At 46.1% G+C, this 115,343-nt stretch carries 99 protein-coding genes and 1 pseudogene (1 of these 100 running past the window's edge); 76 read left to right on the forward strand and 24 right to left on the reverse strand.

Going from position 1 to position 115,343, the window contains the following annotated elements; genetic code table 11:
• Positions 1–168 precede the first annotated feature (168 nt).
• From A6049_RS14140 to A6049_RS14170, 6 genes are all read left to right on the forward strand, one after another.
• Positions 169–552, forward strand: coding sequence for a nuclear transport factor 2 family protein (locus tag A6049_RS14140; protein ID WP_063565500.1), 384 nt, complete (start codon positions 169–171; stop codon positions 550–552).
• A 454-nt stretch (positions 553–1,006) separates the two neighbouring features.
• On the forward strand, positions 1,007–1,489 hold the full coding sequence (locus tag A6049_RS14145) for a DinB family protein (RefSeq protein ID WP_063565282.1): 483 nt from the start codon (positions 1,007–1,009) through the stop codon (positions 1,487–1,489).
• Between the two features lie 18 nt (positions 1,490–1,507).
• Positions 1,508–1,936, forward strand: a complete 429-nt coding sequence (locus A6049_RS14150; RefSeq protein WP_063565283.1) for a GNAT family N-acetyltransferase — start codon at positions 1,508–1,510, stop codon at positions 1,934–1,936.
• A gap of 58 nt (positions 1,937–1,994) precedes the next feature.
• Positions 1,995–2,858, forward strand: coding sequence for an aminoglycoside phosphotransferase family protein (locus A6049_RS14155; protein ID WP_063565284.1), 864 nt, complete (start codon positions 1,995–1,997; stop codon positions 2,856–2,858).
• Positions 2,859–2,914: 56 nt separating this feature from the next.
• Positions 2,915–3,262, forward strand: a complete 348-nt coding sequence (locus A6049_RS14160) for a hypothetical protein (RefSeq protein ID WP_095206095.1) — start codon at positions 2,915–2,917, stop codon at positions 3,260–3,262.
• Between the two features lie 566 nt (positions 3,263–3,828).
• Complete coding sequence (locus A6049_RS14170; protein ID WP_063565286.1) at positions 3,829–4,380, forward strand: hypothetical protein; 552 nt, start codon at positions 3,829–3,831, stop codon at positions 4,378–4,380.
• 122 nt (positions 4,381–4,502) lie between these two features.
• Here A6049_RS14170 and A6049_RS14175 read toward each other — a convergent pair whose 3' ends face one another.
• Both A6049_RS14175 and A6049_RS14180 read right to left on the reverse strand, forming a co-directional pair.
• A complete protein-coding gene (locus A6049_RS14175; protein ID WP_063565287.1) occupies positions 4,503–5,570 on the reverse strand; it encodes an ABC transporter substrate-binding protein in 1,068 nt (355 codons plus the stop codon).
• An 87-nt stretch (positions 5,571–5,657) separates the two neighbouring features.
• Positions 5,658–7,226, reverse strand: a complete 1,569-nt coding sequence (locus tag A6049_RS14180; protein ID WP_063565288.1) for a helix-turn-helix domain-containing protein — start codon at positions 7,224–7,226, stop codon at positions 5,658–5,660.
• Positions 7,227–7,647: 421 nt separating this feature from the next.
• Between A6049_RS14180 and A6049_RS14185 the strand changes: the two genes are divergently transcribed.
• Positions 7,648–8,757 (forward strand): MFS transporter, encoded by a 1,110-nt coding sequence (locus tag A6049_RS14185; RefSeq protein WP_095206117.1) that lies wholly within the window; start codon positions 7,648–7,650, stop codon positions 8,755–8,757.
• Positions 8,758–8,774: 17 nt separating this feature from the next.
• On the opposite strand, the gene A6049_RS14190 is transcribed toward A6049_RS14185, so the two are convergent.
• Complete coding sequence (locus A6049_RS14190) at positions 8,775–9,215, reverse strand: Lrp/AsnC family transcriptional regulator (protein ID WP_063565290.1); 441 nt, start codon at positions 9,213–9,215, stop codon at positions 8,775–8,777.
• 184 nt (positions 9,216–9,399) lie between these two features.
• Between A6049_RS14190 and A6049_RS14195 the strand changes: the two genes are divergently transcribed.
• The 6 genes from A6049_RS14195 (at position 9,400) to A6049_RS14215 (ending at position 13,640) form a co-directional block, all read left to right on the forward strand.
• Positions 9,400–10,560: a serine hydrolase domain-containing protein gene (locus tag A6049_RS14195; protein WP_240321398.1), complete on the forward strand. Its 1,161-nt coding sequence runs from the start codon at positions 9,400–9,402 to the stop codon at positions 10,558–10,560.
• 91 nt (positions 10,561–10,651) lie between these two features.
• Positions 10,652–10,822, forward strand: a complete 171-nt coding sequence (locus tag A6049_RS33250) for a hypothetical protein (protein ID WP_161490584.1) — start codon at positions 10,652–10,654, stop codon at positions 10,820–10,822.
• Between the two features lie 212 nt (positions 10,823–11,034).
• A complete protein-coding gene (locus tag A6049_RS14200) occupies positions 11,035–11,304 on the forward strand; it encodes a hypothetical protein (protein WP_063565292.1) in 270 nt (89 codons plus the stop codon).
• A 127-nt stretch (positions 11,305–11,431) separates the two neighbouring features.
• Positions 11,432–12,250: a purine-nucleoside phosphorylase gene (locus A6049_RS14205; protein ID WP_063565293.1), complete on the forward strand. Its 819-nt coding sequence runs from the start codon at positions 11,432–11,434 to the stop codon at positions 12,248–12,250.
• Between the two features lie 184 nt (positions 12,251–12,434).
• Positions 12,435–12,764: a GRAM domain-containing protein gene (locus A6049_RS14210; protein ID WP_063565294.1), complete on the forward strand. Its 330-nt coding sequence runs from the start codon at positions 12,435–12,437 to the stop codon at positions 12,762–12,764.
• Between the two features lie 336 nt (positions 12,765–13,100).
• Entirely contained in the window at positions 13,101–13,640 is a 540-nt protein-coding gene (locus A6049_RS14215) for an SMI1/KNR4 family protein (RefSeq protein WP_063565295.1), read from the forward strand.
• 112 nt (positions 13,641–13,752) lie between these two features.
• Here the strand turns inward: A6049_RS14215 and A6049_RS14220 are convergent, their stop codons facing one another.
• The 6 genes from A6049_RS14220 to A6049_RS14245 all read right to left on the reverse strand — a co-directional run bounded on the left by A6049_RS14220 (position 13,753) and on the right by A6049_RS14245 (position 19,703).
• A complete protein-coding gene (locus A6049_RS14220; RefSeq protein ID WP_095206098.1) occupies positions 13,753–14,031 on the reverse strand; it encodes a DUF3899 domain-containing protein in 279 nt (92 codons plus the stop codon).
• A gap of 111 nt (positions 14,032–14,142) precedes the next feature.
• Entirely contained in the window at positions 14,143–15,801 is a 1,659-nt protein-coding gene (locus A6049_RS14225) for a peptide ABC transporter substrate-binding protein (protein WP_063565297.1), read from the reverse strand.
• Positions 15,802–15,833: 32 nt separating this feature from the next.
• Positions 15,834–16,790, reverse strand: coding sequence for an ABC transporter ATP-binding protein (locus tag A6049_RS14230; protein WP_063565298.1), 957 nt, complete (start codon positions 16,788–16,790; stop codon positions 15,834–15,836).
• Entirely contained in the window at positions 16,771–17,805 is a 1,035-nt protein-coding gene (locus tag A6049_RS14235) for an ABC transporter ATP-binding protein (protein WP_063565299.1), read from the reverse strand. The genes A6049_RS14230 and A6049_RS14235 overlap by 20 nt, the downstream gene beginning before the upstream one ends.
• A gap of 13 nt (positions 17,806–17,818) precedes the next feature.
• A complete protein-coding gene (locus A6049_RS14240; RefSeq protein ID WP_063565300.1) occupies positions 17,819–18,775 on the reverse strand; it encodes an ABC transporter permease in 957 nt (318 codons plus the stop codon).
• Between the two features lies 1 nt (position 18,776).
• A complete protein-coding gene (locus A6049_RS14245) occupies positions 18,777–19,703 on the reverse strand; it encodes an ABC transporter permease (RefSeq protein WP_063565301.1) in 927 nt (308 codons plus the stop codon).
• A gap of 352 nt (positions 19,704–20,055) precedes the next feature.
• On the opposite strand from A6049_RS14245, the gene A6049_RS14250 reads away from it, so the two are divergent.
• The 3 genes from A6049_RS14250 to A6049_RS14260 all read left to right on the forward strand — a co-directional run bounded on the left by A6049_RS14250 (position 20,056) and on the right by A6049_RS14260 (position 23,284).
• Complete coding sequence (locus tag A6049_RS14250) at positions 20,056–20,496, forward strand: GNAT family N-acetyltransferase (protein ID WP_063565302.1); 441 nt, start codon at positions 20,056–20,058, stop codon at positions 20,494–20,496.
• 141 nt (positions 20,497–20,637) lie between these two features.
• Positions 20,638–21,885, forward strand: coding sequence for an MFS transporter (locus A6049_RS14255; protein WP_063565303.1), 1,248 nt, complete (start codon positions 20,638–20,640; stop codon positions 21,883–21,885).
• Between the two features lie 76 nt (positions 21,886–21,961).
• Positions 21,962–23,284, forward strand: coding sequence for an LLM class flavin-dependent oxidoreductase (locus A6049_RS14260; protein ID WP_063565304.1), 1,323 nt, complete (start codon positions 21,962–21,964; stop codon positions 23,282–23,284).
• Between the two features lie 32 nt (positions 23,285–23,316).
• Here the strand turns inward: A6049_RS14260 and A6049_RS14265 are convergent, their stop codons facing one another.
• Both A6049_RS14265 and A6049_RS14270 read right to left on the reverse strand, forming a co-directional pair.
• Positions 23,317–24,021, reverse strand: a complete 705-nt coding sequence (locus A6049_RS14265; protein WP_063565305.1) for a DUF6199 family natural product biosynthesis protein — start codon at positions 24,019–24,021, stop codon at positions 23,317–23,319.
• Positions 24,022–24,193: 172 nt separating this feature from the next.
• Complete coding sequence (locus A6049_RS14270) at positions 24,194–27,343, reverse strand: alpha-mannosidase (RefSeq protein WP_063565306.1); 3,150 nt, start codon at positions 27,341–27,343, stop codon at positions 24,194–24,196.
• 232 nt (positions 27,344–27,575) lie between these two features.
• Here A6049_RS14270 and A6049_RS14275 point away from each other — a divergent pair, with 232 nt between their 5' ends.
• From A6049_RS14275 to pstB, 16 genes are all read left to right on the forward strand, one after another.
• Positions 27,576–29,408, forward strand: coding sequence for a cache domain-containing sensor histidine kinase (locus tag A6049_RS14275; RefSeq protein ID WP_063565307.1), 1,833 nt, complete (start codon positions 27,576–27,578; stop codon positions 29,406–29,408).
• Positions 29,405–30,964: a response regulator transcription factor gene (locus A6049_RS14280; RefSeq protein ID WP_063565308.1), complete on the forward strand. Its 1,560-nt coding sequence runs from the start codon at positions 29,405–29,407 to the stop codon at positions 30,962–30,964. The genes A6049_RS14275 and A6049_RS14280 overlap by 4 nt, the downstream gene beginning before the upstream one ends.
• A 285-nt stretch (positions 30,965–31,249) precedes the next feature.
• Positions 31,250–32,155, forward strand: a complete 906-nt coding sequence (locus tag A6049_RS14285; protein ID WP_205524889.1) for an ABC transporter permease — start codon at positions 31,250–31,252, stop codon at positions 32,153–32,155.
• A gap of 22 nt (positions 32,156–32,177) precedes the next feature.
• Positions 32,178–33,134: a carbohydrate ABC transporter permease gene (locus A6049_RS14290; protein ID WP_063565310.1), complete on the forward strand. Its 957-nt coding sequence runs from the start codon at positions 32,178–32,180 to the stop codon at positions 33,132–33,134.
• Between the two features lie 58 nt (positions 33,135–33,192).
• The gene (locus A6049_RS14295; RefSeq protein WP_063565311.1) at positions 33,193–34,692 is read left to right on the forward strand and encodes an ABC transporter substrate-binding protein; all 1,500 of its coding nucleotides are present in this window, start codon (positions 33,193–33,195) and stop codon (positions 34,690–34,692) included.
• Positions 34,693–34,792: 100 nt separating this feature from the next.
• On the forward strand, positions 34,793–37,456 hold the full coding sequence (locus tag A6049_RS14300) for an endo-beta-N-acetylglucosaminidase (protein WP_063565312.1): 2,664 nt from the start codon (positions 34,793–34,795) through the stop codon (positions 37,454–37,456).
• 324 nt (positions 37,457–37,780) lie between these two features.
• Positions 37,781–38,788, forward strand: coding sequence for a zinc-dependent alcohol dehydrogenase (locus A6049_RS14305; RefSeq protein WP_063565313.1), 1,008 nt, complete (start codon positions 37,781–37,783; stop codon positions 38,786–38,788).
• Between the two features lie 12 nt (positions 38,789–38,800).
• Positions 38,801–39,628 (forward strand): sugar phosphate isomerase/epimerase family protein, encoded by an 828-nt coding sequence (locus A6049_RS14310; protein ID WP_063565314.1) that lies wholly within the window; start codon positions 38,801–38,803, stop codon positions 39,626–39,628.
• 36 nt (positions 39,629–39,664) lie between these two features.
• On the forward strand, positions 39,665–40,549 hold the full coding sequence (locus tag A6049_RS14315; RefSeq protein WP_063565315.1) for an AraC family transcriptional regulator: 885 nt from the start codon (positions 39,665–39,667) through the stop codon (positions 40,547–40,549).
• A gap of 70 nt (positions 40,550–40,619) precedes the next feature.
• A complete protein-coding gene (locus A6049_RS14320) occupies positions 40,620–41,051 on the forward strand; it encodes an RrF2 family transcriptional regulator (protein WP_063565316.1) in 432 nt (143 codons plus the stop codon).
• A 69-nt stretch (positions 41,052–41,120) separates the two neighbouring features.
• The gene (locus A6049_RS14325; protein WP_063565317.1) at positions 41,121–41,987 is read left to right on the forward strand and encodes an aldo/keto reductase; all 867 of its coding nucleotides are present in this window, start codon (positions 41,121–41,123) and stop codon (positions 41,985–41,987) included.
• A gap of 280 nt (positions 41,988–42,267) precedes the next feature.
• Complete coding sequence (locus A6049_RS14330; RefSeq protein WP_240321399.1) at positions 42,268–43,662, forward strand: stalk domain-containing protein; 1,395 nt, start codon at positions 42,268–42,270, stop codon at positions 43,660–43,662.
• Positions 43,663–43,717: 55 nt separating this feature from the next.
• The gene (locus tag A6049_RS14335) at positions 43,718–44,581 is read left to right on the forward strand and encodes a phosphate ABC transporter substrate-binding protein (RefSeq protein WP_063565318.1); all 864 of its coding nucleotides are present in this window, start codon (positions 43,718–43,720) and stop codon (positions 44,579–44,581) included.
• Positions 44,582–44,688: 107 nt separating this feature from the next.
• Complete coding sequence (gene pstC, locus A6049_RS14340; RefSeq protein WP_063565319.1) at positions 44,689–45,657, forward strand: phosphate ABC transporter permease subunit PstC; 969 nt, start codon at positions 44,689–44,691, stop codon at positions 45,655–45,657.
• On the forward strand, positions 45,654–46,562 hold the full coding sequence (pstA, locus tag A6049_RS14345; RefSeq protein ID WP_063565320.1) for a phosphate ABC transporter permease PstA: 909 nt from the start codon (positions 45,654–45,656) through the stop codon (positions 46,560–46,562). Before pstC ends, pstA begins: the two co-directional genes overlap by 4 nt.
• A gap of 53 nt (positions 46,563–46,615) precedes the next feature.
• A complete protein-coding gene (gene pstB, locus A6049_RS14350) occupies positions 46,616–47,371 on the forward strand; it encodes a phosphate ABC transporter ATP-binding protein PstB (RefSeq protein ID WP_197521356.1) in 756 nt (251 codons plus the stop codon).
• 75 nt (positions 47,372–47,446) lie between these two features.
• Here the strand turns inward: pstB and A6049_RS14355 are convergent, their stop codons facing one another.
• Positions 47,447–48,403 (reverse strand): MORN repeat-containing protein, encoded by a 957-nt coding sequence (locus A6049_RS14355; protein ID WP_063565321.1) that lies wholly within the window; start codon positions 48,401–48,403, stop codon positions 47,447–47,449.
• A gap of 613 nt (positions 48,404–49,016) precedes the next feature.
• Between A6049_RS14355 and A6049_RS14360 the strand changes: the two genes are divergently transcribed.
• Positions 49,017–52,550 carry an S-layer homology domain-containing protein gene (locus A6049_RS14360; protein ID WP_095206101.1) on the forward strand — a complete coding sequence of 1,178 codons (3,534 nt, stop codon included), beginning with the start codon at positions 49,017–49,019 and terminating at the stop codon, positions 52,548–52,550.
• Positions 52,551–52,718: 168 nt separating this feature from the next.
• On the opposite strand, the gene A6049_RS14365 is transcribed toward A6049_RS14360, so the two are convergent.
• Complete coding sequence (locus tag A6049_RS14365; protein WP_063565323.1) at positions 52,719–53,762, reverse strand: alpha/beta fold hydrolase; 1,044 nt, start codon at positions 53,760–53,762, stop codon at positions 52,719–52,721.
• 275 nt (positions 53,763–54,037) lie between these two features.
• On the reverse strand, positions 54,038–54,904 hold the full coding sequence (locus tag A6049_RS14370; RefSeq protein ID WP_063565324.1) for a helix-turn-helix domain-containing protein: 867 nt from the start codon (positions 54,902–54,904) through the stop codon (positions 54,038–54,040).
• A 190-nt stretch (positions 54,905–55,094) separates the two neighbouring features.
• On the opposite strand from A6049_RS14370, the gene A6049_RS14375 reads away from it, so the two are divergent.
• Positions 55,095–56,111 carry a quercetin 2,3-dioxygenase gene (locus A6049_RS14375; RefSeq protein ID WP_063565504.1) on the forward strand — a complete coding sequence of 339 codons (1,017 nt, stop codon included), beginning with the start codon at positions 55,095–55,097 and terminating at the stop codon, positions 56,109–56,111.
• 7 nt (positions 56,112–56,118) lie between these two features.
• The gene (locus A6049_RS14380; RefSeq protein ID WP_063565505.1) at positions 56,119–57,468 is read left to right on the forward strand and encodes an MFS transporter; all 1,350 of its coding nucleotides are present in this window, start codon (positions 56,119–56,121) and stop codon (positions 57,466–57,468) included.
• A gap of 333 nt (positions 57,469–57,801) precedes the next feature.
• On the opposite strand, the gene A6049_RS14385 is transcribed toward A6049_RS14380, so the two are convergent.
• On the reverse strand, positions 57,802–59,124 hold the full coding sequence (locus A6049_RS14385) for an amidohydrolase family protein (protein ID WP_063565325.1): 1,323 nt from the start codon (positions 59,122–59,124) through the stop codon (positions 57,802–57,804).
• 198 nt (positions 59,125–59,322) lie between these two features.
• Positions 59,323–59,934 carry a TetR/AcrR family transcriptional regulator gene (locus A6049_RS14390; RefSeq protein WP_063565326.1) on the reverse strand — a complete coding sequence of 204 codons (612 nt, stop codon included), beginning with the start codon at positions 59,932–59,934 and terminating at the stop codon, positions 59,323–59,325.
• Positions 59,935–60,371: 437 nt separating this feature from the next.
• Between A6049_RS14390 and A6049_RS14395 the strand changes: the two genes are divergently transcribed.
• From A6049_RS14395 to A6049_RS14415, 5 genes are all read left to right on the forward strand, one after another.
• Complete coding sequence (locus A6049_RS14395) at positions 60,372–61,040, forward strand: Hachiman antiphage defense system protein HamA (RefSeq protein ID WP_240321401.1); 669 nt, start codon at positions 60,372–60,374, stop codon at positions 61,038–61,040.
• Positions 61,041–61,050: 10 nt separating this feature from the next.
• Entirely contained in the window at positions 61,051–63,477 is a 2,427-nt protein-coding gene (locus tag A6049_RS14400) for a DEAD/DEAH box helicase (RefSeq protein WP_095206103.1), read from the forward strand.
• Between the two features lie 81 nt (positions 63,478–63,558).
• Positions 63,559–63,828, forward strand: a complete 270-nt coding sequence (locus A6049_RS14405) for a hypothetical protein (RefSeq protein ID WP_063565328.1) — start codon at positions 63,559–63,561, stop codon at positions 63,826–63,828.
• 198 nt (positions 63,829–64,026) lie between these two features.
• Positions 64,027–65,064: an ROK family protein gene (locus tag A6049_RS14410; RefSeq protein WP_063565329.1), complete on the forward strand. Its 1,038-nt coding sequence runs from the start codon at positions 64,027–64,029 to the stop codon at positions 65,062–65,064.
• Between the two features lie 96 nt (positions 65,065–65,160).
• Positions 65,161–66,360, forward strand: coding sequence for an MFS transporter (locus A6049_RS14415; protein WP_095206118.1), 1,200 nt, complete (start codon positions 65,161–65,163; stop codon positions 66,358–66,360).
• Between the two features lie 250 nt (positions 66,361–66,610).
• Here A6049_RS14415 and A6049_RS14420 read toward each other — a convergent pair whose 3' ends face one another.
• The gene (locus tag A6049_RS14420; RefSeq protein ID WP_063565331.1) at positions 66,611–67,156 is read right to left on the reverse strand and encodes a hypothetical protein; all 546 of its coding nucleotides are present in this window, start codon (positions 67,154–67,156) and stop codon (positions 66,611–66,613) included.
• A 520-nt stretch (positions 67,157–67,676) separates the two neighbouring features.
• Here A6049_RS14420 and A6049_RS14430 point away from each other — a divergent pair.
• From A6049_RS14430 to A6049_RS14455, 5 genes are all read left to right on the forward strand, one after another.
• The gene (locus tag A6049_RS14430) at positions 67,677–68,237 is read left to right on the forward strand and encodes a DUF4367 domain-containing protein (RefSeq protein WP_063565333.1); all 561 of its coding nucleotides are present in this window, start codon (positions 67,677–67,679) and stop codon (positions 68,235–68,237) included.
• 169 nt (positions 68,238–68,406) lie between these two features.
• Complete coding sequence (locus A6049_RS14435; protein ID WP_063565334.1) at positions 68,407–68,700, forward strand: hypothetical protein; 294 nt, start codon at positions 68,407–68,409, stop codon at positions 68,698–68,700.
• Between the two features lie 77 nt (positions 68,701–68,777).
• Positions 68,778–69,296 (forward strand): hypothetical protein, encoded by a 519-nt coding sequence (locus A6049_RS14440; protein WP_063565335.1) that lies wholly within the window; start codon positions 68,778–68,780, stop codon positions 69,294–69,296.
• Between the two features lie 565 nt (positions 69,297–69,861).
• A complete protein-coding gene (locus tag A6049_RS14450; RefSeq protein ID WP_063565337.1) occupies positions 69,862–70,482 on the forward strand; it encodes a hypothetical protein in 621 nt (206 codons plus the stop codon).
• A gap of 133 nt (positions 70,483–70,615) precedes the next feature.
• Positions 70,616–71,071: a DinB family protein gene (locus A6049_RS14455; RefSeq protein ID WP_063565338.1), complete on the forward strand. Its 456-nt coding sequence runs from the start codon at positions 70,616–70,618 to the stop codon at positions 71,069–71,071.
• Positions 71,072–71,188: 117 nt separating this feature from the next.
• Here A6049_RS14455 and A6049_RS14460 read toward each other — a convergent pair whose 3' ends face one another.
• Complete coding sequence (locus tag A6049_RS14460; RefSeq protein WP_063565339.1) at positions 71,189–71,743, reverse strand: stalk domain-containing protein; 555 nt, start codon at positions 71,741–71,743, stop codon at positions 71,189–71,191.
• A 98-nt stretch (positions 71,744–71,841) separates the two neighbouring features.
• On the opposite strand from A6049_RS14460, the gene A6049_RS14465 reads away from it, so the two are divergent.
• The 5 genes from A6049_RS14465 to A6049_RS14485 all read left to right on the forward strand — a co-directional run bounded on the left by A6049_RS14465 (position 71,842) and on the right by A6049_RS14485 (position 78,071).
• Positions 71,842–72,285 (forward strand): GNAT family N-acetyltransferase, encoded by a 444-nt coding sequence (locus A6049_RS14465; protein WP_063565340.1) that lies wholly within the window; start codon positions 71,842–71,844, stop codon positions 72,283–72,285.
• Between the two features lie 105 nt (positions 72,286–72,390).
• The gene (rarD, locus tag A6049_RS14470) at positions 72,391–73,269 is read left to right on the forward strand and encodes an EamA family transporter RarD (RefSeq protein ID WP_063565507.1); all 879 of its coding nucleotides are present in this window, start codon (positions 72,391–72,393) and stop codon (positions 73,267–73,269) included.
• Positions 73,270–73,341: 72 nt separating this feature from the next.
• Entirely contained in the window at positions 73,342–73,608 is a 267-nt protein-coding gene (locus A6049_RS14475; protein ID WP_036617560.1) for an AbrB/MazE/SpoVT family DNA-binding domain-containing protein, read from the forward strand.
• A 430-nt stretch (positions 73,609–74,038) separates the two neighbouring features.
• Complete coding sequence (locus tag A6049_RS14480) at positions 74,039–77,191, forward strand: GNAT family N-acetyltransferase (protein ID WP_063565342.1); 3,153 nt, start codon at positions 74,039–74,041, stop codon at positions 77,189–77,191.
• 1 nt (position 77,192) lies between these two features.
• Entirely contained in the window at positions 77,193–78,071 is an 879-nt protein-coding gene (locus tag A6049_RS14485; protein WP_063565343.1) for an amidohydrolase family protein, read from the forward strand.
• A gap of 170 nt (positions 78,072–78,241) precedes the next feature.
• Here A6049_RS14485 and A6049_RS14490 read toward each other — a convergent pair whose 3' ends face one another.
• The gene (locus tag A6049_RS14490; RefSeq protein WP_063565344.1) at positions 78,242–79,198 is read right to left on the reverse strand and encodes a phosphotransferase; all 957 of its coding nucleotides are present in this window, start codon (positions 79,196–79,198) and stop codon (positions 78,242–78,244) included.
• A gap of 120 nt (positions 79,199–79,318) precedes the next feature.
• Complete coding sequence (locus A6049_RS34060; RefSeq protein ID WP_240321402.1) at positions 79,319–80,335, reverse strand: hypothetical protein; 1,017 nt, start codon at positions 80,333–80,335, stop codon at positions 79,319–79,321.
• A gap of 260 nt (positions 80,336–80,595) precedes the next feature.
• Here A6049_RS34060 and A6049_RS14500 point away from each other — a divergent pair, with 260 nt between their 5' ends.
• Entirely contained in the window at positions 80,596–82,653 is a 2,058-nt protein-coding gene (locus tag A6049_RS14500) for a methyl-accepting chemotaxis protein (protein WP_090809676.1), read from the forward strand.
• A gap of 173 nt (positions 82,654–82,826) precedes the next feature.
• Here the strand turns inward: A6049_RS14500 and A6049_RS14505 are convergent, their stop codons facing one another.
• Positions 82,827–83,201, reverse strand: a complete 375-nt coding sequence (locus A6049_RS14505; protein ID WP_231952416.1) for an iron-sulfur cluster biosynthesis family protein — start codon at positions 83,199–83,201, stop codon at positions 82,827–82,829.
• An 85-nt stretch (positions 83,202–83,286) separates the two neighbouring features.
• Between A6049_RS14505 and A6049_RS34400 the strand changes: the two genes are divergently transcribed.
• From A6049_RS34400 to A6049_RS14545, 10 genes are all read left to right on the forward strand, one after another.
• The gene (locus A6049_RS34400; protein ID WP_256336611.1) at positions 83,287–83,412 is read left to right on the forward strand and encodes a hypothetical protein; all 126 of its coding nucleotides are present in this window, start codon (positions 83,287–83,289) and stop codon (positions 83,410–83,412) included.
• A 37-nt stretch (positions 83,413–83,449) separates the two neighbouring features.
• Positions 83,450–84,478, forward strand: coding sequence for a LacI family DNA-binding transcriptional regulator (locus A6049_RS14510; protein WP_063565346.1), 1,029 nt, complete (start codon positions 83,450–83,452; stop codon positions 84,476–84,478).
• 182 nt (positions 84,479–84,660) lie between these two features.
• Positions 84,661–85,920 carry an ABC transporter substrate-binding protein gene (locus tag A6049_RS14515; protein WP_063565347.1) on the forward strand — a complete coding sequence of 420 codons (1,260 nt, stop codon included), beginning with the start codon at positions 84,661–84,663 and terminating at the stop codon, positions 85,918–85,920.
• Between the two features lie 78 nt (positions 85,921–85,998).
• Positions 85,999–86,886 (forward strand): carbohydrate ABC transporter permease, encoded by an 888-nt coding sequence (locus A6049_RS14520; protein ID WP_063565348.1) that lies wholly within the window; start codon positions 85,999–86,001, stop codon positions 86,884–86,886.
• A complete protein-coding gene (locus A6049_RS14525; RefSeq protein WP_063565349.1) occupies positions 86,879–87,724 on the forward strand; it encodes a carbohydrate ABC transporter permease in 846 nt (281 codons plus the stop codon). Before A6049_RS14520 ends, A6049_RS14525 begins: the two co-directional genes overlap by 8 nt.
• A gap of 82 nt (positions 87,725–87,806) precedes the next feature.
• Positions 87,807–89,339: a glycoside hydrolase family 30 protein gene (locus A6049_RS14530; protein WP_240321403.1), complete on the forward strand. Its 1,533-nt coding sequence runs from the start codon at positions 87,807–87,809 to the stop codon at positions 89,337–89,339.
• A gap of 69 nt (positions 89,340–89,408) precedes the next feature.
• Positions 89,409–92,399, forward strand: a complete 2,991-nt coding sequence (locus tag A6049_RS14535; RefSeq protein ID WP_063565350.1) for a beta-galactosidase — start codon at positions 89,409–89,411, stop codon at positions 92,397–92,399.
• A 286-nt stretch (positions 92,400–92,685) separates the two neighbouring features.
• Complete coding sequence (locus A6049_RS34065; protein WP_240321404.1) at positions 92,686–92,883, forward strand: hypothetical protein; 198 nt, start codon at positions 92,686–92,688, stop codon at positions 92,881–92,883.
• A gap of 7 nt (positions 92,884–92,890) precedes the next feature.
• Positions 92,891–94,018, forward strand: a complete 1,128-nt coding sequence (locus A6049_RS14540) for a glycoside hydrolase family 43 protein (RefSeq protein WP_240321405.1) — start codon at positions 92,891–92,893, stop codon at positions 94,016–94,018.
• Between the two features lie 81 nt (positions 94,019–94,099).
• Complete coding sequence (locus A6049_RS14545; protein ID WP_063565351.1) at positions 94,100–95,938, forward strand: RICIN domain-containing protein; 1,839 nt, start codon at positions 94,100–94,102, stop codon at positions 95,936–95,938.
• Between the two features lie 191 nt (positions 95,939–96,129).
• Here A6049_RS14545 and solA read toward each other — a convergent pair whose 3' ends face one another.
• Positions 96,130–97,269, reverse strand: a complete 1,140-nt coding sequence (solA, locus tag A6049_RS14550; protein ID WP_063565352.1) for an N-methyl-L-tryptophan oxidase — start codon at positions 97,267–97,269, stop codon at positions 96,130–96,132.
• Between the two features lie 231 nt (positions 97,270–97,500).
• On the opposite strand from solA, the pseudogene argH reads away from it, so the two are divergent.
• The 15 genes and pseudogenes from argH (at position 97,501) to A6049_RS14625 (ending at position 113,448) form a co-directional block, all read left to right on the forward strand.
• A pseudogene (argH, locus tag A6049_RS14555) lies at positions 97,501–99,009 on the forward strand (argininosuccinate lyase).
• An 18-nt stretch (positions 99,010–99,027) separates the two neighbouring features.
• Positions 99,028–99,972, forward strand: a complete 945-nt coding sequence (locus A6049_RS14560; protein WP_063565353.1) for an amidohydrolase family protein — start codon at positions 99,028–99,030, stop codon at positions 99,970–99,972.
• Between the two features lie 60 nt (positions 99,973–100,032).
• On the forward strand, positions 100,033–101,382 hold the full coding sequence (locus A6049_RS14565) for an extracellular solute-binding protein (RefSeq protein WP_063565354.1): 1,350 nt from the start codon (positions 100,033–100,035) through the stop codon (positions 101,380–101,382).
• Between the two features lie 27 nt (positions 101,383–101,409).
• On the forward strand, positions 101,410–102,354 hold the full coding sequence (locus A6049_RS14570) for a carbohydrate ABC transporter permease (protein ID WP_090953638.1): 945 nt from the start codon (positions 101,410–101,412) through the stop codon (positions 102,352–102,354).
• 25 nt (positions 102,355–102,379) lie between these two features.
• Positions 102,380–103,240, forward strand: a complete 861-nt coding sequence (locus tag A6049_RS14575) for a carbohydrate ABC transporter permease (protein ID WP_063565355.1) — start codon at positions 102,380–102,382, stop codon at positions 103,238–103,240.
• Between the two features lie 257 nt (positions 103,241–103,497).
• Positions 103,498–104,322 (forward strand): alpha/beta hydrolase-fold protein, encoded by an 825-nt coding sequence (locus A6049_RS14580; protein WP_063565512.1) that lies wholly within the window; start codon positions 103,498–103,500, stop codon positions 104,320–104,322.
• 109 nt (positions 104,323–104,431) lie between these two features.
• Positions 104,432–106,075 (forward strand): AraC family transcriptional regulator, encoded by a 1,644-nt coding sequence (locus tag A6049_RS14585; protein WP_063565356.1) that lies wholly within the window; start codon positions 104,432–104,434, stop codon positions 106,073–106,075.
• A 117-nt stretch (positions 106,076–106,192) separates the two neighbouring features.
• Complete coding sequence (locus A6049_RS14590) at positions 106,193–107,194, forward strand: ABC transporter substrate-binding protein (RefSeq protein ID WP_063565357.1); 1,002 nt, start codon at positions 106,193–106,195, stop codon at positions 107,192–107,194.
• Between the two features lie 24 nt (positions 107,195–107,218).
• Positions 107,219–108,226 (forward strand): FecCD family ABC transporter permease, encoded by a 1,008-nt coding sequence (locus A6049_RS14595; RefSeq protein WP_063565358.1) that lies wholly within the window; start codon positions 107,219–107,221, stop codon positions 108,224–108,226.
• Positions 108,219–109,241 (forward strand): FecCD family ABC transporter permease, encoded by a 1,023-nt coding sequence (locus tag A6049_RS14600; protein WP_063565359.1) that lies wholly within the window; start codon positions 108,219–108,221, stop codon positions 109,239–109,241. Before A6049_RS14595 ends, A6049_RS14600 begins: the two co-directional genes overlap by 8 nt.
• 37 nt (positions 109,242–109,278) lie before the next feature.
• On the forward strand, positions 109,279–110,013 hold the full coding sequence (locus tag A6049_RS14605; protein ID WP_063565360.1) for an alpha/beta hydrolase: 735 nt from the start codon (positions 109,279–109,281) through the stop codon (positions 110,011–110,013).
• A gap of 105 nt (positions 110,014–110,118) precedes the next feature.
• Positions 110,119–110,874 (forward strand): exodeoxyribonuclease III, encoded by a 756-nt coding sequence (locus tag A6049_RS14610; RefSeq protein WP_063565361.1) that lies wholly within the window; start codon positions 110,119–110,121, stop codon positions 110,872–110,874.
• 271 nt (positions 110,875–111,145) lie between these two features.
• On the forward strand, positions 111,146–112,129 hold the full coding sequence (locus A6049_RS14615; protein WP_063565362.1) for an alpha/beta fold hydrolase: 984 nt from the start codon (positions 111,146–111,148) through the stop codon (positions 112,127–112,129).
• A 50-nt stretch (positions 112,130–112,179) separates the two neighbouring features.
• The gene (locus tag A6049_RS33255; RefSeq protein WP_161490589.1) at positions 112,180–112,326 is read left to right on the forward strand and encodes a hypothetical protein; all 147 of its coding nucleotides are present in this window, start codon (positions 112,180–112,182) and stop codon (positions 112,324–112,326) included.
• 144 nt (positions 112,327–112,470) lie between these two features.
• A complete protein-coding gene (locus A6049_RS14625) occupies positions 112,471–113,448 on the forward strand; it encodes a diaminopimelate dehydrogenase (protein ID WP_481852825.1) in 978 nt (325 codons plus the stop codon).
• Between the two features lie 191 nt (positions 113,449–113,639).
• On the opposite strand, the gene A6049_RS14630 is transcribed toward A6049_RS14625, so the two are convergent.
• Positions 113,640–114,494 carry a pentapeptide repeat-containing protein gene (locus A6049_RS14630; RefSeq protein WP_063565365.1) on the reverse strand — a complete coding sequence of 285 codons (855 nt, stop codon included), beginning with the start codon at positions 114,492–114,494 and terminating at the stop codon, positions 113,640–113,642.
• 209 nt (positions 114,495–114,703) lie between these two features.
• Positions 114,704–115,343, reverse strand: the 3' portion of a protein-coding gene (gene gdhA / locus A6049_RS14635; RefSeq protein WP_063565366.1) for an NADP-specific glutamate dehydrogenase. It continues 737 nt past the right edge of the window; the window shows 640 of its 1,377 coding nt (coding positions 738–1,377); the start codon falls outside the window, past its right edge; the stop codon is at positions 114,704–114,706.

Here is a 115,343-nt window from a genome sequence, read left to right on the forward strand (position 1 = left end):
TGTATACCTTTAGGGACGATAGAGAAATGTAAAATTATATTAGAGTGATGATGCCTCTTTAAGTTATGGGGCAGGATAGTTGAAATATATGGTAATATTACATTGAGAATAAATTGCCTGGGTAAACAAGGGTATCATCTCTTTTATGTAAAGGAGAGGAGTATGGTTATGGTTAGTAAAGAAATAAGGGGCATAATTGAAAATTATCTTGAAGCATACAATTCATTTGAAATTGAAAGAATGGTCGAACTCTTACATAATGACATAATATTCAGTAATATTTCCAATGGAGAAACTACAACGGAGACCAGAGGAATACAAGCATTTAGGGAGTTGGCAGAACAGTCGTCAACGATGTTCTCTAGCCGTCGCCAGACAATTACCGATTACAGTGTTATAAATGACAAAGTAGAGGTAGGAATCGATTATGAAGGTATTCTTGCCGTAGATTTTCCTAATGGATTAAAGAGTGGGGATAAGCTGCAATTAAAAGGAAAGACAACATTCGAGATTAAGGAAGGAAAAATTTCTTTGATTGAAGATTACAGTTGAATACACTACACGTTTTTTAAGCTAACGGGTAACGTCAGTTCAAATGAGTATGGAGCAGCCGGCAGATAAGTAAGCGTAATGATTTACCCGTTTAGGAACCCCGATCAGCGCTGTGATTACGTAATGGATGCATAAGTTTCTAAAAGTTTTTGGAAGCATGACATTGGATTTTGGAAAACACCTTGAACATTCGGACAAAACTTTTGCCAATATGGAACTGATCAAAATACTTAAAAAGCATGATATATAAATTGAACTAAACATTTACACGAGAACGTAGAGGGCAGAAATAACCTGAAGAAGCGGAGCGTTCGCCTTTATCCCCGGATTTTCCCCTTTGAAAAAGGGATTCCAAAAAATCTGGGGATAACAGCGATCGGAAGGTTGTTCTGTCATCGGAGTGGCAAGTGTAAATATTTTTTAGTTCAATTATATAGAAAAGGAGAATAGCTAAATGGAATCTTTCTTTCGTTATAACTGGATCGTGCGTGAGCAATGGTTTCAGTGGTGTGAGGATGTACCGCTGGAAGAGCTGCTTCGACCTCGGACGGGGGGAGTAGGCAATATTTTGCAAACGTTTTTTCATATCATCGATGTAGAGTGGAGCTGGCTCCAAGTATTGCAGGGCAAACCGGATGGTATGGAGAATTTTGATAATTATAAAACACTGGAAGCCGTACGACAATTCGACCGCAAGCTGCGACCTGATGTGGAGGCATTTGTTCTATTCTGGGACCCCAGCATGGAAAAGAGACCTTGCATTGATCCCGAATTGGATAGCACCGTCGCCAAGGAATCGTGGGGAGAAGTGATGCGACACGTGATTGCTCATGAGATTCACCATATGGGGCAGTTATCGGTATGGTCCAGAGAACTGGACAAGAAGCCTGTGTCTGCCAATTTCATTGGTAAAGGACTTATTACACCTGATAACTAGAGTAGAAAAGGAGACACTATGATTCATTGCAGAGAAGCTAGAATTGGGGATGGCGAGGGGATTAGCCAATTATCCCATCAACTGGGTTACACCAGTACAACAGAAGAGATCATCGAAAGGTTGAATCGACTAAGCTCAATGACTGATCATTATGTTTGCGTAGCTGAGATCGATTCCCTTGTTGTGGGTTGGGGGCACGTACAGGGAAGATATTCTATCGAAAGTGTACCTTTTGCTGAGATTGGTGGCTTGGTTGTCGATGAGCATCATAGAGGTGCGGGAATTGGTAAAAAGATCATGAGCGAATGTGAGAAGTGGGCACGGATGAACGGGTTTAACAAGATTCGCGTGCGATCAAGCGGTAAAAGGGAAGCTGCGCATCGGTTCTATATTGCCATCGGATATAATGAGAAGAAGTGGCAGAAGGTTTTTGATAAATCATTATAAAGATCTATGGAGTATCAAATGCCGTTATTTCTAATTTCACAGAGAAGGGTCGGGCAAAATGAGGTTAACGCTGGAAAGTATCCACTGGGTCGAGTTGAGCGAAGAATTTCGCTGCCTGCTTGAAAAACCATACAAGATGCTTCCCCTGTCGCCGGGCTTGGAAGCAGACGTTGTGAAGATAGAATGTGCAGATCACTCTTATGTGTTAAAGACATGGAACAAGGACTCCAAACCCAATATTCGCAACCAGTATGAACTATTATCTGAACTATATGAGAGTGGAATACAAGTCTCCAAACCGTACGGGTGGGGCATGGATGTGGATTCTAATCAAGTCCTATTAACGAGTTATGACGGTGAGCCTATAGCCAAGTTAAGCAAAACCAAGTTGCAGCAATTGGCTCAAAAGTTAATTCAAGTCCATGGTTATGATGTAAAGGATACAGGTAACGCGGCTGCAAATTACATACCACAATATGATTTCGTTGGATATTTTTTTCCCTCCATTGAACTGCATGAGGATATGCATCAGATTCTGACGACCCTTCTTCAACGGACTGAGTTGAGGCAGGATCATTTGATCCACGGTGATTATAACCTGGGAAATATTCTGGAGGCAGGTGATCAATATGCGATCATCGATTGGACAAATGGGCAGCGTGGTGATCCCAGATACGATATGGCCTGGTCCATTTTTCTGATGACGATCTATACAGGGGAACGAAACGGTAAGATGTACAGTACTCTATTCAAAAGTCTGACGGAATACACACCAGACGATGTGGAGATTTTTGAAGCGATGGCTTGTTTGCGCTGGATCTTATTAAAGCGAGTGTCTAATGTTCCAATGGGGCCGGGTGTTATGCAGCGAGTTAAAAAGATTACTGGCAATAATTCATATTTAAATGATGAACTGCTGTAGTTCTGTCCTAAACTCTCCTTCGTTGCATACCTATGGTATAGAGGAGCGTGATAGGTATGGAACAGAAGGTGCAAACCTATTTTGAATTAAAACAGCAACAAAAAGAAATTGAACACCGTCTATCTGTGTTACGAGATGAGATTGTCGGGTATTGTGAGGAGCAGGGCGTCTATGAGACGCAAGTTGGCGGATACGCTGTGAAAACGGTGCTTCAGCACCGCAAGGAATATGATGATCAGAAGCTGTATGCTTCCCTTCCCGATCCGGACATCTGGCGACTTCTGTCCAAGGTGGACAGTCATAAGCTGAAAAGCCTGATCAAACTGAACATACTGACTGAGGAGCAGATTAGTCCAGCTTGTACGGTGAAGCCGGTAACATTATTACAGGTGGACAAGTTGTAACCCTTCACACGCCATTACAGATTAACCATTCTATGATCGTCATCACAAAGCACCTTCCAGGGCATATTGCTCTGCTGTCATCATCGACGGAATACGGAGGTGTTTTTGTTTTTTTGCGTGGAAGCAAAAACTGGCCTTTGTATATTCGATCAGCAGCTCAGCCAAAGAAGCCGTTCTGGAGTAACATTAAGGAGAGCAATCATGGGCTCCTTGTCATTCGCTCATATTTGCAAATGCTCCCCGAGGAGCTGATTAAACCGGTCACGAGGTGACCGTTTTTTTTGTTGTATGCAAAGTTGTGTGCCAATTTCAGCTATGCGTTTTAAGTCATTTGTAAGCATAGGCCTGATTCCGTGCCTTAATGAAAGTAAGCGAATTGCTTTGAACCGTTATGCGAGTAGTTTATATGTTATAATTTTTAATTAATTCATATGCCATCTTTGATTAGGAGGGGAGAATGAAGATTTGAAGATTTTCCCATCCCTGTCCATATTCAAGGGAATGAAGATCAGGAAGAGACAGTATATCTTCATAAGTTGTAGACCGATGAGTTGAGGAGATGGACTATGAGGAAAAAAATCATTTCGATCGTGCTTGCCATCTGGGTATTGATGATTGTGATCAGTGTGGTTCTTCTGTTTCTGCCCAGAACGATCCATCTTGATGGTGTGGGTGTAAAGTATCGGCTGGGGGGAGAAGACAACAGGGAACCAGAGCAAACGGTTCATATCAAGATGGATGGCAAGCGTTATCTAACGACCTCGGGTGATTACATATTCAAAGGAACCATTGATATTGGAGGTGAGCCTTTCCCTGTACCCGAAGATCAAAAGATGCTCAAAATTCGTTTTCATAAAGGATACGGATCGATGGAGTACATCATTTTTGAAAATGGGAAAACGGATATCTTCCTATACGGAACACTATTCGTAGATCGTGCATTCAGCAAACTCACCATCGCCATTTCCGAGGAGGATTCGAACGAAGAGCAGAACAGTAAAAGCTGGAGCGCCGAAGATGGGCTTATGCTCTCGATGCCTGCAACGAATCGTTCCGAAGCTATTCAGCTCTCTAATGAACTGATGGAAACCTATCTCGGGGGCTATACATTAAAATGAGAAACAAAATCATAAACATAAACATAAACAGGCATGCATTTACGTTGAGGGCCTTCCCCCTTCATGTAAACGACATGCCTGTTTTTTTTTATTTATGCTGCAAATCTCTAGTCATCTTGCGTTCAGTTTCCAAGCAAAGCTTGTTCTACTTCATCCAGAACCTGACCATAGGCAATCGGTCCAAATCCAGCTACCCAGACCGTGTTGTCCACCATGTAGACCTGGTTACTTTTCACAGCTTTCAGGCCTTTCCAGACTGCATTGTCACGCAGCTTAGTGAGCGCTTGTTCGTTATCTGCTTCACTACCGGAGATGATCATGAAAATACGATCCGGATTCAATTCAGGCAACAATTCGAGCGACACATTCTCAATAACTTCATTCATGACGATGCCTGCTTTGGCAAGATCAGGTGCATGGAGTCCGGCTATATCGTACAGCAGGTTCGGAGAATAGAAGGCGTCAGGTGATTTGTCACTTGGAGCAAATACCTGAATCTGCTTATCGGTCAAACGAAAAATCAGAATGGTGTCATCCGCGGCATCGCTGGCAGCAACCTTGGTGCCCAGATCCTTCGCCTTTTGATACAACTGATCCACGATTTCGTCTGCCTCTTTTTCTTTGCCTAATACTTTGGCTGTGTCCTTGAACCATTCAAGCGAATTGCTGAAGTAGCTACTCATATAGACTGGTCCAATTGCGCTGATTGCGTCGTATTCATCAACAAGTACTTCATTGGACAGAATGAGATCCGGCTCTGTGTCTAGAAGTGCTTCCTTGTTGAATTCATTAACTGAACCGAGTGGAATGACGCCTTCGAGCTTGTCCTTCAGATAGGCAGGCATCTCCTGACCGACTTGGGTCACCATGGCGTATGGTTTCATGCCCAATGCCACGAGGTGATCGGCATACGCATAGGTCAAGCCAGCGATACGCTTGGGTTCAGCAGGAATATCAACAGGACCCTTAATACCCTCAACGGTGCGTGTCTCTGTACTGATTGCCTCGTTATCCGACGATGAGGTGCCGTTGGTGCTCTCTGTTGACTCACTGGTTGTGGAAGTGGATTCACCCGTAGAAGCTTGTTCGGCCTTGGAGCACCCGGCAACCAGAATAAGCAGCAGCATTAGCATGATGCTTGCCTTCAAATTGGTTTTGAATCCACGTTTGTTTCTTCTATCTGTATTCATATGTGCATGTTCCCCTTTACTGATTATCATTCTCAATTACTAGTATAGGAGAGAAGATTCCGTGCGTCGAGGCACAAAAGGAACCATTCACATGCACGATAGTGACCGAAGGCGCTCGGGAATTTCACGTAATAACAGATCATGCGAGAAGGCATTATAGCTACCGAGTACATAATTCATCTGATCCAAATAAACCCGCCCCCGCTTCACCGCTTCCCGCGCTTTCCACCAGGGTGAGTTCAACCATCTCTGCTGCTCGGCATCACTGACCGAAGGGTGGAACACTAGCATGATGTAATCGGCGTCCAGATCGTCCATTTTCCAATCCTCAGCAATATAGTGGCTCTGCTGTTCATGGATCTGGGAAGGGGTGGACAATTGCAGATCCTGATACAGGACCGCACCCATATGGCGGTAGCCGGCAACAAAACAATCCTGACTTCGAACGAGTAACGACACGATTGAAGCAGAGCCAATCTGCTGACGAAGATGGGTTGCAGCCTGATGGGATTTCTCATCATATTCATCCAGCCAGCTGCAAGCTTGTTGATTTCGTCCGGTAGCCTCAGCAATTTCGAGGAACTGACTGCGCCAGTCCTGGGATTGAAAAGCAATCGTCTGTGTAGGTGCAATCTGGTGCAACTGCTGAACATGTGCCTCGTCTGCATATTCACTGGTCAGAATCAGATCCGGTTCAGCCCGGAGCAATGTAGTTGAATCGGGCGTATCCCCTTCATATGCATTCATGAAAAGCGTATGATCCAGCAAAGAGGTTTCGGCTTTGAAAGAAGGACCCGTTGCGGCGCAAGGCTCCAGTCCCAGTGCTAGCAGATGACCTGTATATTGATTATTCATGGCGGCCACCCTGATCTGGCGTGGATTTGAATGAATATAGACGGTGGGCGAGAGGCCCACGGTTTTTTTGAATATACGACTGAAGTATAAAGGGTTGTTATAACCCACTTGAGCGGCTACATCCTGTATGGAGCTTTGTTGCCTGGTGAGCAGCCGTTTGGCATGATGCATTCGAATGTCGGTCAGATATTCTTGCGGACTTTTACCCACGTTTTTCTTGAAAAAACGGGAGTAGTACCCCTCGGAGAAACCTGCCCGTTCGGCAAGCTGTTGGCGTGTAATCGGCGTCTGATAGTTCTGCTCCATGTAACGCAGCGCATCCAGTACAAGACTGGCCGAGTCATAATCGGAGGTGGATTCAAGCCGTTCTCCTACATCTGCGACCCATTGCAGAAATTGTCCTTGGATACGAATCTGCTGCCAATGATTATACTTCTGCCAGAGTATATGCAGTTCTTTGATTAACTCGCGTTCATGGGATTGCAGAATACCCACACGGTTATGCTCAAAAAGGGGAGGGAGAATAAGAGCCTCTTCGGAATCCTCTCTATTCGAGACTTGCCCCTCGATCTCCAACGCGATGATGCGTAATGGATCTGCGGAAGTCTGTCTAATCTGCAGCTGCTTGCCATCCTGGAGAAAAATAAAATGCCCTGCCTTGAGATCGCGATGCTGACGATTCACGGTCAGACAGATCTCTCCATCCTCCAGCAGCAATAACAGTTGTCCTTCTGTATGTGTGAACGGGTTGCCGTTAGAGGGCAGCCTGGTGTGGTGCTCAATGGATGTAAGATTGTACATTGGCATATCCCTCTCTATGAAGCCGATTTGAGTATGTGTTAAAAGGCATTAAAGTCAAAGCCTATGTATTATCTTATCATTCTAGCGAGTAACAGAAATGCTATCAATCATCTTCGTCATCTTCGATGTTCCCTTCGTTGTTCTCCCATCCTCTTTAATGATCCAGTACGCGATGATAATTGCTTTAATAGCGTTTACATTGAAATTCGAAGTGAAACACCGAAATTAAATGGATTATCCTTATAAAACGCTCGATCTGCCGTTGATTATGTATGCCAAATGTGGGTTCGATTTTATAAGCTTATTCTGTAGGCCACACCCTTCTGGACTATACAAAAATAAAGGATAAAGGAGAGTTTTTGTGAACGCGAACACAATCGCAAAAGAACGCCTTCCCTGGTCAGCTCTACTCGCTTTGGCCATGGCTGGATTTATATGCATTCTTACAGAAAGCCTGCCGGCGGGGCTGCTGCCGCAAATAGCGAAAGATCTGAATATCAAAGAAGGTTTGGCTGGACAGCTCGTCACTTTGTATGCGGTGGGATCTCTTTTGGCGGCAATTCCTCTGACGACAGCAACTCGTGGATGGAGACGCAGGCCGCTGCTGCTATTATGCATCTTCGGTTTTCTGATTTTCAATACGATTACGGCCGTATCTTCAGTATATGGTTTGACCCTTGCTGCACGCTTCATGGCGGGTGTATCTGCTGGAGTGTTGTGGGGGATGACTGCAGGTTACGCACGCCGGATGGTTTCAGACTCGCTAAAGGGAAAAGCGATGGCTGTCGCCATGGTGGGAACACCGCTCGCCCTTGCATTGGGCGTTCCCTTGGGAACCTTTTTGGGCAATTACGCAGGATGGCGTCTTATTTTTGGAACAGTCTCATTATTGACGGTAGTGCTTGTATTGTGGGTGCTCTGGAAAGTACCTGACTATGAGGGGGAGCCTGCACGTCATCAGCTTGCGCTTCATCGGATTTTTGTTATACCGGGGGTTCGTCCCATATTGTTTGTTGTTCTGACCTGGGTACTGGCCCATAACATTCTGTACACGTATATCTCACCTTATCTGGGCGAGACGATGCTGTCCGAAAGGGTGGACCTGGTTCTGATGATCTTTGGAGTGACTTCGGTAATCGGTATATGGATTGTTGGACTGTTGATTGACCGTTACATGAGATTATTGATTCTGGTTAACCTTGTTCTATTTGCGCTGGCCTCGCTGGTGATGGGGATCTTTATCCATCAACCGATAATGATCATTCTGGGAGTAGTCGCTTGGGGGCTTACATTTGGCGGAGCGGCTACGTTATTACAGACTGCAATTGCGCAGGCCGGAGGCAAAAGTGCCGATGTTGCCCAATCCATGCTGGTGACAGCATGGAACCTGGGGATCGGAGGGGGAGGGATCGTCGGAGCTATCCTGCTGGACCAGACAGGCGCTCGTTTCCTGCCCATTTCCCTGATCCTGTTGATCGTTATGGCCTTACTCGTCGCCTGGTCCGCCAGTAAAGATGGTTTCCCAAGATAGGTTATTGAACAGAACATTTACACCGGATTCGTTCCTTCGATGAGATTTTTGGTTGCAATAGGTGAGGACATCGCGATGAGGGTGGTGTAGGTACCGTATTGATCGCATCGGTCTCCAAATGCTTCAAGACCAGCAATCGAATCTGTCATGATCTTCAACAGGTAATTATGCTCTCCGCTCACGCGATGACATTCGATCACTTCGGGTGACGAACGGCAGAAATCAAGAAAGGCATGACAATCCCGTGTGCGAAAAAGAAGATAGGAAGTACTCGACCTCCCTATTTTCTGCGGGGAAATGATAGTACGGTACTCTTCGATTACACCGCTTTCTTCTAGACGCTTCACGCGTTCCGTTACGGCGGGTTGAGATAAACCGACCAGCTTGCCCAATTCCGTCATGGATAGCCTTGCCTGGTTTTGCAAATGAAAGAGGATATTAGTATCGATTTGGTCCATAAGATGGCCTCCTTTTAAATTATAGGAAATGTTTTATAAATGCCTTTATATTCATCGCAGATTAAAGCAGATAACTTGGTTGTTTTATGTAATATGGATGAGATCATTTATATAATAAGCACACTTACTTAAATAATCAAGCACGTGGCACATGGAGGGGAAGAGTAAGATGGGAGACAGAAATATGAAGTTTAATCCTGCATTTGTAGAAGAAGTGATTCACCGTACGTTGGCAGAAAAAAGAATTGTGGGTTCCGTTGTTCAGATTGCGTGGAAAGGGGAAGTGGTCTATAACAGCGCGGATGGCCTCGCCGATCGAGATCAGAACAGACGCATGCAAGAAAATGCACTGTTCAGGTATGCTTCTGTAACCAAACCGATTGTATCCACAGCCGCCATGGTATTGATATCTCAGGGTAAATTAAAGCTGGATGACCCGGTTATGAAATGGCTGCCTGAATTCCGTCCCGAACAGCCAAATGGGGAAGTGGCCTCCATAACGGTTCATCACCTGATGACACATACAGCGGGGTTAACGTATCGTTTTTTCCAGGAGAACGGGGGAACTTACGAACTTGCCGGAGTATCAGATGGGATGGATATCGCTGGCATTACGCTGGAAGAAAATTTGCAGAGGATTGCTTCTGCTCCACTGCTGTATGAGCCCGGGAAGATGTGGAGATATTCGATTGCAACAGATGTACTCGGTGCAGTTATTGAGAAAGTGACCGGGCTGACACTGCGAGAGGCCGTACAACTGCTCGTGACTCATCCGCTGGGCATGAAGGATACAGATTTTGTCGCTGTGCACTCGGAGAGAATGACAGCTGCCTATGCGGACAGTTCCAACAGTTCGGGGCAAACTCGTCGCTTGCGCGATGAGGACCATGTACCTTTTATTGAAGGAACGGCAGGCTTCCAACTCGCACCCGAAAGATACCTTGATCCATCGGCCTATCTTTCGGGTGGTGCGGGCATGATAGGAAGTGCAGGAGACTTTCTAGCATTGCTTGAAACGCTGCGTCAAGGTGGAGGTTCGCTTCTTCCTAAAGCGCTGGTCGCCGAAATGACGACTAATCAGATTGGCGATCTGGAGATGCCTTATTGGCCGGGAAGAGGATTTGGGCTGGGATTCACGGTGCTGAAAGATCCGGTTGAGGCGGGTACTTTGGAATCTATTGGGACGTGGCGCATGGGTGGAACCTATGGTCACTCGTGGTTTGTTGATCCAACAGAAGAACTGAGCGTTGTCGCATTTACGAATACGGCTCTGGAGGGCATGTCAGGCAGATTCACAACTGAACTTTGCGAGGCGGTCTATGAGGGGATTGAGCGAAAGAGATAAGTTGTATTATGGATTTATATGGAAAATTATGATAAGGTAGAGCAGCAGATCACAGTGAAATCTAAATTTGATTCCGAAATGAGATGAGAAGATGGATCGCATCCGCAATTACCTGTTTGTTTTCGCAGGCAATTTTCTAGCTGCCTATATGATCTTTCCTGAAAGAACCATTGGTAAATCCGTGATGTTTGCTGCACTGCTGCTGTTGCTGTTCATGGGGATGGATTTCATGAAAAGCAAAAATCAGCATTCGCTAGAGTAGCAGTAAGCCAGCTTATCATTACATGTCAGTATGGAATATCTTATCCGTATTTAATAATGGGGCCGATTCTCGACAGAGGATCGGTTTTTTGTGTACAGTTGAAGCATGAATGGCCTGAATGTTGGTCAAGCCAGAAGGCAGGGAGCGTTTTTCATATGATCCGAAACCAATTTAATCAATGGGCCAGGTGTCAGGTAGAACGGCTGCAATAGTTGGGTATCTCGACGGAGCAGGCCAAACAGGGGGACGTTGATGAACAACTTATCCCAGATCCTTCAACCGGATTCGTTCATGAGTCCGTGTATGCCATCGGCCAGGTGACGTTCTGGGCATCAAAACAAATGGAATATGAGGTTGTGAACATCGAGACGGAAGAACTTCTTTTATGGGAGTATGTGGAAAACGTAGAGGATGACGAACCTGATTTTGATGAGATTTTGAGACCATATTTCGACGTGTTACAGTCAGGGCTCAAACTTTAACCTGCTTTGGGGAGGAGAGGCAGAGTCCACTTTATCCGGCTCCCATTTACTTGATCACAAATGTTCATTACACTTGGTTTATAGTACTTACTTAATCCAAACTCAGATGTTCAGGGGGAATATATTTATGCATCAATCCGCACATATTCAGGAAGCCAGAGATTACATATTAAACCGTATTAATAACAAGCCTGTCGTGGGTATGATTCTGGGATCAGGGCTGGGAGCGCTCGCGGACGAGATCGAGAATGCTACCGTCATTCCATATACGGACATTCCTTATTTTGCTCAATCCGAGGCGATTGGTCATGCTAACGAATTGGTCATCGGAGAATTGATGGGCAAGACTGTCGTAGCTATGAAAGGACGCCTTCATTATTATGAAGGATTTTCGCTGGATGAAGTAACGTTCCCGGTTCGGATTATGAAAGCACTGGGTGTCGAGCAGTTGATTATCACCAATGCTTGTGGAGCGATCAATACCAGCTTCGAACCTGGACAGCTTATGTTGATTACCGATCATATCAATCTGGTAGGCAACAATCCGCTGATGGGGCCGAATAATGCAGAGCTGGGCGTGCGCTTCCCTGACGTGTCACAGGTATATAATCGTGAACTTCGCAGTATCGCCCTGAAGGTAGCGGAGGAGCAGAATGTTGGCTTGCAGCAAGGGGTATATGCATGGTGGAGCGGTCCGGCGTATGAGACTCCAGCAGAGATTCGCATGATTCGTACGATGGGCGCGGATGCTGTGGGTATGTCGACGGTACCTGAAGCGATTGTAGCCATTCATGGCGGGATGAAAGTACTGGGCATTTCCTGTCTGACCAATATGGCCTGCGGCATTCTGGATCAGCCGTTAAGTCATGATGAAGTGATTGAAGTCGCGGCAAAAGTGAAAACAACCTTCATCGGACTGGTTAAAGGTATTCTGAAAGAGATGTAATCTGTAATCGAGAGGAAGCTCTTCTTTCAAAGCACTAATATATTAAGCATTGTCCAAGACGGAGTGATTCCGTTGGGCAGTGCTTTTTTTACAAATGAACATGTGCAAAATATTCCTATATCGGTCAAAACGACCTATAATAATAGAGATTCAAGCTATAGGCTGAAAAAGGAGACTGATAGAAATGGAAGAATTGGGCCCCCATGAACACGTCATTTTTGAGAGGATTCATGCAAACTGGTTAAGAGGTTTTGAAGGAGTAGGAGGAAAGCTTTTTCTAACTAATGAACGATTAGTTTTTATTCCTCATGGTCTGAATTTTCAGACGGAATGGGTTCAAATCGAGATCTGGGCTATGACTAAGATTGAGAAAAGTGCGACATGGGGACTAATCCCTAACGGAATTACCATTACATTAGACAGTGGACATGTCTTCAAGTTTGTTGTCTGGAATCGTTCTAAGATCATCAAGGAGATTGTACAAGCCAAGAGAATGAATAACGAAATAATGTAAGTTTCAGATGAAGTACATAAACCAAAAAATGTGGGATAATAAAGTGAACGGATTCTGCTCTGGACAGATGAATTTATTAAATCCTCACAGATTAATCATGCATTGAAATCTATATAGACAATATTAATAACATGATATGCACTAAAAAGGCTATACAATGGGCACTGTCTATACGGAATTAATCCGTTGGGCGGTGCTTTTTGATTTGGCAAAATGATGGGATTAACAAGATCGTCATGCACTCCCTTGTATTTCCTATCTCTGATATCGTACAGTTAGATTTTCTATATCATTAGACTAGACAATCTATAAAGCGTACAAGAAGGAGGATGTAGAATGATCAAGCAAGCAGAACTGCTGTGGCAACGTATTATTGCAAAAGGGACGGTAGCAAATGCAGATTTTGAGGTAGCACTGAATCTTCAACCTGGTGCGAGCGATGAAGATTTTCGATCCGTAGAAAACGAACTTGGCGTGACCTTGCCTGAAGAGATGAAGGCTCTGTATCGTGTGCATAACGGACAAGCCTGGAATGTTGGCGTAGATTCCTTTGTTCGTACCCTGACATTGTCACCTCTGGATCAGGTGAAGGAGAACTGGGCCTTTTTGCAGGAAGAATTCGATTCGGACGAGATGGAGCCCGAGATTGAGGATGATGCCATTAAGCCAGTACTGTGGAACTGCAAATGGATTCCGATTGCAGAAAATGGCGGTGGGGATTATCTATGTCTGGACACAGACCCATCAAGTTCTGGAACCGTGGGACAGGTATTGTACTTTTGGCATGATTGGGGACATCGGTCGGTTGAGGCTAAGGGATTATTTGATTTTATTCGGAAATGTATAGCAGAGGACGAATCGAACGATTCCGCTTAATCATTAGGCAGAAGAAAGAAATTTCCGTGTAAAATAGTGGCGTAGAAAAATAAATCGCTCCCTGGAGTGCAGGCATCAAGCCGCACCAGAGAGCGATTCTTTTATGTTGGATTTAGTAGGATACGGGCCAGAGCAACAGCAGTGAACATAGAATCAGACCTGAACCGCCGCCCAAGGTATAGACCGTGAGCTGGCGGAGTAAGGACTTTTTCCAGAACGGCAGAGCTGTCTGGGTGCGAATCCGTTCATTTTCCCGTTGCAGGGCGTTCGATTCTCTGACAAACATGCGCTTGAGATCACCGAATCCTTGCAGAAAGGGGTTCATGAACCCAGTCTGCAGCACATGGATTGCTGTTCCGGCCAAGAGACATATCAGACCGGCGACAAACAGCTGGTCTGAACCTTCATGTAGGCCACCGGAAGCCGCCTAGTATTCCGCAGAAGTCCAGCAGATAGGCGGCCAGAGCCGTTATCAGACCGGCCAGAGCGTAACGGATAAACATTACTCGGCTACCCGCTTGGTGAAGCGGAGATCCGGGTTGGAACGAGTGTCAAAGATAACGCCCTCAATACTAGGACTAATCAATGCAGTGTCGGCAGAGAAGAGGATCGGTATAATTGGCAGTTCGTCCATTAGAATGGCCTCGGCTTGATGCAGCTCTTCAAACCGTTTAACTGGATCAAGCTCAAACGTGGATTCACTGATCAGCTTGTCGTATTCAGGATTGCTCCAGTTGGTGAAGTTGTTGGAGTTCTTCGATGTGTAGTGTTCCAGCACACCCAGCGGATCGAGGAAGTTTCCTTCCCAGCCCATACGTGCGACTTGGAAATTCTTTTGCTTGAAGGTATCGATGTAAGTTTTCCATTCTTGATTCTCCAAGTTGACTTCAATACCCAGATTAGTTTTGAGCATTTCCTGAATGGCTTCGGCTACTTTTTTATGTTTGTCGGACGTATTGTATTTGAAGGTAACTGTCGGGAGTGCAGACAAGCCTTCTTCCTTCAATCCTTCCGCCAGCAATTCTTTGGCTTTTGCCGGATCGTACGCATAATATTGGGTTGGCGCCTCTTCCCGGAAATCTTTGCCGGATGGTGCTGTTACGCCGTAAGGGACATATCCGAAAGCTGGTGTTTCACCGCCCTTGGTTACACTTGTCGTCAACGCTTCACGATCAAGTGCATAAGCTAGGGCCTGTCTGATCTTTTTGTTCGTGAAAGGTTTTTCCTCCACATTGAAGGAGTAGGTATATACGCTGAACGAAGGATGGGACAGGAACTCGGCATTGTTCCGCTCCTGATCAAGCGTATCCACTGGTAGGGAGAGGATCAGGTCAAGCTCACCCGTTTTGAACAGTTGATAGTACGTGTTGGAGTCCTGAACCATTTTGAAATGGATGGTATCCATTGTGATGTTGGATTTATCCCAGTATTGATCATTTTTGGCCAGTGTAATTTGTTCATTGTGTTTCCATTCCTTAGCAATGTAAGGACCGTTACCTACAATCGTATCGGCTTCTGCTGCCCACTTCTCATTGTTGTCCACAACGGAAGCTTGAACCGGCAGATAAGCATGGCCAACGACAATGGTTGGGAAGAAGGCCAGCGGAGATTTCAGCTCAACCACCAGTGTATGGTCATCTTTGGCTGTCACACCGACATCCTCAGCTTTTCCTTTTCCCGTGTTATAAGCTTCTGCACCCTTAATGTAATACAGAGAAGAGGGGTCGTAAGCGGCAGTGGCAGGGTTCAATACACGTTTCCAAGAGTATTCAAAATCCTTGGCAGTTACAGGTTCGTTATTCGACCATTTTGCATCGTCGCGGATAGTGAACGTGTAAGTTTTACCGTCCGGTGATACATCGACTTTGCTTGCTGCCCCTTCAACGATTTTGCCTGATTTGTCGTATGTATACAGTCCCTCATACAGATTATCAATCACCCAGTAGGATGTTGTGTCAGATGCCAGTGCAGGGTCCAGTGTGTATGGTTCTCCACCGGCCAGATTTGTGTTCAGTACTTGCTCAACGTTTGCCGCTGCTGCCTGATTGTCCGGTTTTGAAGCAGTGGCACCATTGTCAGTTGTCGAACTGGAGCATGCGCTCAAGGCAACGGATGCTGCGAGCAAGAGAGAGACGGTCCAGTTCGTTTTTGTTTTGTTCATTTGTTCATTCCTCCATTAATGATTAATTCGTGTTATTCGTAAAGATGACATGCTACCCAGTGTCCTTTTTCGACCTCCCTTCCGGCAGGCATGCGGTTTGCGCAAACATCCATCGCGGCAAAACATCGTTGATGAAACGGACAGCCCGCCGGGGGATGAATGGGACTGGGCGGATTCCCTTGAAGCCGAATACGCTCCCTTTGCCCTTTTAAACGGGGATGTGCGGCGGGAATGGCCGACAGCAGCGCCTGAGTGTAGGGGTGGAGCGGATTAGCAAACAGATCGTCCCGTCCGGACAGTTCCATCATTTTACCCAGGTACATGACTCCGATCCGGTCGCTGATATGCTTCACCATAGCCAGATCATGCGCGATAAATAGATACGTCAGTTCCTCTTCGCGCTGCAGGTCCTTCAGCAAATTGACGATCTGTGCCTGAATGGACACATCCAGCGCGGAAATGGGTTCATCGGCTACGATGAAACGTGGCTTGACGGCAAGTGCCCGGGCAATCCCGATGCGCTGGCGCTGTCCTCCACTGAATTCATGGGGGAAGCGGTGGGCATGATCCGGGTGAAGCCCGACGCGCAGCAACAAGTCTGCGATGATGTCTTTTCGCGCTTTTCCTCGAGCCAGCTTGTAAGCATCCAGCCCCTCAGCGATAATATCTCCGATGCGAAGCCGCGGGTTAAGCGAAGCGTGCGGGTCCTGAAAGATCATCTGCAGATGGCGGTTCAACTCCCGCTTCTCACGCGGTTTGGCCTGTCCGGTATCTTGTCCGTTAAACAAAATCTGTCCTTCCGTAGCTTTCAGCAGCCCCACGATGGTTCGACCTAGTGTAGATTTGCCGCTGCCGCTCTCGCCGACAAGCCCGAGTGTCTCTCCCCGACGGATGTTCAGGCTGATGCCGTCAACCGATTTGACGGTCAGATTGGACGGGCCGTGAAAATGCTTCTTCACATTGCGAATTTCAATTATAGATTCGGTCATGCTCATTCCTTTCTGCCGGGATACGGTCATCCACTCGAGGAGCTCGAGGATCGTTTAGCCAGCATCTGGCACTGTGTTTTGATGAAAATATGGTTGCATCAGGCATTTCCGTCAAACAGATATCCATCGTGTGCGGACATCGGTCTGCGAACGGACAGCCAGGCGGGAGCGCAGCAATATCCGGGGGCGAGCCCTCAATAGGAATTAGCCTGTCATGTTCTGTATCATCCAGTCGCGGGGTGGACTGGAGCAGTCCCCACGTATATGGATGGCGTGGCCGATCAAAGATATCCTCCACCGTGCCGGTCTCCACAATGGTGCCTGCATACATGACAGCAACGCGGTGAGCCACTTCGGCGACAACGCCCAGGTCATGGGTAATCAGCAAAATTGAACTGCCCGTTTGCTGCTGTAGGCTGCTTAGAATATCCAGAATCTGCGCCTGAATGGTAACGTCGAGAGCGGTCGTTGGCTCATCGGCGATCAGAAGCTTGGGATCACAGGCAAGTGCCATCGCAATGGCAACCCGCTGACGCATTCCGCCGCTAAATTCATGAGGATATTGATGATAGCGGCTTGGTGCATCAGGAATACCCACGAGGTTTAGCAGTTCTACAGATCTGGCCCGGGCATCTTTTGGCGATAGTTTGCGGTGCTTGCGAAGTCCCTCGCCGATCTGAATACCGACCTTCATCGTTGGATTCAGAGAAGACATGGGGTCCTGGAACACCATGCTGATCTCGGAGCCTCGGATTCGGCGCATGGCTTTAGCGGATAATCCGCTGATAACCCGCCCCTCAAAGCGGATTTCGCCGCTGCGAATACGGCCGTTTGGTGACGAGAACATCCCCATCAGGGAACGGGCGGTTACGCTTTTTCCACTCCCACTTTCACCGACGATGGCAAGTGTCTCTCCTTCATCGACGTGAAAAGAAACATCTCTTACAGCTTCAAGTTCTTTATCACGTGTGGCAAAGGAGACCTTCAAATGATTGACCTCCAGTAAATGACTCATGGTGTGAACCTCCTTAACGGTTGGAGCGCGGATCAAAAGCATCCTGCAGCCCATCACCGAAAGCGTTAAATGCAAACATGGTGAGCGAGATCATTAGACCGGGAAATAACAGTCTCCACCATTGTCCACTCAGAATGACCCCAAGCGAATCGTTGGCCATCGTCCCCAAGCTAGCGATGGGTGACTGGATACCGAGTCCTAAAAAGCTCAGAAAGGATTCGGAGAAAATAGCCGATGGAATCGTGAAGGTCAGGTTGACGATAATGATTCCAGCCGCGTTGGGCAGCAGGTGCCTGAAAATGATCTTGGCATGGGATGTGCCGAGCTTCTGCGCTGCAAGCACGTATTCCTGTTGTTTCAATTGCAGGATCTGACCTCGGACGACGCGGGCCATCCCAACCCAACCAGTAATGGACAGGGCAATAATCATCGTTAACAATCCCGGTTTCATAACGACAAGAAGTAGGATGATAACCAGCAAATACGGGATACTGTACAAAATTTCAATGATTCGCATCAAAAGGCTGTCGATTCGATCTCCTGTCCGTCCCTGTCCGGCGCAGTAACCGGCGATTCCGCCAATCAGGACGCCAAGCACGAGGTCTATGGCTGCGGCTGTAAAGCCAATCAGCAGGGATATACGAGCTCCTGACCAGGTACGGGCCCACATATCCCGTCCGAGATCATCCGTGCCAAACCAGTGATCAGCGGAGGGTGGCAAATTGGTCTTGAGCAGGGACTGTGAGCTTGGCGAGTAGGGAACCAGTAACGGACCTACCAGAGCCAGCGCAATAATGACAACGAGCAACAACAAACCAAGCAAGGATAATCGATGACGAAAAATACTGTATGTACGTTGCTTCCATAAGGGAAGACCCGGGCTGGATATGCGGTTCGCACTCAATCGGCTTCGATCTGCCGGTGTGAAGCGAGGGTCCGATGTAATGGGGTCTGTAGTTGTAGCTTTCATGCTAATCTCCTTTGCTGGAAAGCTTGATTCTCGGATCGACGATCCGGTACGACAGGTCGATCAGGAAGAGGGTTACGACCAGAATGACACTGTAAAAGATCGTCGTTCCCATGATGACCGGGTAATCACGGTTGAAGATGCTGTCCACAAAATATTTGCCGATTCCCGGAATGGCAAATATCTTCTCAATTACGAAGGTGCCGGTGATTACGGAGGCGAAGAGCGGCCCGATAAAAGATAATACCGGAATGAGCGCGTTTCGCATTCCGTGCCGGATGACGACTGACCAGGTAGATAATCCTTTGGCTTCTGCTGTTCTTATGTATTCCTGCTGCAGCACATCCAGCATGCTGGTCCGCATGAAGCGAGCGATGACAGCCAGTGGTGTTACCGACAAAGCCAGCGAGGGCAGTATCGTATGCTGCCAGGTTCCCCAGGATGCAACGGGGAAGAGCCTCCATTGGACAGCCGCATATTTAATGAGCAGCGGTGCAAGAATGAAGCTCGGGACGGATATCCCGATGATGGCAATGAACATGGATATGTAGTCCAGCGGCCTTTTGTGGAACAGGGCGGCAACCGTGCCCAGTGCAATGCCTGCAATCAGTGCAATGACAATGGACTGGATGCCAAGAAGGGCGGAGGGCGGAAACCCTCGTGCGATCAATGTGTTGACATCGGTCGTTTTGGACTGGATGGAGGGTCCCAGATCCAGTACCAGCAAATTTTTCAAATACAGTGCATACTGGACAGCAAGCGGTTCATCCAGATGGTATCTTGCACGCATATTTTGCAGGACAGCTTCAGGTATCGTTTTGGAATCGTTAGAAAAAGGGTCTCCAGGGATCATGTGCATGATTAGAAAGGTCAGCGTCACAATGATCCAGAGCGTCAAAAGCATGGTGAAAAAGCGTTTAACAATATACATGATGCAAATCTCCTGTTCTGTTTCTCTAAGCACTCTTCCCATTTAATCTACTACTGTTCAATTAATAATCGCACAGAAATGCACACATTCGATGTAGAATGCGAGAAACTATTAAAAGCTGATAAGAATACTAGGTATATTAAAGTGGTTTGCATATATTGTCAACATAGGTTGTCAGGTTTTTCGCCTTGGAAAACGCTCAGAACATAAAAATAGCTTGCTTTTTCCTGTATAATTGGGGTCGAATGAATTTATTAAATCCCCATAGACCAATGATCCACCGAATCCAATATAGACAATCTGAATAGCTAGAATACAGAATAAAATAATCGAAGAAAAAGGAGTCTTTCCAATGATCCAAATCACCATGCGTCAATCCAAGCAGGCAGATCAGGAGCACCTTGCTGAGTTGCGAGCTGTGGTTCTATATGATGATTTAAACAGGTTGAAAAGGTACGATGAGGTGAAGGTCCGTGAACGTTTCCGTAATACATTTGACCCTGTCCACACGTGGATTATTGAGGTCGAGGGTGCACTGGTGGGGTGTGTAGCGTTGAAGCCCAAGTCAGAGGAGATGCTACTTGAGCATTTCTATATTCATCCCGATTATCAGGGTCAACAAATAGGAACTCAAGTGCTGAATATGCTGCTGAAACGGGATGAGGTCCGGGGCAAACTTGTTACTTTAAATGTATTGCAGGGCAGTCCGGCTAGGCGTTTGTATGAGCGCTTTGGGTTTGTTTTGGACAGTGAAGATGAGGTGGATGTGTTCATGTCCGTTCAAGTGCACTAATTGTTACGGTCAAAATAGCAGCATCTAACAGACCCATTCATTTAATTCTTGAATGGGTCTATTGAACTTTTCTATTATACTTTCCAGTGACGGTATCCTAATATGGATAATAACCTACTTTTTATATAGGAATTATATAGTATGGAGAATACCAAGATGCCGCATTGGAAGCGAAATCTGTATATTCTGTGGTTTGGCCTATTTTTTAATCATATGGCTTACACCTTGTCTGTGCCGTTCTTTCCGCTGTTTCTGCAAAATGATCTCGGTATTCAGAGCGGATTGGAAGTCTGGTCCGGCATTTCGATCTCGATCAGCTTTCTGATCAGCGGACTATGTGCTCCTTTCTGGGGCTCGCTGGCTGACAGATATGGAAGCAAACTGATGCTGATTCGTTCGGGCGTTGGCCTCGCCATTGCTCATCTGGCTAACTATTTCGTTTATGATCCTTACACGTTTATCGCTGTGCGGATATTTCAAGGACTCATGGCCGGCTTCAATCCTGCATCTATTACGTTGGTCGGCACCAATACACCAGAGAAGCATGTAGGTTATGCGCTTGGTGTCATCTCTACATCCACGGCTGCCGGAGGCATTCTGGGACCGCTTGTGGGTGGAGTACTAAGCCATTGGATCGGGCTGCGCGGATGCTTTATCGCATCGGGAATCATTACGCTGCTCTCGGCTGTGATGGTGATATGGGTAAAAGAAGCCCGCGGCCCCCGCACTGTGGTTCGCACAAGTATTCTGGGTGATCTGAAAAAAGCTGCCTCCACTCCGGGATTAATGCGGATCTATGGTTTGATTTTACTCGTTTCAACTTCCGTGCTCATTATTGAACCTGTATTGACGCTTTATGTGGTCCAGATTGGTGGAGACGTTAGTAGTGCAACACTTAGTGCAGGAATCGTCTTCTCAGCCATCGGCGTGGCAACGGTAATAATGGGGCCGCGCTGGGGACGGATTGGTGGGAAAATCGGATACGAGAAAACGCTGTTTATCGGCCTGCTGGGCGGCGGCATTGGTAGTTTACTGCAACTGACGGCGTATAACCTCATTTATTTTGGAAGTCTGCGATTTGTCTACGGTCTGTTCTTTGCTGCCGTGTATCCGGCCTTGAATGCGTTAATCATCAAATATGCTGACCGTGATTTCCGGGGAAGGGCTGTCAGTCTGAGTCAGACTGCAAATCAATTCGGTATTGTACTCGGCCCGTTACTCGGCGGTTTTCTGGGCGGATGGACGGGGATTCCTTTTATTTTTCTCCTAACGGGCATTGTCCTTCTGGGAGCAGCCTGGACAGTCCGGGTAAGCGAAAGGAACGAGGCGAATAAACCGGGATTGGGCATGGCAGCAGCAGAAGCAGGCGGAAACAGCATAAAGAAATGATGAAATGATCCTCAGAGAAAAAAAGGTACTTGGACTGAATTAAATGGTCATCACTACAACATAGGGAGGAATCAATATGTCACAACGACGATTGAGATTGGGAGCAAACTTGAATGGAGTGGGAAATAGCATCTCTTTTTGGCGACACCCGGATATTCCGATCAATGCCAGCGTAAATCTGGATTTCTACAGGAAACAGGCGATTAAGGCGGAGGAAGGGAAATTCGATCTTCTCTTTATTGCCGACGGCCTCTTTATTAACGAGAAATCCAACCCGCATTTTCTGAATCGTTTTGAACCGTTAACCCTGCTCTCCGTTCTCGCAGGAGCAACCTCACACATCGGGCTGGTCGCGACGTTGTCCACCTCATATAGTGAACCGTTCACAGTGGCAAGACAATTTGCTTCCCTGGACCATATTAGTGGAGGACGAGCCGGATGGAATGTAGTCACTTCGCCACTGGAAGGCTCAGCGCTGAATTTTGGCAAAGGTGAACATCCGAACCACGCGCTGCGCTACGAAATTGCAGAAGAACATCTGAATGTGGTCAAAGGGCTGTGGGATTCATGGGAGGATGACGCGTTTATCGGGGATAAAGAGAACGGTGTTTTCTTCGATTCATCCAAACTGCATACGCTGAACCACAAGGGAGATCACTTCTCCGTTCAGGGTCCACTCAATGTGGCGCGTTCGGAGCAGGGACATCCGGTCGTTTTCCAGGCAGGTTCTTCCGAATCCGGCAAGGATCTGGCGGCCCGATCGGCCGATGCTGTATACACGGGGCATGAGACGTTGGAGGAAGCTCAGGAGTTCTATTCGGATGTGAAAGCAAGAGCGGTGGCTTATGGTCGTAAGGCAGAAGATATTCTGATCTTCCCTGGCATCGGTCCCATTGTGGGCAGAACGGAGGAAGAAGCGGAGCGCAAGTACCAGGAGATCGCGGAGTTGGTCAGTATTGACCAGGCACTGAACTATTTGGGCCGATACTTCGATCATTATGACTTCGCCCAATTCCCATTGGATGAGCCCTTCCCCGAGATTGGTGATTTGGGAAGTAATAGCTTCCGCAGTACAACAGACAAGATCAAGCAGCAGGCACGAGAACAGGGACTGACCCTCCGCCAAGTGGCATTGCTTGCATCGACGCCTCGCACTTCTTTTATCGGTACACCGGATCAGATCGCTGATCAGATTCAGGAGTGGTTCGAAGGCGAAGCTGCGGACGGTTTCAATATTCGCACAGTTGTGCCGAACGGACTCGCGGACTTCGTGGACCTGGTCGTACCTGTCTTACAAGAGCGAGGCCTGTTCCGTACCGAGTATGAGCATGAGACACTGCGCGGTAATCTGGGGCTTGAGATTCCACGCAATCGATATACATTGGAGACGGTAAAATAAATCAATTATCGCACATCGAACTTGTTTCCAGTTCAGAATGCTTTAAAAGCGATCCAGACAGCCCCTATCATAACGACAATCCCGCATACCTTGCTCAAAAAGTAATCAAAGTCGCTAGGCTCGACATCGTTCGCCCAGAACGAACGAAGTGAGAGGTAGAAAAGGAAGTTTTGAAATTTTTGATAACGGAAGCTGCACCATCCAAATATCACTGCGGCTAATGCGAGAAACAGATAACCTGGAGCACCACGAGTGTAATGATATTCTGGGTAAGCGGCTGTTACAAGCGTTGCAGGAGAGAATTGTTCTTCCCCATCCTGAAGTACTCTTTGACTGCCAACGTACAAGAAGACCTCGGAAACGCTATTGCCTTTTGCATCAAAACTTATTAATTGTCCGGAATGATCTTGGACTTCATACTTGTTCCCGTTAGGATATATCAACTTATACGTTGTACTGAATGCAGAATCAATTTTCGTGATGATATATTGCTGATGATTGATGTAAACAGTCCGTTCCTGATGATCAAGGCGTACTTGAATAGGATCTGCCGTTCCGCTGCGATAAGTCATTAGATTACCTTGTTCAATATCCAATGTGTACTTGTTGTTCTCAACATGGAAAATCGGCTCTGTGAAATAAGGTCTGGACAGGATCGCGATGATTACGGACAGGACCAGAACGCATGAAAAGAAAATGAAGGTGGGGGACTTCATTTTTTTGAGTGACTCTCCCATATAAAAGCCATCCTTTCCATTTAGTTCTATAATACGTCATTAAGAAGCACAGGTTGCGATCTCCGTTACTGCCTGAATAACGACCGGATAACTACAACACGAAGAAACCAGCAATTCGCCCATCATCTGGGGACTTGCTGGTTTCTTTGGTTAAGCTGCTGCAGTTATAGGATTATACTCTCAGATCAATCTCAAACGTCTTGATTTCATAAGGTTCAAGAGCAAAAGTTATCGGTGTATCATACAGGAGTTCGCCCTCTGGTACTTCCATAAGATTGCATTCTCTCCACGCGTGAATCCGTAGATCGCTTGTCAGTTCAAGCGTATTCATGCTGCCTGAATAATCATGAACGCGTACGATGACACGATTGGAATCCTCCGCCTTCTTAACTGCCGAGATCATGGCTGTGCTGCCGGACAAGGTGAGCATGGATCGACTTGGCTGCTCTGATACCCCTTGTGTATATCGAGCTGGAGCATTCAGAAGCCAGGCCTGCTGCACGGTTCCGCCAACGAGCCAATCTCCCTGATGCGGAAGAAGAGCATAGGTGAAGCTGTGCAGTCCCTGATCGGCATGTGGATCAGGGTGCGTAGCGCTCTTGATCAGGGTCAGCCGCATGACGTTGTCTTTAATGTCATAACCGTACTTGGAATCATTCAGCAAACTGACGCCATAACCTCTATCGGACAGATCAGCCCATTGATGGCCAACAGATTCGAAACGCGCCCAGTCCCAACTTGTGTTCCAGTGCGTCGGCCGTTTAACGTTACCGAACTGAATATCGTAGGTGGCTTCCGTAGAGCGGATGCCGACTGGGAAGGCAACTTTCAGCAGTTGCTGCTGTTCATGCCAATCCACCTCAGTGGCGTAATCGATTCGTCGCTGCCCGGTATATACAGTCATGTTCTGCGTAATCGTGGAGCCGAGGTATTCCCAAGCGAAGCGGATCACGGACTGAAGTGGCCCCGTCTCTACGACTTCAATGCTGGTGCATTTCGTAATCTCTCGCATATCTTCCTGATAGAAGATATCAATATCCCAGGCCTCGTGGGCAAGTGGTTTGTCCTCGAACACCTGAAGCACATTGCCTCTAGCGCCTTTGGCAAGCACCTCACGATGTGACTCTTTATCGTAAAGGCGGGTCAACTGCCCATTCTCATTCCACTCGAGCAGATAGAATGGTGTCTCGATTCCATTAGCTGTGTGGATGAATGGAGATTGCTCAGGGATATCGTTTACCGTATTGCTCTGGAAGTGAATTGTGGTATACCCCAGCGAAGGAATATCCTTTACCTCGACGGACCAACGTGCATCCTGGTATTGAGCGTTCAGAATCTCACCGGAATCGCTCAACCAAGTTCCCATTTCCAATTCGCCTGATGCCGCAGGAATGCTCACGATTTCTGTAACGACCCATGGGGAGGAGTTCCAAATGGTGTACGTACACGGAGATTCTCCGCTGCCAGCAATTGCCATCCGAGCCTGCGTGTCCACGTGATTGCCAATCAGCTCAGCTTCTGCATATTCAATTCTGCTATCCTCATACACCTCTGTGATGGAGGAACCGGGAATGATGTCATGGAACTGGTTGCGCAAAATGATTTTCCAACCCGCAGTCAGGGACTTCGCTTGATACAGATTCCAGTCATTGTGCACAATACTTTGCAATGCATTCAGCCACTCCGCTTCGCGGTAAGCCAGCTCAAGCTTGCGGTTCATCCGTTTGTTGTACGCCTGACTGGTATACGTTCCGCGGTGATACTCCAGATACAGTTCACCATCCCATGTATGGATGTACGAATCGGTTTTCTCGACCGTCTCCTGCAGCTTTTCAAAATAATCATCTGCGCGTCCTGTCTTGACCTTGGGCAATCCGGGCAGTTGATCCAGCCGCCGTCTCATCTCCAGCATTTCGCGGTTAACTCCGCCTCCGCCGTCTCCGTATCCGTACGACAGCAGCAGATCCTGGTTCATCTCCTTATCGCGGTAGGCATCCCAGATGCCCTTGACCGTCTTCGGAATGATTTTTCCGTTATAGGTATAGAACCAAGACCCCGGCTCGGACCAAGGCTCGGGTGTAGTAATAAAGTGGGTCAGCACCTCTGAGCCGTCAATTCCGCGCCAGTGGAATGTATCGAATGGCATGCGGTTGTATTGGTTCCAGCTGATTTTGGTCGTCATGAACGTATGAATGCCGGATTTTTTCAGAATTTGCGGCAGAGACCAGCTGTAGCCGAATACATCGGGCAACCATAGATATCGGCAATCCGTCCCGAATTCTTCTTTGAGAAAACGAGTGCCAATCAGCAATTGTCGGACCAGGGATTCGCCCGAGGTCAGGTTACAGTCAGCCTCCAGCCACATGCCGCCGCCCGCTTCCCAGCGTCCTTCAGCGACACGCTCCTTGATGGATTCGTACAGTTCCGGGTAGTCCTCTTTCACATATTCGTACAATTGGGGCTGTGTCTGAAGGAAAACATACTCCGGGAACATCTCCATCAGGCGCATGACCGTAGAGAAGGAACGGGCGCATTTCTCGCGCGTATGCTTCAACCGCCACAGCCAGGCAACGTCAATATGAGTATGGCCGATACAAGTGACGGTCACATCAGAGGCTTTGTCCATCGCACTCAATCGGGCGCTCAGGTCATCCCTTGCCTCATGCACAGAGGTATAGAAGACATCGGACTTAGGCTGCGACCAATCAATCAGGCGGAAGGACTGCTGGAGTGCATGAAGCAGCTTTGTGCGTTCAGGTGCATGGGCATCCAGAATGTTGACCGTTTCCAGAATTGCTGACCCTGTAAATACAAGATCATCAACAGCTTCATCCAGCCAACACAGTTCTGCTTGTCTGAACGTATGCGTCTGGTTGCGGGGCTGACCGCCACCTTCCAGACCGGACCATAAGCGGAAGACCAACTCGTTGGTGCTGCCTGCGGCAGAGGCTGGAAAGAACACTTCCTTGTGGTTGGAATCTACGCCTTGAAACGGCTTTCCATCCCAGTAGAACAGTGATTCAAAGCCGGAATTGTTACCACCCCCGGTATCGCCGAAATCAAACAGTCCGACAATCCGTTTATCTTCCCAGGAGGCAGGGAACTCGACTTTTGTACGCAGCCACAAATAGAGATCTCGACCGGACCAACTTTCTCCTGTATACATAGGCTTCCAATGGCCATCGTCTCCCGGCAGGACCGGGTTGATCTCTTGCCTGCGGTCTTCGCAGGCAAGAAAATGATTTAAAGGCAAACGATCCCGGTAACGGAGCTCGGATAATTCATGAATACGTGCTTGTAGTTTGTTTTCAGTAAGAAACATCGTTAAAAACCCCCAGTTCATTTTATCGGGGAGTGATTCATATATAGAGAGCATCCAAAGCGATTATGTATTACATAACTATTATAGGGGAATGCGCCCATTATAGCGCTTCCATTCGATTTTGACAAATCAAAATATGGATTACTGGTTCTATGTGCAGGTGATTGTCGAATTTAACCAAACGGTGATACACTGAGTTGGAAATTGGTCTGGAGGAGGTGCTCAGGCGCGAATGTCCAGGATACGAACCATCTATAAGAACTACTTGAAGAAAAAAATGTTCAACAAAATCCTACTGTTTTATTCCATGGTGATGGTCCTGTTGTTCATCAGCATCTCGGTGTTGGCCTACCGCTACTATGAACAGCGAGTGGTACAGGAACAAATGGATGCCAGTTTGCAGGAGCTGGATATTGTCAGTATCAACCTGAATCAGCAGTACGAACGCCTGTATAATGCCGTGCAGCAGATTTATACCGACGCCATGATCGGCGATGATCTGAAATATTTTTTGACTCATGAATACGAGGATTTTCTCAATTGGCGTCTGAATCAATATGCTTACAGCTACCGTACAGAGCGAGGGAACTTCGATTATCAATTACGTCTGCTGTTAAAGGATGAGGCCTCGATTGCAAATGTCGTGTTATACAGCACGGATCAGGATTTTTTCTATGTTCTTAATCGGGAGACCCAGCACTTTTACTATCATCCCAAGCTTTCTGCAGGGCATCAGGACTGGTTCCAGCGGCTGAGGAGTGCACCTTGGCAGTACATGGGCAGCGAACCGCTTTTCGAAGGGAAAATGGCTGATGAGCCTACCCCGTACAGCTACGCGAATGTGCTCAAAGACTCCGTGACATTGAAGCAGTACGGTGCAATTATGTTTGAGCTGAATACAGACCGCATCAAAGGGCTGCTTCGAGACAGACCGGGCGGCAAGAACAGTCGGATCATGTTGATGACAGGGGAAGGTCAGGTGATTTTCGATTCAAAGGGCAAGTATGACAACACCGTCTACCCGTACTGGGGGAAGATGAATTTACCGGAGGATTGGGTGGATCTGGAGGAGCGCTCCAAGGTGCAGCTGCTGAATATCGGGAATACGGGAATGGTCGTGGCTTCTATTATTCCGGAGTCGCAAATCAAACAGAGCCTTCAGGCGATTCGTTTCAGCCTCATTGGGATTGTGATTCTGTGCATCATGATTAGCATTGCGGTGACGTTCACCATCATCCGCCGTTATTCCAAAAAAATTCACAGACTCGTGCTTTACATGCGGCGCTGGCAGGAGGGTGATCTGAGTAAACGTATCGAGATGGAGGGGGAAGATGAGCTGCAGCAGATTTCGCAGAGATTTAATCATATGTGTGATCGGCTGGAGTCTTACATAGAAACGGTATATGTGTCGGAGATCAAACAAAAGAACGCGCAGCTTGTCGCTTTGCAAGCCCAGATCAATCCCCATTTTCTGTACAATACGTTGGAAAGTATCCGCATGAAAGCCATCAGTTTGGGAGCGAGGGATGTTGGGCAGATGATTTATATTCTCGCCACGATGTTCCGTCATTTGATCAAAAAGCAGACTCATGTAACCTTGGCGGAGGAAATAGAGCTGTGCGGCATGTATCTGGCTTTGGTCCAATATCGGTATGAGGACAAGCTGCACGTGGAGACGCATATCGAGAATGCAGCTGCGGGAAGCATGGTCGTCAAGTTGCTGGTCCAGCCGATTATTGAGAATTACATTGTGCATGGTTTTCGTACGAATGATGATGATAACCGGATCTCCATCACAGCTGAAGAAGAGAACGGCGTGATTCACATCCGTGTAAAGGATAACGGAAAGGGGATTTCCGCGGAGAGACTGCTTGAACTGCAACATGGGTTGCATAAGGGCGATGAAGCTGCTGAGACATCTGACCGATCTTTGGGTCTTAAGAACGTGCACGACCGCATACGTCTGAATTATGGCAGTGATTATGGTCTGCACCTGAACAGTGCGGAAGGCGAAGGATGTGAGGTGACCATCAGCATTCCAGTTACAAGGGAGGAAACGGGATGAGAAGTGTAATGTTGGTCGATGATGAGCCGCTTATTGTCAAAGGAATGCAAGCGATCATTGATTGGGATCAGAATAACATGCAGATTGCCGGAACGGCATGCAATGGGTTGGAAGCGCTAGCAATGATGGAGGAGGTTCCTGTCGATCTGATTATTACGGATATCATGATGCCGCAAATGACCGGACTTGAACTGATCCGGGAGACTAAAGCGCGCAATCCATATACCAAATTCATTATTTTAAGTGGTTACGAAGAATTCAAATATGTGCGGGAGGGCATCTCACTGGGGGTTGAGAACTACCTGCTCAAGCCAGTCAATATGGATGAACTGGAAGCGACCATCAAGCATATGCAGCGGGATTGGGAGCACGAAGAGATGCGCCAGATTCAAATGGATCAGAGCTGGAGGATTCTGCGCAACAATATTTTGCAGCGGTGGGCGAACGAAACCATTGACGCCAAAGAGTTCCGTGAGCGTGCGCAGATGCTTGAGATTCCCATGAACAAGTCCACATATTGTGCGGCTTCTCTAAGGATTGTAGGAGATGACAAGGGGGATGATCCCCAGATGTATCTGCCGGGAATTGCTGAGCAGTGTGAGCAGATCGGGAACAAAGGCCTCCCGGATGGCTGCGGTATCATCTGTTTTCCTGATCAGGACGGAGACATCATGCTGCTGTTCGTTTCAGCCGGTACGGAAGGTAGTGATGAATGGCAGCTTCAGGCACTCACCAAAATGAAGCAAGCGGTTGCTGAGGACACAGGTGCACGTGTATGGGGGATCATCGGTCAATCCGAGTCGACCTATCTGGGTTTTCCAAAGAGCTGCAAGTCCGTAAAGCTGTGGCTTCAGAATCATTTGTTTATGGATTGTAATACCTTCATCATGCAAGTGGAGAACGAAGAAGCTACCAATCAGCATCAAGAGAAGCCTGGGCCAGCGATGGAGCAGTTCCACAAACTGCTGCGGGATGGTGAAGGTACAGAGGTGGATCGGTTCATCGACGAATTCTTCATTGCTGAGGGTAAGGAACCCTGCCTCCCGAGAACACCGTTCTTCAATTCTGCGATCCAGCTTATGCTGGCCGCCAAGGAACTAGAGAAAACGCCTGACTACGGGGACATCTTCGGCCCCCTGTCCAGAATTCATACGCTCAGCAAACTGAAACAATTGGTCAGAAAGGTTGTTCATCACACGCTGGATACATACCATACTGCCGAGAAAACGTACAGTCCGCATATCATGGCTGTGCTGGAGGTGGTGAAAAATCACTATCAGGATGAGCTTTCACTTAAGACGCTCAGTCAGAGGCTGGAGCTTCATCCGAACTACCTCGGCCAATTGTTCCAGCAAGAGGTCGGTACCACCTTTTCTGATTATGTGAACCAGTACCGAATCGAGCGTGCCACTCATTTGCTGTTATATTCGGACAAAAAGACGGCAGAAATAGCGGGAGAGGTGGGCTATTGGGACTCCACATATTTTTACAGACAGTTTAAGAAATATGCTGGCGTTTCTCCTACGGAGCTGCGCTCGATCTACATGAAAAAATAAGCCGGGGGCTCCGGCTGAATGAAGACACTCCCCATGTGGGGGTGTCTTTTTTGTTATGCAATGAAAGCACGATCTTTAATTAATCCATCAATTTATTGGGTTTTTCAACTATCTCAAAATTGGTAGCGCTTGCATAATGGAGGTAGGAGTGAACGAGGAAATCCAAAGCACCAAAAGAGCTTAGATCCAGTGTTGATTATAGGGGATTAATGCTGGATGCAGCTAAAGCGATAATGAACGAGATTATAAGGAGGGACAGCCGTGCAGGGCATCTTCAAAAGTCTGATGAAGAACAAGGCGTTTCTTCTGCTGGTACTGCCGGGAGCAGCTTGGTTTATCATTTTTGCCTATTTGCCAATGTTCGGAACGATTATTGCTTTTAAGGACTTCCGGATACATCCGGGCGGATTTCTTGAAAGCGTTCTAAAAAGCGAATGGGTTGGGTTCAAGAACTTTGAGTTTCTGTTCTCCACCAGTGACGCCTATATCATCACACGTAATACCATTCTGTATAACCTGGGTCTGATCTTTCTCGGGTTGGTGCTCGCGGTGACGCTTGCGATCATCATGAACGAACTGTTGAACAAACGGCTGGCGAAGATTTACCAGACCGCGATGTTTATGCCTTATTTCCTGTCTTGGGTTATTATCAGTTATTTCGTCTTCTCGTTTCTGAGTGTGGAAAAGGGTGTGTTCAACCAGATCATTACCTATTTTGGTGGAGATCCGGTTAGTTGGTACAGTGAGACAGGATATTGGCCGTATTTTCTCATTCTGCTCGGCCTGTGGAAAGGTGCAGGTTATGGCAGTGTAGTGTATCTGGCAGCAATCGCAGGTATCGACCGTTCTTATTATGAGGCAGCGATGATCGACGGCGCCACCAAGTGGAAACAGATCCGGTACATTACGCTGCCACTGCTCAGACCACTAATGATCATCCTGACCATTCTGGCGATCGGCGGGATCTTCCGTTCCGACTTTGGACTGTTCTATCAGGTTCCGCGGGACTCTGGTGCGCTGTATCCGGTCACCAATGTCATCGACACGTTTGTATACCGCGGCTTGACCATTATGGGTGATACGGGAATGAGTACAGCTACAGGATTGTATCAATCGGTTGTCGGTTTGATTCTTGTCCTGCTGGCAAACTATGCTGTGCGTAAAATTGAAAAGGATTATGCCGTATTCTAGGCTGCGGCAAGGGGGTGCTTCCATGAGTAATTTAAGCGAACCGGTAAAGCGGGCATCTGCCCATACGAGGAGAACCGGAAAGAAATCGAGAGATCTGAATGCCATTTCGCCATTATCCAATGTGATTTTTAATATAGCTATCGGTCTGTTTGCCTTATCTTGTATCTTTCCGTTTCTGTTCATTGTTATCATCTCATTTACCGATGAGAAGACGCTGGCGATCAATGGATTTAAGTTATTCCCTGAAGTCTGGACGCTGGATGCCTACCGATTCCTTATGGAATCCGGGCAGCAGATGGCCCAATCGTTTGGGGTTACCTTAACGGTGACGGTTGTCGGAACCGCGCTCACACTGTATTTGGTCACCACGTATGCATATGCCATCTCGCGCAAAAATTTTGCACAGCGTCGGTTTTTCAGCTTTTTGGCCTTCTTCACCATGCTATTTTCCGGCGGTCTCGTTCCCAGTTACATTGTGGTTACGCAGGTGCTGCACTTGCGGGATTCGATCTGGGCGCTGATCCTGCCGTCAATCATGAACGCTTTTTACATTATCGTTATGCGTACATTTTTCACGACCACCGTGCCGGATGCGGTTATTGAGTCGGCCAAAATCGACGGAGCTTCTGAATTCGGTATCTATACGCGCATCGTGCTGCCGATTTCGTTGCCGGGCATTGCGACTATTGGATTGTTCAGTACGTTAGGATTCTGGAATGACTGGTTCAATGCGTTGCTTTATATCGACAATGCGAATTTGATTCCACTCCAGACATTGCTGATTCGAATACAGAACAATATGGATTTTGTTGTGCAAAACAGCAGCCGGGTCGTGTCTTATGACATTGCCTCGACACTGCCAACGGAGACCGTCCGCATGGCGATGGTTGTCTTGGCTACACTGCCGGTTGCGCTGGCGTATCCGTTTTTCCAAAAGTATTTTATACAAGGTCTGACCATCGGTTCGGTCAAAGAATAAGTCTGGTTGTGCCTGCCCTCAAAGGGCAGTAACAATAACATTGATAAGGGGGATACACATGAAGACAAGAAAAATCGCTCTGCTCATGGTTACTTTACTGCTTGCTTTTTCTACTGTTCTAGCAGGCTGCGGTGGCAGTAATACCAATGATACAAGCGGGAATGCGGCATCCGGGGGAGAATCCGGCGATAAGGACACGGTGAAGCTCAAGGTATATCTGATTGGTGGTCCACAACGCGATCTGCCAATGGTACAGGAAGAAATGAACAAATACTTAATGAAGAAAATAAATACAACCGTCGACATCACGATGATTGACTGGGGTGATTATTCCAAACGTATGCCAGTCATTACCGCTTCGGGCGAAAATTATGATATCGCTTTCACTTCTTCCTGGGCTTATGATTATCTGCCAAATGCCACCAGAGGAGCATTCCTGCCAATCAATGATCTGTTGGATAAGTATGGTCAGGGCATTAAAGAGCAACTTGATCCACGGTTCCTTACGGGATCGCAGATCGGTGGCCAAAACTATGCCGTGCCAGTGAACAAAGAGTTGGCTTCGCAATGGGTATGGCGCTTCAACAAGCAGTACGTTGATAAATACAACATGGACATCACCAAGATTCGCACATTAGAGGATCTGGAGCCTTACCTGCAGCAAATTAAGGATAATGAACCAGCCGACATTACTCCGCTGGCTGTTCCGAAGGGCTTTAAGCCTTATCTGGCGTTCGACTTCCTGTTGGGTGACGAATTCCCGGTTGGTATCAACATGAATGGTGACACTGGTAAATACGTTAATGTGTTGGAATCCGAAGAGCTGAAAAGCTCGTTGAAAACCATCCGTAAATACTATCAGGCTGGTTATCTGCGCAAGGATGTAGCGACACTGGAAGGCATCGACAACATCAAAACAGGCAAATGGTTTGTTGACCGTGAACAGACACAGCCGTACGCCGAACTGGGATGGTCCAGAAGTGCGGGCTATGATATCGTGACTACACCGATGCAGGATCCGGTTATTTTCACTGGTTCGGCAACAGGCGCTATGCATGCAATCTCGGCGAACTCCAAGAATCCGGAACGGGCTATGATGTTCCTGAACTTGCTGAATACCGATCCATATCTGCGTAACCTGATCAACTACGGCATTGAAGGAACACATTACAAAAAGATTTCGGATAATGTCATTGAGGATCTGCCAGCGATGAAGGACGGATTCCAGATGCCTGGCTTTGCCCTGGGTAACTTGTTCCTGACCTACATGCACAAGGAAGATCCAGCAGATAAGTGGGAAGCGTTCAAGGAATTCAACAATTCCGCGAAAGTTGCTCCGAGCTTTGGCTTCAACTTCAATCCTGACCCGGTGAAGACGGAAGTGGCTTCCATCTCCGCCATCGTGAAGGAATTCTACCCATCCATCATGACGGGAGCTGTTGACCCGGATGAGCATCTGCCGAAAGCGATCGAGAAGTTGAAAGCGGCAGGTCTGGATAAAGTGATTGCAGAAGCACAAAAGCAATACGACGAATGGAAAGCTGCAAATCCAAAATAAGCCTGAATGATAAAGTAGACATGGAAACGTCTGTCCGGTTTGACGGGCGTTTCTTTTTTTACCCTGAGTGGATTGCCAAAATTGGATTGGAGGATATGGCATGAAAAAGCTTGGTGCGAGTCTCCTATTTGTAATATTGGTATGCGCTGTTCTTTCCTCAGCGGCCTTGGCGAAGCAACCTTATTCATCCTATTGGCTGCCTGAACAATTGCTTAACTGGAATCCAGCTTCCGACCCGGATGCGGCCTTCAACCGGAGCACCATTCCGCTCCAGAGCCGATTCACAGGAGAGGCAGTTAACCCGAACGCAACGAAAGATCCCAAAGTAATGGCCTTGTCTGCGCTGAATCAGGGAACCAGCGGCGTTCCATCGCAGGGATCGGATACATTCTCTGCAAATACGTTCTCTTACTGGCAGTATGTCGACAAGCTCGTATATTGGGGTGGCTCGGCGGGAGAAGGCATTATTGTGCCACCAAGCGCCGATACGATTGATGCGGCACACCGGAACGGAGTGCCAATCATGGGCACAGTGTTCTTCCCGCCATCGGTATACGGTGGCAAATATGAGTGGGTGAAGCAAATGCTTCAGAAGAACAGCGACGGCTCCTTCCCCGCCGCGGATAAATTAATTGAGGTAGCAGAGTACTACGGTTTTGACGGCTGGTTTATCAACCAGGAGACTGAAGGTGGAACAGCCACTGACGCACAGTTAATGAAGACATTCCTCCGTTATCTTCAGGATCATAAGCCTGCGGGTATGGAGATCATCTGGTATGATTCCATGACGAAGGAAGGCAATATTTCATGGCAAAATGCGCTGACGGACCGGAATGCAATGTTCCTTCAGGATAACGGGAACAAGGTATCAGACAGCATGTTCCTGAATTTCTGGTGGAATGATCTTGGCAGTTCTGCGGCCAAAGCCAAAAGCCTGGGCAGATCACCATTTGAACTGTTCGCAGGCATCGATGTGGAAGCTAAAGGATACGATACCAGTCTGAAATGGAATTTGCTGTTTCCTGAAGGGAAACCGGCTGTGACTTCCCTCGGCATTTATCGGCCGGATTGGTCGTACAACAGCGCGGACAGCATGACCGATTTCTTTGCCCGTGAAAATAAGTTCTGGGTAGGGCAGAACGGCAACCCGGCCAATACGTCGACAAGCCAGGCCTGGAAAGGGATTGCGAACAATGTGGTTGAATCATCGCCGGTGGACCAGCTGCCCTTCACGACCAATTTCAACACGGGCAGTGGCGAGAAATTCTATGTTGATGGCACACAAGTGCGGGAGACTGGATGGAATAATCGCAGTTTGCAGGACGTACTTCCGACATGGCGCTGGTTAGCAGAAAGTAAAGGCACGGCGCTGAAACCTTCTCTCGATTGGTCGGATGCCTATTATGGTGGCAGTTCCCTGAAGGTAGCCGGTGCATTAAGTCCAACGAATGCAACCCATCTGAAGCTGTATAAAACAGATCTCAAGATCGAGTCGGGTACTGAGCTATCAATTACGTACAAGACGCAGAGCAAGCCGGGCATGAAGGTTGGCCTCGCTTTTGCAAACCAACCGGACCAGTTCGTCTTTCTGGATGTGAAGAACGAGAAGGCAACCGACTGGGCGACGGACACGATCAATCTGACGCCTTACCAAGGAAAGCAGATTGCGGCATTGTCTTTGTATTTTGACAGTACGGAAACCGTATCGGATTATAACATCCATATTGGGCAGCTATCTATCCACAAGAACAAGAACAGTAATCCATCGAACCCTCTTGAGGCCGTTCAAGCATTGAATGTCACCCAATCCGATTTCCGCGGCGGTATTTACGGTGATGCAAGGTTGCAATGGAACGCGTTGAACGAGGAAGTTCAACAATATGAGATTTACCGTGTACTGCCCGACGGCAAAGAGACTTGGGTGGGTGCGACCGCCAATAACGTGTTCTATGTGCCTGAGATGAAGAGAATCAACGCGGAACAGGCGACTATACTGAAAGTCGTGGCAGTGAATGCAAAATATGAGCGCGGCCAGGCTGCCAGCGTGACCATTCAGTGGCCAGCGTATCCGAAGCCGGAAGCAAAGTTCAAGGCGGATACAACGCTGATCACGCCGGGTCAGCAGGTGCATTTCACTGACCTCTCTTCCGAGGTGACGGAAGGCTGGTCGTGGACTTTTGAGAATGGCAGTCCGGCTGTCAGCACGGAGCAAAATCCAGTGGTAACGTATGACAAGGAAGGCACGTACAATGTGACGCTTACAGCTACCAACAGCTCGGGGCAGGATACGGTAACAAAGCAAGCTTTGATCACCGTAAGTAAGGCTGCTTCCGGGATCAAAAATGTCGCACTTGGCAAAACGGCCACTGCCGACCATGCTTGCGGACCTGCTGAAGGTGCGGGAAAGGCAATTGACGGCAAGGTGACGGGCAACAGCAAGTGGTGCGCACTGGGGAATCAGGCGCATTGGCTGCAAGTTGATCTTGGCAAAGAACATCAGATCAGTGGTTTTGTCATCAAACATGCGGAGAGTGGTGGGGAGTGGTCTGGTTTTAATACAAGCGACTATTCGATTCAGGTCAGTGCTGATGGCGTGAATTGGTCAGATGTAGTTCATGTACAGGGGAATACCGCAGCCGAAACCTCGGATGCAATTGCACTGGTCAAGGCTCGTTATGTGAAGCTGAATGTGCTGAAACCTACGCAGGGTGGCGATACGGCAGCACGAATCTATGAGTTTGAGGTTCGTGGGTTGCAGCCGTAGTTGGCGGTTGAGAAGTGACAAGTGTAGCTGTGAAATTAGCAAAAAAGGAACCATGCGGCCAATCCGGTTTCAATGACGGCTGGATATCCCTGAAATATCCCGTCTTCTAATGGGGGGACCGCATTGTATCAGACTACGACTGAATAGGATTGAATTTGAGGCTCACAGATCATTGGATCATGTGAGTCTTTTTACGTTTATGCTGTATTCGCTTACAAAGATTTTAAAATCGTTGTTTTAGATAAAAAATCGGTTTTGCAATCAAAGACAATGTTAATGAAAAGTCTTATATTGTAGTTAAAAAGATAGAAAGGAGTGAAGGTGATGAAGAATAGAAAGATCATGTTTGCTCGTCCGCTGCAAGTGGAAACGGTAGAAGAGGACTTTATTTTGCCAGCCCTAGGGGAGAAGGAAGTATTGGTTAAATTGATCTATTCCCTGATCAGTCCGGGAACGGAGCTGGCCATGTTATCGGGAAAAGAAGAGTGGGCCAAGCTTCCCGTATGTCCGGGGTATGCGAGTGTAAGTGAAGTGATCGAGGTGGGGCAGGGTGTACACCATGTTCAGCCCGGGGACGCTGTGTTTCATTATGGTCAACATGCTGAATATCAAGTGGTATCCACAGATCATGTTTTCATCAAGGTACCTGAGCACTTAGATTTGAAGTGGGTTCCCTTCACCCGTATGGCAACCGTGGCATTCACCTCCGTTCGTGTATCCAATATTGAACTTGGGGACGTTGTTGGCGTGACGGGGCTTGGATTGGTAGGGAATTTGGCTGCTCAATTGGCACGCCTTCAAGGTGCAACTGTGATTGGCGTGGACCTGTCACCGGAACGAATTCGAACTGCCCAGACATGTGGGGTTGACTATACGCTCCATGGCGGAGAAGATAAAGTAAAAGAAAAGATACATGCCATAACGAATGGAGCAGGTGTATCCACTCATATTGAGGCGACGGGTGTACCCAGTGTAGGTGTTCAAAGTCTGGAGTGGATCGGGAAGCTGGGAGAGATTATTTTCCTGGGCAGTCCACGAGGCGAATATAACACGGATGTCACCGATATATTGAACTACTGCCACCTGTATGGACGAGGCTGTATTACGTTTAAGGGGGCACATGAATGGCGCTTCCCGGTTGAGCCGAACGAATTCGTGAAGCATTCCCTGGTGAGAAATTCGAACATTGTATTTGAACTGATGTTAAAGAACAAGCTGCATATCGAACCATTGATCAGTCATGTGATGAAGCCGGATCAAGCGCAAGAAGCATATGAGGGACTGAGATTGAATAAAGACCAGTATAACGGTGTACTGTTTGACTGGTCCTAGGAGGAGATTGGGATGATTAGAGGGTTAACAAGAGCAGGCTTAGGGAACATCGAGTCCAATGAACAATATATTACGAATGCTGCAAAATACGGATTTCAGTCTGTAGATTTGAATCCGCTCTCATTAATTGAAGAGGTTGGCAAAGAACAGGCCAAACACCTGTTGGAAAGCAATCAGGTGTTCATCGGTTCATCCGATCTGACCGTGGACTGGAGAACCACAGATGAACAGTTTCGTGAAGGACTTCAATCGCTGGTTCAATTGGCAGAAGCCTCCGCTTCGTTGAACTGTTACAGCTGTTGCACCTATATTTTACCTTCCACAGATCAGCCAGCAGCATCATTTATGGCGGCAGCTACCAAACGTTTGAGATTGTGTGCAGATATTCTGGACGCATATGGAATTCGACTGGGCCTGGAATTTGTGGGTTGCCATCATCTGCGCACTCAATGGAAGAATCCATTTATTTGGAGTGTGGAGGATACGCTTGACTGGATCGAAACAATTCATGCTCCCAATGTAGGTTTATTGGTGGATTCCTATCATTGGCATACGAATGGATTAAAGATTGAAGAGGTGTTGGATCTTAAGAAGGAACAGATTGTCCATGTTCATATCAATGATGCTTATGATCTGCCCATTGAAGAATTGCTGGATCATGAGCGTTTATACCCTGGCGAGGGAGTAATCGATCTGCAGGGGTTCTTGAAGAACCTGAAGACCATTGGATACACTGGCGTTGTATCTCAAGAGGTGCTTGCACCAACACCAACCCTCGATTCAAGTGAATTGTTTGCCAAGTCCAAAGCAGGCTTCGATAAAGTGTTTGCGAAAATATAAACCGGATCAGTGAGAAGGCAGTTGGGAGGAATACATGTGTATGAGGCATGGATGAATAGCATTTCGCCATTCGTAAGAGCGGCAAGAGTGACGGAATCATTTTCTTTGGCAGGGGAATGGATAGACCACGATCATGTGTATACATACATCGAACAAGGGGAAGCGGAGTTCTTCTTGAGTGGTGTGAAATTCCTGGTCAAAGAAGGCGACATTGTGCTGATGCATCCATTCATGTCTCATATCATTCGGTCTACCTCCACGCAGCCATTGATTCAGTATATTTTTCATTTTGATCTGTACTATGAGGAAGAGCGTAGTTTATTGAAGAATACGAGTGCAGCTCATAGTGAACGACCTGATCTGGCGGATAGGGAAATGAAGCTGGCTTCCATACGGCCAATCTCTCATTTGCAGCTAGCCGATCGAATTGAATGGAAAAAGAGATTTGCGCTCATGCATAAGGAGTTTCAGGAGCAGCGGGGAGGATCTTCGTTAATCACGAAATCCATATGTTTGGAGTTGCTGCATCTGTTTTTCAAAAATCAATCCGAAGATCAGGACCAAGAGGGGAACATGACCAAGGGGTGGGCATTCATTGAAAAGTCGATTCGTTATATTCATGAATGCTACGCCGACCCTCAATTAAATAATGTTGCTATCAGTAGACATGTCGGTGTATCGACGAACCATTTATCGCATTTATTCAAAAGCAAGCTGGGGATTACCCTTCACAAATATGTGACACATATCCGAATAGAGCAGTCCCAGAAAAGAATTATTGAAGGAACACATAATTTAACCCGGATTGCCGAGGAAGTTGGCTTTTCGAGTATTCATCTGTTCAGTCGGTCTTTCAAGGCTGCTGTAGGTATCACTCCCAGTAAATATGCAGCGATGAAATCGAGGGTGGAGTGGGAATAGGCGGATAGTTGCTAACTAAATATAAAAGATATATAGTATATTTAGAAAAGAAATAGTTAGGATGAATGCAATGGCATACTCTACAGCCTTATCACAGGGAATCTCCATTCTGCTCTACGTTCACGCGTACACCGAGAAGAACTGTCTTAACTATCTATCGACCAAAGTGATATCGGAGCAGCTAAATATTCCGGTTCCTACGACGGTAAAAGTCATTCGCAACCTGAATAATGCCAAACTGACAATGGCAAAAGAAGGTGCCAAGGGCGGCATATTGCTTGCTCAGCCTTTATCGGAAATCACGATGTTGGATGTATTCCTGGCGGTTGAACCCGGCAAAGATTTGTTTAAAATTCATACCGATGTAACACTCCAGGGACAAGACGTGAATGACGTGAAAGAAAAGGTCATTCATCATCTTGAAGGTGCGGAGATCGCAATGCAGAATTATTTAAAAGACATAAGGTTAACCGATCTGTTTCATGAAGAAAAAAAGGGTTAACCTCTTTTTTTGGCTTTAACTAGATATAATATATATCAAGTATATTCCGTTTTGAGAGGAGCAGTTAAAATGAATTTGCATACAAAAGTGGTTGAAGCCAGAAACGGGGTTCCTATTCCCCAACTGGGTTTTGGGGTTTACAAAATAACGAAAGAAGCAGAATTTACAACAGCGACTCGCGAGGCCATTCAGGTCGGGTACCGACATTTTGATACTGCCCGGATCTATGGGAATGAGAAAGCGCTGGGAGCAGAGATCCGGCATAGTCCAATTCCGCGCGAGCAATTCTTCATCACGTCGAAAGTCTGGAATACGGATCATGGCTATGAAGCGACCAAGAAAGCTTTCCAGGAAACGATAAACAAGCTGGGTGTCGATTACCTTGACATGTATTTAATCCATTTTGCCTCGCCAAAGTATATCGAAACGTGGAAAGCCATGGAGGAATTATACGAGGAAGGCAAGATCAGGGTCATTGGGGTCGCGAACTTTGAGATTCAGCATCTGGAAGAATTAAGGAAGCACACGAAAATCTTGCCGATGATCAACCAGATCGAGACGCACCCGGAATTTCCACAGAACGAACTGCGTGCCTATATGGACAAACATCAAATTTTACATGAGGCATGGGGTCCACTGGGACAGGGGAATAAAGTGTTATTACAGCATCCGGTATTGAAGGAAATCGCTGATCATCACCATAAGACGGTGGCTCAAGTGATTTTGCGTTGGCATCTGGAACGGGGCGTCATCCTGATTCCCAAATCATCCAATCCAAAGCGGATCAGAGAAAATAGTGAAATCTTTGATTTTGAGCTGTCCGCTGAGGAAATGGAAAAGATCAGTCGTCTAAACTCGGGTAAGAGGTATTCGATCCATCCGACAGGTTATATTGTGAATCCGATTTTTAATACATTGATGAAACTATTTATCTAGGAAAATAAGACAAAAAACGGGTCGTGGGTCATATTCCATCGACTCTTTTTTTGTATTTATGAAAACATTGACAATTCGTTAACAATTCCAGGATTTTCCGTTTACAAATCTCTCCTATAATTACAATCGTGATAGGTCATTTTTACTATGAACGTGGAAGTTGGGGGGATGAGCCGGACAAGCTCTCATAAAGACGATACATGCAGAATACCAGACAGCAGGGCATGACAAAACAAGGCAAATTAAATGGAATAGAGAAGGGTGACAAGAGCCAATGTCAATGAAAAAGGTGTTAGTGGTGTCCATGGTAGCAACAGTGTTAGGTACTTCTGTGGTTAGTGCAGTATCGGCTGCTCCTGCAGTGAAACCTGTGGCTAATGCAGCTCAGGTGCAAAATTCCACGCTTACAATAAACGGTAACAGCGTCGTCGTTCGTTCCATCGTTAAAAATGGGGAGACACTTGTGTCACTTCGTGATGTGATCAAAGCCATCGGCGCACAAGCCGAAGTACATAGCGGAACGACGGTGATCAAGCTGAATGATCACAGCGTGACGCTCCAAAACAATAGTAAACAAATCGTGGTAGATGACGTCAAAGTGAATCTGAATCAACCCGTTACTATCATCGGTGGTACAAGTTACATCGCTCTTCGTCCACTGGTGTCGGGCGTTGGCGGTACGATTGTCAAGCGAAACGGACTGCTTGAGATCAGTACAGTATCCTTGATCGATGAAGTCGAGAATCCTCGTTTTGCCGGAGCAGATAAGCTGATTGTTTCCAAGAGCGATAACAATGGCAGAAACGATTATCTCGTCAATACAACAAGCGGCAAATATGATCTGTTGTTAACGACAGACGGTGGATCGGATCTCGTTATTTCGCCAAGTGGTGATCAAGCGGCGTATACGAATGCCGAAGGAGCCGTTTATGTTATTGATCTGAAGACCAAGGCTTCCAAACTAATCACCAGCGACAACAGCATCAAGCCTGAGTTGGTATGGTCTGCTGACGGGAATGCAATCTACTTCCTGCAAGGGGATAAAGGGTCCGTGATTGCCAAGGTGAATCTGGCGGATGGGGCGATTACGAAAGTGGTCGAAGACAAGGTGGACTATAAGGAAAACCTGAATGTATCTGCTGACGGCAAGAAATTCATCTATACCGTAACAACACTTGGTACCGTAACTTCGGATACAACCAATGTGGATGAAGACAATGTCTCCATTGATTTCTCATCCAATCAACAGCAAATATTTTCGTATAACACAGCAGATTCAAAACCGGAGGCTGTGAAGCTCACAACATCAACTGACGACAAGGTATTTGTATGGTCTGCTGACGGACAAAAAGCCTACTACGTGAGTGTACCTTCCGAAGACGGTAAAGCATCATTGCTGTCTGTGGATTCATCTCAAAAGTCTACGCCGGTGTATGCCGAGTACGATGTAGAACAAGCTATTCTGTCGGGTGGCATCTTGTATGTACTTGCGGCCCAGGATGACAGCAACAGCGTGATCCTTTCGATCGATCCGGTAACTGGAAAACAAACCAAGCTGTACACCGTATCTTCCGATGTATCCTCCATCGCGGTTGCCGGAACACAAATCTCTGTGGTTGAGAACGGCCGAGTTCTGGTACAAGCTGGCGGAAGCTGGAGAGCCGTTACGAAGTAATGTTTTATATCAAATATGATCACAAGCTTTTTAATTCGAGAGGAGTTTAATTAACATGAAAAAATGGATCAAACCCTTCACAGCAATGCTTATGGCTGTATCTCTGATTGGTGGACTGGGTGGCGCAACGACAGCATCAGCTGCCAAGAGCACAGAGAAAGGTAAAATAGTCATTAACGGTTCCTCCGCATTGCTTCCGCTGACACTTCAAGCTGCCAGCGAATTCAAAAAAGATAATCCAAAAGTTAAAATCTCGGCTTCCGCAGCAGGTTCCATCACAGGTCCTCAATCTGTTCGTAAAGGGATCGCGGATATTGGCGCTGTAGACTGGGATGCATCCAAAGATGTACCTGGCTTCAAGAAATTTGATGGCTTGGTAGCCAATCCGGTAGCTGTAACAGTGTTCACGGCTGTCGTTAATACCAATGTGGGTGTAAGCAATCTGACAACAAAACAACTGCAGGACATCTTCTCCGGCAAAGTGACAAACTGGAAGGAAGTCGGCGGATCGGATGCCAACATCGTTGTAGTTAACCGTAAATTTGGTTCCGGTACACGGGTTAACTTCCAACAAAAAGCTCTGGATGGCAAGGATTTCATGAGCAAAGGGGACAACTACAAAGAGGTTGGCTCCAGCGGCGATATGAAAACAACAATTGAAACGACACCAAATGCAATCGGTTATATTGACCTTCCGTATGTAACTAGCAAAATGAAGGCTGTATCCATCAATGGCGTGGCACCAACAGAGAAAAACGTCCTGAACAAAACATACAAAGTATGGGGTATTGGATATTACATGACCAAAGGTCAACCTACGGGAGCAACCAAAGCGTTCATCGAGTATATCCAAAGCAGCAAGTTCCAGAACGGTTCCCTGAAAAAACTGAAATTCATTCCGCTTGCTGCCGTTAAATAACGAAAGCTGCGAACGTCCATCATTCTCGCATTTCATAAGGAAAGGGATAGCCAGCTTCTGCGCACGGTCGCCAAGCTGGCTTCTCTATGTGAAAGGAAGAGCCCTTCATGATCGATTTAAATCCATCCACGAACAGCCCTGCTCCGAGTGAGCTTGGTTCAAGCATCGGCAAGGCTCCCGGATCGGGAACCCGGTTTGACCGTAAGGCGCGTTTAAGATGGTCCAATAAACTGTTTCGCATGGTCTGTATTGGCAGTACATTGTTCGTTTGTCTGGTTCTGTTATGCATTCTGGTCCTTATGCTTCGTACGGGCGTTCTGACCTTTGCGGATGTTTCGCTCAGCGAATTCTTTTTCTCTACCAACTGGGACCCGGAAAATGAGCATTACGGTGCGCTGACCTTTATTCTGGGAACGCTGGCACTGACGGGGCTCACGATGCTGTTTGCCATTCCAATCTCCGTCATCATTGCCGTGTTTCTCGCGGAAATGACGCCAAAATGGCTTCGCCATATTCTGCGACCCGTATTGGATCTGTTGGTGGGTATTCCTTCTGTGGTATACGGTTTCTTGGGACTGACGATTCTCATCCCCTGGCTTAGGGATATCAGTGGACATGATCTGGCGGACGGTTTGCTCGCAGCGTCCATCGTTCTGACGATTATGGTGCTGCCTACCATTAGCCGGATCAGTGATGATGCCATATCTGCTGTACCGAACAAATACCGGGATGCAGCTTATGCACTTGGTACGAACCGATTCCAAACCATAACTCGTGTGGTCTTGCCTGCTGCAAGAGGCGGAATCATGTACGCCGTTATTCTTGGGATGACTCGTGCCATTGGAGAAACGATGGCGGTGGTGATGGTCATCGGCAATACGGCGCAGCTCGCTAACAGTCTGTTTACACCAACAGCGGTGCTGACAAGTAATATCGTCATGCAAATCTCAAGCGTCGAATTCGATTCCACCTGGAATCACGGGCTGTACATGATGGGCTTTATCCTGCTTGCCATTTCCATCTTGATGATTGTAGCCGTAAGAATGCTTCAGAAGAAAGGGGGACGCTACTCATGAGTATGAAGAAACAGGCGAACGCTGTCCCCGCCTATTCGTTCGGCAAACGCAGAGGTGCATCCACGCTGATGGACCGGATTTTTACGGGCATGGTATGGGGTGTAGGGATTGTCGTCATTTTATTCATTGTTGGACTGTTATTTCTTCTTCTGGAAAAAGGGCTGCCTTTGCTGAGCTGGGATTTTCTATATGGTGTTCCAAGCGAGATTGAAGAAGGAGGAGGGATTGGGCCGGCGCTGTTCAACTCGTTCTATGTGCTGATTCTATCCCTCCTGATCTCGATTCCCATCGGCATGGCGGCCGGGATTTATCTAGCGGAATTTGCTCCAAACAACAAACTCATGGAGATCGTGCGGATTTGCGTGGAGGGACTGTCTTCTGTTCCATCCATCATCTTTGGTTTGTTTGGTATTGCCCTGTTTGTAGAGTTCTTCGAAATTGGTCTTACGATTCTGGGCGCCGCCGTCAGCCTTGCCTTTCTGAATCTGCCTGTGCTTACCAGGGTAACCGAGGAATCGGTTCGGGCGGTTCCGGTTGAACTTCGTAATGCGTCCTTTGCACTTGGCTCTACCCATTTGCAGACGATCCGTAATGTATTGCTGCCGGTGGCTATAAACGGGATCATGACAGGCATTTGCCTCACGGCAGGTCGCGCATTCGGAGAGAGTGCCGTCATTATTCTGACCGCAGGGGTATCTACATCCGGGGAAATGTGGGATTTCAATTTGCTATCGCCGGGAGGAACCCTTGCTGTGCATCTGTGGTACATTCAATCCGAAGCAATTGTGCCCGATGCCGAGGAAATTGCGCAAAAGACAACGGCTGTGTTGATCTTTGTGGCTTTGCTCATTAATATTCTGTTCCGTGTGCCGTTGTGGCTGAATTCACGCAAGAATCAAGCCTAATGTGTCAGGCGGATCCAGTAACAAGATCAATTTCAACACCGGGAGGAACTATTGTGCGGTCAATCATTGAGATCAACAAATTGAATTTATATTACGGTCAGTTTCAGGCACTTAAGGATGTCTCCATTGAAATTCCGGAACGGGCCATTACCGCTTTTATCGGACCGTCCGGTTGTGGCAAATCGACGCTGCTGCGAACCCTCAACCGCATGAATGACCGGATACCCGGCACACGGATTGAAGGTAAAGTGGCCGTAGGGGGAACCGACATCTACAGCGGCGAGGTGCATGTGGAAACCATTCGCAAGAAGATCGGCATGGTTTTTCAGCAGCCGAATCCCTTTCCAAAATCCATCTACGATAATGTGGCCTTCGGCCCACGACAACACGGCATTCATGGCAAAAAGAAGCTGGATGAAATCGTGGAACAGAGCCTGCGTTCTGCTGTCCTGTGGGATGAAGTAAAGGATAACCTGAAGCGTTCCGCGTTAAGTCTATCCGGAGGACAACAGCAGCGCCTCTGCATCGCACGTGCACTGGCAGTGGAGCCGGACATTCTGCTTATGGATGAGGCTACGGCGTCGCTTGATCCCGTCTCGACCTTCAAGATCGAGGAGTTGGCTCATGAGTTGAAGGAACGTTATACCATCGTGATGGTCACACACAATATGCAGCAAGCAGCTCGGGTCTCCCAACAAACGGTTTTCTTCCTGAATGGGGAGGTTGTGGAATACTCTGCGACCCAAGATATGTTCGCCGAGCCCGTTGATTCGCGTACGCAGGACTATATCAGTGGTCGGTTTGGTTGATTATGGATCGGCAAGACGTGGAAGTCTTTCAGATATGATCTGAAAGGCTTTTTTCTCATTTGTGATCTTCACTACCTAGGGCATCATCCCCATATAGTCCATCTCTTTTAATGACATGATCTCGTTGGAAATGTTATTGAGTTTTGCTGAATAAGGTTTAATCGCTTGAAGGAATTCATTAAGGATTTTCTTGCGATCTTTATCAAAGGCGGCTGATGTTATGGAATTCTTTTTTAATACATTATCGTTCTTTACGACTTGTTTAGAATAACTAACTGGGTTACCATAATCGATTAGATGCGTAGACCCCGTGAATTTGCCACTAGTTAATGTGCCTTTGGAGAATTCGGAAGGTTTAATCCCAATATATTTTTCTGAAGAGCCGTCTTTCTTTTTATAATTGATAATCGTGTCAAAAAAGTGCTGGTCCCCGGTTAACTTTCCATTGAAATAATAGTTTTTGAGGGTGATTGTCGTCGTGTAATCTGTATATCTTAGTGAAACAATATCTGAGGAATGGATTGCGTAATAACCCTGAGACATCTTGCCTTGATTGAATGTTCCATCGTTAATGGTGTTTATGTAAACACTAGGTATAGGATGAACCTTGTTGTCAGAAGTAAGATACTGTACTTCTAACCATTGCGTAATTTCTTTTCCTTTTCCATGATATGTATCATTAATCCACGATCCGTTGTATGTTTTTGTTGTGAATTCACCTGTTCCTTTACCCATGTTAGATTCATCATAATCATCAAAGGGTACACCCGCACCTTCGACTAATTTATATGTATACTTGCCTTTTCCTTGCCGCTTACCATTCACCCAATCTCCAGAGTATATTTCGGTTTCTCCCCACCTCGCTGTCCCTTTACCATGAGGTTTCCCGTTTAAAACTTCGCCATAAAACGTCGCTCCATCTGACAATTTTAAATTTATTTTCTTCGATGCTGCTTCTGTTGGAGTAGAGCTTAGTAATAGTAAAATTAAAGCTATAATAGTTAGCTCCAAACCTTGATAAAATCTTCTCAAAAGTGTGCAACTCCTTTTATATAATATGATCTATGTCTAATGAGCCAGAGCCATCTTCAATAGTATCGGTTTATTGGGAGAATTTTTCTAGTTTAAATATAAAGTAGAGAGTGCACACATTTCACAACCCGTTAACTTACTCTTCACAAAAGTAAACATGTAAAAGCTAAATCAAAACCCAGTCAAACCCAGAGTACCTACGGATTCAGGGCGCATTGCGTCTGTGCATTCGTGGGTTCTTTTTTTATATTAGGCAGATGCTCCGTCCTCAAATATTTACAAAGTCCTTCATTTATACCTCTTCAGCACCTCTGTTCTGCTAATTCTCTTCCTAATGCTCCACTAGATGTGGTGGAACTTTCCTGAATGGTGAACAAAATCTGAATTTTTCTTCACCCTCTTGAAACCTCTCTCTAGTCCATTCCAGCACCTCAATATGGAGGATGATAGAGCATAATCTTCGTAGATACAGCAAAAGAAATCGTTAACGAAATATAAAGTGATGCAGGGATATGTCAAATTTTTAATAGGCGCTTTCATTGCGTTGACCCTGCCCTCAAAGTTTCTTATATTTACTCCCGACACAACAACTCAGAACGGTGGTGGGATGATTTTGTTCAACAATAAAGGAAAGAAAATGCTCGCTATGCTTACGCTTATACCACTGGCTACGGGCCTTGTCATGGGAGCTTTCCCTGCTGCGGTAACCTATGCGGATGCGGGAGATAACACTCCAACCAACAGCTCGGCAACAGGTTCATGGCAAACGGGAGATTTGCACGTACATACGTTTGAGTCCGATGATGCGCAGAATTCGTTGGAAAATGTACTCGACGCGGGACTGACGAAGTATGGTCTGGACTGGATCGCGCTTACGGATCATTTGCGGTTATCCAAGCGGGATCAGAATGGAGTAGACATTCCAGGTGGATCGATTCCGATGTCCAAAGGGATGAATGAATACCAGGTGCCACAGATCAAAGCACTTCAGGAAGCGGGCAAATATGCAGGCAAAACGATCTTCTCCGGTTTCGAATGGGACATGCCGACACATGAACACGTTGGTGTAGGTATTCTCACAGATGAGCCGAATTCGACCGAAGCGCTGGAAGCTGCAAACGAATTTGAGTATCGTTTTACCAATCGGGATGCGAATCTGTTCGATGCGGCTGACGTAGCGAATTGGGATCAAACGGGCGGACGTGCCTACACAACTCATCAGGATGCACTAGCTGCTATCAATTGGCTGGCAACCAAGTATCCAACGACGAGTTATGCCATGATCAATCACCCTTCACGGGGCAAAAACAAATATACCATCGCGGACTTCCGTGAGTTCAACGATCTGGCTCCACAAGTCGTTTTTGGTATCGAAGGTATGCTGGGCAACCAGATGGAACCGGATCGTGGTGGGTACAACACAACATACAATGTAGCTAATCCGACAGCAGATGATGGATACAAATACCGTACATACGGCGGTGTGGACTATATGGTCGCCAAGGTGGGCGGTTTGTGGGATGCATTGTTGGGAGAAGGGCGTCACTTCTGGAACTATGGCAATTCAGATTACCATTTCAAGACAATTGACACGAATTCCAGCGGTTATTTTCCGGGCGAATATGCCAAGACCTATTCGTGGGTTGATGGTACAGGTATGCAAGCCGTGCTGGAAGGACTGCGTTCGGGGAAATCATTTTCCGTATTCGGTGATCTGATCGACGCACTGGACTTCACGGCTTCCGGCGCGGGTACTCAGGCTGAAATGGGCGGAGACCTGGGTGTGACCCAAGGTGACGAAGTGGAACTGAAAATCCGTTTCAAGAGTCCAACCACGAGCAACAACTATGAAAAACCAATCAACAGCGGCACGTCCGCTGGACAAGTACCGGTGGTAGATCACGTAGATATCATCGCCGGAGATGTGATGGGCAAGGCTGAGAAGGGCACACCCGCATATTCCAAAGACACGAACGACTCCACCAAAGTACTGGCAACCTTTACGTCCAACGATTGGACAACAGATTCGGAAGGTTACAATGTCATCACGTACAAGATCAAAGCAACGGACCAGGATAAATATTATCGCCTGCGCGGTACAAATCTGGGCATGAACGTTTCTGGTGAGACCGTAAATGGTGAACCGCAACTTGACCCGAAGATCACAACAGCGGATGCAGAGACTCGGTTCAACGAGATCAATGATCAGAACTATCGCGACCTGTGGTTCTACTCTAACCCGATCTTCGTGAATGCCACACCTTACAGTGATGCACAGGCGGTAACGGATACGCTTCAAGCGATTGATCTGGGCGATCTGAACGCGGTCACTTCCGACCTTACCCTTCCTGTTGAAGGAAAACATGGAGCAACGATTAGCTGGTCCAGCTCCAACCCGGAATTGATGGATGCACAGGGGAAACTTATTACACAGCCTGAGAACAATGAGCGACTGGAATTGACGGCAACGGTACAACGTGGCAGCGAAATGGATACTAGAACGTTCACTGTCATTGTGGAGGGAACAAATAATCAGGCATTGGTGTTAAAAGGTAACATGACCACCGCTGACGGCCAGCCGTATCATACGGATACATGGACAAACCAGTCCGTAACGGTTAGTGTAACCAGCGCAGTATACGCCCCTGCTACTTCCGCAATCATTGAGTTGTCTCGTGATGGAGGGCAGACGTACGAACCGTATACAGAGAATACGCCTTTGGAGATAACGGAGTCGGGAGAAGATAAGCTGCTATTCAGAGCGACAGACGATTTGAACGAAACCTATACTTTACCATTGGTGGTCAAAATAGATCGCGAAATTCCTGTCATCACCCTGCAAGGCAACAGCCAAATGTCATTAACCGTGGGAGATACGTATAACGAGCCTGGAGCACAGGCTACCGATAATGTGGGCATCAATGGTTCCGTGCAGATTGACGGCACAGTGAACACACAAGCGGCGGGGATCTATACCCTTCGTTATAACGTGAAAGATATTGCCGGCAATGCTGCACAGGAAGTCACACGTACGGTTATCGTACAAGCCCGTTCGGGTAATGGCGGCGGGGGTTCAGGTAGTGATGGAGGCAACGCTGGAGGGAATTCCGGTGGAAGCACACCAAGCGTGCCAACAACGCCTACAGTTCCAACCACACCAACCAACCCGGATACGGGATCAGATTCTACTACTGAAGTGAAGGTAGAGGTCGAAGCGAATCAGCCAGTACAAACGGGTCTGAAAGACATCGTGCAATTCAACGCTCCGGCTGGAGCCATTGGGGAAAAAGATACGTTGCAGCTGTCCGTTGTATCCCAGGACCAATTGCAAAATGCAGCTTCGCTGAACGTACTGGGCCAAGCAGTACAGATTACTCGCAGTGGAGGACGGACATTGAACGATCAGGCAGCATTGAGTCTGCAATATGATGCTTCCAAGCTGCCACAAGGAACACAGCCAGCGATCTACTATTATAATGAAGCCCGTCAGAGCTGGGTATTCATCGGTGGTAAGACGAATGCAGCAGGAACAATATCGGCTAATGTGAATCATCTGGGTACCTTTGTTGTGTCCAGTTACACAGCTGCTAATCTGTCCGATCTGAACGGACACTGGGCATCCGACTATGCAGATCGTTTGATTGGCATGGACGTTATCCAGGGTTACACAGATGGTACATTCCAACCATCCAAGAAGATTACACGGGCAGAGTTTGTTACGTTAATCAGTAAGGCACTGGCTTTGAAGTCCGTGCAGTCGGATACGACGTTTGCAGATCAAGGCAGTCTGCCAGACTGGGCGAAGAGCGATATTGCCGCAGCCGTGCAAGCCGGAATCGTGAAGGGCTATGGAGACAATACGTTCAAACCTAATCAGACGATCACTCGTGCCGAGATGGCTGTGATGATGGCGAATGCATTGAAGTTAAGTGCAGATGCACAGTCGGGAACGAGCAATGATGCTGTAAAACCAAGCTTCACTGACGAGTTGCAAACTCCGGCTTGGGCACAAGATGCACTCAATACAGCCGTTCAGGCCAAAATTGTGAACGGATATACGGACAATACGGTTCGTGCAGGGAATATGACGACCCGTGCGGAAGCCGCAGCAATGATCTATAAGCTGCTGTTGGCGCTTCACGTGTAAAAACACAATATTTAATGAAATAAAGCAAAGGTCATCCTGAAAGGGATGGCCTTTGTTTATTTTATAGTTAACTCATATATTTCAAATAAATGATTATGTACTTGTCTCGTCCAACTTTCAATTTTATCACCTATATTAACTTCGTTGAAGTCAGCCTCGATTCGCATTTTAGTAATTTTGCATCTGCTTGATAAAGGTATCTACCATCCAATCAAAGAATCTTTGCTTCTCTTCATAATGTGGGTAGTGAGCCGAGTTCTTATAGGCAATGAATTCCTTTTGATTTCCTTCAATCTGGTCAAAAAACACCTTGGCGGCATGGGATGAAGTCATAAAGTCGTAATCTCCCATGACAAAATAAAAGGGTAGATCAAGCTTTGTAATCAAGGATGGCAAAGGACGGCTCATAGCCTCACTTATTAATATTTCTTGCGAATACATGATTCCTTTATTATAGCGAATGGTATCAAGCATATTGTATTCATTGCTGAACGTCATTCCCAGGAAGCTGGTGTCAGGGCTGTCCATCAACCTTGAAGCGCCTCCGTACCGTTCAAAAATATCTCGCGGTGTAAACGCCTGTCCTTGTTTGATCGGTTCATAGACCTGCTCCAACTGGTTTACGTCTTCATGATTACCAGCCAACTGGGCTTGCTCCATAACGTAATTCCATCCGTCCATCTCGCTCTGTTGTGTATCTGCCATCTGCCCGATCCCAATGTAAGCTTCATATTTTTCGGGTGCTCGCTGTGCAGCAAGTGTTCCTATGTATGTTCCGTATGAATGGCCAATTAATATCACTTTCTTCCCCAGGCGTTGAGTAATATAATCCGTGACGGCCAATGCATCCTCTACCAACAAGTCAGCTGAGAGATTGGAATAGTCCTCGAAAAAATGATAGGATTTGCCGCTTGCTCTCTGATCATAGTTCACAATCGTAAACTGAGATTCTAATAAATCCTGGTACTTTTTGGCGTACGGAAGTTCAGATGCACCCGGTCCACCGTGTAAATAAAGGATAACTGGGTTTTCCAGATCCTCCCCTCTGATCATGATTTCATGTCTCGTACCATTGATTTTAACTTGTTCCAATACATGAATAGGGTTTGAACCTTTTATTTTTGGCGTCCATGTTGGAAAATAAAGAACTGTGAGTGATAGCGTTAGAGTCGTAATACCAAGCCACAAACCTGTTTTTTTGACTTTGTTCATAGGATATGTCCCCTCTGGTTCAATGTTTTGAAGTGATTATTGTTCATGAACTCATAACTCTATCTTACTTGACTCGTCATTGATTCAAATCGTACGCCAGATTGAATTTGTTCTCAGTCTCAGGTTGGGCATGTACAGCTTTATATAAAGTCGTTTCTTCATCGCTTGATAAAATAAAAATAACCACAAAACCCGTACATCATTTCTGTAACGGTTTTTGTGGCCTTCTTATTTGAATAGAAAATATATGCACACTATCACACATCGCATGTGAATCACGACCCTTGAGGCTGCCTGAACTCTTTAGGGGTCATTCCGCATTTTTCTTTAAATATCCGATAAAAGTACTTCATATCCTGTATTCCAACCTCTCTGGCAATAGTTTGCACACTCCAATCGGTTTCGGATAACAGTTCACAACTTCGTTGTATACGTTTATTTTGTATCATCTGTGTCAGGGTGAGCCCGGTAACCTGCTTGAATGTTCTTTGGAAATGGCGAGGGCTTATGGCAAATCGTTCACACAAACGAGTAAGAATGGCGGATTCATTATAATGACTGGATATATAGTTCACTGCAAGTTGAATGTGGTCGGTCAGATCTCCTTGTGCAGACTGAAGATCACTTGGCTCGGCATGCCGTATGCGAGTTAGCAAGTCCATCAGATGAAGATACAGTCGGTAACGATAACCGGATTCCTTACATTGAAGTTCAAGGTGTAAAGAGTACATGATCTTCCCGAATTCTTTCTTGTTCTCCGTTACTTTGAAGCCGTTCCCCAGAGTACGAAATGGTTGAGTGAGCTCATCAATATCATCATAGATCATGCGGTCACCGATGGCTTGAGGCCCCGATAATATGTGCTTCTCCACAAGGCAATTCATGAGCGTGACAGACTGATTCAATGTAGTCTGGAACACATGTCTCGTATCTGTAGGAATGAACAACAGGTCTCCACGAGTGATTGGGATACAGCTGTCATCGATCGAGAGTGTTCCTTCACCTGCCGTCACATAAGACAATTCGTAAAATGAATGCGCATGCTTCTGACATTGGTTATTTCGTATTTCTACCGGATGCATGGAAATGGGAGTGTCATGGAAAGGGTGCTCCATGTAATAGGTTGAATCGTTAAAATTCATAAACAGGAGGCCCCTCCCTCTTCAATTTTTTATTATTTAATTTTAATGGATTAAGCGAGTGACTTCAATCAATCAGATGTCGCATTTGCCCATAGGCTGGTCGCCCTAGACCATTTTTTATATAGGGTGAAGTCCTTAAAATGAACATGAATAAAGGAATGGAGGAGAGAATCAAGTGACATCAACATTAATGAGTACATTGCCTCAGACAAGAAAGCCTTATTTACTTCGTAAAGGAGAGGGCACGAGTTATACGTTCGGTAAACAGGTAGTTACGGTCATGGCGGATGCTGACAGTACAGGAGGACAGTTCGAAATGTTCACCATCGCCGGGAGTAAGGGAGAGGTGTTTCCCCTCCATTTTCATAACAGTAGCTACGAATCTTTAATGGTTCTGGAGGGAAGAGTTGAGTTGGTAATCGACGGGCAATATCATCTTCTAACTTCTGGAGACTATGCACATATACCGCCAGGGACAAGGCATGCCTATCGGTTTGCAGGTCATCGAAATCGTATTGTTTCCTATTCATTACCTGGGAATATCACGTCTATCTTTCCTGTCATCGGTTTGGCCTATTCTTTCAAGGATTACCCACCGCAGCCCCTACACGAATGGACGCAAGAGGATTTGATCCGAGCCTCCGAGGTAGCTGATATTTGTTTTGAGGATGGAGAGTTACAGTGGGGTGCTTCCCAGCTTGTTGAGACAGGAGTAGTGCACGGCGGAGTCGTTCCTTATGTATTGGAGAGCGGGGAAGGGGATCGTCTCTTAACGGGAGATCAATTGCATCGCATTCTTGCGTCTCAGAAAAATACAGATGGCACCTACATTTTTGTATCTACAGAAGGACCGAAGGGTGAACCTATTGTAGAGCATTATCACGAGAATCATGTGGAAACTTTTTATTGTGTACAAGGCCAGATGACCATGTGGGCGAATGGAGAAGAAATTCAGCTTCATGAAGGAGACTTCCTCCACGTGCCGGAAGGTACTACCCATGCCTATCGTCTCGATGCACCGTATACCCGCTTTGTTGGAATGCTGGAGTGCGGTTTGTTTGAGCCATTCTTCCGCATATTGGGAGAGCCTTATGAACATTTTATTTTCCCGAATGAACCTGGCCCGCTACGGATGGACCGCGTTATGGCTAATATGGATACTCTGGATCTGAAAGTGGTTGCCCAATCACCGTTGCATCGCAATTAAGTACATGATGGATAAAAAAACAAACCTTACACAACAATCACAATCATATAAATTAATTTGGATTTTAGCTTTTGCGATGGTTATTTCCGTGATGAATTCCACCATGTTTAATGTGGCACTGCCTAATCTTAGAGCAGAATTCGGACTGACTTCTTCCCAGGTTAGCTGGGTGGTAACCGCGTATATTATTATATACGCCATAGGGTCGGTAACGTATGGCAAGCTGGCTGATATGTTCAAGCTGAAAAATTTGATTACATTTGGGTTATGCTGCTTTGCAATGGGGTCACTAATCGGAGTACTTGCGGACAGTTATATGTTCATCATTGTGGCTCGGATTCTACAATCGATAGGAGCGTCCGTTATCCCGGCATCTTCCATGTTGATTCCAATTCGTTATGTGGCTGAAGAAAATCGTGGCAGAGCATTGGGCATTACCTCGGCTGGTATGGCTCTTGGGACAGCTATTGGTCCAATCATTGCCGGGTTCGTTCTTAGTATGGCAAGCTGGCGTTTTCTCTTCGCGATTTCCATTTTGGTACTTGTTACATTACCGTTCTTTCGAAAATATCTGGGTAATGACAAGGGTGTAAGAGGACAGGCAGATCTTCCAGGGGGGCTATTGCTGGCGGGCGTCATTACGCTGTTAATGCTTGCGATTACAAGACAAAGCTTGCTCTTGTTGCTGCTAATGTTAGTGACCCTCGTGCTGTTCTGGATAAGGATGAGAAGATCGTCAGCACCGTTTATATCTCTTGATTTGTTTAAAAACAAACGCTACTCTCGCGGACTTCTCATTGGGTCCATGGTGTTGACTTTGAATTTGTGTGTGCCTTATCTGATCCCCCAGATGTTAACCAGTCTTAATCAGTTGTCTGCGTTACAGATCGGGTTGGTGATGTCGCCTGGAGCCTTGTTTGCTGCATTATTTGGACTTTTGGGCGGGCGCATTACGGATAAAAAAGGGAATCGTTATCTGTTTTCGTGGGCTTTTGGACTGCAATTTATTGCGTATACACTACTGTATATTTTTACAGGTGGTTCGTATGGTGTAGTGCTGTTTGTTCTTATCGCTGCGAATACAGGGCTGACATTTGCCCAGATTGCTCTGGCGAATACCGTATCCAGAACCTTGCCGAGGCATGAGGCGGGTGTTGGTATGGGTGTCTATATGATGTGCAGCTTTATCGCTGGTGCGATTGGAACGTCGATTCTTGGAACCACATTGGATGCAAAAGGGGCAAGCACTCAAGTATTCGGTTCCATTTACATCTTTTTTGGGATATGGATTGTGGTCTCCGCAGTATTGTTTCTTTCCTTTACCAAAAAGAGAGAGTCCGAATCTGCATCAACCTAGGTTGTACTTGGTATCGTCGATTTAAAATCGATAGAAGTTTTCTGTCATACGCAAGTTATTGAATAGGCTGTCCCACAAGTCCTCTAAAGGATGGTGCAGCCTGTTTGTTATGTTTACGGAAAGATCTCAGTATCCTGAAGCTACAGTAAAAAGATCGGGATAAATAAGGCAGGGAGCAGGTTCAACACTTTGATCTTCGTAATCTACAAGATGTTTAACCCCGTATAAAGCGTCAGAATACCGCCAATCAGAGTAATTTCGTTCATGATGTTCGTCGTCATGAAGATGGATAAACAATTAATCAATATATCAAGCATGATTTCACTCCTGAATTCACCAAACTGAGTTTAGAACATCATCGACTTCTTTGATTCTTGTGACAGATGGTGTATGAATTAGATTTCCTTTGACCAAGACCATAGAAATGTCTGACAAGGCCTCAATATGTTCCAGCGGATTTTGCTCCATGATAATCAAATCGGCATGTTTTCCGATATCCACCGTCCCTGTAACATCGTCAACACCGAGGATCTTCGCATTGGTTCGAGTCACCATGTCGATGACCTGTTTGTTGTTCAGGTTGGCCTGTCTCATGTAATGGTCCATCTCTCTCCACATATCATAGTGAGTCACGTAAGGCATGGCGGCATCGGTGCCGATCCCGATGGTGATGTCATTTTCGATCGCTTGTTTTACACCTTTGAGCATGGAATCGTAGACGAGTCTGGAATTCTCTTTTACCGTTGCACTTACCTTTGTTACGCTGGTATCCAGTGAAGCGGATGGATAGGCAGCTTGCAGGGTGGGGATGAGTGCGGTGTAGCCATTCAGGGCATTGGGATTATTTTTGTACAAATGAATGATTTCGTCGTCCATCTCCGAACCGTGCTCAATGGTATCAACGCCACCTTGTAACGCAACTCTTACGCCTTCCGTGCTCTCCACATGCGCTGCCACCCGCAAACCAATCTTATGCGCTTCATGGCAGATCGCCGCAACTTCGTCCACCGTCATCTGTAAACGTCCAGCTTCGCCCACCATCTTCGCATCCGTCACGCCACCCGTCACACAGATTTTGATCAGATCCACACCGTGTTTCACATTGATCCGTACATTTCTTCGTGCTTCCCACGGGGAATCGCCCACCAGAGCGAGGAGTGGAGCACCATGTCCGCCCGTGACACTTAGGAAAAACCCGGAGACAAGCAGATTAGGGCCGACAAAGTCACCGTTGTTAATCTCATCCCGCAGCTGGACGTCGGTGTAAAAGAATTCCCCCACACTGCGCATCGTTGTCACACCCGCATGGAGTGCGGTCAGCGCGTTGCGTTTCATGCGTTTTTTCAAAACGTTTCTGCCAAACTTCGTGTTCAATATCCGATCATAGGCAAACTGCAACAAACCTTCACTGACCGAGAGACTGAAAGGTTTACCGTCTGCAAAGAGATGTACGTGGGCGTTAATCAGTCCAGGCATTACGTATTTCCCTGAGAGGTCGATCGTTGTGTAGTGACTAGGGATATTCAGCTCGTGATCTCGGCCGATATCCTGAATGAGACCTTGCTCATTGACGAGAATGGTCATGTTTTTTTGCAGATTGCGGCTTGAGTCGCCGTGGATCAGATTAACGTTTTTCAATGCGTATGCGGTGTTCATATGGTGTTCCTCCTTAGAAAGTGGGTGAGGTGATAGTTAGGGTAACAAAGATACCTATTTCAATAATGAATAAATAATTCATTTTTAGGTTAAAAAAATAGGCTGATATATATGATGAAGTTTTTTTGCGTGCAAACCAAGTGAAGTTGATCTGATCTGCACGCTTTGTCTACCCGGCATAAATGATGAGATGGAGCGTTATTCGTTGAGACTCTTCATACCGTACAGTCTGTAGACATACAACGCTTCGAAAATTTGCTTCCGGCTGTCCTCACTCATATCCCGCTTCAATAGATCCAAGTTCATGTCGATCACGTTGTGCGCGAGAATGTTCAGCAAGATCAAATTCTCTTCGGTTCCGATCTCATATCGTTTATATTGATTTTTGAGATACGCCTTCTTGGTTTCGATCATCAGCTCAACAAGCTCATTTTTGGCGTTGGTGTAGATGGTACCTTTATTCTTTTTAAAGATGATCACGATCTGATTCCGGTATTTCCGTAGTACATCTACCTGTTCCTGCAACAGCGCCGACTTTCGCTCGCTATCCGTTTCCTCGAACAAGGTCTGGTTATCAAAGTGAATCGTCTCCACCAGCACATTCTTCAGATAATCCACCAGATCCGGCGGCACGACGGCGTAGAATAGTTCTTTCTTGTTCTTAAAATAAGTATAGATATTGCCCACGGAAATATTGATCTCATCCGCGATATCGCTCATCTTGGCATCCACATAGCCTTTTTCGAAAAAGACCTTGAGTGCCGCGTATTCAATCTCTTTCCTGACTTCGTCTTTCTTGGCTTGCACCATCGGGAACGACTCCTTAATAGTGAATGGTTTGTTCGTTATTAGGATAGGCTTTTTTGAGGGGGGTGTCAAATGGGACGGAATTCAAAATCCATACAATATCTCAAAGTTGCAATAGATCGAGTTCAAACTAGATAAAATAATATATTATATTATTAGGTGTATAGTCTCTTGTATTAATATAGTTGTGCATGTTAAGCCTGGATTATTTTAGAATAAATTAGTACAGAAGAAGGATAATTATAAAAAATGTCGAATATTGGTTCCTAAGCGTTGGATAAGAATTAGCACATAACATTAAAGAAGGAGTTGAGAGTATCAATACTATCAACCCAATTAATAAAGAAATTTTCACGGTTCGAGTAGAAAAAGATGAAAAATCAAATTACGAAATACATTTTTTAGCTATAGAAAATTTCACACATGAATTAACCGATTATATGTCTGAGCATTTTGTTTCTATTTGTGAGGGGATTGGAAGTGAAAGTTCCCTTAGTACAGTTAAAAAACGAACTGTTAGTTTTTTTGAGAATAAAGATAAAAATACTACAATGGGGGCAATTGCCGAATTTTTAATGCACTTGTATCTCAAAAGTTTAGGCTACAAGCAAGAATGTACTTATTTTAACTTAGAAGAAGGATCTATAAAAAAGGGATTTGATGGTTATTATAGAAAAGAGGAAATTGAATGGATTATGGAGAGTAAGTCAGGCTACGTAAATAATACATCTGTGACTCATCCCGCAAAAATCAAAAAAGCGTACGAAGATTTAGTTGAAAAGTTTACTGGAAAAGTAAAAAATAATCCTTGGAAGAACGCCTATAACCACGCATCTCTTTTAGATATCATTCCTGATGAAGATGTAAGAAGAAAGTTGAGAAAACTTGCCAGTGATTTCACTAATCAAAAATATCCTCCAATAGAAGATTATTATCTGATTCCAGCTTCTACAATTTTCCTTGACGATAAATGGGATGAACCGAATTATATTGCTATTCAAGAAGAGTTAGTAAGCTCTTTACCTGAATATAAGTGTAAAAAAATGATAGTAATATGTCTAACTAAAAAATCAATTGATATGTTTCTAAAATATATTAAATCTGAGTAGGTGTTGTTGAGTGATAAGAGAAGAAAAAACTTTACTAACTTCAATGAATAAAGTACCAGAGTTTAAAGAAGCGCTTAGGAAGCTCACAACTAATCAGATCCTGTCCGATAGGGAAAAGGATTTTATATTGAGCTGTGCAATTATCTTCTTGAAAAAATTTAAAGTTGACAAAAGGTTTGTGAGTTTATTCGAACTTTCATACTTTATTGTGCTAAAATATTCTGTTAGTTATAGTGATTATAGGCCTCTATACGATATTTCAATTAATTTTGGTTTTTATCCTATTTCTAGAGAAATCATAGAGCTTGATTTACTTGAAGATTTGAGCCTGAGTAATGCTTTAATGGATATCTCATTTGATAGATTCAAGAAAGAAAAATATTTGGAAACTTATCAGCAACAGAAAACCAGAACTAAATTCATGGAAGATCAATCTTATTCTTTAAGTTTTTTAGCTCCCACATCATTTGGTAAGAGTTCGGTTGTTATAGATCACATAAAAATGAATAATTTTGACAAAGTTGCAATTATTGTACCTACTAAGTCGTTGCTAGTGCAAACATATAGAGCCATTAAAAATTCTGTTACAGATAAGAGAATCATTCTTCATGACGAAATGTACAATGGAGAAGACAAATTTATTTCGATTTTCACTCAAGAAAGAGCATTAAGATTGCTGGATAGGTATGATTTATTCTTCGATATTTTGTACATCGATGAAGCTCATAATTTATTCGAAAAAAATAGTAGAAGCATTCTTTTATCGAGATTAATTAGGAAGAATCTCAAAAGGAATCCTTCTCAAAAAACTGTCTATCTATCGCCATTAGTTAATTCGAGCAAAAATTTATTAGTACAACAACAAGGGGAAATTAGTGAGCAAAAAATCTCTCATAACATAAAAGAGCCAGAATTATTTGAATTTAGGTTAAATGGAGAAGTTTTTCAGTACAATAGATTTGTGAATGAGTTCTATAGTTTGAATTTTAAAGGAGATATATATTCATACATTCTTGAAAGACAAAAGTATAAGAATTTTATTTATATTCGAAGTCCAAAGAAAATAGAAGCTTTTTCAAAGTTGCTTGTTGAGGAGTTAAATATTTTACCTAAAAATGATGATATCACAGAGATAATTGATGAGCTAGAAAGATATGTTCATAGCGAATTTTATGTTATTGAAATGCTAAAAAGAGGGGTTATGTATATTCATGGGAAAATTCCGGATATAGTAAAAGAGTTCTTAGAGTATAAATTTAAAACCATTACTTCTTTGAAGTTTATAGTAGCTAATACAGTGATATTAGAAGGAATAAATCTTCCGATAGATAATTTGTTCATCATGAATACTTACAGTTTAAGGGGAAAAGAATTAACGAATCTTATAGGGAGAGTAAATAGACTTGATACAGTTTTTAATCAGGGAAATAACGAATTGAACAAACTTTTGCCTCAGATCCATTTTATTAACAGTGTGGAATACAACGGTTCTAAATTTCAAATGAAGAAAAAAATTGAACTCTTAAGGAATAATTTTTTCAAAGATGATATTAAAAATCCCACTCTATTAAATTTTGATATTGATAGTGTTGATTTGGAAGATAGAGAAAAAGTTGAAAAAATTATATCTAATGAACATTTGGTTATTTCTGACGGCCATAATGAGGTAACTGAGTTTAAAAAATACTTAATCAATTCTGGAATATACTCGATGTACGATCTCAATGATGAAAATGTACTTATGAATTTTATGAAACAAGTAAAGTCTATAGACAAACAAATCCCAGGATGGGAACAACTTAATATCATTGATAAAATCCATAAAACATTTATATTTAATTTTGTGAAATATATCAAAGATTACGAAATTAACCGATTAGATATCGAAGAAGCACGAAATTTTTACAAAATGTATATTTTTAATAAACAACGCTATTCATTGAATAAAAATATTCAAGATACTTTTAGGTATTTCAAAACACGAAAGAGTAAAGAAGGCAATTATCTGTATATTGGAGAAACTTATGGGGAAATTGAAAAGCCATCAGAAAACTATCGAGGTAAGGCGAAAAAAGTTTATATAGATCTTATCAATAAGAAAGATGAAGAGCTTATTAATCTAGTTATCGTTAAATTAAAATTAGAGGACGATTTCATTAGCTATAAGCTTAATAAATTTGTTATAGCACTATTTGATTTTAATTTAATTGGTGAACAAGAATATCATAGAATTATTTATGGAACCAATGATGAGAAAAAAATAAAATTAATTAAGACTGGCCTTTCCGTAAATTTAATAACTAAATTACAAGAAGATGATCAGATTAAGAACTTATATTTTGATACCAATAATAATCTTAAAATGAATAAGCTATTCATAGCTTATAAGCATAACATGAATGGCTTTCATCGATTTGAACTAGAGAAGTATCTGTAAGTATAATGTGAATATGTTACGTAAGTACGTACCACATGTACTTATTTTTTATGTTACCCTCTCCTTAAAAGGAGTGGTGACATGACAAGTACCAACAGCGAAGACCTCGCTTTGCAGTACGCACAACTTGTCCAACAGGAAGACGATTACGTCGATCAACTAGTCACATGCAACAAACTCATCCTGGACGCCATGGATATCATCGCAAAACAGGCAGGTGTGCTAGAGATGGATACCGTGAAACAAGCAGCATATCACCTACATGCGATGGAACAGGATCTGAACCGAAAGCTATTTGAAGTTCGACTGGAGAAGAGCATCTTGGCAAATCAAATGAGCCAGTCAACATAAACCACCTTAACTAAAGGACAGTGCAGGATCACACAAGATGATCTTGAACTGTCTTTTTGTCTGTCCATCCAAACGTTTTTCGCCTTCAATTAAGCATTGACTTTCCCCACAAATCCCCCTACACTTCAATTATTAAAATACTTTTAAAAACATTCATTGAATGGTTCGAAATGAACGAAAGGAGGCATACAACTAACCATGTTACCCACTTCACACAACACCCAACAGGTGAAGCGCATTAATGTTGAACTTGTGAAGAATACACTGCGATCAATAGGCGTAGGCACGAAGGCTTCCATTGCAAACCTGACGAAACTCAGCGTAGCCACATGCGGCACGATCCTGAACGAGTTGCTTCAGACAGGTGAGATTATCGATCTGGGCCCAGATGAATCAAGTGGGGGAAGACCTGCAAGTCGGTATCAATTCAATGCGGACTACGCAAGTGTGCTGTGTCTGATTATTCGAACGGAGGGTGGCATTCACTCGATTACACATACACACGCCAATCTGAACGGGGAAATGACGGACGAACAGACGCTCATTTTGGATGAGATTAATGTGACTGTGGTGGAGGATTTGATTGCGAGCCTGATCGAAACGCACCACAATGTGCAGGCCATTGGCATTGGTATACCAGGGGTGGCACACGACGGTGTAATTGGCATTTGTGATGTGTCGGAGCTGGCGGGTCAACCGCTAGGGCCAAGGCTCAAGGAACAGTATGATGATGTGGAAGTGGTCATTGGTAACGACATGAATCTCACGGTGTACGGACTGTATAACCAGCAGCAATTTGAAGAAGAGAAGAACTTCGCGGTAGTTACATTTCCTGAGAACCATTTTCCTGGTGCAGGCTTTATTATTGATGGTCGTCCGCTCACAGGGAACACGCAATTTGGGGGCGAGGTATCTTTTCTACCTTTTGGCGTGTCACGGGAAGAACAGCTACGGATGTTGAAAACAGCGGGAGGGTTGCAGGAACTGGTGGTACAGACACTGGTATCCATTATTGCGATCATTAATCCGGCAACGATTGTGGTAACAGGGGATACGATGGACCCGGCTATGCGGGATGGCCTGACGCAAGGTTGTCTGGATCGAATGATTCCATTGGAGCATATGCCGGAGTTGATTATCCAGAGAGACACACGACGTGAATACCTCACTGGGGTGGTCGCTGTTACGTTGGAGAGCCTGACTTATCGCATCCAACTGATCGAGAAGCAATGGTAGTCAACCACATTTTATGGCACCTTAATGGAGGAACTTAATTTGAATCAGCAAGCAGGTACAGAAGGAAACAAGAAAAAGTTCAACAAGCTTTACGCCATGCAACTGGCAACGATTTTTCTGGGATTTATCGTATTTGGTATATCTGAAAATATTAAGGGACCAGCCATTCCGCGAATTCAATTCGACTTCAATCTGGATGAGAAACAGCTCGGGACGTTATTGTCCCTGAATGCACTGGGGTACCTGATCGCCTGCTCCTTCACCGCCATCCTAGTTCGCAAATGGGGCATTAAGGCAGTTAGCATCATTTCGTTTGCATCAATGATACTCTCGGGTGTGTTCATTTACGTATCTCATACATATCCACTCTTTGCTTCATCTTACTTCTTCATGTACATCGGAAACGGCATGCTGGAGATTGCGCTGGCGATTCTGGGGGCGCGAATCTTTGTGAAAAACACAGGTACGATGATGAACCTCTCCCATTTCTTCTATGGGCTGAGTTCAACGGTAGCGCCTTTGCTGGCGACAGGTGTGATGTCGTTGCACGTGTTTGGTCACGAACTGGACTGGCGTGGTATGTATCTGGTGATGTTGTCACTCTGTATGCTACCGATCATTGCAGCGCTGCGCAGTAAGTTTCCGGGGGACGATCTTCCTCATGAAGATCGGACTTCACTCAAGACGTTAACACGTGATCCAGCCATCTGGCTGATGGTGCTCATTCTTTCTTTTGGCGTGGTATCAGAACTGGCGGTTGGAGGTTGGCTCGTTAACTTTCTGGAGAAAGCCTACACGTGGGACACGGTCAAAGCATCTGGGCTGCTGTCTGCGTTCTTCCTGAGTTTTTCGTTGGGCAGACTGTTGCTAGGACCGCTTACTGACCGGATCGGATTCGTTTTGTCGTTGATTCTGTTCTCTGCTTTTTCGGCGGTATGTACGTTTGTCGCCATTGCAGGCGGAGAGGGGCTGGCATTCTTCTTTGCCGTATCGGGAGCGGGTATTGCGATGATCTATCCAACAGTCATGGCATTTATCGCACGCAGATATCCAAACGGCAGTGACACTGCGATTACGTTCACAGTTACCTTGATGGGGATTGGTAGTGTCATTGGTAACTATGTAATTGGTTGGGTGATTGAGGGCGTGAAGAATGCATATGGCCCAACCACTCAGCTGGGGTTATTGCGCGGACTTCAAGCAGGGTACGGATTCATCGGCCTATGCGCTGTAATCTGTGCGGCATCTGGAGTAGTGTTATATGTGTATTTGAAGCGGAAACAGGAACTGATTTAGTTATCATTTATTGATTTTAAAACAGAAATCGATGCTTTATGTAGAAAGCAAATAAAGAGTTGGATTAACGATGCTTCTTTAACTTAACGAAAACGATAGTGGAATAATACACATTAATGAGCAGATACTTCGGTATCCTGCTCTTTTTATTAAGCTAAGTGCAGGTTAGTTATTTCTTGAAATACAGAAAAAGAGCCGCAACCGCAGCTCAAATAAGTAATCGATAAAATTACACCGCAATTTATTATAGTTAGAAATTAAGATGTAGTAATGGTTTAATATGCTCAGTTGCCGCATTAAACTTATCCGCAAATTCCTTCGAATTTTCGTATTCTTTTGGCATGTTATTCAGGAATAATTTGACCTGTTTGACCACTTTCATGCGTACTTCAGAATCTGCAGGATTACCTTTTAATTGATCTCTTACAAGATAACCATATTCCCCCCTAAATATTAAAAAGTCATTGATGAGAACATTTAGTTCAGGAAAAGTTTTAGTATTTTCTTTTAAGAGAGTTAATTGGTCATTCACTAAAATAATGGAAGTATAGACATCAAACATTTGCTCAACTTCATTATTAGTCTCTATCTCACTGGTTTGAGAAAGTGTATCATCCAATTTCTGTACTCTCGCAACAAAACCAGTATAATAATTCGAATTAACCTCAACTTCTTTCTTAGTATATAAGCTTTCAATTAAAATAAAAGTTGAAGCAATGATCAAGAGAACGACAACAACGATGATTTTAGAATATTTTTTCTTCATCATTAATTCAACGCGTGGTATTTTCTGCAATTTAGTATACCTCTATAATATTTTTGTTATGTACACAACATTAGCGATACTACCACAAAAAAAGGGAACAGATCTATCTGTACAATTTACCATTTATATGGAATCGAATTGCAATAATCTATCATGTTTTGTAAAGGACATAGGTTGTGAAGCTCGATATGGACAACTCTACCTTACTGAATTCTTATATACACTTAGATCCGGATAAATTCAGATTTATAGGTCAGATATCTACAGAACACGGAACTTTTGCATGGGCAGAGAAACAGACGGTTTTTAACGAATCTGAAATAGCCCGCCAATTAAATCAAATTAACGATAAGACTAAACAATTAATGATTCCTATGTTTGGATCAGTACACCTCAGAGTAGATGATGACGCAGGAGAGAGTTAGACCACTTGAATAATGGCGGAAATCTCAGAGTAACCGACTCTGGGATTTTTTGTGTTTAAACTAAAGGGAAGAATAGTTGAATTAAACAATGGCATAATATTACTAAAAAAATGGAGGGAATGCCCTTGTCTAAACGGATTGTTTTATTAGTTTTTATCTTTATGCTTTCTGTTGGAATCAACAATGATCTACTCATCGCATCAGCTAAACCTACGCAAGCTTTTTCAAATGTTGATTTGGACAAGCTGCAAACTGCTGCGGATTTCAAACTCTTTACGCCGTCTTACTTGGTTGAAAACTATAAATTAGAAATTAAGGAACCATACCCGTTTGATCTTAGCCCATCCGTTTCAAAAGTTAGACTTCATTTTTTTGATGAATCAGGACAGACATATTTGTTTGGAATTGAAGAACATAAGGCGGGTGGATATAAAGTAAACCGAGTTGTCACTAACGTCGATGTTCGTAACCGAACAAGTACAACACGAACTATAGTCGAGGATTTTAAATTTAATGAACATGGAGAGAAAATTAACATAAATGGAATCGAAGGGCGATTTGAACCATGGGCTAACCATATACCAGGAGGATATCTACGATGGGTACAAAATGATACTTTCATTGAAATGGACAGCGGAGAATTAACTAAAGAGGAAATGATCGCGTTAGCAAAATCAATGAGATGATTCAGTAATTCAAACTTACGGAAGACGAAAGTAATTAAGGCTGCCAGCTTACATGGGAGCCTATTTTATTTGACTTTAAGTAAACTACGAAAGCGGAATGACTTGTATTCTTGAAATTAAGCAACAAATTCGATATAAATCCGTTGTAGTATGAGAGAGGTGATATGATGTGACAAAAATGAGTAGTTGGATCTTAATGTTGGTATTAGTGGTACCCATGATATTTGCTGGGTGTTCATTAACAGAAAAAAATGAAGAAATTGTGACTCAAAGTGTAGTAGCATCTGATTTTGTTCTCGAAGTAACAACCTCAACTAATATAGTTACTGGTGAAGCAATAAAAGTAAAAGGGACTCTTAAATATACGGGTATTAAACCTGTTGAAGTTTCCCATGGAGAACCAATCATTCGTTTTTTCTTTTCGGGTAGCCATTTTGTGAATTACAGATGTAACTTTCATTGAATTGATAGCGTTATTAATAACGAGGAACGTCTTATAGATTTTAGAATAACTAATAAAAGAATACGAGGGATAAAGTTGTGAAAAAAAAGGGGCTTTTTTTGGCTGTTTTATTATTATCTCTAACAACAGCGACCGTAACTGCCTGTGATTCAACAAGTTCAACTCAAGAGAATAACTCTACTCTAAAGTCTGGTGTATTATCAAGCAAATCAACAAGTACAACCCTTACTAATTCTTTAAGTGAAGAAGAGAATAAACCCTCGCACTATATTGCTTCTGGGGGCGCAACGGTACAGCAACCCTTTTCAATAAATCCGGAATTCGTACATATAAAACTTCTAATGAAGAACAATAGTAGCCATGAAGTCAATGTTAGTTTAACACACTTAGAAACTAGAAAAGTGTATTTCGCTATAACTATTGCTGCCGGGGAATCTTCGGATTGGATAAATATTAATCAAGGTTTCACGCAAGGCATGCGTACTGGAGGCTACTTGCTTCAATGGAGTGGTGGCGGTTATAACGTTAATGGGGAAGTATGGGGAGCAGCTGTTTCAGACCCGGACGATACTGCTCCTCTATCCTTATTGAACTAACGGGCAGGTTAGTTTTAATTGAGGTATCGCTGCACGGAATCAATAGCATAAATTATATGGTAAAATATAGGATGAGTACTATTCAAAAAATGAGGAGGCAACAAATACATAATGGTCAATGACCTATACCGAAAAATTGGTCCCTTGTTTATAAAGAAAAATCTAGTTCAGTTAGCATTTCAGTTTTTCATTTCAGCGTTAATCGGAGTTATATATACATTTATGATCATTGATGAAACTATAGGTGGCTATATTAATAAAGTATTACCCAGTAAGGATGGACCGGATTTTTATCATTATCTGCCCATTGTGATCACTGTGTTAATTTACTCGTGTTTCATTCAAAGAAAAGAAAGAATTTTTATAGAAAAAATTTCATTCAGTTGTCTTCATATTTTGATTGCAATACTAAGCTGTATTTCTTCTCTTATCGTTATCATGATGGTTCAATTCCCATTGATGAACTAACTAAATTATCAACTAACGAGCAGGAACGAGCAGGCTAGTTCACGGTACAAATATACTAAAGGGCAGAATACCAGGAAGCTTAGGAGGGAACAGGAAGATGATACGGGGTGTAATTATCGAAGGGATGTCTACTGCAGGAAAAACATCATTATTTTCTGCTATAAAGAGATTACATAGTCAAACACCGAATAGTGAGAAAACTATAATTGCAATAAGTGAACACTATTCACAATTATTGCATTCATATCAAGGTGTTTTAAGATCCATGGATAAGGATGAACATATCTCACTTCTAAGTCGACATGTTGATTATCTTGAACAACAATACGATTGGATTAGCTCTCTTGGTCATTCCAAACCATCCAAAGGTATATTTTTTCTTTTAGAGAGGTTTCATGTAAATCATAGAGCTGCATTTAAAGCCTCTCCTGAGATTGAGCTGCTTGAGAAACGTCTATCCAGGATGAATGCACATTGTGTACTCTTAACCTTGACCCCGGATGCTGTTGAGTCTAGGTATATTGAAAGTCGCGGTGAAGCCTGGAAGTCATATGTTATGGGAAATTCTACTACTCCCCAAGTATGTGAAACGTTTTTAGATAATCAAGAAAATCTTCGAATGGCTACGAAACAATCATTGATTCCAACTTTAGAGATTAACACAGATGAAGCAGACTGGGATGCTTATGCAAAACAAGTTCTTACGGATTTACGTTAAACGTTGGCGTTCAACCAAGACACTACGGAATTTGATCAGATATCAGTTAAATCAAAATGAAAAGCTTCATTGATGAAACTATCGGATGGCAGCAGATTAAATTAATCAATGAGACGAAGAGGGGGAAATCGAAATGAAGACAATCAAGTGCATGATGGACCACCTTTACTGGGCAGACGGACGTATCTTGGAAGCGCTCGAAGAGAGTGGGACGAAGAACAAGGACCTTCTGAAACTCGTTCGGCACGTCGCGGTCGCGGAACGAGTCTGGTTGTCTCGATTGCAGGGCAAGGGCAGTGCGCAATATTCGTTGTGGGAGGAATCGGACGACCTGACGGCGATCCGGACGATATTCGAAGAAAACGCTGAGCAATATCGCGTCTATATCGAAGGGCTTGAAGAATCTGAGTTGGACGAAATAATCGACTACGCGAATCAGAGCGGGGTTCCATTCCAAACATCCGTCCGGGACATCCTCTTGCAGGCTCTCTTACATGGGCAATATCACCGAGGACAGATCAATCGGGCACTTCGGATCGAATCGGCAGAGCCTGCCCAAGTCGATTACATCACGTTCGCGAGGCTCTAACGAGCAGGATAGCTTGGCATATAGAGGACTGGATATTCATAGATAGGTTTCTTAATAAGAGGAAAAGAAACCTATCCTGGGGATAACCGAAAGAGAATTTGAAAATATAGGTTTTAATTAATCATTGAACTGAACATTTACGTGCATATACTTATCTAATCCTGGCAAACCGGCTGTACCTTTAATATCCAAGAAATTCAGTTTTTCTTTCCAGTCCACTCTTTCTTGATCGGAGTCATCTGCAGATACTTCAAAAATATATGCTAAGACAAATGCATCAATACTCGAGACTCCATTTTTTAATTGTACCCACTCTCGAGGGAGAACAACTTGATTTTTACCCGCTGTAATTTCTTTGCCAGAGAAATTAAGAATCAGTTCTTGGCCTTGATTTTTAACCGTAGTAATTTTTTTCTTTCCGTCCCAATTAAACGTTGCTCCAGATTGTTTAAAAACATCCTTCATAGGAACATAAATGGAGTTATGTTGGGTTGTCGTTAACTTGTTGTCCTTTGAGATATCTAACAAGACCTTTTTTAATGAAGGATTATACACATTCGCCGCACGTTCCTTAAAAGGTAGATCCAATAAGGATTGATCCAATGCAGATGCAACCGACGATACACTTACAACTAAACTTAACATCAACAATAGAGAAATTATTCGTTTCATCTTGATTCCTCCTTAAGTATTGTTATTCACGTAACATAAACGCTACAAGCCAGGAAAAGGTTTCCTCTAAAATCCATTTCTATTAAGGGAGGTTAAGCATGGAAATTAAAATACGAGAAATTGCAGCGAATGATTATACTGAAGTTGTTTTTTTATGGAACGATGTGCTTGAGATTCGCAATGTTAATGAGGAAAATTTTCGAGATACTACAGAAAAAATGAATGAGGACGGGAATTACAAAACATTTGTTGCATTATTTGAAAATGATGTGGTTGGTTTTGTAACTATAGTTCAGGCATTGTCCATAGGGGTTTCCATTGGTTATTTACATATACAAGCTCTTGCCGTTAAAAAAGAATTCCAGCATCGTGGGGTAGGTACACAACTATTAAGACATACTGAAAATTATGCTAAAGAACTCGAAATATCTAGTATTATTTTATGTAGCGGATTCAAGCGAACTGATGCCCATGCTTTCTATGAGCATAATGGCTATGACAAAGATTCATACTGCTTTGATAAGATTATTAACCTTGACTAATAAATAATAATTAAATCAAATTCATCAATTATTTCCTTTACTTGAGAGGGGATTGAGACGTATAATCCGTTCAGACATCAGAGCAAGAAGAGGGGAAAAATGATTATGAATAACGGGTTAGTCAACGCTATTATTGCGTATATCATGTGGGGGGTTCTCCCGCTTTATTGGAAGTTGTTTAGCGAAGTTCCGGCAGGTGAGATTTTGTCGCATCGGGTTGTCTGGTCGTTTGTTTTTATGGGTATTCTGGTCGCCGCCCAGCGTCGCTGGGGTGATATAAAGCGGATTGCAACTAACCGCTCGATCCTGCTGTCGCTCACCGCCAGCGGAATGCTGATCGCGGTTAATTGGCTCATCTTCATCTGGGCGGTCAACAACGGCCATGTCGTCGAGACAAGCCTTGGCTATTATTTGAATCCGTTGCTGAACGTGCTGTTAGCGGTCGCCTTCCTTCGTGAGAAGCCAAACCGCGGCCAATGGCTTGCAATTGCCATCGCTGGCGCAGCGGTGCTTATCATCGCGATTGACTATGGACGATTTCCGTGGGTCGCGATCTCGCTGGCTGCGTCATTTGGTTTGTACGGCCTGGCGAAGAAGAAGATCAAGCAAGACGCTTCTATAGGTTTATTCTCGGAGACGGCTGTAGTCCTGCCTGTCGCGCTCGGCTACTGGATCTATTTGGCCGTTGTAGGGAAAACGACGGCATGGACGCTGCCTGCACCAACGTTCATCGAATTGCTTCTTTCCGGCGTAGTCACGGCGCTGCCGCTGCTCTTTTTTGCGCGAGCAGCCGCCCGGATGTCGCTGTCAACGCTCGGCTTCGTTCAATACATCGGGCCGACGATCATGCTTTTGCTGAGCATATTCGTATTCAAGGAATCGGTTTCGCCGGTTCTACTCGTAGGCTTTGCTCTCATCTGGACAGCGCTCGTGGTATACGCTACAGCATCGATTCGCGGCGCGAAACTCGCGAAGGCGAGTTGATGGCATAGTACCCCGGTAGGGATGAAGTGGAAAACCCTGGAGCATCAATCAAACGAAAGGCGTGGGATTGCCATGACTACAGCCACACTTAGCAAATGGGGAAATAGCAGTGCAATTCGCATTCCTAACCAATTGCTTAAGCGTCTTAATCTGGAAGAAGGCTCGGAAATTGAGATTTTGGTGACAGAAGATAATGAATTGTTGTTGCGTCCAAAAACCAAGCCTGTAGAGTCCAATGAGGAACTACGTAACCATCTAAAGACGTTGCTCTCTAAAGTGAAACAGGATACAAGACATGAAGAAATAGACTTTGGCACAGAAGGGAACGAGCTACTTTGATCATTCCCAGCCATACGACCGACCACTGTACTAACATGAATTTAATGAAGTAACGGGTTTTACTGTTGTATGTCGCTTAATGAGCCAATCCCAATGAAATCAGTTCTACGCAATGTCCGTTCTATATTGGCATAATTGAAGATTATTAGCTGTTCATTTACCTAAATCCACGTCTAACTTAGAGACGTGGATTTTTTCTTCATACCTAAATAGATTCGTCCATCCTTGACGCTTCGAACAAGAGCCGAAAGGCACTTATAAGTTGGAAAGAAAGATTTTTAATCCTCTGAAATTGTTTCCATTTATAGTATGATAAGACTATCGTTAGCTTCTTCAAACATGGCCAGTATTATCTCTGCGGCTAACGGGCAAAGGCCATATCGAATGACCACGAAGACCATCCTATAGATAAAGATAAGGAGATCCAAATATGACAGTAACTTCGATCATGGAACAAATCCGCATTATCGAATACGATCCCTCCTACGCCGCTGCAATCGCTGATATGTGGAACCGCAGCAATGAAAGTTGGGGAGGTGGCACCAACCAGAGAACGGAGGATACCGTTCGCCGGGAGATGGAGACTTCGTCCAATCTTCATGTATTTCTCGCCGTTCATGAGAAAGAGGTTGTTGGCTTCTGTAGTTTTGCCCACTACCGTTATGACGAGAATGCCCTGTATGTACCGCTATTGAATGTGCGCCCCGATTATCACGGCTACAAGGTCGGGCGTAATCTGATCCTGAACGCCGTTCGCAAGACTGTGGAAGCGGGATGGCCTCGCCTGGATCTGTTTACATGGGCAGGTAACACCAAGGCTGTACCGATGTATAAGAAATGCGGGTTCTTCTGGGAGAAAAAGGATGAAAATGTGCATCTGATGAACTTCATCCCGACCATCTTGCAGACGGAAGCGCTTGCTCCTTATTTTGAGGAGCTGGATTGGTACGCAGACAGCACCCGTGAACTCGTCATCGAGCCGGATGGCCGACGGGAGCGTGGTTTCGATTTCTTTGATTATTCCTGGAAAAAGGGAGATATCTCCTTGCGAGCCGAATTCGAGAAATCGGGTCGCGGGCTGACAGCTCTCGAAACACCGGAGTACGAAATTACCACAGAGATCGACGATCATGATCTCGTATTTGGTTCCACATACAAGGTTCGCTACCGAATCACGAACCGCTCAGCATCCGAGCTGAAGTTCGAGATCAAGGGTCAGGACAACAAAAATATTCGTTTTGCGCTGGACGTTGCAAGAGCAGTTGCTCCGGGAGAAACGGTAATCGTGGAGGGTGAATTCCACCTTGATCCGGTTCAAGAGGAGCAAAGTCAGAATAAGACCCATCCCGTAGTCACAAGCACATGGCTGATCGGTGGCAAAAAGGCCGAGTTTCGTATGGGCGTTGCCCCGAAATTCCCGGCCAAGATCAACACGGCGTTGCCCGTAAAAGAGCTCTATACAGGCATCCCGGCCGATTTGTACCTGAACGTGGAGAATAATTTTGATTCCGAAGCGGAGTTCACTTTTGACCTGCCGGAGGATGCATTTCTAGAATGGACAGAACCTTCGGTGCGCTTCACAGTTCCTGCAAAAGGCAAAGCATCTGTACCGGTAACCTTCATTTTGCGTTCGTATGGTCTCTATTCGAGAGAAGTTGAGGTAACGGCCGTTCCGACGGATAGACAGGCGGTCTCTTTCACAACCAAGCTGTCTGTTCTGATGAAAGGTACACAAGGACGTTACGGTGGGGAAAACGGAGATCAGTGGGTGGCCGTGAACGGTGCATTCTCCCTCCATATGAGCAAGCAAGAAAACAACATGTGGATTGAATACCCTGGCTCCGTCCACACGTTCTGGTGGACCTATCCGAAGCTCGGTAAGCCATTTGCAGAAGAGTTTTCCAAGAAACAAGCCAAGGAAGTGAACATCTATCCGGAGGGAGAAAACCAGGTTCTCGAAGCACTGTATGAATCGGAAGACTTTCCTGGTTTGGAGATCAAGTCCGTCGCCAAGCTGTCTGCTAATGGAATCGCTGAATTTCACCACGAGATTGGGAATACTCGCAGCACAGAGCTGGAAGAAGATATGTTCTTGATGACGAACTTCGGTTTCTTCGGTAATCGGCTTATTCTCCCGTACCAAGGCCGTTATGTGGATATGGGTGATGCGTACTCTGGCGATCCGAGCCATTGGGACAGCTCGCAAATTACAGAGAACTGGCTGTTCTGTAAGGAAGAGTACGGTGCTTGCGGTATCTATTGGGACCCTTCCCTGAAGCTGCTTCGTCCGGAACACACACTAGGGTTACAGCATGAGCTTGGCCGGATTCCAGCAGGAGCCGTTGTGCAAACGAAGGCGACCGTATTTGCTCTGAACACCTTTGCCAAATGGCAGGATTTCCGATCTTTCGCCCAAAAACGGCGGAGCCCGGTTGTACCGAAGCTGGACAACCATCTTGAGCTGGCATTGGGTGGTGGCAATCCGTTTGCCCAGGATGTGCTGACTGCAGAACTGATTGAACGGAAGATGGTTCCGCTCGCTGGAAACCTGGAACTGTACGTGCAGAATGGTGGCACACCAGAGCATTTAGCTGCTGATATGGAATTAAATCGAGAGCAGGATCTGCGCTCTGCTAAATTGCAGTTCTCCCCTGAGGAAAAGGATGAGACAGGAGAAAGCGAATTTGGCTGGAAGGTTCGGGCCGTATATCGAGGCGAGGATCGGATTCATGAACGGACCGCCCTCTGGTATCCGCAGACAGGAACAGCCGTTGATTGCGTGATTGAAGAAGGTCCAGCAGGTCCTGTGTACACGGTGAGCAACGGAGTTCTTTCGATGGCAGCTGCCCCTGGTTTCGGAAGTGTCGTGCATTCCCTGAAGTACCAGGGTGAAGAATGGCTGGACAGCACGTATCCGGAAGCAGCCCCGCGTTCCTGGTGGAATCCATGGTACGGCGGACTTGGTGTGGGTATCCCTGGTATGAACGGTTTCAGCCGACAGTTGGAACAAAGAAGCGCGGCTTGGACGGAGCGTAAAGATGACTACGGTAACGTCTGGAAAGGAATTCAGATCACGACCCGCATCGAGAAACATGAAGCGAATCGGGGAATCACGGTACAGCAGCATTATCTCATGCTGCCCGGCGTTCCTGTTCTCTGTGAGTTACACTCTGTTACGAACGAAAGCGGATTGGCGCTGGATTACTCGCTAGCCGAGGAACATTTCTTCAAACCCTCGCCTGTCTTTGCTGATGGTTGGCTGGAACACCCCGAGCAAGGGCGGTACCCTCTTGGAAAGCTAGATGGATATCTTCAGTCCAAAGGTTTCTTGCGAATGGGTTCAGTTTCGCGTAAAGACATGCTGCATGCAGTGAATCGTTACCCTAATCAGAATGCTGCGGGGTTTGTGAACAATGTGGTGCTTGGTCACAATGTGTATCACAATCTGCCACTGCTGAACGGGGAAACGGTCTGGACAGAGCCGACCTATCTGATCTTGGGGCAAATTCCTCTGAATCCAGAGGATGTACGTGGCCTTCTGCAGCTAGACTTTGCAACTTCAAAAGGTGAAAAGGAGGCTTAACATGCCGATTATTGACATTCACATTCATCTGTCGGACATCGACAGCTTTCATCGAACGGCAATAGATTTATCGAAAGTGGATTACTCTGCCGCTGGCCTCAAGGCGGAGTTTGATAAGAACGACGTGATTCTTGGCATCGGAATGGGGGTTACGGAGCAGACAAAGGGAGCATTCCCGGATTCCAGTTCTCCCAACCCGATGGGACTTGATTTGGAAGAAACGGTTCCTTCATTCCTGATGGAATGCGTCGGCATTAATCCAAACCACCTGGGTGGTGAACACGCTCAGGCCGAGCTGGACCGGATTGAAGCACGATTGCAAGCTCCTGAGGTAGCCGGAATTAAACTATATGCGGGGTACTATCATCACTACGTGTATGACAAGATCTACACACCGGTCTATGAACTGGCAGCCAAGTATAATTTGCCGGTGGTCATTCATACGGGGGATACGTACTCGATGAATGGATTGCTTAAGTATGCACATCCACTGACCGTGGACGAATTAGCCTTTCAACAGCGCGGTGTGAATTTTATGATCTGCCATTTGGGTGATCCTTGGGTGATGGATGCCGCTGAAGTCGTGGCGAAAAATCCGAACGTTTACGCAGATTTGTCCGGCCTTGTTGTCGGTGATCGGCCCCATTTTGAACGGTTTATGAACGAGCCCTTGTTCATGGATCATTTCCGCCGGGCGCTGGTCTATTCGGATCATTACGAGAAAATGCTGTTCGGAACCGACTGGCCGCTCGCGCCGATCGATCTGTATGCGGAATTCGTCCGTCGACTTGTGCCGGAGCAGCATCATGAGAAGGTATTTTACGAGAATGCTTTTGGTTTATTTCCGCGCATTAAACAGCGAATTGCAGATCTGGGTTAAGCACCAGTTCATAATTATCTGTGAGAAATGTATGGCATTTAGGTCAGAGAAGCATATGATGTTCATACTGAATCCCTATCATGTAAGCTCCTGTCACTTCTGGTGGCAGGAGCTTTTTTTTCGGTAAAACAGTGAATTCATCTTATGCTTAACTTGGAATGAGGAGGGGATTAGGAGAACAAAGGTTGAGTTACCATCTTCATATACTTTTTTAAGTCGTCTTTTGCATATGAGTGTTGTTCCCATACCCCAAGGTTCCAACTCATATAGCGGATGCCAAGGTATCGGGATGCCAGGGAGAAATACTTTTCGAATTGATCTTGTGGAATATCGTATCCGTGGGAACTTAGGGCCTCCCGATAGATGTCTACTTGTCTCATATGGCTACAGCGTAGAGGAATATCGAAGAACAAGGAGCCGTATCTTGCTTCCTCCCAATCAATAAAATAGACATCCTCATTATTATGTACCAGTACGTTTCCGGGATTCAGATCATTATGGATCATCGTATGCATATGTTCATCTCTGATCAGAACTTCAAGATCATCTACGATGTTACTGGCTACAGCTTCAATTTCCGATATGATCGGTAATCCAAATTCCGCAATGAATTCTGGGTTTTCTATGGCGGCGTTCCACGAAGGTCTCCAACGATTTTCCATCATATCGATGATATGATTCCGATCCACAGTGGGTATCCAGGGCATTTCTTTTTTTAACCCCATATTCGTTCCATGTATGTAAGCCAGCGCTCGTAATTCTTTATTCTGAAGCAGATCCATATCCAGATGGCTATAATCGGTTTGGTAGTCCACATCCTGAATGCAGATCAAGCTGCGATCTTCAGTATGAGGCTCACTTGTTAGACTAAATGGCACATTAGCACCTTGTGAAAATAATCTGGACAATGCAGAGCGTTCAATGAACGTGGCTTTCTTCGTAATGACAGAAATGTCCTTTTGCACTCCATTGACTAGGAACTCAATATGATGTCGAAGCAATTCCACGGCCTGGAATCCCAGTTTGATAGGGTTACTTTCAATGTTTAGGATGTGAGCATCCGAGGATACATACTGATGGATGGTTTGTTTTATTAATGTTTGTACTGTGATTGATTCCTTACTCATCTGATTGCTCCTTCCTGCCTATTAGTTAAGTAGCTTATCAAGCTTCGCTGTAATTACAAATGGAACATTCACCTTGGTGAGCCACTCAACAAGGGGGTTCCTGTGTTTTCAGGAACCCTATTATGGATTTGATAGAAGCATAAAATTATTGATGAATCCTTCTTTTTGAAGAAATATGGCTTCCACTTGTTGCGTTTTCAAATCATAGAAATAAATTCCTCGTTCCTGATTCACGTTTGCTTTTGTATTTTCTCCGAGGAAATAGAAACCCTGCCCGTCTTTGGACAAAAACAATCCACTCCTCGCTTTAATGGGAAGATCAATTTCGTTTCTTTCTCCTGTTTTAATATTAACCATACTATATTTAATTGGATTCTTGTTGATATGTTTTGCAGTGGCAATAAGAATTTGGTCTCCCCTTGTTGATAAAGTTAAAATTTGTTCCTCCTCTAGTTCAATAACCTTGCGTGTCTGTTTAGAGATTGGATCTATCTCAATGATCGTATGGTTTGGAGGAACCATTGGTGTTTGCGCCTTATTGGACTGCTCCATATGACTATATTGCTCTTCTTCAGAATATTGGATGGCATAGGTTTTACTCGTTTCCGGGTTAAACGAAATATCCCATGTAGTTGTATCCAAATCATCGTCATTCAAGATGTTCATCTTTTGCGTTTTCTGATCAAAGAAAATGACTTTGACAGGACGCTCTCCCTTTTTAACAGCAGCCATAACCAAAGTATGATCAACGGTATCCGGAATAATTGAATTAATTGCAAATAAGCCTGAGCTTAATTGTTGAGTCTTTTGTGCCTGAATATCATAGGAAAACAACTCGTCACCCTTATCGTTTCCAACTCCTGAATAATAGATGGTGTCATTTGCTAAGGAAGCTACAGTTAAGGGATATTGTGAGCTATAAGGTAAATCAGCTAGTTTAGTTAGAGCCTTCGTTTGAAGGTCGTATGTGTATACTCTCATGATCATACCATCATCGGTATCTGTTCCATTAACATATTCCGTGTTTGTAATTGAAAGATATTCAGGGGCATCTTTTCCTGAGCTACACCCTGCAATGAAGAGAAGTAAAGTTATTACGACTATAATAATTTGATTGGGTAAAATCGTTCTTTTCATTATCTTTGCACCCTTTTCACTAAAAGAAACGATAGATGAATTCAAAGAAAATTATACCCTTATTTTACAAATGGAGTAAATGATAAAAATATAATACTAGTTACATATAGTTCTGTTTTTATATAGATGAATATGAGTTTTAAAAAAACATTTTCAGTGCAAACGTTTTTCCTGCTGAACAATTGATTGATATCTACCGATATAAAGTTAACCCATACAATATTGGACACAATCAAGGATGAAATGGAAGGTGGATTCATTTGGTATTCGCGAAGGCGAGAGAACGCGTAATCAACATGTCGTTCAGAGTCAAATTGCCGCTAATGATCGGTTTACTGGTAACCCTCGTATTGGCGGTAACTGCGGTTTTATCTTACACAGTAGCAGCAGTGATTACCCTCGACAAAAGCAAGGATGAGATTAAAGCAACCTCTGACCGGATTGGTGCGGGCTTGTTCACTTCACTAACGTTGGAAGAACAATCCACGTTCCTGATTACAACACATGGCACATTTCAGGAATTGCTGGAGATTCGAAATAGCGAAGGACAGAATGATGATGTCTTTTTCTCGGAAAATAGTGAACTCGTGGATAAGTCCAATGGTATATTGGCAGACAGCCTCGCGGGGATGGAAGGCAACAGCAATATCATATTGCTGGACCGGAAAGGCATCGTTGTTGCAGCGAACGATCCTGAAGCCCTCGGGGGAGAACGTGCAGATCGTGCGTATTTTCAACAGGCGGTTCAAGGCCAGAATGTAATTAGTGAAGGGGTTATCTCCAAGTCACTGGGTACGCTGGGTACTGCTTTTGCAATGCCGATCTACGATGAAAACAAACAAGTGGAGGGTGTACTCGTATCTACCGCATCAACCTCGTTCTTCGTTGACCAGCTTCAGAACATCAACATTAATGAAGAGGGAAAAGTCATTATTCTGGACCGCGTAGGTACAGTGATGTTCAATTCGGCGGATGAAAAGATGGCGGGGCAGAAGCTTGAGTCTGGTGAATATCAGTCACTGATTGATCTGCCTTCTAACGAGCAGTTGCAACAAGGCGATGTTAGCACAAAGGACAAAGTAATCTTTTATTCCAAAATTCCAAGATCGGATTGGACCATCATTGTTGAAGATAAACTAAGTGATGTGCAGAAGCCATTAGGGAAAATGGCGAAACAGATGTATATCGTCCTGTTCAGCGCAATTGCGGTGTCTATCATCGCAGGAATACTGATCTCCTTACTGGTTACCAAACCCATTACAAGGCTAACAGCATTGTTCAGACAACTTGCAGACGGGGATCTGACGGTGCAGGCTAAGGGCAAATATAGCGGAGAATTCAAACAACTGGTGGACAGCTTTAACACGATGGCGGCGGGCAACCAACAGCTGATTTCCAGCATGAATCATTCCATCAGCGTACTGAAAACAAGTACAACCGAACTGGATCTGTCCACCCAGCAGACTTCGACCTCCATTGCCGAAACAACGACAACGGCGTTTGAAATTTCACGAGCGATGGAGTCTCAGGCCAATGATACGGAAGCGATCGTGGATAAGTTCATGAACGTGGGCAATAAAATTGAGAACGTTAATGAGATGTCGCAGTCAGTGAAGCTCAAGGCAGACGAGATTACGGATGCATTCAAAAACAACCATAAGGTCATTGATGTGTTGATTGCGGTGAACGAACAGAACGAGGCCGAAGTGAACAATATTTCCAAGATTACAGTGCAGCTCGCTGAAAGCTCCTCTGGCATTCACCAAATTACAGGTACGATAACCGAGATTGCGAATCAGACGAAGCTGCTTGCACTCAATGCCTCCATTGAAGCCGCTAGGGCAGGCGAGCATGGGCGTGGCTTCGCCGTCGTTGCATCGGAGATCCGCAAATTGGCGGAGCAGACCACAGCCCAATCGGAGGATATCAGCCGGATTGTGATGCAGACGATTGATCATGTCGAGCAGAATAACCGGAGCGTACAAGCCATTGAGGCGATTGCTGAACAGCATAAGAGCAGTGTAGGCCAGACCAAGGAAACGTTCAATTTTGTCACCCAAAATATGAATGAAATGATGGACCAGGTTCAGGCGATTGCCTCCGAGATTGAATCCATTGAACGCGATAAGGATGACGTCATTGGAGCTGCACAGAACTTGTCTGCTTCAGGTGAAGAAGTGTCTGCATCCGTGGAGGAAGTAACCGCGACGATGGAGGAACAGTCAGGCATGACCGAGCATCTGTCAGAGATGGTACAGACCATCGATGGATTGACCAAACAGCTTGCCGAAGCATCATCCCGGTTCAAAACAAAGTAAATAAGCGCATGATGTCATTTGACAAGATCAGGTATGCTGCGATTGGTCCAAGAGATAACTTTCCAGTCACACAACTGATGCAGGTCATACAAAAACAAACAAAGAAGAAACCTCCCAGCCCGTTAATTTTCAAGGGTTGGGAGGTTTTTTCGTAGGTCCATATTTTCCAACTTTTATCGTACGAACCAACTGAGCGGCTGCTGCGAAGTGTCTGCGGTATCCCGAAGATCATGGGCTTTGACATGATTACCGTAGATCATGGAATCACTGCTCAATCGGTAGGAAGGGAAACTGTTCTCTGATTGCAGGCGAAGGCAAGGTTCGAAATAGATCTGTTGCTGTTTGTTGATAAGGAAAGGAAGCGAATCGGATTCAATCCGAATGTCATCACTGTCTGGCTCGTTAACGATCAGAAGCACAGCAGTACCATCACATCCGCATCCATCGGTGTCATAAAACAGCTTGAAATAGCCCGGCCGATCTCCCAGCATCGCGTTAAGTCTTGATTCTGCCAGCGGACTGACCTGAATGATCATAACGTCGTTCACACTCCTCTAATCACCTTATGAATTCGCTTACAATCTAATATATGGAACAATGGTGTGAAATAGAAGGGAAAGCAGACTGAATCCGATGAAAATTACAACTTTGGTGGATCATCCAATCGAATGGTTCAATTACTTGAATATCATCGGTGGAGATGCTGTGATGGAGCCTCGGAATGAAACCCATTTCATCCCGATTCCTTATCTGGTATGATAAGCAGGAATATTAGAGAAAAAGGATGGTTCCACATATGACACCGATTACCATATATGACATCGCCAAAGAAGCGAACGTATCCGTATCCACGGTCTCCCGTGTGCTGAATGATACGGCACCTGTGCGTGCTAGCACAAGGGAGAAGATCATGTCTATCATTGAAAAACACCAGTTCCAACCCAACGCGCAGGCGCGCAGTCTGATCAAGAAAGAGACGGGAACCATTGCGATCATCCTGCCGGACATTACGAATCCGTTCTTCCCAGAAGTGTTCTGGGGGGCTGAGAACGAGGCACGTGGATTGGGATATACATTCTTCCTGTGCAATACGGCCGGGGATTACAGCCGGGAGTCCGAGTATCTGTCTATTTTGCGCGAGAAGCGGGTAGATGGCATTATTTTTCTCGGTGGACGAATCAACATGCAGGTCTGTCCGGATGAGATGGCTCAGGAATTGATTGATATGGGCAAACGTATGCCGATCGTGCTGGTCAATGGCAACATTGCCAAAGGCGGATTCCATCGGGTGTACACGGATGAAGGAGCAGGAGCCGTTTTGGCTGCTGAACATTTGCTCGAACTGGGACATCGGGATATTGCTTTTGTGGGCGGTTTGAAGGAGTTGTCCACCACGATGGTTAAGGTCAAGGCCATTCAGAAAAAACTGCGTGAGCATGGACTCGAAATACCGAAAGATCGTCAACTGCTTGGAAGCTTCTCCATTGAAGATGGCAAACGGGAGATGTCTAAGCTGCTGGACCGTGGAAACCCTCCAACTGCGGTGATCTGTGTGAACGACTACACGGCGATTGGTGCGATTAAGGCGACCATTGAACATGGCTTATCGATTCCGAAGGATATTTCCATTGTCGGTTTTGATGATACGCCGCTCGCAAGTGCCGTTATACCGGAACTGACGACTGTTTCCCAGAATACGTATCAGCTGGGCAAGCTGGCCGTGGATAAGCTGCATGAACTGATTAACCAGGGTAATCCGAAGAAACAGACTGTTCTGCAACCAGAGCTTGTTGTCCGCCAGAGTACTGGACCCGCACCACGATAAATGGGGAATGTTTGAAAAAGAAAGCGTTGACATTCCTTCGGAGGGTGAAATATAATGAGGTCGTGAATGAAACCCCTTTCATAAACTGGAACGGGTTTTAATTTTAAACTTTATGAAACCCATTTCATGAAACGGGTTTCAGTTGTCTGATCTTCCATTCATATTTCAAGGGGGCGCACGGTATGAGAAAAAGTTTAAAGGTCATTTCGTTATTGATGTTGGTCATGGTAATGGGTCTGACAGCCTGTAGCAAGGGTGACAGCGGTGCAGCTGGGGGAAAGGTCGATCTGAGCATGACGATCTGGGGCTCGGAGGACGAGAAGAAGATTTATCAGGAGAGACTCGATATTGTGAAGCAGACCTATCCCGATATTAATGTGAAACTGAACGTCGTTGCCGGGGACTATGATCAAAAGGTTCAGACGATGATCGCCGGAGGAACCGCACCAGACATCATGATGATTGCCGAGAACTATCAGGCGTACGCCTCCAAAAACCAAATTGTTTCGCTGGATGATATGATCCAGGCCAACAATGTGAACATGTCAGAGCGTTATTCTGACGACATCGCCAACCTGATGAAATTCGATGGTAAACAGTTCGGAATGCCTGACCGCGCAGGCGCGATGGTACTCTTTTACAACAAAGACCTGTTCGACAAGGCCGGGGTGGAATACCCGACCAAGGAATGGACGCAGGAAGACCTGCTCGCCGCTGCTCAGAAGCTGACAGTGAAGGAGAATGGCAAAACGGTTCAATGGGGGTACTACCCAGGCAGCTGGTGGCCGCAATGGATGCAATTGATCTACCAAAACGGTGGCTCCCTGTTCGATGAGAGCGGCAAACCTACCTTCAATACCGAACCTGTACGTAAAGCACTGCAATTCATGAATGATCTGACCTTCACCCATGGTGTGGGACCAACGCCAACGGAGATTGCCGACATGGGAAATATCGGTGCTGACCCATTGTTCGCCCAAGGCAAGATTGCTATGGAGACGACGGGATTCTGGAATATCGGTTCACTTGCCAAGGTGGAAGGCATCAATTGGGACATTTCTCCGATATGGGGAGAGACCAACGCTTTCTTCAATGGCTTTACGATTACGAACGCGTCCAAACATAAGGAAGAGGCATTCAAAATCATAGAGGCGCTGACTACACCAGAAGCACAATTACCAATGATCAAAGCGGGCCAGGATGCTCCAGCAACGAAAGCAGGCCTGTCCAGCGATGAGTTCCTGAATGCAGAATATGGCGGCAAGAAAATCAACATGGCTGCTTTCAGCGAGTCCACCATTTACGCCGAGCCGTTCAATCCGCAATGGAATGAAATGATGAAGCTCATTAACGACAAGCTGGGTGTCTACTTCAACAATAAAGCCTCACTGGATGATACCGTGACTGAAATTCAGAGTGGACTGGAAAGAATCTACAAATAGCATCGACAGGGGACAGACGGAATTGGGCATGAATGAATCCGGGTTTCGTCTGCTCGCTTCGTTATGGGAGGGCTTAACGTGAGAAAAAAGGACGGGAAATGGTTTTATATATTCATCTCGCCTTGGCTGATTGGATTCCTTGGACTTACCCTGGGTCCGATTCTGTTTTCCATCTACATGAGCTTCACCAATTGGGATCTGTTCCAGTCTCCTGAATTCATCGGTATAGACAATTACAAAAACCTGTTGACTGATGACCCGATCTTTTGGAAATCCGTAGGCAATACCTTCTTCTACGCATTAATATCGATTCCGCTAGGCATGTCCATCTCGCTCTGGATCGCGTATTACCTCAACAAAAAAATCAAAGGTATTACCTTCTTCCGCATCCTGTTCTATCTGCCATCTGTCGTTCCGGTGGTTGCAAGCTCACTACTCTTCATCCATTTGCTCGCTCCAACGGAAGGGTTGATCAACCAGGCACTTGCCATCTTCGGCATTCAAGGCCCTGCTTGGCTGCTTGATCCAAACTGGGTTAAACCAGCTTTGATCCTCATGTCGCTATGGGGCGTCGGGGGCGGCGTGGTACTGCTGCTGGCGGGTATGAAAGGTATTCCTCAGGAGCTGTACGAGGCCGCTGCCATTGATGGGGCGAAGAGCTCGCAATCGTTCTTCCATATTACATTTCCAATGCTGACTCCCGTCATCTTCTTCAATCTTGTCACCGGGATGATCGGGGCGCTCCAGACGTTCGCACAGGTATTCATCGTAACAGCAGGTGGACCGGACAATGCCAGTCAGATGGTTGTTCCTTACCTGTTCCAGAATGCGTTCCAGTTCTACAAAATGGGATATGCATCGGCCATTGCCTGGGTGCTGTTCATCATCATCATGGCGCTCACCCTGGTTGTGTTCCGTTCGTCGGCGCTATGGGTGCATTACGAGGAGGGAAAAGCAAATGAGTAATCCATCCACTGTAGAGAAAACGATATCTTACATTTTTCTGATTCTGGTTGGGGTGCTGCTTGCTTCCCCTTTCCTGTACATGATCTCCATCGCACTGGCGAGTGACGCTACAACCGTAAAATCAGCCTTTACCTTCATACCGCTCGAATTCCAATGGTCCAATTTCTATACGATCTTCACGAATAACAATCTGGGTACTTATCTGAAAAATTCAGTCATTATTACCGTCATTACCATTATCGGATCGGTGTTGTCAGCATCGGTCGTATCTTACGGCTTCGCTCGGATCAAGGCGAGAGGCAGTCGGTTCCTCTTCATTGTACTGCTTAGCACGATGATGATTCCGGGCGAGGTGACGATGGTGCCGCAGTTCATCATCTTCCGTCATCTGGATTGGATCAATACATTCTATCCACTGATCGTGCCTAGTTTTTTCGCCGGAGCATTCAACGTATTTCTCATTCGGCAGTTCGTCATGAGCATTCCGAAGTCGCTTGATGAAGCTGCCATGATCGACGGCATGGGACATCCGGGAATCTACTGGAAGATCATTATGCCACTCACCTATCCGATACTTGCAGCCATCGCCATTTTCTCGTTTTCCTATAACTGGGGGAACTTCATGGGGCCGCTCATTTACATCAATGATCCGGAGAAAATGCCACTGGCGCTCGGTGTTCAGCTTCTGACCACGGTCGGTGGAGGACAGATGCCGCCATGGAACCTCGTTATGATTGCTTCCCTGTTTCTGACCATTCCGATGGTGCTGGTGTATCTATTAGGACAGCGTTATGTCTACGAAGCGAATATCAGTGGTGGCAGCAGCGGGATCAAGTAACGGGAGGTGAACGCAGTGTTGAAGCCAATGTTGAAAAGCAAGAACCGTCTACATCGCACATGGATAAAGGGCTGCATGAATCATGAATAACAACAAGGACCCTTTCAACAATGACAACAATAATCATCACAAGCAGCGCAGGTGGCGTAGCCGGAGTTACATCCTGATGGGTGTGGCCCTGATCGCGCTCCTTGCAGGAGGAGGGATTATCATCAATCATTTTGCCAATGAATCATCCAAAACACTTGCATTCCAAGGTGAGCCGATACGTCTGAAGCTGGAGCAATCCTATGATCATTTTGAAGGCTGGGGTACGTCGCTGGCGTGGTGGGCCAACGATCTTGGAGGATGGAAAGATCAAGCAAAGGTCAGTGAAGTCATGGATCTGGTATTTGATGCAGAGAAAGGGCTAGGTCTGAACATTGTTCGCTACAACATTGGCGGCGAGGAGAATCCCGACATGAAGGCGCTTCGGCCCGGGGGAGATATTCCCGGCTTCCAGCCTGAACCCGGCGTGTGGGATTGGGAGGCAGATGCAGGACAACGTGCCGTATTACAAGGTTCTTTGGAACGTGGGGTCAACATCGCTGAAGCGTTCTCCAATTCACCCCCTTACTGGATGACAATTAGCGGCTCGGTTACGGGTGCCGTGGATGGCAGCAACAATCTACGAGAGGATCAGTACGACGCGTTTGCCGATTATCTGACCGAAGTAGTGAAGCATTATCGCGATGAGTGGGACATTACGTTCCGTACACTTGACCCCCTCAATGAACCTTCCTCTGATTGGTGGAAGAAAGGCAACATGCAGGAAGGCAGTCATTTTACCAATGAGAAACAAGCCGAAATTATCAAGAAGGTTGCGGCATCGCTCAAAAGTAAAGGGCTGGACGGTACGCTCATCAGTGCTGCGGACGATAATAGCATTGACGAGACGGTGCACAATTTCAGCCTCTATGATCAGGATACGCTTGATGTGATCGACCAGATTAACACGCACTCCTATAATGGTAGCAAAATGGAAGAACTACGTACGTTGGCCGAACGGTATGGCAAGAAACTGTGGATGTCCGAGTATGGGACAGGTGGCAGTGAACCTCATAGTCACAAGGACATGACTTCCGTGCAGGAGCTCGCGGAGCGCATCATGTTCGATCTGAAAATCATGCAGCCTTCTGCCTGGGTGTATTGGCAGGCGGTTGAAGATGAAGGTGCCAACAATAACTGGGGCTTTATTCATGCGAACTTTAATGGAGAAGAGCAGTACGAGATGACAAAACAGTATTATGGCATGGCCCAGTTTACGAAATTCATCCGTCCAGGTGCAACGATTATTCCAACAGATGATGGGCGAACACTTGCCGCATACGATGCAGCTAATCAAAGGCTGGTGCTGGTAATCCGCAATGAGTTATCTGCCGGAACCACAGCATTTGAACTGGGGGCATTTGACTACAGCAGTACTTCTACAGCACAGGTTTATCAGACGTCACCGGATCGGAACATGGAGCAGCTTGAAAATGTTCCGGTGTACACCAATGGACTGGAAGTCTCGACTGCGGACAATTCCATCACCACCGTTGTATTAGAAGGCGTAACGTTGCAGGCGAACTGAAGGTTAAGCAATTTATCATTTTCTGTCATCGCAGTGATGAACTCAAACACAGAGAAGGAGGGCTTATCTTTGACAGAGAAAACATCCCTTTTGCTTCAGGAGCAGGAGAAGAATACAAAGACGAGGGCTGAGCACGGCGTTCGATCTGAACTGACTTATGATCAGCGCAGCTTCATGATGAATGGAGAACGAGTATTTCTGAACAGTGCTACCATTCATTATTTCCGCATGCCGAGGCAGGAATGGCGGGAGGTTCTGATGAAGGCGAAGCTGGCTGGCATGAACTGCATTGATACCTATTTTGCCTGGAACGTGCATGAGCCGGAGGAAGGACAATGGTCGTTCGAAGGAGACAATGATTGTGGAGCCTTTCTGGACCTGTGTGCAGAGTTGGGCATGTATGTAATCACGAGGCCGGGTCCGTTTATTTGCGCAGAGTGGGATTTCGGCGGCTTCCCCTATTGGCTGGAAACGAAGCAGGGAATCAAGTTCCGACAAAATAATGAAGCCTATCTGCATTATGTAGATCTGTATTTTGACCGAATCATTCCAATCATTCGTGAGCGCCAGCTATCTGCTGGAGGCACTGTTATTCTTGTACAGGTCGAGAACGAATACGGGTATCTGATGGATGATGCAGCAGCAAGTAATCATATGAACCACCTTCGGGACGGGCTGCTTCAGCGAGGGATTGACGTTCCGCTTATCACCTGTGTAGGTGGCGCGGAGGGCACGATTGAAGGGGCCAACTTCTGGTCAGGTGCTGACGGTCATTATGCGAAGCTGCGGGAGAAACAGCCGGATACACCGAAGATCGTTACGGAATTTTGGACGGGATGGTTCGAGAATTGGGGTGGGCCTTCTGCCATTCAGAAGACGGCGCCACTGTTTGAGAAACGCATGATGGAAATTCTTCGCACCGGCTATACCGGAATCAGTCATTACATGTTCTACGGCGGCACCAACTTTGGCGGATATGGTGGCAGAACCGTGGGCAGCAGCGATATTTTCATGATTACCTCCTACGATTATGATGCGCCGCTGAACGAGTACGGGCGGGTAACGGCCAAGTATGCTGTAGCGAAGAAGTTATCCTATTTTGTCCATGCGTTTGGCGCATTGCTGATAGAGACGGAGGAAGTACCAGCAGAGCAGATCAAGGTACGTCATCCGCAAGGCGTTTCTGTACGAGGCAGGTCTAAAGGCAGCGAGAAGATATGGTTCTTGGAGAGTCACAAGGATGAGCGTGAGACGTTTCACGTCACGCTGGAGGAAGGCCGGACACTTCCCGTTGCCCTGAACCCAGGGCAGATTATCCCGATACTTGACAGGGTAGAGATTGCCAAGAATGTATACCTGACAGGTGGCGCGATGATTACGGGCAATGAAGTGGTGAATGGAGAATTGACCCTGTTCATCGTTGCGGAGGCGGGACAGCGTTCAGTTGTGGAACTGGAGACGAACGTCTTGAATGTACAGGGCAGTAGCATGCAGGTACTGGTTGAACGTGATCCGTTAAATGGAGCCTATCGCTTCGAACTGGTACATTTCCGTGAGCCAGGCATCATTCATCTGGAGGCAAGTGGTATCCCCATTCGGTTCGTGGTTCTGGACAAGGAAACGATGGATCGCACGTGGAGAATCAAAGGAGGGGGAGAGACAAATCAGCTGCGTTACGCAATCGGATTCGATGATGTAGATGTCTCCCTATCCGGGCAGGTCACAGGTATGATCTCTGATCCGAATCGGAATATGTTGCTTCTCGGCAGTTGGGCAGATGGTGAACGGACGTTGACTGGACATGAGTTCTTATACGGAGAAGCAAACGATTCACAGAGCGGCATGCAGGATGAACATGTTCAGGAGTCATCCGCAGCAATTCAGCATGATCTTTTCACCACGCTGCCTATGCCACCGAAACTGTCGGATTCCCCCGAGTTGTCTCGTGTGTCATTAACAGCGGAACAGCGTGCTTCGAGTGGTCAACCAGAGCATTTTTCCCAGTACGGACAAGATTTCGGGTATCTATTATACGAGTGCGATTTCGACCGTTCGGTGGATGGAATCACCACCCTTATTCTGCCGGACCTTCAGGATACGGCCAGAATATATGTCAATCGTGTAGTGCAGGCACTGGTTCGTCAAGTTGGTGCAGCGGGTGTTCAGGTGCAGACGACGAAAGGAAAGAATACACTACAGGTGCTGGTACAGCATATGGGCAGGCTAAATTTTTCTCCATATTTGAGTGAAAGCAAAGGTCTAGCAGGATCGGTGTACATCGGTGGTTCCGCTCAGGACATCCGCCGGAATTGGCATGCGGAGCATGGGGCGGTGCATCTCGATGAAGTGAATTATCTTGAGGATGCCCCGCTTCTGAGCAGAAGCTTTACGTTGGATGGTATGGACCGTGCGATTCTCGTTGGAGCGGTGAGCCAAGGATTGCGGCTTAATGGCATGGATGTGCCAATGGAAGGGTATCAGGACTGGTTTTCGTTTAACACGTTGGATCTTTCCCTTTATTTGCGGCCCGGAGAGGTCAATACGCTGGAGATGCCTTATAGCAGAACGCCGCTGAATCGGCTGGAACTGATCCTGTACCGGAGTGAAGATGAGTTGAAGGATTGGCGCATGGCAGGTACGGATGCCTTGCTTCCACGACAATGGGAATTATATGAGCCACCGAACGTCTCAGGTCATCTCGAAACCTATCGGCAGGATGCGGATCATAGTGGCAATTGGAATGCCATGTCGGTGGAGAATGGTTCGTACGGTCAACCTGTCTGGTACCGCTGGCGTTTCTCCAAATCAGCCGTGCCCGAACATTTCCGAATGAACCTGATGCTTCGTCTTACCGGGATGAGCAAGGGAACACTTCATCTGAACGGGCACCATCTGGGACGTTATTGGCAGATCGGTCCGCAAGAGGATTACAAAATTCCTTTATCCTGGCTGCAGGATGAGAATGAATTGCTGTTATTTGATGAGGAAGGCCGAACGCCAGAACGGGTGCGTTTCTTGTATGATAACTTGTCCCAGTATCCATGGGTTGTGGTCGAATAGATCTTCTTTTCATTGTACGTGCAAGGGAATCGGGTCTGTTCTGATCAGTCGTGTCCTGTTCTAGCTCGTCGTATTTATTCTCTTTGCGGAGACTGCTCGGATGTTTGGATCTATAGATTCTGAATCTCCGGGCAGCTCTTGCACGGTGAATGGACGACGAGAATAGCTAGTATCTTTTATTGAAACCGTTTACATATTGAGGGCGTTGTGGGCTACGTGTTCTGTGAAGGGGGTGATGTTTGGCAAATGGTATGCCTGTCCCACATTTTCGATAAGGAGATGACCCATGTTCACAAGGAAAAGATGGAGTACAAGATTATTCAAAACTTGTAAGTCCGGCATGATCATGCTGCTTGGAGCATTGCTTTTATTCATCACGTTATTCCCGAATACAGCCAGAGCAGCAACAAGTGTTTACACGATTTCGGCTTTTACCAATACGAGCGAATCCAATCTGTATATCTATGAATCCCAATGCGACTAATTACGGTTTGCTTAAAGGGCCTGCCTATACACCCCCGGCCAATCTGATCCGTGATCCCAGCATCATGAAGCATACGGATGGGCTGTATTATGTCGTTTATACCACGAACTGGTCAGGTAATACGATCGGCATCGCATCAAGCACAGATAAGGTGAATTGGACGTTTGTCCGCAATATTACCCTATCTGCACCCACCACGATTGCACATACCTGGGCACCGGAATGGTTCAAAGACAGCAACGGCAGTCTGAACATCATCGTGTCCATCTCCCCAGGCAATTATGAGAACTTCAAACCTTATGTTATCACAGCGACCAATGCAACGCTGTCTTCCACAACATGGTCTGCTGCCACAGAGCTTGCAGGCATTGCACCCAACTACATCGATACCTTCATCGTTAAAACCGGCTCAACCTATCACGCATTCACCAAGAATGAAACCACCAAGTATATCGAATATGCTACAGCTACTTCCCTCACTGGACCTTACACATTCAAAGGGACAGGGGATTGGGCAGGATGGGGTTCCTGGGTAGAGGGACCTGCGCTTGTCCAACTGGATACCGGCTCCTGGCGAATCTATTTTGACGGTTACTCTACACAAAAATATTATTACAGCGACTCTGCTGACGGGTTTCAGACCTGGAGTGCAAAGCAGGAGCTTGCCGGTCTGACCGGATTGGTTCGGCACATGACCGTGTTGAAAGAAAGCGGGCAGCCTGGCGATATCCGCAAGCTGGAGTCCTATAATGTTCCAGGCAGCTATATTCGCCATTATAACTATGTGGCCCGAATCGATGCCAGTGTCAGTCCCGCAGAGGACGCACAGTTTCGCATCGTTCCCGGGCTGGAGAATGCCACAGGAATTTCGTTTGAGGCCATGAATTATCCAGGCTATTTCCTGCGCAATAATAATGGCAACATCACACTGGTGAAAAATGACGACAGTGCTACGTTTCGAAATGATGCCACGTTCAAACGTGTAAATGGACTTGCTAACGCCGCTTGGACATCGTACGCCTCGTTTAGTAACCCGAACCTGTATCTGAGGCATTACAATAATGTGCTGAAATTGGAAGCTGTCGTTACCGCACTCGATAAGTCAGACGCGACCTTCCGAGAGATTGCACAGTAATCTTCTGGATTCTTCCATTGAAATTGAACTCATTTTATCTCAAGAAACTGAACTCATTTTACTTTAGAAGGAGTGAATCGAATGAAATGGTTGAAACGGTTGGGCACCCTGCTAATGGCAGGAAGTCTTATAACAGGGAGCTTGGGTACAGAGGCATCCGCCGCGGGTTCTTATACAGCCACGGCTGATCCCTCGAAGCAATATCAGACTATCGAAGGTTGGGGAACATCCCTTGCCTGGTGGGGCAAAGTGGTCGGAGAGTACTCCAACCGGGATGAGTATGTGGAAAAGATGTTTAGCCCAACAACCGGACTAGGTCTAAACGTCCTGCGTTACAACATTGGAGGCGGCGATAATCCTTCATCGAATGTGCTGGAATATCGCAAAGCCGTGCCGGGATATCAGCCTTCCCCGGGTGTGTATGACTGGAATGCAGATGCCAATCAGCGCTATATGCTCCAAGCCGCCAAATCATATGGAGTCAACGTCTTTGAAGCCTTTGCGAACTCGGCACCTTACTGGATGACCATTAGTGGAAATGTGTCCGGTGCCGCGAATGGTGGCAACAATCTCAAGCCCGATTACTATGATGATTTTGCTGATTATCTCACAGAGGTCGTGAAGCATTTCAGAGATAACTGGGGCATCACGTTCGACACCGTAACGCCGCTCAATGAACCCATCTCCACTTGGTGGAAGCAGGGCAACGATCAGGAGGGCATGCACTTTGATCGGGCAGATCAGAACACGATTCTGAGCCAGGTGCAATCTTCACTTACAGCAAAGGGATTGTCCACGAAGCTGAGCGCGCCAGAAGAATACAGTCTGGATGACACAACCACTTCCTTCAACAGTTACAGCAGTGCAGTGAAGTCTGCGATCAGTCAGATTAACACACATACCTATGGCGGAAGCAATCGTGCATCATTGCGGAATACAGCGACTTCAGCGGGAAAACATCTCTGGACCTCAGAATATGGAGACGGGGATGCCAGCGGACTAACGATGTCACGCACGATCCTTAAGGATATACGCAACATGGGGGCGAGTGCGTGGGTGTACTGGCAGGCCGTAGATAGTGCAGATGGCTGGGGATTTTTCAAAAACGTACTGAATAACACGCAAACGACCAGCTACACCGTGAATCAGAAATATTATGTCATGGGCAACTACAGCAAGTTTATTCGTCCTGGTTATAAGATCATCGGCATGAGTGATGCCAATACGCTTGCTGCCTATGATGCTACTTCAGGTAAAGTGGTGCTGGTGACTACCAATTCGGATTCGAGTGATACAACGGTGACGTATGATTTGAGTCAGTTTACAAGTGTTGGATCGTCTGCTCAAGTGCACCGGACCTCCTCTACGGAGAAGTTGCAGCAACTGACCAACATCAACATTCAGAATAAAAAGTTTACAGCGACCGCCAAAGCGGGCTCGGTTACGACCTATGTCATATCCGGCGCGACGTATAATGGCAGCACAGGATATGAATCCGGGGCGATCTATAAGCTGATCAATCGGAACAGTGGTCTCGCTTTGGATGTGAATGGGGCTTCTACTGCCGGGGGTGCAACGATCATCCAGTGGAACGACAATGGCGCAGCAAACCAACAATGGAAGTTGGAGTCTGCGGGCAACAGTTATTATAAGATCCGTAACGTAGGCAGTGGTCTGCTGCTGGATGTGAATCAGAGCTCTACTCAAGGAGGAGCAGCCTTGATTCAGTGGCAGGATAACGGGGGCAACAATCAACAATGGTTACCGGTGGATGTCGGAGGATATCTTGTGCTCGTGAATCGCAATAGCGGCTTAACCGTTGATATCAACCAGAGCTCCACAACCGCCGGTGCCTCGACCATTCAATGGGCAGACAATGGAGGAGCCAATCAGCACTGGAGTTTGGTTAAAGTGAATTAGAAGGAGAGTATTCATTGCGCGGACTGCTCTCGCTTTAGAATGATTCAACGTTGCTAAGGTAAGGATACTCCTTTCTTGAAGTAGGGCGCGCTATGCCACACGGCACGGCTCAAGAAAGGAGTTCATCCTGATACACCAAATCGAGTTAGCTTACGTTCAGTACTAGTTCAGCCTTCTCCGGGGCTAGTGCTCTATTGAAAACGTGAAAGGGCAAATCGTCCAATATCCTGATCCGTATGCCCTGTTTGCACCAAGTCAGACAATATTTTGCCCACTGCACTTGCGAATTTGAAGCCATGACCGGAAAATCCACCTGCCAGCCATACATGATTATGGGCAGGGTGACGGTCGATAATAAAATCTTCATCCGGTGTGAACTCGTATTTGCATACCCCACCACGCTTCAGCTTTCCCGCTGCCAGAGGCATCCGAAGTTCAAGCAATCTCCGCAGATCACCCTCATCCGTCTTATCAGAGCCAAATGAAGCCAGTGTACCGCCTGGTGTCCACTCCTGCCCCGTATCGTGACGTCCAATCTTCAGACCCGACCCGCCAATGCTCGGAAATCCATAATATCCGCCTTCTTTTCCAGCCAGCGTGAAACCGGGAAAGTGATCCTCGGCGAACAATGCCTCCGGTGCATCGAACCATCCCACGGTTTTGCGTACAGCTCGAATGGGAAGGTTCACGAACGGTTTCAGCGTCTGAAACCATGCTCCGGCACTGAGAATGACCTGGTTCGCATAATACGTCTCGCCAGCAGATGTGATGACTCCAACAGAATCTGCGCTGCACTCGATATGTTCCACACGTGTGTGCGTTAAGAGAGTGGCACCCGATGCTTCGGCTGCCTGACGGAAGGCGAGCACGCAGCGTTCACTGAATAAATAACCTGCATCAGGCTCATACATTCCCTTGTAATGTTCAGGGACTTCAATGCCTGGCCAGCGTTTCATGATTTCGGCTGCGCGCAAGGTTTCATATCGAATCCCCGCATCGTCAGCATGGGTTAAACGATTATGAAAAGAATGGATGTCCGGGTCAACCATATTCAAGACGCCCGAAGGTACAAGCAATTTGGCCCCGGTAGTATCCTCCAGTTCTTCCCACAGTTCCTGCGCCAGAAGTGCCATCGCTATATAGTCAGGTCCCCCGCTGTACACGTGGCGGATAAGCCGTGGTTCTCCGTGATGGCTGCCCTCCGTATGCGGAGGATCAAAGGCATCAATCAGTAATGTTTTTAATCCACTGCGCGCAAGATAATAACCTGCACTCATGCCCATCGATCCGGCTCCAACGATAATGACATCATAGGAATGTGATATAACCATCCCTCCTTCCGCTTATTTTTCAGAGACCAATCTTATACAGGATAATCTAGTCTTCAAATCTACGGCAGTCAATAGAACAGGTTATAGAGAAAGCCGATACAACAATAGAAAATTTTGATTAAGGATAAAGTTGTATGTATACCAAAATAGTGGTAGAGTTTTGAACTAAACATTCCGACCTGATTAGTCGGCATTTCAGATCTCTGTATATTCAGATGAAGAACAAGGAAGGTGAAGTCAACGTCAACGAATCCAACACAAGTGTCTGGTTTTCCCAGTCAAACCTATGCCGAAATTGTACTTGAACCCGCCTATAACCAGGCCACACAGCATCTGCTGAACCCCATGATGGCCGTAAACAAAGCACATCTAATTATGCTCCGTGAACAACACATCATTCCGGAGCAAGAAGCGTGCCACATCGCTTCGGCTGTACAGAGTCTGGATGTGGATGGGCTCCGAACGAGCGAGTATTCCTCCCACGTTGAAGATTTGTTCTAACAAGTCGAAGTTGAACTAGAGAAGCTTGGCGGACCCTCTGTCGGGAATCTGCACTTAGCCAGAAGCCGAAACGATATGGGAATCGCCATGTATCGTATGGTGCTGAGGGAGAAGCTGAACTCAGCGATTTCCTCAGGGCTGTCATTACACCGAAGCCTAAGGGAATTTGCATTACGTCATATCGATACCCTCATGATTGCTCACACGCACACCCAACAAGCCCAGCCGACCACACTTGCCCATTACATCTGTGCCGTTAGCGATTCCCTTGAACGGGATCTCGATCGGTTGAAATCCGCCTATACAGGCTGCAATCGCAGCAGTCTTGGTGCGGCTGCTCTCACCACTTCTGGATTTCCGGTCTGTCGAGACCGAACCGCAGAATTGCTCGGCTTTGATGGCATTATTGAGAATGCCTATGATGCCGTCAGCGGTGCAGATTATGCAGGTGAAGCCGCCTCTGTAGCCCAACTGGCAGCTATCAATCTGGGACGTTTCGTTCAGGATCTGCTGTTATGGTGCACACAGGAATATGGTGCATTAATTGTAGCTGCCCCTTACGTTCAGATTAGTTCAATTATGCCGCAAAAACGGAATCCGGTATCGATTGAACACGCCCGTTCACTCCTTTCAAGTGCCAAAGGGGATGCAGCAACTGCTCTTAACATGATGCATAACACACCCTTTGGTGACATTGTAGATACCGAAGATGATATGCAGCCCTATGTATGGAGAAGTCTGAATACACTTGAATCCGTATATCGCTTGCTGTCCGAAGTGATGGATACCCTTAAGATCAATGTGTCATTGCTGCGTGAACGGGCAGAGCGTAGTTTTGCCATGGTTACCGAACTTGCAGATACGCTGGTCCGCACAGAAGGATTATCGTTTCGACAAGCTCATTCCATCGTAAGCCGGATTGTAACACAGCTGACGGAATCTGGTATTTCTATTTCGGGATTGAACTGGGAGGTTGTGAACACAGCGGTACAGGAAATTGCCGCCAAGCCGCTTGCCCTAACCTATGAGCAATTAGAGGAAGCAATATCTCCCGAGCATTTTGTACACATTCGGCATGTGCGTGGTGGACCCAATCCGGAAGAAGTGGCAAGAGCATTGGAGGCCCAAGCGCTCCGTCTCGGCACACAGGAACAATGGAGTCTCGATACCACTAATAAACTCCGTTCTGTAGATGCAAAACTGGATTTAATTCTAAACGGCTGGCTTAACAGAATCTAAATGGAAGGAGCAAAATCAATGTTCTCCAATCCCGACTTTCGAGTTTTTGACATCCATGCCCATCTGCCTTATAAACTTTTGCTTTCCTCATATAAAAACCATGAGTTGGTGACGCGATATGGCAAGGAACGCAGTGAGCGAATGAGACTAACCTGGGACTTCCCGGCGGTGGAGGAGCAGGGAGAGGAAGCTGCGCGGCCGTTAATCGAACGGTGGGTAGAGGAATTGGACAAATACAATATTGCTGGACTTAACTTTCTGACGGCTCTGGATAATGATAACTTGGCTGAACAAATATCCATATACCCGGATCGGTTTACCGGATTCGCCTATCATCCCATTGAAAATGAAGATGCATCCATCGAGCTGCGTAGGGCAGTTGATGAGCTCGGATTGCGAGGATATAAGTTGTTTGGTCCCCTCACCCAGATTCCCTTTGACTCCCCTTCGCTCGACCCGGTGTGGGCATTTCTTGCAGAGCGCCGCCTGCCTGTCCTGATTCATTTTGGCATGCTTGGTCATGCCGGAGGCATCGTTCATCATCCCAACATCAATCCGCTTGCCATCTTTAATACAGCCCGTGCCTATCCGGATATTCCGTTCATCATCCCTCATTTTGGCGCAGGGTATTTCCAGGAGCTTCTGCATCTAAGTTGGAGCTGCCCTAATGTATACATCGACACCTCGGGTTCCAATCAGTGGGTACGTTGGATGCCCTACGAGCTGAACCTGGAGACGTTATTCCGCAAAACATACGAGCTGCTGGGTCCAGAGCGAATCATCTTTGGAACGGATGCGAGCGGATTTCCGCGTGGTTATCCCTATCGTTATTTACAGGATCAGGTCCGGGTATGTCGTGAACTTCGCTTCCCTGAAGCGGACATTGAACTCATCTTCGGAAATAACGCAAGACGTCTGTTGAAGCTGCCTGTTGGCAAAGCCGTCGGTTCCACCAACGCGTAAGCCAAGGAAATAGAGAACGTTATAACACTTTTGTTGCAAAAGAGGGGAGAGTGGCTTCACTTGACGAAATCCGGTTATTTTTCATTCAGGCCAAGCAAGACCCTGCAATTATTGATTGCAGGTTTACTCTTATTGAGCATTACAGCCTGTTCATCCAAGCCATCCGAAGAGTCTGGTTCAGCAGGTGTTACAGCTTCGGGTGATCAGACGGAGCCCATCACGATTGAGTACTGGCAGTATGAATTTCCAGCCAAGGTTGAACTGATCAATACCTTAATCCAGGAATTCGAGACGGAACATCCCAACATCAAAGTCAAACAAACCAATTTTCCGTACGACCAGTACAATCAAAAGGTAGCTACACTGGTTCCCGCTGGAAAAGGACCGGATGTCATCAATCTGTATTACGGCTGGTTGCCCAAATATGTGCAATCCGGTTATTTACAGCCGTTGCCGGAAAGCAGCTTTCCGGGCATCGCCGAGGCATTTTTCCCTTTTGTAGATACAGCGAAATTAAATGGAAGCTACTATGCTCTGCCTACAGGCGTGAGAACGCTGGGGTTGTTTTATAACAAGGACTTGTTCACCAAGGCTGGACTTGATCCGGACAAACCGCCTACGACTTGGGAAGAGCTTGTCTCGGATGCCAAGGCATTAACGGAAACGGACAAAAATGGGCAGTTGGTGACAGAGGGTTTCGCATGGGAACCAGGTTCCCAGCTTCATCACTGGTTCCGAGACGGATTGTTATATCAAGCGGGAGGCAAAGATACGAGCGAGGATCGTCGGAAAATCCTGTGGAATGATACCCCCGCAGGGCTTGAAGCATTCAAGTATCTGGTTGATTTTGCAACCGTGCATAAAGTGGGCATTAACGGCTTTTACACCGATGATGCCAATGCATTCAAAACGGGCCATGCCGCAATTAATGTGGATGGTTCATATCGATTGGGATCTATCAAAAAAGACGCTCCCGATTTGAATTTTGCTGTCGCACCGCTGCCGGGTTATAAAGGAAAATCCACACAGGCTTCATTCTGGGCTAATGCGATTCCAGCCAATGTTACCGGAGAGAAGTTGGAAGCAGCTACGGCCTTTTTACAGTTTTTGATCAGCAAGGGCGTTCAGGAACAATGGGTGGAGAAGGTCGGTGAACTTCCCGCACAGAAAGAAGTTGCTCTTCAGGATAAGTATGTGAATGACCCGCTGCTTGGCCCTTTTATCTCCCAACTGAACGATGCCAACGCCCACTTCTTCATTGATGAGACGCAGGAGCGTACGTTGTTTGTGAACGCTGTGGATGAGGTGCTGCTTAATCATGTGCCGGAAGAGCAGGCTTTCAATGATCTGGTGACCAAAACCCAGAAGCTCTATGACGACTACTGGGCGAAACAGGATAAGAAAAAATAAGTTCTCATTCAAGGAGGCTGCGCAGCTATGAGGACTACCGGGGTGATCCCTTCGCGGCCGAAACGGCGTTTATGGTTCGGATCGGGAATTGGAAGACTCAATTACAGACATAAACAGCGGTTATTCATTTATGGCGGTTTGTTGATTCCGCTGATCTATTTTGTAGTCATCCGCATCTTACCGATTCTGTATTCCTTTAACGTAAGCTTTCGCGAATGGGGCATGCTGTCACCGGATAAACCCTTTGTGGGCTTTGATAATTATGCGACATTGCTAAGTGACCCTCTATTCCTCAAGTCGCTGGTGAACACAGGAATCTACGTCGTTGTTGGAGTGCCTGCACAGTTAATTGCCGGATTAATCGTGGCTCTTCTTCTCCAGCAAGTGGTGAAGCTGCGCGGATTGTTCAGGACGGCCTACTTTATCCCGTATGTAACCAGTGTAGTGGCGGTAAGCTGGATATTCCGGTGGCTGCTGATGAAGAACGGGATTGTAAATGCTCTATTTATAGAGTTGGGCCTTGGGCCGCAATCTTTCCTGTATTCGCCCACACAGGCCATCTTTTGGATTATTGCGGTGATGGTATGGCAAAATATCGGATTTCAGATGCTCATTTTCCTGGCGGGTCTGCAAAACATCCCCAAATTGTATTATGAGGCGGCTGCCATAGACGGAGCCACGGGTTGGCAGCGCTTTGTGCATATTACGATCCCTCTGTTGAACCCGGTCATGCTCCTCTCCGTCGTCATGGCAAGCATCGGGTTCCTGCAATCCTTTACCCAGGTGCTTAATATGACAGGAGGCGGGCCGTTGGACTCCACCATATCTGTCGTGCTTCATATATACAATTTGGCTTTCAAGAGTTTTGATATGGGCCTGGCCTCGGCAGCCACCGTCATTCTGTTTGTCATCATATTCATGCTGACACTGGTTCAGCTTAAAGTGCTGGGCAGCCGTTTTCAACAGGAGTAAAAGGAAAGGAGGGTGCTTTTCAAGCATGAGCAGATCTGCCGCATGGGCCGATACCCGAACAACGCTCCGCTGGAATCATTCCGGGTCACTGATCAGTTATGGTTTACTTACGCTCGGACTTGGATTGATGGTGTTTCCGTTTCTATGGATGATATCGACGTCGTTCAAGACGCTGGATGAAATCTACTCTCTGAGTCTGATCCCTTCCAGGTTCACATGGGATAATTATGCGGCTATTTTTCAGGGAACCCCATTTCCCCGCTGGATGTTGAACAGTTTATATGTAGCTGTCATTGCCACCGTGAGCGTCTGCGTATTTGATTCCATTACGGGATACATTCTGGCTAAATTTACGTTCTGGGGGAAACAGGTTATTTTTGTACTCATTCTGAGTACATTAATGGTGCCGACTGAAATGCTGATTATTCCATGGTATCTTGTATCCAGTAGTTTCAACGGCATGGATACGTACTGGGGTATTCTGTTTCCAGGTTTAATATCCGGGTTTGGCATTTTTCTAATGAAGCAATTCATGGAATCCCTTCCTTCGGAATTACTGGACGCGGCACGAATTGATGGCATGGGAGAATGGGGCATTTTCCTTCGGATCGCTGTTCCGCTGGTAAGGCCAGCGTTCGCCACCCTCTGCATTCTGACATTCCTGGGCAGTTGGAATTCATTCATCTGGCCGCTCATTATTACACAGAGTGAGGAGATGTTTACGATTCCGGTCGGGATGGCTTTCTTCTCCAGCGAGGCTAAGGACAGCAGCAACTGGGTGCAGATTATGACTGGAGCAACACTTTCGGTTCTGCCATTGATCATTCTCTTTCTGTGTTTTCAGAAGCAGATCATTCGTGGTATTGCTACAACAGGTCTCAAATAGCATTAAAGCGACGGACATGTTTTATGGAAAAACAGAACCCTACAATACAATACAAAGCAAAACAAAACAGAGCCGGTTACCCCGTCAAGGGGGCCGGCTTTATTCTTTCATGGAAATGGAAAAGCCATGCGTGCAATGAAGCGGTGCATTTTCCATATGGAAATGGGTGATTCGTCCATGGAAGGCCGGACCGACCTTGGATATAATCGGAGACTAAAGCCGTAGCAACCAGGAGGAATACTTCATTGAAACAAGTGATGAGACATGACGGAACAGAACCGGAGGTAACTTTGCCGGGAACAACCTTTTACCGCATGCGTGCAGAACAGACCAAAAGAGAGTACGAGATCAGAGTTTGGGTGCCGGAGAGCGCCCCGCCAGCTTCCGGATATCCCGTGATCTATCTGCTGGATGCCAATGCGGTGTTTGGTACGATGGTTGAGGCCATGCGTATACAATCTTTACGCCCGGAGAAGACCAGGGTTGCGCCAGCAATTATTGTTGGCGTGGGGTATACAGTCCGGGAACCCTTTCCACAGGACAGGCACTATGATTTTATGATGTCGGTTCCCGAAGATGAATTACCCCGGAGACCGGACGGAGCAACTTGGCCGGACCATGGCGGCGCTGAAGCATTCACCCAATTTATCGAGGAACAATTGAAGCCGGACATTGAACGACGCTATGCCATTGACCGGAGCAGACAGTCCGTTGTGGGACACTCGCTGGGCGGATTATTTGTTTTGCAGTTGTTACTAGATCGTCCGGGAACATACCGAAATTACATTGCAGGTAGTCCGTCTCTTCATTGGAACTCGGCCTGGATCGCCCGGCAGCAAGAGACGTTTGCTTCCCGTATGCTGGATAATCGTATGGAAATTCACGTTTTACTTGCAGCAGGAGAACTGGAGGGGAGTCATCCCAGCGGGGTGATTGAACGTTCCCGAGCATTTACCGAATGGTTGAACCATGCCGATGCAAGTGGAGTCCGTGCTGATTTTATCTGTTTTGAAGATGAAGGTCACATCTCTGTATTGCCTGTGTTGATCAGCAGAGTACTGCGATTTGCATCCAGAGATTGATCGGGTTGAGCACCATCATGAAAGAACTAGTAGATGCGGGGGTCTCTGAAAATTTGATATACTGATGATAGTTATTGAGAATGGTTATCAAATGGAGGCCTATAAATAGATGATTTCCCCTAACTTATACCCTAATCAAGAAGTGGATTCCACGTATCCACTCGACAGATTGACTATAAAATTGCGTGACATGGAGAAAATGAAATCCACTTCAGACTGGAACATTCCCCAGCAGCATACCTCGTCTTATGTGCTTGTCTTGGTCACAGGTGGTGAAGCCTTACTGACACTGGATCGGGGGTCTATCCATATCCATGCACAAGGCGTATATTCCTGTGTACCCGAATCCACTTTTGGCCTGACTTCTTTCGGAGATGAAGGAGCCGAAGTAACGATCATGCGGTTTGACCTTTATCAAGAGCTGCATGATGATCCTGACACCTTACATGTGGTTAAAGATACCCCGATGTTCAGATCTGGCAAGGAGCTGGCGGTGTCACCAACCGTTCAGCTCTCATTTATGTGCGAAGAAATACACAACCTGTGGCATAGTGGCAGGGCCATGGGACATTTTCAGGCACATGTGCAATTTCTCCAATTACTCGCAAGCCTTACAGAAGCATCACCTCCGCTCAAGGAAGATTCCCAGATGATGATCCAGCGTACCAAAGATTATATCGATGAGCATTCCAATGAGAATCTAACCGTGGAATATCTGGCAGGCATGGCCGGGCTGAGTCCGAAATATTATGTGGACCTGTTCAAGCGAAGATATGGAATGAGTACAACTGATTATATTTCTTCACTCCGCATTAACCGGGCAAAACAACTGATGGCCGGTACTGAAATGCGTCTGCGGGATATTGCTCATCAGGTTGGATATCACGACGAATTTTACTTCAGTCGCAAATTTAAAAAAGCCATGGGAATATCCCCTTCGGTATATATGAACAGCCGCCGCCGTAAAATTGCCGCCTATCACATTGCGATTACAGGACATTTGCTGGCCCTGAACATGATTCCCTATGCGGCACCGCTGCACCCGAAATGGACATCGTATTATTATCGAATGTATGGCAAGGACATCCCTGTACATCTGAGTGCCTATCGGATTGACATGGAATGGCAATCCAAAATTCAGGCTCTGCAGGAGCATCAGCCTGACCTGATTATCAGTTACGACCACTTGCGACCTGAGGAGAAAGCACAGCTTGAAAGTATTGCGCCGGTTCATTACCTCACGGTCTCAGATCACAACTGGCGTTCACAGCTTCAGATTCTGGCTGAACAACTGGGGGCACAGCAGGATGCCAAGAGTTGGCTGGAAACTTATGATCATAAGGCGGACCAGGTCAAAACGATGATGCATCAAAAGCTTGGCAACGAGAAGGTAGTCGTTGTCCGTTTGTTAAAACATCAGTTCACACGTTATTGTTCACCATCCATGTTGGAAGTGTTATATGGAGATTTGGCAGTCAAACCAGCTCATGTCAGTGAGGAAGGGGAGATATATAACGAGCCGATTACGCTGGAACAACTGGATGAAATGCAGACGGATTGGATATTTCTGATGGTATGTCAGGAGAGTGAGACGTTATCCTTCTGGGAGGATGTGCAGAAAACCTCCTTGTGGCAAAATATAAAATCTGTTCAGAATAACCGGTTGTTCATCATCCCGGCTGATCCCTGGCTTGAGAACTCGCCCCTCGCCAACGAACGCATCCTGGACGATCTGATGGATCGCTATCGGTGAAAAATCCATAGAGATTCAGGACAGAGTCCATGGTTCTGTCGGTCAATCTTGTTTATCATTCAATAATGATTATTATTCTCAATTAGAATAATCGAAATTGAAGGGGGATCACCAGAGATGAAAAAGAAATTGGGGTTATGTTTGGTAATGATATGTATGCTCGCTGTATTGGGAGCGTGCGCCAATAAAGAGGACGCGTCAGGGACTGCGGAGAATTCGGCCTCGACTGGAACAACGGCGACGACCAATGAAACGGATACAGCTGAGGCAGCTGAAGGTACAAGAACTATTAAATACTTAGATCAGGAGTACACGGTTCCGACAGAGGTTAACCGTATGGTAATTACCGGTTCCATGGAAGCCATGGAGGATGCACTGGTTCTTGATGTACATCCGGTAGGGGCTATTACTTTTGGCGGCGAATTCCCGGAGATGTATGCTTCTATCACGGATCAAGCTGAGTCCATTGGGCAGAAGATTGAGCCTAACTTTGAGACCATTCTGTCCCTGAAACCGGATATTATCCTGGGTTCTACGAAGTTTAAACCTGAAGTGGCCGAGCAGTTAAGCAAAATTGCGCCATTTATTCAGGTGTCTCATATTGCTACGGATTGGGAGTCGAACCTTAATCTACTGGCTGAGCTGACAGGCAAACAGGAACAGGCCAAACAGGAAATTGAACAGTATAAGGCTGCTTTGACTACTGCCCAGGCTGAACTTGGGGACAAACTGGAAAACAAAAAGGTGTTGGCAGTACGTATTCGTAACGGACAAATGTATGTGTATCCTGAGTCTGTCTTTGTGAATCCGATTCTGTATGGAGACCTTGGATTCCAGGTTCCGGCCGAGATTCAGGCAGCCAAAGCACAGGAAGCACTTTCGGTAGAGAAGTTTGCAGAGATGAACCCGGATTATGTGTTTGTACAATTTGAGACATCCGAGAACTCCGACACCCCGAATGCCCTGACAGATCTACAGAACAACCCGATTATCCAGAAGACAACTGCGCTGAAGGAAAATCATGCTTTTGTTAATGTCATTGATCCATTGGCTGAAGGTGGTCCGGCCTGGAGTCGTATTGAATTCCTGAAAGCAGCAGTTGAGCAGTTATCCAAATAATTAGAGCAAGGCGTGTATACTCCTATGCAAAAAAGAAGATTGAATCCGGTGGTGCTGTTCGCAGCAGCACCTCTGTTCATTGCAGTTACCATTCTGGCGTCCGTTATGTACGGAGCCAAGAGCATTGACGTTTCGACCATAATGGCAGCCATTTTCCATTTTGATACAGACAGCATCGATCACCAGATCATCGTGTCATCCCGGCTCCCGCGTGTTATTGGTGCTCTATTAATCGGGGCTTTTCTGGCGGTGTCAGGTGCGCTCATGCAGGGGATGACAAGAAACTATCTTGCATCCCCTTCCATTATGGGGGTATCCGATGGATCGGTAGTGGTCATCACCTTATGTATGGTATTTATGCCGAATACGTCATCTCTTGGTCTGATATTTTACTCTTTGGCGGGATCGGCACTTGGAGCAGGACTGGTATTTTTCATAGCCTGGTTACTGCCGGGCGGTATGTCGCCTGTTCGACTTGCCATTCTGGGCACGATTATTGGTACATTCCTCGGTGGTGTATCTCAGGCCGTGGCTACCTATTATCAGGTGTCTCAAACGATCAGTTTCTGGTATAACGCCAGATTGCATCAGATGGACCCGGGCATGATCAAGCTGATTATTCCATTTGCTGTGGTGGGACTGGCGTTAGCCATCATCCTCTCCAAGTCTATTACCATTCTGTCGATGGGCGATGATGTGGCAACAAGCCTGGGGCAGCGTACCGGATGGGTTAAGGCTTTATCGATACTGAGTGTAGTTATCCTGACTGGAATATCTGTGGCTTTGGCGGGCAAAATCGCTTTTGTCGGTTTGTTGGTTCCGCATATTACCCGATTTCTCTTCGGGGTGGATTACCGCTGGATTATTCCGTGCTCCGCTCTGCTGGGCGGATTCTTTTTGGCCTGGTGTGACATCTTGAGTCGTTTCATTAACTCTCCGTTTGAAACACCAATTGGAGTCGTCACCGCATTATTTGGCGTTCCCTTCTTCCTTTATCTGATCAAAACCAAAGGAGGGGGAAAACATGCCTGAACCGCAGCGGGGAAGATTATGGGCCGTCATTTTCATAAGTTCAATAATCATTGCAGCAGCCGTTTATATCAGTTTGACTAATGGTGCGTTTGACATATCGGTGATGGATGTGGTCAAAACGTTATTACGGCTGGACCCTGTCCATGAGCATGATCTGGTCATTTTTGATTTCAGGCTACCGCGAATTGTCATTGCATTACTGCTTGGCCTGGGACTCGGGATTGCCGGAGCTGTAATTCAGGGTATTGCGCGCAATCCGCTTGCTGACCCCGGCATGCTTGGTATTAACGCAGGTGCTGGAACAGCAATGGTGCTCTTTATGCTTCTGTTTCACGGGTCCATAACGGGTACAGGATGGTTGTCCATTATGGCGATGCCGCTGTTTGGCCTGGTGGGTGGATTAACCGCAGTTATTCTCATCTTGTGGTTTGCTCAGGAGCGCGGACAGTTGGATTCCCAAAGGCTCATTCTGGTCGGGATTGCCATCGGTTCAGGTTTTAGTGCAATTACGCTTTATCTTTCCCTAAAGATGAACCCGTCCGATTTTGAGATGGCTACCGTCTGGCTGACAGGCAGCATTTATAATGCCAACTGGCGATACATATCGGCGATGATTCCATGGCTGGTCCTGCTGATTCCATTGCTTTGGGCTAAATCCCGTGTGCTGGATGTCATGCAGCTGCAGGAGGCCAGCAGCATGGGACTCGGTGTAGATGTTCATCGGGAGAGAAAAATATTGTTACTGGGCAGTGTTGGACTCGTCAGTGCCTGTGTTGCCGTTTCCGGGAGTATCGGATTTGTTGGGTTAATCGCTCCTCATATTGCACGGCGGCTGGTGGGGCTTCACCATAAACGGGTCATTCCGATATCCGGTTTGGTCGGCATGGCGATGGTTGTTGTAGGTGATTTGATCGGCAAAACGGTATTTGCCCCGGCAGAACTGCCTGTGGGCATCGTCATCTCCATTATTGGCGTTCCTTATTTCATCTTTTTACTGCTTAAAAACAGGATGTAACAAGCCAGATTTGAAACAGGAGGGAAGGGTTCCATACATGAGTAAATGGGTACAAGAGTCGGTTAATGGCTGGACGCTCCATCTGCTGCTTCCGCCATCTTACACAGAGGGAGATCGTCATTACCCGGTCGTTTATATTCAGGATGGAGGTGCGGTAGCCAAAGCCTGCAGCAATCTGCTGGATCATTCTTTTCGCTCCGGAAAACTGCCTGAATTGATTTTGGTCGGTATTGAACCTCACAATCGCAACGATGACTACACGCCATGGCCTGTACCAGCGCTGCATGCATCCTTTTCGGCCTTTGGCGGTCAGGGAAGCATATATCTGAAGGCGATCACTGAGCAGCTGAAACCGTATGTGGACTCGTCTTACCGTACTCTTGCAGATTCAGAGAATACAGGTATACTTGGTTGTTCGCTCGGTGGGCTGATCTCTCTGTTTGCGGCGATGGAATTCCCTCATATCTTTGGAAAGGTTGGGGCGTTATCAGCCTCAATGTGGTATGAAGGTTTCCTCGATTATATGAGTGACTATTCCTGGGCTGAACGCCGCGGGTTGAAGTTGTATATGTACGTTGGGAGTCTGGAAGGTGTGTACAAGGCTAATGCCCAAGCACAAATGCTGGAAAATACACGTTCTGCGTGTCGCATGATTTTGGCCCAGGGTTATCCTGCCGAGCGGCTGAATTATGTGGAGGAAGAGGGCGGGACGCATGATCTTTTATTTTTTGCCAAGCATCTGCCTGAAGCATTATCCTGGTTGTATCAGTGAGCATATAGCTTAGGAAGCCCTCATTCTGTTTGGATATCGTCACACCTCAGCTTGTCCTTCCGAATTCGCCCATGCTATATTGGGGAGATGTGAGGAGATGAGGATATGAAGCTGGTGTCCTGGAATGTAAATGGATTGCGGGCATGTGTTACCAAAGGATTCATGGATTATTATAACGAGAGTCAAGCCGATATTTTCTGTGTGCAGGAGACCAAGCTGCAGGCAGGACAGATCGAAATGGATCTGGGTGAAGACGTATATCAATACTGGAATTATGCTGTCAAAAAAGGATACTCCGGCACAGCCATATTTACCCGGATCAAGCCGCTATCTGTCTGGTACGGGATAGAGGAAGATAGTGAACCGGAAGGCCGAATGATTACGCTGGAGTTTGATCATTTTTATCTCATCAACGTATATACCCCCAATGCGAAGCGGGATCTGACCAGACTTCCTTACCGTTTGGAATGGGAGGATCGGTTCAGAGGGTACGTGCTGCAATTGGAGCAGACCAAGCCGGTTATCGTATGTGGTGACCTGAATGTAGCCCATCAGGAGATCGACCTGAAGAATCCGAAGCCGAATCTGGGCAACTCGGGATTCACGCTGGAAGAGCGAGGCAAAATGACCGATCTGCTGGCTGCCGGATATGTGGATAGCTTCCGTCATCTGTACCCGGATCGCACGGATGTGTTCAGTTGGTGGTCGTACATGCCCAAGGTAAGAGAGCGTAATGTTGGATGGCGGATCGATTATTTTCTTGTGTCCAATCAGCTGGCTCCGAAGGTGTCAGAGGCGCATATTGATTGCCATGTCATGGGCAGTGATCATTGCCCGGTGGGTCTCACGTTGCAATTGTAGATTGCAGAGGGTTTATTTGGCTTTTTACAAAATGAATATCATCAAAACCGCAGGTTTCCGTTATCGGGAATTTGCGGTTATTTTACGTTGTCTATATGATTATCTTCCCTTTGGTACAGGTCTCAATGGTATTTTTCATCCTGCGGGTAGGGGGTGGAACTAGACTTAGGTTGGGGAAAGAACTGGACCCGGGATCGTTCCGTTTCCACCCGTACTTGGGTAAGATTGAAGAATACATATAGAAGATGATTCGGGTAAGGGGTAGAGAACGATGAAGAAGGGGTTACGGAGAGGTTTGAAGGGGCTGGGTGGCCTGATGCTGGCAACAGGACTTCTGCTGCTGGTAGGTACCGCGTACGAGGCGTATCAGTCGACACAGGACATGAAATCTTATACTGCACCAGGCAAGATGTATGAGGTGAGCGGACGTAACATGCATCTCTATACAACGGGAAGAGGAAATGCGACAGTTGTTCTCGCTTCAGGCTGGGGTACGCCCAATCCGTATGTTGATTTCAGCCCGCTATATAACAAGTTGAAATCCCAGGTGAAAATTGCGGTGTATGATCGGTTCGGTTACGGGTATAGCGATTATACGGATCGGCCACGTGATATCGATACCATTACAGAGGAAATCCATCAATTGCTGCGAGTATCCGGCCAACGTCCGCCATATATCATGGTAGGTCATTCTCTAGGATCGCTGGAGACCTTGCGATTCGCACAAATGTATCCCGATGAGGTAGCTGGCATGGTCATGATTGATGGAGGAAGTCCCGAATATTACAGCACTGTGGCTATGGAGCAATCGGATTGGTATTTCGATTCAGCCCGTCTTCTGGTGAAAACAGGAATTGTGCGGACATTGCTGCATTCGGATCGGTTAACCGAATCTTTGGTCGTTAACCCGGATCTCGTTACGGAGTCAATGAGAAAGGCAGCCACCATATCCACACTCAAGCATGCTTACAATGACAACGTGATTGGAGAGATGCGCAATTCCAAGAAGAACGCTGCCCATATCTTGGAGCATAAAAAGGAATTCTCCTTCCCGCTAACCATTCTGACGGCCGGTTCAGAGAAACCGAGCGAAGGCAGCCGGGCATGGCAGGCAGATCAAGCCGATTTTGCTTCATGGTCCAGTCAAGGAACACAGGTCACTGTGGCACACGCCAAACACGATATTCATAACAGTCAGCCGGATATTGTCGCCAATGAAATTTTGGAGTTGGTGAGGCGGTCCGGTGAACTATGAAGAACATAATCCAGCCAAAATATAGCAAACAAGATGAGGAGGTAGGATGGATGAAAAAGATCAGAACCGCTTCAAGATTCCTTTCCTTACTCCTGGCAAGTTGTCTGTTGTCTCTAACGGTATTGTCCGTTTCCGTCTTGTTTGCTACTTCTTCCGTGGGTGCCATACCTTTTATCCATTCGGTTGGACGTGATTAGAATAAAAGGAATATATCAGGCCTTGCTGCTCTGCATGCAAGGTATTTTTATTTCAAACTGGAAACCTGACAATTTACATGTTATGTTATATCATTATACTAGATAAAGTAGGCAACTATAGATGAAGACAGGAGAGGATTGAACATGGTCAAAGTTGGTATCGTAGGTTACGGAAATCTGGGCAAAGGTGTAGAGAAAGCTATTACTCAAAACCCGGATATGGAGCTTGTTGCTGTATTTACACGTCGTAACCCGGAGCAGATGGTTGCAGAAGGTACAGAGGTTCGTTTCGAACATATCTCTGCTGCTGAGCAATACATAGGCCAAATTGATGTGATGATTCTGTGTGGAGGTTCGGCAACCGATCTTCCGGAGCAGACACCTGCAATTGCAAAATTGTTCAATACGGTGGATAGCTTCGATACACATGCCAAAATCCCTGAATTCTATAAAGAAGTTAACGCCGCGGCAGAGCAAGGTGGCCACGTGAGCGTCATTTCCACAGGTTGGGACCCAGGCTTGTTCTCAATGAACCGACTGCTTGCCCAATCGATCCTGCCAGAAGGTAAAGAGTACACGTTCTGGGGTAAAGGAGTAAGCCAAGGTCACTCCGATGCCATCCGTCGTGTTCCTGGCGTTAAGGCTGGTGTGCAATACACTGTACCTGTTGAAGAAGTAATCAACAGCATTCGTGCTGGGGAGACCCCAGAATTGACCACACGTGAGAAGCATCTGCGTCAATGCTATGTAGTTGCAGAAGCTGGTGCAAATCAGGACGAGATTCGTGAAACGATTGTATCTATGCCTAACTATTTCTCGGATTACGATACAACGGTAACGTTTATTACTGAAGAGCAATTGAAGGCTGAGCATGAAGGCATGCCGCACGGTGGATTTGTCATTCGCAGTGGAGTTACAGGTGCAGGCCAGAAACAAATTATTGAGTTTGGTCTGAAGCTCGACAGCAATCCTGAATTTACCGCAAGTGTGCTGGTGGCTTATGCAAGAGCCGCACAACGTTTGAGTCTGGAAGGACACAAAGGGGCTAAGACGGTATTTGATATCCCACTCGGTCACCTGTCTCCTAAATCGGCTGAGGACCTTCGCCGCGACTTGCTGTAGTCCGTTAATTCATTACCGCAGTTGTAAGTCCTGATTAATTCATATCTAAAATGTAATACAACACAAACAGCTCGTCCTTCTAAACAGAGGGACGAGCTGTTTGTGTTATACATACGAATCAGTGCATATTCATGGTTTATTCATATTCATTCATAATTCATAATTCATACTTCATCTTGGGACAGTCTTCCCTACAGCCAGTGTGAGGGAATGTTTAAATGATCCGGCAACTTGGTATCTGCACTGCCTTTTGCCGAGTTGAGCTGGGATTGCGTCAGAAAGATGCTGCCTCTCAGATCCGCTCCACCCAGATTTGCATCCCGCAAGTCAGCCCCAATTAGATCGGTTTTTCTCATATCTGCGTTTCGTAGGTCAGCCGCTATCATTAATGCACCTCTGAAGCTCGCTCCCCGAAGGTCAGCTCCTTTTAGATTGGCACCCAGAAAGTCTCTTCCAATACGCTTTTTGGTCTTCGATTTGGAAGGATCCTTACCCGAAGCTGGGACCTTTGCCCGCACCATCTCGCTGGCCTGTACAAGCAGTTCGTTCACCACCGCCCGATGTGCGGGAATATCGAGACGTAATATGGCAGATGGCTCCAGATCGGTCAGTCGTTCCGTTTCCCCATATACGTCCTTCAACGCGGCATGGATGGATGATGTTTCCGGCAGCATTAGCATTTCATTGATATAGCTCATCATCTCATGAAGCTGCTTCATGACAGGCAAGCAATCGAACATTTCAGCAGCTGATTCCGGATGATTACGCCAATCCTTGCCCGCATATGTAATTTGTGATAGTTTCTGACCAGCTCCGAAACAGTCGTAGACTGTGCAGCCCTTGAACCCTTTCTGTCGCAGCTGTGTATGGATGCCGCAGCGGTTATCGGTACGGAGATTGGAACAGGGGGTGCCGCTGGATTTATCAAAAGCAAAGTCTGAGGATTTGCCATACGGCAAGGCGACACAGCATAGACCAAAACATTGCTCACAGTCTGCGCTTAAATGCAGAGTAGCCTGATTGCTACTGAATGCTTGGTTAGTCATTTATACACTTCCTTTAATTAAAAAAAATGCTATTTTAAGGTCAGTACAACTTTACCATTACACTGGATTTCGATCAATTCCGATATGGATCATATGGCGATTCTGATACCGGATTAAACTCCATAAATGACATTAGAAATGTAAAATAACCGCCTCCCGTGATGGAAGGCGGTTTATTTAGTTAGTTAGCAACTGTAACACAATTAGAATTAGACGATACCTTGCGCGAGCATGGCATCTGCCACCTTCAGGAAGCCAGCAATGTTCGCTCCGGCAAGCAGGTTACCTGCACAGCCGTACTCATCCGCTGCCTGAACACAGCTAGTGTAGATGTTCGACATAATGTCATGCAGCTTGGCGTCCACTTCTTCAAATGACCAGGACAACCGCATGCTGTTCTGCGACATTTCAAGTGCGGACACGGCAACTCCGCCAGCATTAGCCGCTTTGGCTGGTCCAAACAGAACGCCTTCTTTATGGAAAACGTCAATGGCAGCCAGAGTGGAAGGCATGTTCGCTCCTTCACCGATCGCTTTAACTCCGCCTTGCACAAGCAATGCAGCAGCCTGTTCGTCGATTTCATTTTGCGTTGCACAAGGCAGCGCGATATCACAAGGGATAGACCAGATGCCTTCACAGCCTTCGGTATACACGGCATGTGGATGCTCTTTGACATATTCGCTGATCCGCAGACGATCAACCTCTTTTAATCTTTTTACGGTATCCAGATTGATTCCTTGAGCGTCATAGATATAACCACCAGAGTCACTACACGCGACAACATTAGCTCCAAGCTCTTGAGCCTTCTGAATGGCATAGATGGATACATTACCCGAACCGGAGACAACC

The sequence above is a fragment of the Paenibacillus sp. O199 genome (assembly GCF_001636635.1).
Classification (GTDB): domain Bacteria; phylum Bacillota; class Bacilli; order Paenibacillales; family Paenibacillaceae; genus Paenibacillus; species Paenibacillus marchantiae.

Coding starts and splice junctions, on each gene's coding strand:
- A6049_RS14365 (WP_063565323.1), bottom strand. CDS start 53,762: ATGAACAAAGTCAAAAAAACAGGTTTGTGGCTTGGTATTACGACTCTA.
- A6049_RS14485 (WP_063565343.1), top strand. CDS start 77,193: ATGCCGATTATTGACATTCACATTCATCTGTCGGACATCGACAGCTTT.
- A6049_RS14215 (WP_063565295.1), top strand. CDS start 13,101: ATGATCAAGCAAGCAGAACTGCTGTGGCAACGTATTATTGCAAAAGGG.
- A6049_RS14240 (WP_063565300.1), bottom strand. CDS start 18,775: ATGAAAGCTACAACTACAGACCCCATTACATCGGACCCTCGCTTCACA.
- A6049_RS14335 (WP_063565318.1), top strand. CDS start 43,718: ATGAAAAAATGGATCAAACCCTTCACAGCAATGCTTATGGCTGTATCT.
- A6049_RS14280 (WP_063565308.1), top strand. CDS start 29,405: ATGAGAAGTGTAATGTTGGTCGATGATGAGCCGCTTATTGTCAAAGGA.
- A6049_RS33255 (WP_161490589.1), top strand. CDS start 112,180: ATGAAAAAGATCAGAACCGCTTCAAGATTCCTTTCCTTACTCCTGGCA.
- A6049_RS14295 (WP_063565311.1), top strand. CDS start 33,193: ATGAAGACAAGAAAAATCGCTCTGCTCATGGTTACTTTACTGCTTGCT.
- A6049_RS14155 (WP_063565284.1), top strand. CDS start 1,995: ATGAGGTTAACGCTGGAAAGTATCCACTGGGTCGAGTTGAGCGAAGAA.
- A6049_RS14370 (WP_063565324.1), bottom strand. CDS start 54,904: ATGAATTTTAACGATTCAACCTATTACATGGAGCACCCTTTCCATGAC.
- A6049_RS14450 (WP_063565337.1), top strand. CDS start 69,862: ATGATACGGGGTGTAATTATCGAAGGGATGTCTACTGCAGGAAAAACA.
- A6049_RS14270 (WP_063565306.1), bottom strand. CDS start 27,343: ATGTTTCTTACTGAAAACAAACTACAAGCACGTATTCATGAATTATCC.
- A6049_RS14605 (WP_063565360.1), top strand. CDS start 109,279: ATGAGTAAATGGGTACAAGAGTCGGTTAATGGCTGGACGCTCCATCTG.
- A6049_RS34400 (WP_256336611.1), top strand. CDS start 83,287: ATGAAAATTACAACTTTGGTGGATCATCCAATCGAATGGTTCAATTAC.
- A6049_RS14330 (WP_240321399.1), top strand. CDS start 42,268: ATGAAAAAGGTGTTAGTGGTGTCCATGGTAGCAACAGTGTTAGGTACT.
- A6049_RS14560 (WP_063565353.1), top strand. CDS start 99,028: ATGTTCTCCAATCCCGACTTTCGAGTTTTTGACATCCATGCCCATCTG.
- A6049_RS14410 (WP_063565329.1), top strand. CDS start 64,027: ATGTTACCCACTTCACACAACACCCAACAGGTGAAGCGCATTAATGTT.
- A6049_RS14580 (WP_063565512.1), top strand. CDS start 103,498: ATGAGACATGACGGAACAGAACCGGAGGTAACTTTGCCGGGAACAACC.
- A6049_RS34065 (WP_240321404.1), top strand. CDS start 92,686: ATGTTCACAAGGAAAAGATGGAGTACAAGATTATTCAAAACTTGTAAG.
- A6049_RS14525 (WP_063565349.1), top strand. CDS start 86,879: ATGAGTAATCCATCCACTGTAGAGAAAACGATATCTTACATTTTTCTG.
- A6049_RS14630 (WP_063565365.1), bottom strand. CDS start 114,494: ATGACTAACCAAGCATTCAGTAGCAATCAGGCTACTCTGCATTTAAGC.
- A6049_RS14140 (WP_063565500.1), top strand. CDS start 169: ATGGTTAGTAAAGAAATAAGGGGCATAATTGAAAATTATCTTGAAGCA.
- A6049_RS14595 (WP_063565358.1), top strand. CDS start 107,219: ATGCAAAAAAGAAGATTGAATCCGGTGGTGCTGTTCGCAGCAGCACCT.
- A6049_RS14625 (WP_481852825.1), top strand. CDS start 112,471: ATGGTCAAAGTTGGTATCGTAGGTTACGGAAATCTGGGCAAAGGTGTA.
- A6049_RS14615 (WP_063565362.1), top strand. CDS start 111,146: ATGAAGAAGGGGTTACGGAGAGGTTTGAAGGGGCTGGGTGGCCTGATG.
- A6049_RS14545 (WP_063565351.1), top strand. CDS start 94,100: ATGAAATGGTTGAAACGGTTGGGCACCCTGCTAATGGCAGGAAGTCTT.
- A6049_RS14395 (WP_240321401.1), top strand. CDS start 60,372: ATGTCTGAGCATTTTGTTTCTATTTGTGAGGGGATTGGAAGTGAAAGT.
- A6049_RS14460 (WP_063565339.1), bottom strand. CDS start 71,743: ATGAAACGAATAATTTCTCTATTGTTGATGTTAAGTTTAGTTGTAAGT.
- A6049_RS14610 (WP_063565361.1), top strand. CDS start 110,119: ATGAAGCTGGTGTCCTGGAATGTAAATGGATTGCGGGCATGTGTTACC.
- A6049_RS34060 (WP_240321402.1), bottom strand. CDS start 80,335: ATGAAAAGAACGATTTTACCCAATCAAATTATTATAGTCGTAATAACT.
- A6049_RS14325 (WP_063565317.1), top strand. CDS start 41,121: ATGAATTTGCATACAAAAGTGGTTGAAGCCAGAAACGGGGTTCCTATT.
- A6049_RS14235 (WP_063565299.1), bottom strand. CDS start 17,805: ATGAGTCATTTACTGGAGGTCAATCATTTGAAGGTCTCCTTTGCCACA.
- A6049_RS14265 (WP_063565305.1), bottom strand. CDS start 24,021: ATGGGAGAGTCACTCAAAAAAATGAAGTCCCCCACCTTCATTTTCTTT.
- A6049_RS14210 (WP_063565294.1), top strand. CDS start 12,435: ATGGAAGAATTGGGCCCCCATGAACACGTCATTTTTGAGAGGATTCAT.
- A6049_RS14510 (WP_063565346.1), top strand. CDS start 83,450: ATGACACCGATTACCATATATGACATCGCCAAAGAAGCGAACGTATCC.
- A6049_RS14575 (WP_063565355.1), top strand. CDS start 102,380: ATGAGCAGATCTGCCGCATGGGCCGATACCCGAACAACGCTCCGCTGG.
- A6049_RS14415 (WP_095206118.1), top strand. CDS start 65,161: ATGCAACTGGCAACGATTTTTCTGGGATTTATCGTATTTGGTATATCT.
- pstC (WP_063565319.1), top strand. CDS start 44,689: ATGATCGATTTAAATCCATCCACGAACAGCCCTGCTCCGAGTGAGCTT.
- A6049_RS14180 (WP_063565288.1), bottom strand. CDS start 7,226: ATGTACAATCTTACATCCATTGAGCACCACACCAGGCTGCCCTCTAAC.
- A6049_RS14150 (WP_063565283.1), top strand. CDS start 1,508: ATGATTCATTGCAGAGAAGCTAGAATTGGGGATGGCGAGGGGATTAGC.
- A6049_RS14305 (WP_063565313.1), top strand. CDS start 37,781: ATGAAGAATAGAAAGATCATGTTTGCTCGTCCGCTGCAAGTGGAAACG.
- A6049_RS14590 (WP_063565357.1), top strand. CDS start 106,193: ATGAAAAAGAAATTGGGGTTATGTTTGGTAATGATATGTATGCTCGCT.
- A6049_RS14515 (WP_063565347.1), top strand. CDS start 84,661: ATGAGAAAAAGTTTAAAGGTCATTTCGTTATTGATGTTGGTCATGGTA.
- A6049_RS14405 (WP_063565328.1), top strand. CDS start 63,559: ATGACAAGTACCAACAGCGAAGACCTCGCTTTGCAGTACGCACAACTT.
- A6049_RS14380 (WP_063565505.1), top strand. CDS start 56,119: ATGGATAAAAAAACAAACCTTACACAACAATCACAATCATATAAATTA.
- A6049_RS14385 (WP_063565325.1), bottom strand. CDS start 59,124: ATGAACACCGCATACGCATTGAAAAACGTTAATCTGATCCACGGCGAC.
- A6049_RS14250 (WP_063565302.1), top strand. CDS start 20,056: ATGATCCAAATCACCATGCGTCAATCCAAGCAGGCAGATCAGGAGCAC.
- A6049_RS14320 (WP_063565316.1), top strand. CDS start 40,620: ATGGCATACTCTACAGCCTTATCACAGGGAATCTCCATTCTGCTCTAC.
- A6049_RS14375 (WP_063565504.1), top strand. CDS start 55,095: ATGAGTACATTGCCTCAGACAAGAAAGCCTTATTTACTTCGTAAAGGA.
- A6049_RS14585 (WP_063565356.1), top strand. CDS start 104,432: ATGATTTCCCCTAACTTATACCCTAATCAAGAAGTGGATTCCACGTAT.
- A6049_RS14455 (WP_063565338.1), top strand. CDS start 70,616: ATGAAGACAATCAAGTGCATGATGGACCACCTTTACTGGGCAGACGGA.
- A6049_RS14390 (WP_063565326.1), bottom strand. CDS start 59,934: ATGGTGCAAGCCAAGAAAGACGAAGTCAGGAAAGAGATTGAATACGCG.
- A6049_RS14275 (WP_063565307.1), top strand. CDS start 27,576: ATGTCCAGGATACGAACCATCTATAAGAACTACTTGAAGAAAAAAATG.
- A6049_RS14300 (WP_063565312.1), top strand. CDS start 34,793: ATGAAAAAGCTTGGTGCGAGTCTCCTATTTGTAATATTGGTATGCGCT.
- A6049_RS14285 (WP_205524889.1), top strand. CDS start 31,250: ATGAAGAACAAGGCGTTTCTTCTGCTGGTACTGCCGGGAGCAGCTTGG.
- A6049_RS33250 (WP_161490584.1), top strand. CDS start 10,652: ATGGATCGCATCCGCAATTACCTGTTTGTTTTCGCAGGCAATTTTCTA.
- A6049_RS14530 (WP_240321403.1), top strand. CDS start 87,807: ATGAATAACAACAAGGACCCTTTCAACAATGACAACAATAATCATCAC.
- A6049_RS14205 (WP_063565293.1), top strand. CDS start 11,432: ATGCATCAATCCGCACATATTCAGGAAGCCAGAGATTACATATTAAAC.
- A6049_RS14175 (WP_063565287.1), bottom strand. CDS start 5,570: ATGAATACAGATAGAAGAAACAAACGTGGATTCAAAACCAATTTGAAG.
- A6049_RS14195 (WP_240321398.1), top strand. CDS start 9,400: ATGAAGTTTAATCCTGCATTTGTAGAAGAAGTGATTCACCGTACGTTG.
- A6049_RS14225 (WP_063565297.1), bottom strand. CDS start 15,801: ATGAACAAAACAAAAACGAACTGGACCGTCTCTCTCTTGCTCGCAGCA.
- A6049_RS14185 (WP_095206117.1), top strand. CDS start 7,648: ATGGCTGGATTTATATGCATTCTTACAGAAAGCCTGCCGGCGGGGCTG.
- A6049_RS14490 (WP_063565344.1), bottom strand. CDS start 79,198: ATGAGTAAGGAATCAATCACAGTACAAACATTAATAAAACAAACCATC.
- A6049_RS14260 (WP_063565304.1), top strand. CDS start 21,962: ATGTCACAACGACGATTGAGATTGGGAGCAAACTTGAATGGAGTGGGA.
- A6049_RS14475 (WP_036617560.1), top strand. CDS start 73,342: ATGACTACAGCCACACTTAGCAAATGGGGAAATAGCAGTGCAATTCGC.
- solA (WP_063565352.1), bottom strand. CDS start 97,269: ATGGTTATATCACATTCCTATGATGTCATTATCGTTGGAGCCGGATCG.
- A6049_RS14310 (WP_063565314.1), top strand. CDS start 38,801: ATGATTAGAGGGTTAACAAGAGCAGGCTTAGGGAACATCGAGTCCAAT.
- A6049_RS14480 (WP_063565342.1), top strand. CDS start 74,039: ATGACAGTAACTTCGATCATGGAACAAATCCGCATTATCGAATACGAT.
- A6049_RS14245 (WP_063565301.1), bottom strand. CDS start 19,703: ATGTATATTGTTAAACGCTTTTTCACCATGCTTTTGACGCTCTGGATC.
- pstA (WP_063565320.1), top strand. CDS start 45,654: ATGAGTATGAAGAAACAGGCGAACGCTGTCCCCGCCTATTCGTTCGGC.
- A6049_RS14465 (WP_063565340.1), top strand. CDS start 71,842: ATGGAAATTAAAATACGAGAAATTGCAGCGAATGATTATACTGAAGTT.
- A6049_RS14255 (WP_063565303.1), top strand. CDS start 20,638: ATGGAGAATACCAAGATGCCGCATTGGAAGCGAAATCTGTATATTCTG.
- A6049_RS14160 (WP_095206095.1), top strand. CDS start 2,915: ATGGAACAGAAGGTGCAAACCTATTTTGAATTAAAACAGCAACAAAAA.
- A6049_RS14190 (WP_063565290.1), bottom strand. CDS start 9,215: ATGGACCAAATCGATACTAATATCCTCTTTCATTTGCAAAACCAGGCA.
- A6049_RS14570 (WP_090953638.1), top strand. CDS start 101,410: ATGAGGACTACCGGGGTGATCCCTTCGCGGCCGAAACGGCGTTTATGG.
- A6049_RS14600 (WP_063565359.1), top strand. CDS start 108,219: ATGCCTGAACCGCAGCGGGGAAGATTATGGGCCGTCATTTTCATAAGT.
- rarD (WP_063565507.1), top strand. CDS start 72,391: ATGAATAACGGGTTAGTCAACGCTATTATTGCGTATATCATGTGGGGG.
- A6049_RS14290 (WP_063565310.1), top strand. CDS start 32,178: ATGAGTAATTTAAGCGAACCGGTAAAGCGGGCATCTGCCCATACGAGG.
- A6049_RS14145 (WP_063565282.1), top strand. CDS start 1,007: ATGGAATCTTTCTTTCGTTATAACTGGATCGTGCGTGAGCAATGGTTT.
- A6049_RS14170 (WP_063565286.1), top strand. CDS start 3,829: ATGAGGAAAAAAATCATTTCGATCGTGCTTGCCATCTGGGTATTGATG.
- A6049_RS14230 (WP_063565298.1), bottom strand. CDS start 16,790: ATGACCGAATCTATAATTGAAATTCGCAATGTGAAGAAGCATTTTCAC.